Annotated in this window: 89 protein-coding genes and 3 pseudogenes (2 of these 92 only partly in view); 27 read left to right on the top strand and 65 right to left on the bottom strand. The window is 35.4% G+C overall.

Translation table 11 applies throughout. The features are described 5' to 3' along the window. Together CALKRO_RS01225 and CALKRO_RS01220 are read left to right on the top strand one after the other, a co-directional pair. Positions 1-57: the 3' end of an FmdB family zinc ribbon protein gene (locus CALKRO_RS01225; RefSeq protein WP_013429319.1), read on the top strand. The gene continues 162 nt to the left of window position 1, outside the view; the window shows 57 of its 219 coding nt (coding positions 163-219); its start codon lies beyond the left edge, outside the window; the stop codon is at positions 55-57. A gap of 120 nt (positions 58-177) precedes the next feature. Next, on the top strand, positions 178-525 hold the full coding sequence (locus CALKRO_RS01220) for a hypothetical protein (protein WP_013429318.1): 348 nt from the start codon (positions 178-180) through the stop codon (positions 523-525). Positions 526-569: 44 nt separating this feature from the next. Here the strand turns inward: CALKRO_RS01220 and CALKRO_RS01215 are convergent, their stop codons facing one another. After that, on the bottom strand, positions 570-1,499 hold the full coding sequence (locus CALKRO_RS01215; protein WP_041741480.1) for an NAD(P)/FAD-dependent oxidoreductase: 930 nt from the start codon (positions 1,497-1,499) through the stop codon (positions 570-572). A 1-nt stretch (position 1,500) separates the two neighbouring features. Further along, positions 1,501-1,827 (bottom strand): cyclic-di-AMP receptor, encoded by a 327-nt coding sequence (locus CALKRO_RS01210; protein WP_013429316.1) that lies wholly within the window; start codon positions 1,825-1,827, stop codon positions 1,501-1,503. A 171-nt stretch (positions 1,828-1,998) separates the two neighbouring features. On the opposite strand from CALKRO_RS01210, the gene CALKRO_RS01205 reads away from it, so the two are divergent. Then, positions 1,999-2,739, top strand: coding sequence for an ABC transporter ATP-binding protein (locus tag CALKRO_RS01205; protein ID WP_013429315.1), 741 nt, complete (start codon positions 1,999-2,001; stop codon positions 2,737-2,739). Then, positions 2,718-3,968, top strand: coding sequence for a SufB/SufD family protein (locus tag CALKRO_RS01200; protein WP_013429314.1), 1,251 nt, complete (start codon positions 2,718-2,720; stop codon positions 3,966-3,968). Before CALKRO_RS01205 ends, CALKRO_RS01200 begins: the two co-directional genes overlap by 22 nt. A 114-nt stretch (positions 3,969-4,082) precedes the next feature. Here CALKRO_RS01200 and CALKRO_RS01195 read toward each other — a convergent pair whose 3' ends face one another. From CALKRO_RS01195 to CALKRO_RS01170, 7 genes and pseudogenes are all read right to left on the bottom strand, one after another. Further along, positions 4,083-5,270 (bottom strand): ABC transporter permease, encoded by a 1,188-nt coding sequence (locus tag CALKRO_RS01195; protein ID WP_013429313.1) that lies wholly within the window; start codon positions 5,268-5,270, stop codon positions 4,083-4,085. A 21-nt stretch (positions 5,271-5,291) separates the two neighbouring features. Continuing rightward, positions 5,292-6,938, bottom strand: a complete 1,647-nt coding sequence (locus tag CALKRO_RS01190) for an HlyD family efflux transporter periplasmic adaptor subunit (RefSeq protein ID WP_013429312.1) — start codon at positions 6,936-6,938, stop codon at positions 5,292-5,294. Positions 6,939-6,957: 19 nt separating this feature from the next. Beyond that, on the bottom strand, positions 6,958-7,620 hold the full coding sequence (locus CALKRO_RS01185; RefSeq protein WP_013429311.1) for a Yip1 family protein: 663 nt from the start codon (positions 7,618-7,620) through the stop codon (positions 6,958-6,960). Between the two features lie 154 nt (positions 7,621-7,774). Beyond that, positions 7,775-9,238: an IS200/IS605 family accessory protein TnpB-related protein gene (locus tag CALKRO_RS01180; RefSeq protein WP_013429310.1), complete on the bottom strand. Its 1,464-nt coding sequence runs from the start codon at positions 9,236-9,238 to the stop codon at positions 7,775-7,777. A gap of 18 nt (positions 9,239-9,256) precedes the next feature. After that, positions 9,257-9,397, bottom strand: a pseudogene (locus tag CALKRO_RS13460) (IS607 family transposase); the annotation flags it as partial. A gap of 192 nt (positions 9,398-9,589) precedes the next feature. Beyond that, complete coding sequence (locus CALKRO_RS01175) at positions 9,590-9,832, bottom strand: hypothetical protein (protein WP_013429309.1); 243 nt, start codon at positions 9,830-9,832, stop codon at positions 9,590-9,592. 69 nt (positions 9,833-9,901) lie between these two features. Then, positions 9,902-11,182: an RNA-guided endonuclease InsQ/TnpB family protein gene (locus CALKRO_RS01170; protein ID WP_013429308.1), complete on the bottom strand. Its 1,281-nt coding sequence runs from the start codon at positions 11,180-11,182 to the stop codon at positions 9,902-9,904. Between the two features lie 468 nt (positions 11,183-11,650). Between CALKRO_RS01170 and dinB the strand changes: the two genes are divergently transcribed. Next, positions 11,651-12,886: a DNA polymerase IV gene (dinB, locus tag CALKRO_RS01165; protein WP_013429307.1), complete on the top strand. Its 1,236-nt coding sequence runs from the start codon at positions 11,651-11,653 to the stop codon at positions 12,884-12,886. A 45-nt stretch (positions 12,887-12,931) separates the two neighbouring features. Further along, a complete protein-coding gene (locus CALKRO_RS01160; protein ID WP_013429306.1) occupies positions 12,932-13,165 on the top strand; it encodes a hypothetical protein in 234 nt (77 codons plus the stop codon). Here the strand turns inward: CALKRO_RS01160 and CALKRO_RS01155 are convergent. The 4 genes from CALKRO_RS01155 to CALKRO_RS01140 all read right to left on the bottom strand — a co-directional run bounded on the left by CALKRO_RS01155 (position 13,158) and on the right by CALKRO_RS01140 (position 15,355). Beyond that, entirely contained in the window at positions 13,158-13,598 is a 441-nt protein-coding gene (locus CALKRO_RS01155) for a protein-export chaperone SecB (RefSeq protein WP_013429305.1), read from the bottom strand. The two genes, CALKRO_RS01160 and CALKRO_RS01155, sit on opposite strands and share 8 nt — an antisense overlap. Beyond that, positions 13,595-13,969, bottom strand: a complete 375-nt coding sequence (locus CALKRO_RS01150; protein WP_013429304.1) for a helix-turn-helix domain-containing protein — start codon at positions 13,967-13,969, stop codon at positions 13,595-13,597. Before CALKRO_RS01150 ends, CALKRO_RS01155 begins: the two co-directional genes overlap by 4 nt. 92 nt (positions 13,970-14,061) lie before the next feature. Next, positions 14,062-14,505: a type II toxin-antitoxin system RelE/ParE family toxin gene (locus CALKRO_RS01145; RefSeq protein WP_013429303.1), complete on the bottom strand. Its 444-nt coding sequence runs from the start codon at positions 14,503-14,505 to the stop codon at positions 14,062-14,064. 295 nt (positions 14,506-14,800) lie between these two features. Then, positions 14,801-15,355: a flavodoxin family protein gene (locus tag CALKRO_RS01140; protein WP_013429302.1), complete on the bottom strand. Its 555-nt coding sequence runs from the start codon at positions 15,353-15,355 to the stop codon at positions 14,801-14,803. A 129-nt stretch (positions 15,356-15,484) separates the two neighbouring features. Between CALKRO_RS01140 and CALKRO_RS01135 the strand changes: the two genes are divergently transcribed. After that, complete coding sequence (locus tag CALKRO_RS01135; protein ID WP_013429301.1) at positions 15,485-15,814, top strand: winged helix-turn-helix transcriptional regulator; 330 nt, start codon at positions 15,485-15,487, stop codon at positions 15,812-15,814. Positions 15,815-15,892: 78 nt separating this feature from the next. Here the strand turns inward: CALKRO_RS01135 and glmS are convergent, their stop codons facing one another. The 3 genes from glmS to CALKRO_RS01120 all read right to left on the bottom strand — a co-directional run bounded on the left by glmS (position 15,893) and on the right by CALKRO_RS01120 (position 20,557). Beyond that, the gene (gene glmS, locus CALKRO_RS01130; protein WP_013429300.1) at positions 15,893-17,728 is read right to left on the bottom strand and encodes a glutamine--fructose-6-phosphate transaminase (isomerizing); all 1,836 of its coding nucleotides are present in this window, start codon (positions 17,726-17,728) and stop codon (positions 15,893-15,895) included. Positions 17,729-18,043: 315 nt separating this feature from the next. Next, complete coding sequence (glmM, locus tag CALKRO_RS01125) at positions 18,044-19,393, bottom strand: phosphoglucosamine mutase (protein ID WP_013429299.1); 1,350 nt, start codon at positions 19,391-19,393, stop codon at positions 18,044-18,046. Positions 19,394-19,534: 141 nt separating this feature from the next. Continuing rightward, on the bottom strand, positions 19,535-20,557 hold the full coding sequence (locus CALKRO_RS01120) for a rhamnogalacturonan acetylesterase (RefSeq protein WP_013429298.1): 1,023 nt from the start codon (positions 20,555-20,557) through the stop codon (positions 19,535-19,537). Positions 20,558-20,881: 324 nt separating this feature from the next. Here CALKRO_RS01120 and CALKRO_RS01115 point away from each other — a divergent pair, with 324 nt between their 5' ends. Further along, positions 20,882-22,114, top strand: coding sequence for an MFS transporter (locus tag CALKRO_RS01115; protein ID WP_013429297.1), 1,233 nt, complete (start codon positions 20,882-20,884; stop codon positions 22,112-22,114). Here CALKRO_RS01115 and CALKRO_RS01110 read toward each other — a convergent pair. Then, positions 22,107-23,057, bottom strand: a complete 951-nt coding sequence (locus tag CALKRO_RS01110) for an AEC family transporter (protein WP_013429296.1) — start codon at positions 23,055-23,057, stop codon at positions 22,107-22,109. The two genes, CALKRO_RS01115 and CALKRO_RS01110, sit on opposite strands and share 8 nt — an antisense overlap. 338 nt (positions 23,058-23,395) lie before the next feature. Here CALKRO_RS01110 and CALKRO_RS01105 point away from each other — a divergent pair, with 338 nt between their 5' ends. Next, the gene (locus CALKRO_RS01105) at positions 23,396-25,681 is read left to right on the top strand and encodes a transketolase family protein (protein ID WP_013429295.1); all 2,286 of its coding nucleotides are present in this window, start codon (positions 23,396-23,398) and stop codon (positions 25,679-25,681) included. Between the two features lie 77 nt (positions 25,682-25,758). Here the strand turns inward: CALKRO_RS01105 and CALKRO_RS01100 are convergent, their stop codons facing one another. Further along, a complete protein-coding gene (locus CALKRO_RS01100) occupies positions 25,759-28,080 on the bottom strand; it encodes a helix-turn-helix domain-containing protein (RefSeq protein ID WP_013429294.1) in 2,322 nt (773 codons plus the stop codon). 305 nt (positions 28,081-28,385) lie between these two features. Between CALKRO_RS01100 and CALKRO_RS01095 the strand changes: the two genes are divergently transcribed. The 5 genes from CALKRO_RS01095 (at position 28,386) to CALKRO_RS01075 (ending at position 34,025) form a co-directional block, all read left to right on the top strand. After that, positions 28,386-29,987 (top strand): type 2 periplasmic-binding domain-containing protein, encoded by a 1,602-nt coding sequence (locus CALKRO_RS01095; RefSeq protein WP_013429293.1) that lies wholly within the window; start codon positions 28,386-28,388, stop codon positions 29,985-29,987. 117 nt (positions 29,988-30,104) lie between these two features. Beyond that, positions 30,105-31,058, top strand: coding sequence for an ABC transporter permease (locus tag CALKRO_RS01090; RefSeq protein ID WP_013429292.1), 954 nt, complete (start codon positions 30,105-30,107; stop codon positions 31,056-31,058). Between the two features lie 21 nt (positions 31,059-31,079). Further along, complete coding sequence (locus tag CALKRO_RS01085) at positions 31,080-31,964, top strand: carbohydrate ABC transporter permease (protein ID WP_013429291.1); 885 nt, start codon at positions 31,080-31,082, stop codon at positions 31,962-31,964. A 56-nt stretch (positions 31,965-32,020) separates the two neighbouring features. Continuing rightward, positions 32,021-32,788, top strand: coding sequence for a sugar phosphate isomerase/epimerase family protein (locus CALKRO_RS01080; RefSeq protein ID WP_013429290.1), 768 nt, complete (start codon positions 32,021-32,023; stop codon positions 32,786-32,788). Between the two features lie 97 nt (positions 32,789-32,885). After that, complete coding sequence (locus CALKRO_RS01075; protein WP_013429289.1) at positions 32,886-34,025, top strand: aldo/keto reductase; 1,140 nt, start codon at positions 32,886-32,888, stop codon at positions 34,023-34,025. Positions 34,026-34,116: 91 nt separating this feature from the next. Here the strand turns inward: CALKRO_RS01075 and CALKRO_RS01070 are convergent, their stop codons facing one another. Further along, complete coding sequence (locus CALKRO_RS01070; protein ID WP_013429288.1) at positions 34,117-35,217, bottom strand: Gfo/Idh/MocA family protein; 1,101 nt, start codon at positions 35,215-35,217, stop codon at positions 34,117-34,119. 233 nt (positions 35,218-35,450) lie between these two features. Here CALKRO_RS01070 and CALKRO_RS01065 point away from each other — a divergent pair, with 233 nt between their 5' ends. Continuing rightward, positions 35,451-37,154 (top strand): IS1634 family transposase, encoded by a 1,704-nt coding sequence (locus CALKRO_RS01065; protein ID WP_013429287.1) that lies wholly within the window; start codon positions 35,451-35,453, stop codon positions 37,152-37,154. 75 nt (positions 37,155-37,229) lie between these two features. Here CALKRO_RS01065 and CALKRO_RS01060 read toward each other — a convergent pair whose 3' ends face one another. The 12 genes from CALKRO_RS01060 to mntA form a co-directional block, all read right to left on the bottom strand. After that, complete coding sequence (locus CALKRO_RS01060; protein ID WP_013429286.1) at positions 37,230-37,604, bottom strand: Gfo/Idh/MocA family protein; 375 nt, start codon at positions 37,602-37,604, stop codon at positions 37,230-37,232. A gap of 3 nt (positions 37,605-37,607) precedes the next feature. Continuing rightward, positions 37,608-38,423, bottom strand: a complete 816-nt coding sequence (locus tag CALKRO_RS01055; protein ID WP_013429285.1) for a sugar phosphate isomerase/epimerase family protein — start codon at positions 38,421-38,423, stop codon at positions 37,608-37,610. Positions 38,424-38,620: 197 nt separating this feature from the next. Next, a complete protein-coding gene (locus tag CALKRO_RS01050; RefSeq protein ID WP_013429284.1) occupies positions 38,621-38,971 on the bottom strand; it encodes a rod-binding protein in 351 nt (116 codons plus the stop codon). A gap of 24 nt (positions 38,972-38,995) precedes the next feature. Continuing rightward, entirely contained in the window at positions 38,996-39,799 is an 804-nt protein-coding gene (gene flgG, locus CALKRO_RS01045) for a flagellar basal-body rod protein FlgG (protein ID WP_013429283.1), read from the bottom strand. A 60-nt stretch (positions 39,800-39,859) separates the two neighbouring features. Further along, positions 39,860-40,627 (bottom strand): flagellar hook-basal body protein, encoded by a 768-nt coding sequence (locus CALKRO_RS01040; protein WP_013429282.1) that lies wholly within the window; start codon positions 40,625-40,627, stop codon positions 39,860-39,862. Between the two features lie 20 nt (positions 40,628-40,647). Continuing rightward, positions 40,648-41,667 carry a rod shape-determining protein gene (gene mreB, locus CALKRO_RS01035; protein WP_013429281.1) on the bottom strand — a complete coding sequence of 340 codons (1,020 nt, stop codon included), beginning with the start codon at positions 41,665-41,667 and terminating at the stop codon, positions 40,648-40,650. 180 nt (positions 41,668-41,847) lie between these two features. Beyond that, entirely contained in the window at positions 41,848-43,266 is a 1,419-nt protein-coding gene (locus tag CALKRO_RS01030) for a S41 family peptidase (RefSeq protein ID WP_013429280.1), read from the bottom strand. A gap of 74 nt (positions 43,267-43,340) precedes the next feature. Then, on the bottom strand, positions 43,341-44,795 hold the full coding sequence (locus tag CALKRO_RS01025) for an S-layer homology domain-containing protein (RefSeq protein ID WP_013429279.1): 1,455 nt from the start codon (positions 44,793-44,795) through the stop codon (positions 43,341-43,343). A 34-nt stretch (positions 44,796-44,829) separates the two neighbouring features. Then, a complete protein-coding gene (locus CALKRO_RS01020; protein ID WP_013429278.1) occupies positions 44,830-47,862 on the bottom strand; it encodes an S-layer homology domain-containing protein in 3,033 nt (1,010 codons plus the stop codon). 41 nt (positions 47,863-47,903) lie between these two features. Beyond that, on the bottom strand, positions 47,904-48,890 hold the full coding sequence (gene dusB / locus CALKRO_RS01015) for a tRNA dihydrouridine synthase DusB (RefSeq protein ID WP_013429277.1): 987 nt from the start codon (positions 48,888-48,890) through the stop codon (positions 47,904-47,906). A 9-nt stretch (positions 48,891-48,899) separates the two neighbouring features. Continuing rightward, positions 48,900-49,322 carry a type VII toxin-antitoxin system HepT family RNase toxin gene (gene hepT / locus CALKRO_RS01010; protein ID WP_013429276.1) on the bottom strand — a complete coding sequence of 141 codons (423 nt, stop codon included), beginning with the start codon at positions 49,320-49,322 and terminating at the stop codon, positions 48,900-48,902. Continuing rightward, the gene (gene mntA / locus CALKRO_RS01005) at positions 49,309-49,743 is read right to left on the bottom strand and encodes a type VII toxin-antitoxin system MntA family adenylyltransferase antitoxin (RefSeq protein ID WP_013429275.1); all 435 of its coding nucleotides are present in this window, start codon (positions 49,741-49,743) and stop codon (positions 49,309-49,311) included. The genes hepT and mntA overlap by 14 nt, the downstream gene beginning before the upstream one ends. A gap of 181 nt (positions 49,744-49,924) precedes the next feature. On the opposite strand from mntA, the gene CALKRO_RS01000 reads away from it, so the two are divergent. After that, the gene (locus CALKRO_RS01000) at positions 49,925-51,142 is read left to right on the top strand and encodes an RNA-guided endonuclease InsQ/TnpB family protein (protein ID WP_013429274.1); all 1,218 of its coding nucleotides are present in this window, start codon (positions 49,925-49,927) and stop codon (positions 51,140-51,142) included. Between the two features lie 50 nt (positions 51,143-51,192). Here the strand turns inward: CALKRO_RS01000 and CALKRO_RS00995 are convergent, their stop codons facing one another. The 6 genes from CALKRO_RS00995 to CALKRO_RS00970 all read right to left on the bottom strand — a co-directional run bounded on the left by CALKRO_RS00995 (position 51,193) and on the right by CALKRO_RS00970 (position 56,126). Further along, positions 51,193-51,897, bottom strand: coding sequence for a TraX family protein (locus CALKRO_RS00995; RefSeq protein ID WP_013429273.1), 705 nt, complete (start codon positions 51,895-51,897; stop codon positions 51,193-51,195). A 172-nt stretch (positions 51,898-52,069) separates the two neighbouring features. Next, the gene (locus tag CALKRO_RS00990; protein ID WP_013429272.1) at positions 52,070-53,245 is read right to left on the bottom strand and encodes an ABC transporter permease subunit; all 1,176 of its coding nucleotides are present in this window, start codon (positions 53,243-53,245) and stop codon (positions 52,070-52,072) included. A gap of 11 nt (positions 53,246-53,256) precedes the next feature. Beyond that, positions 53,257-54,177: an ABC transporter ATP-binding protein gene (locus CALKRO_RS00985; protein ID WP_013429271.1), complete on the bottom strand. Its 921-nt coding sequence runs from the start codon at positions 54,175-54,177 to the stop codon at positions 53,257-53,259. A gap of 180 nt (positions 54,178-54,357) precedes the next feature. Further along, positions 54,358-55,065 carry a hypothetical protein gene (locus tag CALKRO_RS00980; protein WP_013429270.1) on the bottom strand — a complete coding sequence of 236 codons (708 nt, stop codon included), beginning with the start codon at positions 55,063-55,065 and terminating at the stop codon, positions 54,358-54,360. Further along, a complete protein-coding gene (locus CALKRO_RS00975) occupies positions 55,062-55,754 on the bottom strand; it encodes an ABC transporter ATP-binding protein (RefSeq protein WP_013429269.1) in 693 nt (230 codons plus the stop codon). The genes CALKRO_RS00980 and CALKRO_RS00975 overlap by 4 nt, the downstream gene beginning before the upstream one ends. Positions 55,755-55,760: 6 nt before the next feature. Continuing rightward, positions 55,761-56,126 (bottom strand): GntR family transcriptional regulator, encoded by a 366-nt coding sequence (locus CALKRO_RS00970; protein WP_013429268.1) that lies wholly within the window; start codon positions 56,124-56,126, stop codon positions 55,761-55,763. A 452-nt stretch (positions 56,127-56,578) separates the two neighbouring features. Between CALKRO_RS00970 and CALKRO_RS13195 the strand changes: the two are divergent. After that, positions 56,579-56,896, top strand: a pseudogene (locus tag CALKRO_RS13195) (DNA polymerase Y family protein); the annotation flags it as partial. A gap of 267 nt (positions 56,897-57,163) precedes the next feature. On the opposite strand, the gene CALKRO_RS00960 reads toward CALKRO_RS13195, so the two are convergent. From CALKRO_RS00960 to CALKRO_RS00935, 6 genes are all read right to left on the bottom strand, one after another. Next, on the bottom strand, positions 57,164-60,322 hold the full coding sequence (locus CALKRO_RS00960; protein ID WP_013429267.1) for an S-layer homology domain-containing protein: 3,159 nt from the start codon (positions 60,320-60,322) through the stop codon (positions 57,164-57,166). A 26-nt stretch (positions 60,323-60,348) separates the two neighbouring features. Beyond that, complete coding sequence (locus CALKRO_RS00955; protein WP_013429266.1) at positions 60,349-61,035, bottom strand: ABC transporter ATP-binding protein; 687 nt, start codon at positions 61,033-61,035, stop codon at positions 60,349-60,351. Positions 61,036-61,064: 29 nt separating this feature from the next. Next, positions 61,065-62,261 (bottom strand): ABC transporter permease, encoded by a 1,197-nt coding sequence (locus tag CALKRO_RS00950; protein ID WP_013429265.1) that lies wholly within the window; start codon positions 62,259-62,261, stop codon positions 61,065-61,067. Between the two features lie 24 nt (positions 62,262-62,285). After that, positions 62,286-63,887 carry an HlyD family efflux transporter periplasmic adaptor subunit gene (locus CALKRO_RS00945; RefSeq protein WP_013429264.1) on the bottom strand — a complete coding sequence of 534 codons (1,602 nt, stop codon included), beginning with the start codon at positions 63,885-63,887 and terminating at the stop codon, positions 62,286-62,288. A gap of 66 nt (positions 63,888-63,953) precedes the next feature. After that, positions 63,954-64,397: a hypothetical protein gene (locus tag CALKRO_RS00940; RefSeq protein ID WP_013429263.1), complete on the bottom strand. Its 444-nt coding sequence runs from the start codon at positions 64,395-64,397 to the stop codon at positions 63,954-63,956. Between the two features lie 19 nt (positions 64,398-64,416). Next, positions 64,417-66,120 (bottom strand): ABC transporter ATP-binding protein, encoded by a 1,704-nt coding sequence (locus CALKRO_RS00935; RefSeq protein WP_013429262.1) that lies wholly within the window; start codon positions 66,118-66,120, stop codon positions 64,417-64,419. 171 nt (positions 66,121-66,291) lie between these two features. On the opposite strand from CALKRO_RS00935, the pseudogene CALKRO_RS13190 reads away from it, so the two are divergent. Then, positions 66,292-67,501 (top strand): annotated as a pseudogene (locus CALKRO_RS13190) (transposase). A 795-nt stretch (positions 67,502-68,296) separates the two neighbouring features. Here the strand turns inward: CALKRO_RS13190 and CALKRO_RS00925 are convergent. The 12 genes from CALKRO_RS00925 to CALKRO_RS00865 all read right to left on the bottom strand — a co-directional run bounded on the left by CALKRO_RS00925 (position 68,297) and on the right by CALKRO_RS00865 (position 85,524). Next, entirely contained in the window at positions 68,297-68,974 is a 678-nt protein-coding gene (locus CALKRO_RS00925) for a CPBP family intramembrane glutamic endopeptidase (protein ID WP_013429260.1), read from the bottom strand. Then, on the bottom strand, positions 68,955-70,247 hold the full coding sequence (locus CALKRO_RS00920; RefSeq protein ID WP_013429259.1) for a radical SAM/SPASM domain-containing protein: 1,293 nt from the start codon (positions 70,245-70,247) through the stop codon (positions 68,955-68,957). Before CALKRO_RS00920 ends, CALKRO_RS00925 begins: the two co-directional genes overlap by 20 nt. Positions 70,248-72,172: 1,925 nt before the next feature. Then, positions 72,173-73,612 (bottom strand): IS1182 family transposase, encoded by a 1,440-nt coding sequence (locus CALKRO_RS00910; RefSeq protein ID WP_237699109.1) that lies wholly within the window; start codon positions 73,610-73,612, stop codon positions 72,173-72,175. Between the two features lie 425 nt (positions 73,613-74,037). Then, entirely contained in the window at positions 74,038-76,350 is a 2,313-nt protein-coding gene (locus tag CALKRO_RS00905) for a glycoside hydrolase family 3 N-terminal domain-containing protein (RefSeq protein WP_013429254.1), read from the bottom strand. Positions 76,351-76,578: 228 nt separating this feature from the next. Continuing rightward, positions 76,579-78,018, bottom strand: a complete 1,440-nt coding sequence (locus CALKRO_RS00900) for an ISLre2-like element ISCbe4 family transposase (protein WP_013429253.1) — start codon at positions 78,016-78,018, stop codon at positions 76,579-76,581. Positions 78,019-78,155: 137 nt separating this feature from the next. Then, a complete protein-coding gene (locus tag CALKRO_RS00895; protein WP_013429252.1) occupies positions 78,156-79,724 on the bottom strand; it encodes an L-lactate permease in 1,569 nt (522 codons plus the stop codon). A gap of 97 nt (positions 79,725-79,821) precedes the next feature. After that, on the bottom strand, positions 79,822-80,313 hold the full coding sequence (locus CALKRO_RS00890; RefSeq protein ID WP_013429251.1) for an HD domain-containing protein: 492 nt from the start codon (positions 80,311-80,313) through the stop codon (positions 79,822-79,824). Positions 80,314-80,409: 96 nt separating this feature from the next. Next, entirely contained in the window at positions 80,410-81,162 is a 753-nt protein-coding gene (locus tag CALKRO_RS00885; protein ID WP_013429250.1) for a GltB/FmdC/FwdC-like GXGXG domain-containing protein, read from the bottom strand. 1 nt (position 81,163) lies between these two features. Further along, on the bottom strand, positions 81,164-82,432 hold the full coding sequence (locus CALKRO_RS00880) for an NAD(P)/FAD-dependent oxidoreductase (RefSeq protein WP_013429249.1): 1,269 nt from the start codon (positions 82,430-82,432) through the stop codon (positions 81,164-81,166). Between the two features lie 21 nt (positions 82,433-82,453). Beyond that, a complete protein-coding gene (locus CALKRO_RS00875) occupies positions 82,454-82,921 on the bottom strand; it encodes a 4Fe-4S dicluster domain-containing protein (protein ID WP_013429248.1) in 468 nt (155 codons plus the stop codon). Between the two features lie 3 nt (positions 82,922-82,924). Then, positions 82,925-84,433: a glutamate synthase-related protein gene (locus tag CALKRO_RS00870; protein WP_013429247.1), complete on the bottom strand. Its 1,509-nt coding sequence runs from the start codon at positions 84,431-84,433 to the stop codon at positions 82,925-82,927. After that, the gene (locus CALKRO_RS00865; RefSeq protein WP_013429246.1) at positions 84,430-85,524 is read right to left on the bottom strand and encodes a class II glutamine amidotransferase; all 1,095 of its coding nucleotides are present in this window, start codon (positions 85,522-85,524) and stop codon (positions 84,430-84,432) included. The genes CALKRO_RS00870 and CALKRO_RS00865 overlap by 4 nt, the downstream gene beginning before the upstream one ends. A 368-nt stretch (positions 85,525-85,892) precedes the next feature. Here CALKRO_RS00865 and CALKRO_RS00860 point away from each other — a divergent pair, with 368 nt between their 5' ends. The 9 genes from CALKRO_RS00860 to CALKRO_RS00820 all read left to right on the top strand — a co-directional run bounded on the left by CALKRO_RS00860 (position 85,893) and on the right by CALKRO_RS00820 (position 99,150). Continuing rightward, on the top strand, positions 85,893-86,216 hold the full coding sequence (locus CALKRO_RS00860; RefSeq protein WP_013429245.1) for a cupin domain-containing protein: 324 nt from the start codon (positions 85,893-85,895) through the stop codon (positions 86,214-86,216). Between the two features lie 351 nt (positions 86,217-86,567). Further along, positions 86,568-89,225, top strand: coding sequence for a calcium-translocating P-type ATPase, SERCA-type (locus tag CALKRO_RS00855; protein WP_013429244.1), 2,658 nt, complete (start codon positions 86,568-86,570; stop codon positions 89,223-89,225). A 111-nt stretch (positions 89,226-89,336) separates the two neighbouring features. Beyond that, a complete protein-coding gene (locus CALKRO_RS00850; RefSeq protein WP_013429243.1) occupies positions 89,337-90,344 on the top strand; it encodes a sodium:calcium antiporter in 1,008 nt (335 codons plus the stop codon). Positions 90,345-90,414: 70 nt separating this feature from the next. Further along, entirely contained in the window at positions 90,415-90,978 is a 564-nt protein-coding gene (locus CALKRO_RS00845; RefSeq protein WP_013429242.1) for a nucleopolyhedrovirus p10 family protein, read from the top strand. Between the two features lie 183 nt (positions 90,979-91,161). Then, on the top strand, positions 91,162-92,115 hold the full coding sequence (locus tag CALKRO_RS00840) for an ABC transporter ATP-binding protein (RefSeq protein ID WP_013429241.1): 954 nt from the start codon (positions 91,162-91,164) through the stop codon (positions 92,113-92,115). Continuing rightward, a complete protein-coding gene (locus tag CALKRO_RS00835; RefSeq protein ID WP_013429240.1) occupies positions 92,112-92,975 on the top strand; it encodes an ABC transporter permease in 864 nt (287 codons plus the stop codon). The genes CALKRO_RS00840 and CALKRO_RS00835 overlap by 4 nt, the downstream gene beginning before the upstream one ends. Positions 92,976-92,991: 16 nt before the next feature. Further along, the gene (locus tag CALKRO_RS00830; protein WP_013429239.1) at positions 92,992-94,449 is read left to right on the top strand and encodes a GldG family protein; all 1,458 of its coding nucleotides are present in this window, start codon (positions 92,992-92,994) and stop codon (positions 94,447-94,449) included. Beyond that, positions 94,446-95,888: a DUF4340 domain-containing protein gene (locus CALKRO_RS00825; protein ID WP_013429238.1), complete on the top strand. Its 1,443-nt coding sequence runs from the start codon at positions 94,446-94,448 to the stop codon at positions 95,886-95,888. Before CALKRO_RS00830 ends, CALKRO_RS00825 begins: the two co-directional genes overlap by 4 nt. 181 nt (positions 95,889-96,069) lie before the next feature. Then, positions 96,070-99,150 (top strand): glycoside hydrolase family 2 TIM barrel-domain containing protein, encoded by a 3,081-nt coding sequence (locus CALKRO_RS00820; protein WP_013429237.1) that lies wholly within the window; start codon positions 96,070-96,072, stop codon positions 99,148-99,150. A 47-nt stretch (positions 99,151-99,197) separates the two neighbouring features. Here the strand turns inward: CALKRO_RS00820 and CALKRO_RS00815 are convergent, their stop codons facing one another. The 10 genes from CALKRO_RS00815 to CALKRO_RS00770 all read right to left on the bottom strand — a co-directional run. After that, positions 99,198-100,079, bottom strand: coding sequence for a glycoside hydrolase family 43 protein (locus tag CALKRO_RS00815; protein ID WP_013429236.1), 882 nt, complete (start codon positions 100,077-100,079; stop codon positions 99,198-99,200). Beyond that, entirely contained in the window at positions 100,048-101,832 is a 1,785-nt protein-coding gene (locus CALKRO_RS00810; RefSeq protein ID WP_013429235.1) for a sensor histidine kinase, read from the bottom strand. The genes CALKRO_RS00815 and CALKRO_RS00810 overlap by 32 nt, the downstream gene beginning before the upstream one ends. Positions 101,833-101,838: 6 nt before the next feature. After that, complete coding sequence (locus CALKRO_RS00805; protein WP_013429234.1) at positions 101,839-102,597, bottom strand: response regulator transcription factor; 759 nt, start codon at positions 102,595-102,597, stop codon at positions 101,839-101,841. Positions 102,598-102,685: 88 nt separating this feature from the next. Beyond that, complete coding sequence (locus CALKRO_RS00800) at positions 102,686-103,543, bottom strand: carbohydrate ABC transporter permease (protein ID WP_013429233.1); 858 nt, start codon at positions 103,541-103,543, stop codon at positions 102,686-102,688. 6 nt (positions 103,544-103,549) lie between these two features. Then, positions 103,550-104,446 (bottom strand): carbohydrate ABC transporter permease, encoded by an 897-nt coding sequence (locus tag CALKRO_RS00795; RefSeq protein WP_013429232.1) that lies wholly within the window; start codon positions 104,444-104,446, stop codon positions 103,550-103,552. 125 nt (positions 104,447-104,571) lie between these two features. Further along, positions 104,572-105,888 (bottom strand): ABC transporter substrate-binding protein, encoded by a 1,317-nt coding sequence (locus tag CALKRO_RS00790; protein ID WP_013429231.1) that lies wholly within the window; start codon positions 105,886-105,888, stop codon positions 104,572-104,574. Between the two features lie 413 nt (positions 105,889-106,301). Continuing rightward, a complete protein-coding gene (locus CALKRO_RS00785; RefSeq protein WP_013429230.1) occupies positions 106,302-107,852 on the bottom strand; it encodes a glycoside hydrolase family 43 protein in 1,551 nt (516 codons plus the stop codon). Positions 107,853-107,941: 89 nt separating this feature from the next. Continuing rightward, complete coding sequence (locus tag CALKRO_RS00780) at positions 107,942-109,528, bottom strand: extracellular solute-binding protein (protein ID WP_013429229.1); 1,587 nt, start codon at positions 109,526-109,528, stop codon at positions 107,942-107,944. Between the two features lie 99 nt (positions 109,529-109,627). Continuing rightward, on the bottom strand, positions 109,628-111,277 hold the full coding sequence (locus CALKRO_RS00775; protein WP_013429228.1) for an S-layer homology domain-containing protein: 1,650 nt from the start codon (positions 111,275-111,277) through the stop codon (positions 109,628-109,630). 96 nt (positions 111,278-111,373) lie between these two features. Beyond that, positions 111,374-115,343, bottom strand: partial view of a pectinesterase family protein gene (locus CALKRO_RS00770; protein ID WP_013429227.1) — the 3' portion only. Its footprint extends 656 nt past the window's final position; only the last 3,970 of its 4,626 coding nucleotides appear in the window; the start codon falls outside the window, past its right edge — the gene reads right to left on this strand; its stop codon occupies positions 111,374-111,376.

Here is a 115,343-nt window from a genome sequence, read left to right as displayed (position 1 = left end):
GACAGCGGCGGATATTCATGCTCAAGCGGATGCTGCGGTGGGTCTTGTGGGTTTTAATAAGAGGGCGGCTTAAGGCGGTAACATTTCACAGCTGCCCTTTTATTTTTTGTTTTTAAATTTTTTAGCAGCTGGTGTATAATAGTCTTTAAAACCTGCAAATTTTCCGGTTGAGGTACAATGTATAGGATATTTTGCGAAAGCTACCAGAACTTTTGCAAAAGTTTTGAAAATAGTAGTGCACAAGATGAATTCAGATACAAGATTGCAAAGGTGTTTGAGCTCATTGTAGATTTGAATAAATTCAAACAGGAAAGAGAAAGAAACTCAGATCTTTACAAAAACCTGTGCGACCTTCTGTGGTTTATGCAGCAAAATACCCATAAATACCCAAAATTCAAAGCATTCTTGTGGACTTTGGAATCAAGAGAAATCGTACCTATATATTTTGGTACAACACCTCAAAACACTCTTGAAGAGCAGGCAAAGCTTGCAAATATGTTTTTGAGCCTGTTGTACTGGGAGTAAAAATCAAAAAGGACCTCATCGGCTTTTCGCCGAATCAGTCCTTTTTACTTTTGCTTTTCTTTTACCATCTTCACATATGTTGAGGCTGAAAGCCCGGCAATCTGACCCTCACCTACAGCTTTTGCAACTTGATAAGGCCTTCCCACTACATCGCCTGCTGCAAAAAGTCCTTCAATAGATGTTTGCATCTTGCTGTCAACTTTTATGTGCCCATCTTCTGTAAATTCAAGTCCATAAATTAGCTGGTCAGCAGGCATAGTCTTTCTTATTATAAAAACTCCATCAACATTTAATATCCTGTCTTCAAGCTCTAATGCATTTACAAAATCTTCTCCATATACACCTTTTGGACGTGCCAAAACAATCTCAACATTGTCTTTAAAATGAAACTTATTTTTTTTGTAAAGTGGTATATAATATACCTTTTGAGCAAGCTCAGACAAATACTCAGCCTCTTCTTCAGCTTCCTCACTTTCCCCAATCACTGCAATATCTCTTCCTCTATACAACATTCCATCGCAAACAGCACAGTACGAAATTCCTCTTCCTACAAACTCAGACTCATTTTCTAAAAGAGTTTTCTTTGGTGTGCCAATTGCTAAAATAACAGAATATGCTTCAAAAAACTCGTTGTTTGCATTTATCGTGAAGATATCACCTGATTTGTAAAAGTTTATTACCTTTTTGTAGATAATCTCAATACCCATTTTTTTTGCATGATCATAAAATGACTGCAAAAGTTCTTTTCCTGTTACACCGTGAAATCCGAGGTAGTTATTCACTTCAGGTGCCCTGTAGATACTGGAGTCTTCCTGTTTTGTTGCAAATACAACAACACTTCTGTTTGTCTGAGCAAGATTTATAGCAGCAGATAAGCCCGCTGGTCCTGCCCCAATCACAGCACAATCATAAATCATCTTCAACTTCACCCCCATATTATTATACCCATACAGGGTATATTTTAAAACTATCATTTCAAACTTTCAAGAAGTTTTCAATATCTAATACAAAAATTACAGCACCGCCTTGTTCAATCTTTTGTTTGCTCACAAAAAACAAGCTCTGCAGCGCTGGTGGCAAAGTAGACTTTGAAACCTCTTTCCTTTCTGATACATTCTTTTTTATAAGCTCAATCACCTCATCAAGCCTGTCATCTTCAGCACCTATCATGAATGTAACAGTGCCCCTATTCAAAAAACCACCTGTTGAATATATAATTGTTGCAGGAATACCATTTTCAATAAGTGCAAGGTTCAGTTTATTTCTATCCACTTCTGACACAATGGCCAAAACTAATTTCATTTTTTAAATTCACCCTTTATAAAAAATCAATTATGATATTATTTTACCACAATTTTCTTAAGTTGATTTAGATTTTATGCCAAATCTTTGTTGTTAGCAAATGCAATTTTGGTGGTATAATAATTAAGTTAGAAAATTTTAAATCTATTTTGACAAGGAGATGTTACAAAAATGCTTGAAATCGTTGACCTTCATGTGGAGGTTGGCTCAAAAGAAATTTTAAAAGGAGTTTCACTTACCATCCCCGACGGAGAAACTCATATTCTATTTGGTCCAAACGGAAGTGGAAAGACAACACTCATGATGAGCATAATGGGTCTTCCAAAATACAAAATAACGTACGGCAAGATAATTTTCAATGGTATTGACATCACATACATGCCAACACATGAAAGAGCAAAACTTGGAATTGGAATGATGTTCCAAAAACCACCAGCTATAAGAGGTGTTGAACTTCAAAAGCTTGCTGAAATAATAAAATCTATAAGAAACACCGATGCTGACATACAAGAATATGCAAGAATTTTAAATTTAGAAGAACACCTATCAAGAGAAGTAAATTATGGATTTTCTGGTGGTGAGATGAAAAGGTCTGAACTTCTGCAGCTTTTGTGTCAAAAGCCAAGCCTTGTTCTTTTGGATGAGCCAGAGTCAGGTGTTGACCTTGACAACATTACCCTTTTGGGAAATCTGATTAAAAAGCTTCTGAAAGGTGAAAAGATAAAAAAGCGTCACACCTCCGGCTTGATTGTTACACACACAGGGTACATTTTGGATTATGTTAGCGCAGACAAAGGTCACATTTTGATGGATGGAAAACTTGTATGTTCAGGTTCAGCTGAAGATTTATTTGAAGAGATTAGACAGAATGGGTTCGGGAGGTGTGAAAATTGTCTTCAAGACACTATATAGATGAAAAGATTTTAGAGCTTGCAAAGTCAGCTTTAAATAAAAAGGCAGCTTATGGACAAGACATTGATCTTTCCCAATTTGAAGAAGCAGAAGAAAAAGAACAGATTTCAGAGCTATCTAAACTTCCAGAAGAGATTCAAAAGACAATACTAAATGCAGGAATAGAGGTATCTGAAGAAGGTCGGTCAGGAAGTTTTTTGCAACTTGACCACTCTGTTGTATACAGAAGACTTCAGCAAAGGTACCATGGCCAGATTGAGATTTTGGATATAAATGAAGCTTTGGAAAAGTATCCAGAGGTTCGCGAAAAGTATCTCTGGAAAGCGGTAAAGCCTGATAAGGATAAATACACTGCATTTTCAGCAATGCATCCTGCCCATGGGTATTTTATAAGAGTGTTCAAAGGGCAGAAGGTGGAAAAGCCAATACAGGCGTGTCTGCTTTTGCAGGAAAATGCAAGGATACAAAACGTCCACAATATTGTCATATTAGAAGAAGGTGCTGAGGTTCAAATAATTAACGGATGCGCAACAGCACCAAAAGTTAAAGAAGGACTTCATATTGGAATTTCTGAGTTTTATCTTGAAAAAGGAAGCAAGCTCACATTTACAATGGTTCACAACTGGGCAGAAGATTTCTATGTCAGACCACGCGGGGTTACGGTTGTAGAAGATGATGCTGTGTTTGTTTCAAATTATGTTCTTCTAAAGCCTGTAAAGTCAATACAGTCATTCCCTGTTGCGGTTTTGAAAGGTAAAAACGCTGTTGCTTCTTTTAACTCTTTGCTCTACGGATTAAAAGACTCAGAAATTGACATGGGATCACATATAATACTGGAAGGTGAAAATTCAAGTGGTCAAGCAATATCAAGGGCAATTGTAAAAGACAGCGCAAAGATATACTCGCGCGGAATTTTAGAAGCAAGACACAATGTATCAAAAGCACACCTTGACTGTAGAGGAATTCTTCTATCAGACAATGGACTTATGTACGCTGTGCCAGAACTATTATCAGATGGCGCACCGCAAAGTCATCTTTCACATGAGGCTGCAATTGGTCCAATTGCTGAGGAAGAAGTTGAATATCTTATGAGCAGGGGACTTTCAAAAGATGAGGCAATATCCTTAATCACTCAAGGTTTCATGGATGTAAAGATACTTGGTCTTCCAAAACAACTTGAAAATTACGTTCAAGAGCTTATTCTGCAAACACAAGAAGAAAATATGTAAAAATAAAGAGGCAAGGTGGCAAAACCTGAGCTATTATCCGTACTATTTGGAAAGTTAAAGCTTCTTCTATGTTCAACTCTTATAAGGGTTTGCTACCTTGCCCATTTTATATTTTTATTCGTACCTCAGCGCCTCAATAGGATTCAAGCGTGCTGCCTTCTCTGCTGGAAGCATTCCAAAAATAATTCCTGTCAAAACAGAAATCCCAAAAGCTACAAAAGCCCACTTTAAAGAATACACAGGCTCAACTCCAGGAATCTTTGAAATTCCCACCGCTATCACTAAAAAACCAAGTAATATCCCAATTATACCACCAACACCTGTTATAACCATTGACTCTATGAGAAATTGAACTCTTATATCACTTCTCTTTGCCCCAATTGCTTTTCTAATTCCAATTTCTCTTGTTCTTTCTGTTACAGATACAAGCATAATGTTCATTATCCCAATTCCACCAACTACAAGAGAAATTGTAGCAATACCTCCAAGGATTATCATTAAAAGATAGGTTATTCGACTGAGCGCCGACATAAGCTCTGACATATCATAAACCGAATAGTTTTCCTCTTTTTTTATAATACCGCTCAAATATGCTTTTACTCTTTTTTTAACTTCTCCATTCTTCTCTGAAGAAACTGTGCGAACTAAAAAATTTTTTATAAGAGCATAGTCACCTGCAAACATACTATTCAAAGCAAATAAAGGCACTATAACGCTGTCGTCTATTGTGTTATCTCTACTGCCCTGCTTTTCTTTTAAAACTCCAACCACCTTGAAAACTTGACCATTTACATTTATCTCATTCCCTACAGGATTTTTATTATCAAATAGCTTTTTTTGTATCCTTGAACCTACAACCGCCACCTTTTGCCTAAAATCACTGTCTACAGGACTTACAAACCTTCCTTTTGAAAGTGCAAGATTTTGTATCATCATGTACTCGGCTGTTGCACCAATAACCTGGCACTCCTCTTTTTTTCCTCTGAAAAGTGCTTGAGCAGGATATTGAACAAATGGGCTTACACCCAAAATAACATCGCTATTTTTTCTTGCAAATTCTAAGAATTCATCAACTGAAATATCTTCACTCCTTGAAGCTGGATTTATAATAACATACACAATGTTTGTGCCAAGTTTTTCTATCTCTTTCGTAATACCGGCTGTTGTTCCTTCAGCAAGCCCCACAGCTGCAACCACCGCTCCAACTCCTATGACAACACCAAGAAGTGTCAGAAATGACCTTACCCTGTTGAGAAAAATGCTCTGGATTGCCATCTTACAAGCAAGCAAAAACTTCTCCATCTTGCAACATCTTCCCCTTTTTTAGTAAAAAAGACTTTGACCCTGTTTTTCACTATCAAACTTTGGTAGCACTACTTCTTCGCCTTCGGTAAGTCCCTCCAAAATTTCAACATATTTATCTGTTGTCATACCAAGTTTGACCTGTCTTTTTTCTGCATCTTTATAGTAAGAGCTGTCAAGTCCGTACTCATCTTTTTTCTGGCTGGTTTTTTGATCTTTGTTTTTCTCAGAAGTTTTAGCCTTTTGTTGTGTGTAAACATACACATAATATTTTCCATTTTCCTTATGAACTGCTTCAACTGGTACAACAAGCGCATTTTCCTTGGACTTTAAGATAATCTCTGCTTCTGCGTGCATCCCAATTTTTATACTGTTGTTATTTTCAAACTCTATTTTAACAACAAACTTTGAGATGCTGCTACTATCTGCTTGAGCCTTTTCAGAAATCTCTGTAACATATCCTTCTATAGAATTACTCTTTGTACTTCCTACCGCATCAAGTTTTATGTTAACTTTCTGCCCTGGCTTTATTTTCAAAATGTCAAGTTCTTCTACCTGAGCACTTATCACAAGGTGTTTCGGGTCATATACTGAACATATCAGCTGCCCTGCAGTGACAATATCGCCATCCTGAAAATTTAAATCAGTTATTTTACCACCAATTGGTGATAAAATTTTATAGTTTTTTAAATCATCTTCAGCTGCTTCTATCTGGGATTTTACATCTTCTATCTTCAAATCAAGCTGTTTTATTTGCATCTCGATATCATCTGTCGCAAATTTCAAAAGCAAGCTACCTGTTTTTACCTTCTGCCCATTTTCAACAAAAACCTTTTCTATTCTGCCAGACACAGGACTTACAATGCTCTTTTTTGAAAATACCTCTAAAATACCTTCGCTAAGCGATGTCACTTTTTCACCGTTTGAAAGCTTTAAACTTACACTTGCCCTCATACCCTCAGTCAAACTACCATTTTTGTTTGAAACTGCCACCTTTGCATCAAACACCATCGCACCATCCTGATTTTTGTATATCCTGCTTCCCAAGCCTGCAACAACACCGTCGACCCTATCCATAAGGTCTGATACCACAACCTCTGTCTTCTGGCCCTGTTTTACCTTTCCATAGCACCAGGCAGGAAGTTGCACGCTCAGCTTCATCTTTGAATCATCTACAATAGTCATTAGCTGCATTCCTTGGCTGACAAGTAAGCCTTCTTCTGCCACAAGGTTTTGGATAAATCCATCTTGAGGAGATTTTAAGATAAAGTTTTGAAGCTGTCTTTGAAAATTTTCTCTTTGAAGTTCAAGATCAAGAAGCTGTCTTTTCAAAGTCTCTATCTTAAAAACTGCCTGGCTGTCATCTATCTTAGCGATTAAATCTCCTTTTTTGACATACTGCCCGTTTTTGACAAAAATTTTTTCTAAAGTTCCATTTACTTTTGATATAACATTTTTTGTGTTTCTGCTTTGCACAGTACCAGATACCAAAAGGCTTTGCTTCAAAGAAATCTTCTGTACTTTTGCAGTCTTGGGCTTAGATGAAGCATTCTTTTTGCTTCCGGACGGCATTGTTAAAACAAGTGTTAAAATAAATCCCACTAAGATAAGCAAAACTATGATTACTACTTTTTGCCAATTTTTTAGTCCTTTTGCACTATTTTGCATATGAGAATACTCTCCTTTTCTATTTAGCACCAAACTTCATAATGTTTTGCGAAAACAGCGAAATAATTGGCATTATGAGGGTAATTATAGTATACACAGCTGTAACAATTGCAGTTTTTGCTTTGTTAAGTTCACAGACAGTAAAAACTCCAACACCAATCAGTACATACCGCCAGATAGAAAATACATGTAGGTATGTTCTTATAAAATATTTAAAATCCATTTGGACATCCAGCATATTTAAATTTATGACCCTGGCATATATAGCATAGAAAATGTAATAAGGAATCATTACAAGATTTGCAACAGCTACAATTGTAAGTGCCTTTTTGTAGTCAATCTCGCCACCTGCGAGCCTGACAATTATGAGCAAAATAAATGAGACTATAAAAAATGAAATAATATCTTTTACAAATGTTGTTGCTGCTAAAAATACAGGTGACATTGTAACTTTTAAACTCTTTAGTGCTGTTTCTTGCAAATTAGGGTCTTCAACTGTTTTCTTCACATGTTCTAATAAAACCTCGTCAGGTATCTTTGGTATGCACAGAACAGAAAGTGCCGATATTAATGATATTATAAGTACTAAAACTAAAAAATCTGATTTTTCTTTTATTTTCTGAAATACTTTAGTAGGTGATATGACAAGATTTAGAAGATTTGAAGGTTTTAAATATTCCATTTTTCAAAACTCCTGGTCAACCAAACTGTGCACATTAGCACATGTTTGGCGGCTGGGGTATTTGTAGTCCGCCCATCAAAGCTTTCCCAGCCCCAGCAGGCGGTATTTGGGAAAGCCATAGCCCCTGCCCCAAGAAACAGGAACTTACGCCCTTTTAAGTGGGTCTCCCCACTTGCCCTGAAATCAAAAGCGATTTCAAGACAGACATATCACGCAGGACTCTGTCAGGGGAGAGTGGCGTTACCACCGCTACCCTAAGAACTCGCCAGGGATTGTGTTTTTTGCCACGACTACCCGCGCTTGTTCCATCCAGAGGCACGGATAGCCTCCCTGGCTCACTCCCAGAGCTTTGTAAAATCACTATCACCCTATCTATCTCTTTGAGTTGTTTTCTCCTAACGTTCGGGTTCTTAACCACCTTCTTTACATATTCTTTTAGTTCTTCCAGGCTGTTTGTATCAAGACTACTAAGAAGCAGCATATAATTGTGCGGTATCCTTTCTCTCAAGCCAAGTCCTCTTCGCGCTATTACATACGCTGCCGCAATATCCTTGCTCACCATAAGCTGCGGTGCATACTTCAACATACCTATTACCGAAGTATACGCAGGGTCTACTTCTATAACCTCTACTCCTTCCCGTTTTGCCAGAAGTTTTACCTTTTCCAAAAGTGACCTGTACCCAAAATAGTGCCTTATCCGTCTTGATTTTCTACCTGAAAAATCTCCTCTTCTGCCCCTGTCCTGTATGCTAAGGTTCTCAATTACTATCGCTTTTTTCTTCTCTTTCGCCATTTGTACTATCATGTGTGCATACTGCCACCTGTAATACTCTCTCTTGCTTGAGCTTCCACTCTCAAGCTTCTCAAGTGGTATTCTGCCATATCCCAGAAACTGTCCGTACTCATCTGTTTCTGCCCATGCAACATTCTTTGGATATGCGTTAGTGTCTATCCCTATAACTCCATTTGCTTTTGTTATCGCAGGCTTGGGGAAAACTTCTTCAACGGTGAAGTAGGCATATACTACACCGTTTTTGAGTTTCAGTTCTACAGAATAAGGTCCACTTGAGCTGCTTATCGCTTGTAGCAGTAGGTTCCTATCCATGTATGTCTTACCTTTCATCTTCCATCCAGCTTGTATCGTCGCATATACGTACTCTCTTTCCCCTACATTAATCCTGAGTTTTGTGAAGTTTCCGTCTATCTCAATTCTTGTATTGAGATTTCCCTTCTTGCTCCTGTCTCCTCTTGAGTACAGACTCCCCTTCCTTTTCTCCTGCCACTTAAGTTGAAGTTTCCTATTTGCTTTGCCGTTTATGTGCCGCCTCTTTAGTTTTTCAAAAAGTTGCCTACCACCAAAAATGACCTTTTCAGGATTTTCTCCTCTTTCTTTGCATGAGGTCAAAATGCTTTTTGCTTTCATTATTGCATCATCAATGTATCGGGAATTAAGATTAAAAATTCCTTGCAGCTGCCTTTTGAGTTCATTCCTTTTGTGACCTTCAAGTAACCTCTTGTATGCATATCTCATACAAGAGGACCATCTTCTCATAAGGTCCAGGACTTTTTGCTTATCTTCCCTGCTTTCAAAAATTAGCTTGGCTTGAACTGTTACCATGATGCTTTTTTGCCCCTCTTTGTCCGTAAATTCTTGCTGCAAAAGATGTATAGCAAAAGGTACCCTGAGAGGTATTATTAACTCTTCCTTCTCCCAGTTTATTAGTGTTCTTCGACAGATAGCATGTATCTCTTTAATTTTTTGAATACTTAGCAACATTCAACATCATTTGGTCAAAATTATACCTTTTTGTATTGTTATTTTCAACTGTTGTGACCTCCTCAAAATTTTTTGATATACGCACAAAATAAAATTCTATACTTTGACCAATTTTAAATTTGCTGTAAATATTATATTTTAAGTTTTTGTTTGTTGCAAGAAATTTTTGTAATATACACTCTACCTTAGGAATTATTTCGGATTTAGCCTTATATTATTTGTCCTTACCATCGATTTTATTAACGGCCCTGTTCCAACTGAAATTACCTTCCACAAACCATTTTCATCTTTACTTAAATAAAAAAACATCACTTCCATTCCTGTCTTTCTATCCCTATACCCTTTAACTATGCATTGCTGAAAATCGGATGCTTGATTATATGAGTTACCTTTTATGATAGTCACTTTACTTGCTGCCCAAGGACCATTCCTCATAAACACTTGACCTCCTCCCAATCCCCTGAAGGGGATAGGATTCCTCTTCAGGGGTTGGTCTTCCCGCTTCTACGTGGTATGACTTACCAGGATATAGGGATTGCCCCTGAATATCCTGGCAGCGGTCTCCCACTCCACGGGCTTAAGTTCGGACCGGTCCAGCCCTACTTCCTTCAACATGTTTATCGTTGCGTTTAAATCCCTATCAATTTCCAGACCACACACTGCACACCTGAAAATTCTGTCAGATAGCGAAATTTTCTGTTGACTGCCACAACTGCTACATGTTTTTGTGGTTGGTACGTTGCTTTTGACCACCGCAGTAGAAACCCGAAGACTGTCGCTCAGTCTTCTCTTAATTGTCCCTACTGCGCTGTAGTGTACTGATTTTGAAAAATATCCATCCTTCCAGCTCTTGATATTGTCTTCCTGAAAACATATTTTCCTGTATCTGTACAAAAATGAACAGGTTTTATTAATTATGTCATACTTGATGTTCGTTAACTTTTCATACTCTCTTGCAATCTTTTCCTTTGTTTTGTACCATCTTTTAGAACCTTTCTGCTGGCGTGCAAGTTGTTTCTGCAACTCCTTCAAGCGTTTTGTCTCCTTTATCCGCCATTCAAGTTTGAGCCTGTTTGATAGTACCAGTCCAGTAGGCTTAAAATCAATTCCAGCAGCAACATCGAATATCTGCCATACCCTCGGTTTTACTACACCTTTCTTGTTCTTTCTTTGTTCCCAAACTTTTGTGTGTTTATCCCTGTCTATGTAGCAGGTTACAAAAAGATAAATGCCACTTGGTCTTCTTACCAGTTCTGCTTTTGCTATTTCGCTATCTTCGGGAATTTGATGCCCACCCAGTACCCTCAAAGGTTTTTTAATACCCTGTATCTTAACTATGGTCTTTTGCTGGTTACCAAACTTGAAAGTGTTCCCGTATTGCTTAAGGGGTATTGAATTAACACAATGCTTGAATTGCAGTTTACCTGTTCTATATCCGTTTTCTTTTTGTACATGAAGAGAGTACAAATTCTGCTTTATTCTTTCTCTTAGTGCCTGCTTCATCTGTGAACTGAGATTTTCAATTTTTCTTTTTTCGAAATTTTCCCCGACCTTTATTTCAACTTCTTTTAACTTTTCTGCATTACTGTCAAGTCTGTTTTCAATGTCAGCAACAATGTAGTTGTACAGCCATTTCGCTTCTAAAAACAATTTAAAAAGTTTTTCTTTTGTTTCTTCTGAGGCAGAGTTGAGATTAATTTTTAGTTGATACATCACAGGTATCTGATTTTTTCTTCTTTCTTTAGTTTGCTGCCGTGTTTGCTTAATTTTTTCTACCTTTGTCATTCTTTTCAACTCTCCTGATAGCACCGAAAAACTTTTTGCTACTTCTATTATACCCCGTACTCTCAAGATAGTTCAAGAGAAGAAAAAGACACCCATTCATCACAATCCCCTGAAGGGGATGTGCTTTCTGGCTGATTCTCTGTAAAATTTTATAGCTTTTTCTGGAGTCGAATGATACTCTTTATATAGGTTTGTCCCAAAAATAATTGTTATTGTCACAATAAGTAATATTATTAAGAAAAATAACCATATCTTTTTCTTCACAATCAGTTCTTCCTCTTTCTGCTAAATATTTTCTTTTGCATTTCAATTATATCAATTATATATTTCCAATTTCAATATAATTATTTTAGCTTTTTTCTTTTTATTTAATTTTAGCGGCACAGATTTTTGCCTAATATTTCTATTTACCAAACATATTTTCGGTGATATAATATATACAAACTTATGTTCTATAGGTGAGAAAAAGTGGGCAGGGTGATTTTGCACTGTGACCTTAACAACTTCTATGCATCTGTTGAATGTCTTTATCAGCCTGAGCTGAGAAACAAGCCTGTTGCTGTTTGTGGTGAGAGTGAGCTTCGGCATGGGATAGTTCTTGCAAAAAACCAGATTGCAAAAGCATTTGGGATTCAAACAGGAGATGTTATATGGCAGGCGCTGAAAAAATGTCCAAACCTTGTTATATTAAAACCTAATTTTCCCCTTTATATTCGATTTTCAAAGCTTGCTCAACAAATTTACTCTGAGTATACAGATTTAATAGAACCTTTTGGAATTGACGAGTGCTGGCTTGATGTAACAGAGTCCACACAAATCTTAGGAAGTGGCAGAAAGATTGCTTATGAAATCAAAGAAAGGATAAAAAGAGAATTAGGACTTACAGTCTCAATTGGAGTGTCCTTTAACAAGGTATTTGCAAAGCTTGGGAGTGACTACAAAAAGCCTGATGCTGTGACAGTTATCACAAAAGAAAATTTCAAACAAATTGTCTGGCCACTGCCTGCAAAAGACCTCTTGTATGTCGGTAGCGCAACAGAAAAGAAGCTCAGTTCAAGAGCAATTTACACAATAGGTGATATAGCTAAAAGCTCCCCTGAATATCTTAGAAGAATCCTCGGCAAATGGGGTGAGGTACTCTGGATATTCGCAAACGGGCTTGACACAACACCTGTTACTCCCCCACTTTTTGAAGACAACATCAAAGGAATTGGCAATAGCATAACACTGCCAAGAGATTTGACTTGCTATGAAGATGCAGAATATGTTATTAGAATGCTTTCTGAATCTGTTGCGCAAAGGCTTCGTCAACAGTATTTAAAATGTTTTACCATTCAAGTTTGGATAAGAGATAGCTCTCTTTTTGCAATCACAAGGCAAGAAAAACTCCAAACACCCACTTTTTTGGCAAGAGAGATAGCTCAAAAAGCTTTTGAGATATTCAAAAAAAATTGGAGCTTTAAAAATAGCATAAGGTCATTTGGCGTAAGAGCTTTAGATCTTGTCTGTGCAAACTCATTTTATCAACTTGAGTTTGACAGTTTGAAAAAGTTCAAGTTAGAACAGCTTGAAAAGACGGTTGACCAAATTCGAAAAAGGTTTGGGCAGAGCGCAGTTTTGCCAGCAATACTTTTGACTAAATCTAACTTGCCTTGCGAGATTCCTCTGCACAACAAAATCCATCCTGTCGCATTCTTCAAATAAAATTTTGTTTTTCAAAACAAACATGAGAGAGTGAGGGTTTTTAAAATGAGAAAAATATTTGTAGAAGTTTATGCTCACTTTTCAAAGGAAGGAGAAATAACCCCAATTTCGTTTGTCTGGTTTGATGGAAAAACATATGAGATTGACAAAATCATAGAAAAGAGAAATGCTGCCTCTTTAAAATCAGGCGGACAAGGCATAAGATATAAAATCCTTGTCCGCTCAAAAATGCTGTATCTCTTTTATGATGAGAATAGGTGGTTTGTAGAATTTACATAGTTTTATGTTTCATCTCTCTAAGCTTATGTACATTTATCAACGGTAGTCTCAGAGGCGGGTTAAACCCTGCTAAAGCTGTGCATGACATAATATATGAACGTGTAAGATGAGTCAAGGTAATTATACCGTTTAATTCCAGCATGTTCTTAAAATCTTCCAATCCAAGTTTTTCTTTTTTCCCAGCAAAACACCCCTCATACACTATATGAATTTTAAATAACTTTTTATTCTTCTTTTTTCCTTCAAATGCCGCTTTAAATTGAACAGCCCCTATATATATCTCATTATTTTCCTCAATTTCCTCAATATCGTAATCACACTTAAGTTCCACTTCAATCTCGTCACTTTCTTCTTTTTTTGTCTCAAGTTCAAATTTTACAACACGCGTACTTACAAGTTGAAAATCTGCCTTTAAATTTCCTATTTCTATCAAGCAGCCTCACCTACTTCATTGTTTATAACTTCATCCAATAACTCTTCACTACTTTCCACCCAATTTTCCTCATATTCAGTCTTTTCTCTAAACTCTATCTCAAGTTCAAACCCCAGTTTTTTAGCAATTTCATATAACATTTTTACAGTAGGATTATAATCCCCACTTTCAAGTTTTGACACCATAGCCTGACTAATTCCAAGCTTTTGAGCTAATTCTTTTTGGGAAAGATTATTTTTGATTCTATATTGGATAATCTTTACAGCAATGTCTACTAAAATGTCGTCCAGTTCAAAATACTTTTTATCTTCTTCATTTGTATATTTTTCAACTATTTTGTAGGCTGAAATTAATCTCTTATTATCTAACATTTTTCTCATCTCCCTGCAAACTATTTTTGGCAAACTACTTTTATTATATTATATCCATTTGCACGTGATTTATAATCAATAACCTCTATCTTTCAACTTGTAATTAGTTGTAAGTCCTCATATACAGATTTTAGTTCTTCTATTCGCTCTTCTGCTTTTTCAATCGCATATGAATAACTTTTTGGATTATTTTTTGTGCTCTTACTTTTTTCAGGAAAAGCATTAAGTAATATTACTATTTCTTTTCCTTGCAAAGCAAAAAAAGCAAACAATATTCGAATATTATGAACACCCATCACTCTTAATGAATATAAATAACAGTGCTTGCTTAATCTCTCAAAGCTTTTTTGTTGAATACAATTTTTCTTTAGGTTCTCTAAAAAAATAATTTTCTTTCTAAATTGTTTTCCAAAATCAGTTTCTTTCCCACTTTCACTCAAAATTTCATCTAAATCATCAATTAAAGAAGGATGAGCATATACATAATCGCTCTCGTAATTCTCTACATAAACTATTTTATTAAGCTTATGTAACATTGAATTAAACACCTCAATTATATAACTTATAAGTTATATTGTCAACAACATTCTTGATCTTTTTGCATTTTCAAGACTTTGACTTCCCACTCCAATCTCATTTAAATTCGTTTAACTTTCTTTTTGGAAAATCCTCTTTCTAATCATAAATATAACTCTTTTATCAACCATTTTCAACAAGAAAAAATTTAGGGATAAGTGCAAATTTGAGCTCTCAATTTTCAGCAATTGCACTTATCCCTACTGTAATTATTTACTGCAATTATTAACTTCTATCTTCAAATTTTAAATTTTATTACCCTTTCACAATCTCTTTTCCCACCTCAAAAGCCCTCTCAAGTACATCCTTTCTTTCATTCACTGCACCAATGGGATTAAGATTGTTAGCCCCGATTATTGCCTTTATATCCATTCCCAGTGCATCTTTAAAAAACATAGAGAGCTCTTCCATAACCTTTTGACCATCTGTGCCGCCGCCTTGAGTATATACAAGCACACACCTTTTGCCAGCAGGTATTCTTGGACCTTCTCCAATCTTTAAAAGGGCATAAAGTCTGTCTAAAAAGATTTTTGTCTGGGCAGTTATATAACTCATGTAAATTGGAGAGCCAACAACCAGTGCGTCGGCAGAATACATCGCATCATATATTTTTTGCATGTCGTCTTGCTGTTTGCACCTGCCGTTTTCCTGGCAAAAATTACATCCCTGGCAGGGATGAATATTCAGCTCATTCAATTTAAATATTTCCACATCAAGCCCTGCTTCTTTTGCACCGCTTAAGATTTTTTCAACCAAAATTTCTGTATTGCCACCTTTGCGCGGACTGCCAACAATTCCTATTATCTTCACTTTATAATTCCTCCCTTACACTGATTACAAATAATATATTATCTACTATTAGTATATAATTGCAAGTAGGTACTTTTTTGTGATATACTATATTTTAGGTAACCTCAAAGAAAAAAGGAGTTATGAATTTTGAAAAACTCAAATGATAATATGCCACTCTGTCCTGTGGAAATTACGCTGACCTTGATAGGCAGTAAATGGAAAATCCTTATTTTGAGAGAGCTCATGGATGGTACAAAAAGGTTTAACCAGCTTCTAAAATCTATTAATGGCATTAGCCAGAAAGTTCTCACACAGCAGCTGCGGTCAATGGAAAAGGATGGACTTGTTATTAGAAAGGTTTACCCAGAGGTTCCACCAAAGGTTGAGTACACGCTTACAGAGCTCGGGCTTAGTCTAAAACCTATTCTTGATGCGATGTATGAGTGGGGAGAAAGATATAAAAAAATTAAGGGATAAGTGATACAGTCTTTTTTAATTGATATAGCTGTAACCACTTATCCCTTCTATTACTTTAAATAAAAGTCCCCTTTCAAATCACTCTACAGTCACACTCTTTGCCAAGTTCCTTGGCTTGTCAACATCGCAGCCTCTCTGGACTGCTGTGTAGTATGCAAAAAGTTGCAAAGGCACAACCGTCAAAACTGGTGCTAAAATGTCAAGCGTTCTTGGAATATATAAAACATGGTCTGACACATTTTCTATCTCGGTATTTCCTTCCTGTGCAACAGATAACACAACAGCACCACGGGATTTTACCTCTTTTATGTTGCTCACCATCTTTTCAAAAAGCTTCTCTTGCGTTGCAAGCGCAATTACAAATGTTCCGTCTTCAATCAGTGCTATTGTTCCATGCTTTAGCTCACCTGCTGCATATGCTTCTGAGTGAATGTACGAAATCTCTTTGAGTTTTAAAGATCCTTCCATTGCAACCGCAAAGTCCAAACCTCTTCCCAAATAAAAGATGTCTTTTGCATTGAAATGCTCTGATGCATATTTTTGAATGTTCTCCTTGTGTGTCAGAACATACTCAACCTTTTCAGGAAGTCTCTTTATTTCATCTCTGATATTTGCAAACTCTTCATAGGAAATTGTTCCAAGCTTTGTCGCAAAGTCAAGCGCAATAAGATACAGGCATATTAGCTGTGTTGTATAAGCCTTGGTTGATGCAACCGCAATCTCTGGTCCTGCCCATGTATAAAGACAGTCATCTACCTCTCTTGCAATTGACGATCCAACAACATTGACAATACCAAGCGTTCTTGAACCTCTTGCCTTTGCCTCTCTCATTGCAACAAGTGTGTCTATTGTCTCACCAGACTGGGAAATCACAATTGTTAATGTATTCTCATCTACGATTGGGTCTCTGTATCTGAACTCGCTTGCAATGTCAACCTCGACAGGAATTCTTGTAAGCTTTTCAATGACATGTTTTCCGACAATCCCCGCATGGTATGCTGTGCCACATGCAACGATAAATATTTTATTAAGCTTTTGTAAATCCTCTTTGGTAATCTTAATTCCATCAAGGTTCACTTCAAAACCACTGTCTGGAAGCCTTCCTGTCAAGGTATCTCTGATAGCCTTTGGCTGCTCCATTATCTCTTTTATCATAAAATGTTCATAGCCGCCTTTTTCCGCGCTTGATACATCCCATGTAACATGAAATACCTCTTTTTTAACTGACTCTTTTTCAGTGTTTACAATCTCTACCTTATCCATTGTCACAATGGCAATCTCATTTTCCTCAAGAATATAGGTATCTCTTGTGTACTCCAGAATAGCTGGGATATCTGATGCTATGAAGTTTTCATCCTGGCCCAGTCCCACAATTAATGGACTGTCTTTTCTTGCTGCAAGTATCATATCCGGTCTGTCAAGACAAAGAACACCAAGCGCATATGACCCCTGTATCTTTTCAAGAGTCTTTATAAATGCATCTAAAATGTCACCGTCATAGTAATACTCTATAAGATGAGCAACAACCTCTGTGTCTGTATCTGATGCAAAAGTGTAACCTTTCTTTATGAGAAATTCCTTCAGCTTCAAATAGTTCTCAATGATTCCATTGTGAACAATTGCAATCTTGCCGTTTTGACTCACATGCGGGTGCGAATTTTCATCAGATGGCTCACCGTGTGTTGCCCACCTTGTATGACCAATCCCAACAAAACCTTCAATGGGATTTTGATTTAGCTTCTCTTCCAAAACGGTAAGCCTTCCTTTTGTCTTTACTATGTCAATCTTTGATTTATCTATATCGATAACTGCCACACCGGCAGAATCGTATCCTCTGTACTCAAGTCTTTTAAGCCCAGAGAGCAAAATAGGAACACAGTTTTTTGTGCCAACATAGCCAACAATTCCGCACATTGTTTTTGTCCTCCTCTTGAGCTTTATATTTAATTTCCAAGCTGCTAATTTGTCACAGCAAATACAAGGATATAAGCCTTTTTTCTTTCTGCCTTTGTCCCAGAAGTTGCCTTCCGGGGTTTGTAGCAGAAAGTTACGAGGGAAAAAGGCAAAACCCCGCTGGGGCACCCGCCGAAAACCTCGATTCTCCCCAGTCCTCGTCAACCTCTGGAAAAAATGCGCAAAGGCAATAGCGCTATAATTTCCAGAGGTCCTGGCGCTTTTAAAAAGCCTTTTTTAAAAAGGCCTTTTTAACTTGGCTCAGAAACTTTTATTTTATGAAAGCCTTGATTCAATCAAGCTTGCAAGAGCTTCCGCATCTTTTTTAATCTCTTCATAGTCTTCACCTTCAATCATTACCCTGATTAAAGGCTCTGTGCCAGATGGTCTTATCAAAACCCTTCCTTTGCCGTTTAGCTTTTCTTCAACCTTCTTGATTGCCTCTAAAATTACAGGATCTTTTGAATAAAGGTCTTTCTTGCCATTTTCAACCTTAGCGTTTACAAGCACCTGAGGATATACCTTCATGATCTTTGCAAGGTCAGAAAGCTTCTTACCACTCTCTCTTATAAGCTTTGTCAGTTGAAGACTGGTTAAAATTCCATCGCCTGTTGTTGCAAAGTCTAAAAGTATTATGTGACCTGACTGCTCACCGCCAATTGAATATCCGCCTTCAAGCATCTTTTCTAAAACATACCTGTCTCCAACTTTTGTAACTTCAAGCTCTATTCCAAGCTCTTTTGCCGCGACAAAAAGCCCCATGTTGCTCATGACTGTCACAACCAAGGTGTTGCGACTTAGTCTTCCCTGCTGTTTTAGGTTTTGTGCTAAAATAAGCATTATTTTGTCGCCATCAACAATATTGCCCTCTTCATCAACAAAAAGCGTCCTGTCTGCATCACCATCATATGCAATGCCAAAGTCAGCTCTGTTTTTAACAACTTCTTGCTGGAGCATTTTGAGATGTGTAGAGCCACACTCTTTGTTGATATTTGTACCATCTGGCTGGTTATTTATTACCACAACCTCTGCACCAAGTTCTTCAAAAACTTCTGGAGCTATCTTATATGCTGCACCATTTGCACAGTCAATGACAATTTTAAGCCCTTTGAAGCTTGCTCCATTTAATGTCGATTTCAAGTATTCTTGATAATCCTTTTTAAGATCAACCCTACTTACCCTTCCTATTGCATCAAATTGAGCGTGTGGAACCTCATCCCATTTTTTGTTTAAAATAATGTCCTCAATTTTTTCTTCAATCTGGTCAGAAAGCTTAAAGCCCTGAGAATTAAAAAGCTTAATACCGTTGAATTCATAAGGATTGTGTGATGCGGATATCATAATCCCTGCATCAAACCCATGGAATTTTACCAAGTGAGCTATTGCAGGTGTTGTAACAACTCCTGCCAAGTACACATCTGCTCCTACAGAGGTAAGTCCTGCACAGAGGGCTGCCTCCAGCATATCACATGAGATTCTTGTGTCCTTGCCAATCAAGATTTTAGGTTTTTTGTGCATTTCAGTTAGCACATACGCCCCAGCTCTTCCTAAGTCGAACGCAAGTTCGCATGTAAGTTCTTTATTTGCAACGCCTCTCACACCATCTGTCCCAAAAAGTTTTCCCATTCTCGTCCCCCTTTCATATGAAAGTGATTTATTACTTTATCTATTATATACCTATGTTTGAAAAATAACAATGTGAACATTTATTTTAAAGACAAAAAAAGCTGCCAGAGAAATTTTTTCAGGCAGCATGAACAAAATTTTTTACCTCAGGTATTCTCTGAGTTTTAAATCTACTTTTTTTATCCCCTCAACCACAAGCCTTGCAATCTCACAAGCACCATACATATTAAAGTGCGTATTGTCTTCTATACCTTCAGGAAACTGAGGATATTCACCCGGCTTTGCATAGACAAAGAGCTTTTTTGACTCTTCAACCCCAAGTTTTTCATAAAGCTGGGAACTCATTTGAAGCAAATCAATCAGAAAAACATTTTCTTCCTCTGCCAACTCCCTCATAGCCTTAGGGTAATCAAAATGAAGTCCGCTACCAGCAATTTTCCCATTTTCATCAAAATGTCTTCGTGCAACAGGTGTCACTAAAACCGGTACAGCTCCTCTTTTTCGTGCTTCATCTATATAAACCTTTAACATTATCTTATATGTAGTATTTGCCTCAGTATATCTTTTATCATCCTTCTGGTCGTTGTGACCAAACTGGATGAAAAGATAATCACCCTCTTTTATGGTCTGAAGAATTTGTTCCAACCTTCCCTCTTCGATAAAACTTTTAGATGATCTCCCAGAGTAGGCATGATTGGAAATAGAAACTCCTTTTTTGAAAAAGCAGCCAAACGCCTGACCCCAGCCGGCATAAGGCAAATTTTCCTGGTCGCAAACAGTAGAGTCTCCAGCAAGATAAATAACAATAGGATTTTGGGCCTCTTTAACTTCTATACTACAAACCTCAGCCCCATCAGTTTCAATTTCAAACACTATTCTTTCATCTTTTACATTGACAGTAAATTCTTCTTGCAATACTTCTCCATATTTTATTTTTAAATCCTTTAACATTATTCTTCTTGGGAAAACCATAACATTAGCTTTTGCAACATCAACCTCGAGATTTTTAAGCACAATCTTTACATCATAATTCTTATTTGGCAAGTCCACTCTGAATCTGAAAGACTCAAAACCATATTTCTTGTCACTTTTGTAAATACTACTTCTGCTTACATTTATAAAATCACTTTTCATCACGGGTTCAAAATTGAATTTGAATTCCATATAAATCCCTCCTTGTCTGACCTTTATTTCATAATATATTTTACATTTTCCATCAAAATAAATCAACAAAAATACACATTATTTCAACACTAAATCTTATTAAACTCCTCTTGTAATTACAAATAATTTATTATTTGTGCAGAATGAATAATTAAATTTGTGATTTCTGCCCATTTTTGATAGGTGTTATTTGATTGTTAATAGTTCAGATGTTATAATAATTTTAAAGCTAATTATATTCAAAATTAATATTGAGAGGTGATGATAAATATATCCACAATATTCAAACATATTCCTCAATATATCATAAGAAGGTGTTGACTAATGCAATATGTATTATTTTCAGGACCTTTTAGAGCATTACGGCACAAAAATTACAGATACTACTGGTTTGGGCAGGCAATATCGGTGATTGGCTCATGGATGCAGAACATGGCAATGCAGTGGCTGGCTTTAAGCATTACAAATTCAGCACTGCTTCTTAGTATTGTCACTGCATGTGAACAAGTACCTGTAATGTTTATTTCGCTTTTTGCAGGGGCAATACTTGATAAAATGCAAAAAAGAAGGATTATTTTGTTAACTCAAAGCCTTCTTCTATTCTTTGCTTTCATTCTATTTTTGATTACATATACTCACACAGTTCGCTACTGGCACTTAGTAGTTTTAGCTATTTTAAGAGGTCTTGTTACAACATTTGATAACCCTGCAAGACAGTCTTATATGATAACTCTCGTTGGAAAAGAGGACTTGCCAAACGCTGTTGGTCTTAACTCTATGATTTTTAATCTTGCAAGAATCATAGGCCCTGCTGTCGCAAGCTTGGTTATATCAACAGCAGGAATTGAAATGTGTTTTTTGGCAAACGCTATAAGTTTTGTGCCAGTCATTATAGGCGTATTTTTGATTGACGCCAAAGAGCCCCAAAAAGAGGAAAATGGTAAAAGCGTTTTTGCAGAGGTGGTTGAAGGACTTAAATACGTTTATATGAACAAAGTGCTTCTGAGAACAATATCGCTTGTTTTAATCATGGGTACATTCATACTCAATTTTAACGTTCTTATCCCTGTGTATGCAAAACTTGCTCTGGGCAGAAATGAAACAGGTTTTGGTTTTTTGATGTCATCGATGGGCATTGGCTCACTGATGGGCGCATTTTTGACAGCTACAAGAAGAAAGGAAAAGATTAATTTAAATCTCCTTTTTAAGTTCATCCTCTCTGTGTCAATAGTTTACATTTTTCTTGGTCTTAACAAAAGCTATGCAGTTGCTTGCGTACTATTTGTGTTTGTAGGGCTTCTTGCAATAAGCTTTAACACAAGCGCAAACGCACTTTTGCAGCTTTCATCAAGTGATGACTTCAGAGCAAGGGTTCTGAGTATCTACTTTCTTTGCAATGCTGGAACAACACCAATTGGAAACCTATTTACAGGAACAATTTCGCAAAAAATCTCTCCATGGGCTGGATTTTACATACCTGGCCTTGCTACAATAGCTTTGACCACAATGGTTCTTATCACCACATTTAAGAAAAAGAACCTTGAAAAAACTAAATAATCTTAATTAATACCATCAAAAATGGCATTATTACAACCGAAAACACAGTAGAATATGTAATCATAGCAGTAGCAAATTCATAATCACCATTATATACTCTTGAGATTATAGCTGAATTTACCATCACAGGCATAGCAGACATTATGATAAACACATCTCGCATGAGTTTGGGAACGGGAATAAAATGTGAAAGAAGCCAAGTGATAAAAGGTGTAACAAGGAATCTGCCTGCAAATACTAAAATGCTATCTTTGTCTAATCTGAAATTTTTAAATCCCATCTCGTACATTGTTATTCCAACACAGAAGATGGAAAGGGGGGTTGTAAGCCCTCCTACCATTTTAAAGCTATCAAATATAAATTTTGGAAGCTTTATCTGCAAAAGTACAAGACCAACTCCTATCAAAAATCCTATCAGAGGCGGGTTAAATATACGTTTCAGGGTATCTATGCTCAAAACATTTTGTTTTTCTTCTCTGTTGTCCTTAATAATTCCATATACACCAAGCGTCCACCAGATTGTTGTGTTAGCCATGTAATAAAGCAAAGTATAAGGTGTTGCGACATCTCCAAAAAGCGCAAGAGACATAGGAAGTCCTACAAATATCGAATTTGAAAGAGAAAATATTGCAGCAAAAAGACCTCTTCTGTGAACTTTTACATTTGCAACTCTTGCTATTATCACAGCCATACTGTAAGAAAGCAGGATTGATAAAAATGGAATCAAAAGTCCTCTTGCCGAATGTTCAAGCTCATTTTTTGTAAAGGTCGAAGTAAGATTTACTATCATATAAAGTGGCAGCGACACATTTACAACAACCTTTGCAAAAAGGTCTGATACTTTTGAGTCAAACCACCTATACTTTGCAAGAAAATATCCGAGCATCAGGACAAATAAAATAACCAGTACACCCTGTATAGCATTGACAAATGTATGTAACAACGTAAAGCCCCCCTGACAATTTTCTTGTCAAATTTTTTGCATGGCTTTCAAAATATTATAACACTAAACCTTTAAAAAGTAGATAATATTAAATTGTAAATTCTTTAATTCAAAAAGTCAACATAATTAAATACAATTCCAATATTTTTGTTTTGGAATTTATAAAATGTTTTATGGCTTTTGGCTTTTGAAAATTCAATAAATATGTGTTTTGTTAAACATTTATCTTAAAATTTTCGTTTCAGATTTAAAATAATCCACTTTAAAATGCTATTGATTGCTGTTATAATTAAGGTCAAAGTGTTAGAAATCATGAATAATTTTGTGGGAGGTTTAAAATGGAGAGAGAATTTCAGCTCTGGGAAAAGATCAAAGACATAACATATCAGTATCTTGATTTTACATTGAACTACAGGCAAAGTGGTCATCCTGGTGGGTCTCATTCAAAAGCTCACATGCTTATTTCTCTTTTATTTGGAAAGAAGATGTTATATGACATTAGAAAGCCTGAATATAGATTCAACGACAGGCTAATTCTCTCAGCCGGACACACAATACCAATTATTTATTCTATTTTTTCAGTTATTGGTGATGCTTTTGATGAGATGTACAGACAAACCAAAGATGAAAAATATTTGATTGCTGAAGATAGACTTGTACGATACTACGACCTTCTCACTTTCAGGCACAGAGGCGGACTTCCCGGGCATGCTGAGTCAAGCGGAAAGACACTGCTATTGAAATTCAACACAGGACCCTCTGCTCATGGTCTTCCAGCATCTGTTGGGCAAGCTTTGGCACTCAAAAAAGCAGGTCTTCAAAACGTAAAAGTCTTTTTAGTTGAAGGTGAAGGTGCACTGACAGCAGGTGCCACACATGAATCTCAAAATGGTGCATGGGCATATGGACTTGGTAATCTTTTCTGGCTTTTGGACTGGAACGATTTTGGAATTGATGATAGACCATTTTCATCTGTTGTATATGGCACACCTGAAGAGTGGTTTTCTGCTCATGGTTGGAAGGTTCATGGAACAATGAACGGTCATAGCTGGCAGGATGTTTACTTTACAATCAAAAGAGCAGTAGAAGAGGCAGATGAGAATATCCCTAATCTCATGTGGTTTAAGACCAAAAAAGGATATGAGTATGGTGTGTATGACAACAAATCTCACGGTGTACCCCACAAGAAAAACTCAGAGATTTTCTGGGAGACAAGAAAACCTTTCATGGAAAAGTACAGTGTTGAATTTGTGGGTTTTGGAAAACCTGCGCCATCTGATCCGGATGAAGAGAAAAAACAATGGGAAGAAAACCTCAAGATTATAAATAAGGTACTTACAAAAGATGAAGAGCTTTTAAAGTATATCACAGACACACTTATTGAGATTGCAGAAGCTTTGCCAAAAGAAGCACCTTCAACATTTGTTTTAAACCAGAACCCATATAAAGACCCGGCTATATACGATTACAAAAACTATCCTGAGTGGCTTTTTGCAAAGCCAGGTGAGAACGTTCCAAACAGAGCAGCCTTAGCAAAATGGGGAATGTATATAAACGGTGTGGTCGGCAGAAAGTACGGAAGGCCTCTTGTGATTGCAACATCTGCTGACCTTACAGAGTCAACAAACCTTCACGGTTTTGGTCTTGGGAAAGATGATTTTGGTGGATTTGGAGTGTATGATAGAGAAAAAAATATAAACGGAGCAGTTTTACCATCTGCAATAACAGAGTTTTTAAATGCTGGTGTGTGTGCAGGATTGGCAACAGTAAATTTGAGTGAAAATCCATATGAAGATTTCAATGGTTTTTGGGCTATAACATCAACATATGGGTCATTTATGTATCTCAAATATGGCGCAATAAGGCTATTTTCACAAATGGCTCAAGACTCACCAATAAAGTTTGGCAAGGTCATTTGGGTAGCAGGTCATTCTGGCCCGGAGACTGCTGAAGATTCAAGAACACACTTTGGGATATTTGAACCTGGAGTTTTGCAGCTTTTACCGAAAGGAAAGATTATAAATCTTTACCCTTGGGAACACAACGAAGTACCCGTTTTACTTGGCGCTGCACTTGCAACTGACATAAACAACATAGCTCTGCATCTTACAAGACCACCAATTGAAATACCAGACAGAAACGCACTTGGTATTCCGTCACATTTTGAAGCCGCGAAAGGAGCGTATATCATAAATGATTTTGACCCAAATAGAAGAAAGGACGGAACGATAATTGTCAGGGGCACAAGCACAACCTACAATTTAATAAAACTTCTGCCTCAGCTTAGAAAAGATTTTAACCTTAAGATAATTGCTGCACCAAGCTTTGAACTTTTCATGATGCAGGAAGATGAGTACAGAAATAAGGTTCTGCCGCTTGAAGACTGGATAGACTCCATGGTAATCACAAACGAGAGCAAAAAGCTCATGCATGACTGGATATTTTCAAAAGTGTCTGAAGAATACTCACTTTCAAGCGACTGGGATGATAGTTGGCGAACAGGTGGAACAGTTGATGAGGTTTTAAAAGAAGCGCACCTTGATTGCGACAGCATATACAGCGGCATTGAAAGGTTTGTAAAGGACAGAGAAAAAAGAATTGCAATGTTGAAAAATATCTTATAGCATCCCCCAGCAAATCTATTAAAGATAATTTTAGCGGGATGAGAAGAAATCTCAATCTTCTCCCTCCCGCTCTTTTTTTACTGTGATTTGTTAAGCTCTCTGAATTTGTTGGGAGATACACCCTCAAACTTCTTGAAAGCCTTGGTAAACCCACTTACCTCTGTGTATCCTATCATCTTAGCAATCTGAGACACCGAATAGTCGGTTGACAGAAGAAGTTCTTTTGCTCTGTGCATTCTCAAGTTCTGGATATAATCGCTTATATTCTGCCCTGTCTTTTCTTTGAAGATTGCTGAAAGATACTGCGGAGTTATATTGAACTTATCTGCGATTGTAGAAAGTGATATCTCTGAGCTTGAATACTGCTGATGAATATAGTCCAAAATATTTGAAATCAGGTCATTGCCTATTTTCTGCTTGTTAACTATCACATTCTCTGCAAGTATTTTATAGTCTTCCTGTATTGTTTGAAGGACCTTTTTGGGATTCTTCTCTTCAATTATTAACCTCATAACCTTTTCTGGTTCAGGTTTTTGTTTTTCCCCGACTTTGTTTGGAATACTGTTTAAAAGTTGATAGTAAAGCCCATAAAGATATATAAGTATCATCTTGGCCATATGAGGTGAGTTTGCCGCTGTTATATGATTTTTGATATTTTCAAATACCTCATAAACCCCTTCAACCTTACCTTCTTTAACAACATTTATAATTTTGTTTTCAATGTCTTTGGGTAAAAACTCCTTTTCGGACGTTATATCTTGAGAGAGCTCAGAAAACTTGAAAATCTTCATATTAGGCTTTACAAATTTCAATGAAAGAACTTTTTCGGCCTGCTCATATGCAAACTTTAAATTTATTATGCCCATAACCATCCCGCTTATACCTACAGACATATAAATTGAAAAGTTTTTCTCTAAAAACTCTATCATATTTTCAAATATTTCTGAAAGCTCTTTAATACTATCCTCAACATTATCATTAATTTCAACAATAACACTCAACCTTGTCCTTGAAAACAAAACATCCCAGTGTTTGAAACCATTTGTCTCTAAAAGCTCATCCATAACGTTTGTAACAACAAGAGTTACAAGAGAATATTCACTATCACTTTCTTCTTTTATAAACCCTGAGCAGTCATCTATTTCTATCAAACATACCAAAAATTTTGCATCTTGTTTTTGCATTTCAAGGGTTTTTAGTTCTAATTCACCTATGTTCTCAGGCAATGCACTGCCAAGAAGCAACTGATACAATAAATTATTTTTTATAATTGGAGAAAATCTCATTATTTGCTTTTTCAGTTCCTCTTCTTTAGAAAGTGTTTGAACAACGAGGTCTCTTATAAAATCAAATTCGTTCTTTTCATGCTCAGAACTCTTTGCTTCACTACCTGCTTGCAACAATCTCTTTATCTCACTCAGCGGTCTGTAGTTTTGCATACTGAAGAAAAATATAAGTATACTGCCAATAATACTCATAAATCCAAGAAGAAAAAGGCTCAGATTACGTATTTTTCGTATCTCTTCAAAAAAACTGTCAACAGGTACCATGGATATATATTTCCAACCATAAATAGGTGATATAATATAATATATTATCCATTTTTCACCGTTTAATGTAAGCTCTTTGATTGTAAAGTCATTGTATATTGAAAAGTTAAGTTTTGGCAATAATATATTCTGCTTTTCTGCAGAAACTTTAAGAACTTGATTGTTGTCTCTATCCAGAATCCAAAGTATCCCTTTAGGGTAGCTTACAATTTCTTTCATTGTACTGACAATCTTGCTTTGGTCTATTATTACAAACACATTTGCATTTTTACCATCTATTATCCATCGTGATAAAGTATTTGCGAATACAATTGTAGAAAGATTTTTATAGTCTGCTTTTATTTTAAAAGAAGGTATATATTTCATTTTGTATTCGCCGCTCAAAAACTCAAGCCATTTTTCATAGCTCATATCAAGCGGTCTGTTTATATATGTATAGTAGTTATAAGGTGTTGTAGTATATGACGGACCTACAATGAGGTTCTCAGAAGGAATGTATATGAAAGCATCAATTATATATGAATTTTTATATGTCTGTGAATATATTTCTCTGCAAAGATTTCTGATATTAAGGAGTCTGTCACTGCTGTCAAGCGCTTCTTTGGCTTCAGGTAGAAAAATAAAATAATATGGATTTAAATTTATCCAATCTGCAAGAGATTCAACAGACTTTACAATCTCATTCTCAACCTTGTCCTCAAGCTGAGTAAGTGCAGTTTTGTTATATCTATATAGGCTACTCATCATGATGTCTTTTATACTAAAATAAGACCCAATACCTATCAAAAGCGGAATGATAAAAATAACAAGATATGAAAAGACAAATCGCCACAATATTTTCTTGAACATACTTAAAAAAATCCTCCTCAAATATCATATATTTAAACCCTCATTTTTGGGCAATTTCAATTATAATACAAGCAATATTGAAAAGCAATGAAACAAATTACAAAGAAAATATAAATGATGAGTACATTTTTAAGAAGCTTAATATTGTCCTTTAAACCTTAACATTTTCCTCTTTCAAAAAGCCTCACCTCCCCTTTATAATAAAAGCTGTAAAGCCCGCTGACAAGTTGCTGAAAACAATAAACTTTTGTCGCGGGTAATTTGGAAAAAATCAATAAAAACTTTTAAAACAAGGAGGTTTAAAGATGGATTGGTTCAAATCTTCTAAAAAGGTTTTAAGTATTATCGTAGTTATTGCATTTGCCTTATCGCTTGTAATTCCAGCATTTGTTTCATCAACCTCAACAGCTTACGCAAAATCAATACCAACACTTACCTATTTTGTTCGTCTTGACCCCAAGGTTGCAACGTCATACAACAGCTATTCATCAATTGCAGCATACCAACTTTTGCAGAAAAAACTCGGTGTAAAACTTGTGTTCAAACACCCACCGGTCGGTGGCGAAACAGACCAGTTCAATCTCATGATTGCATCAAGACAGCTGACAGATATTATTGAGTGGAACTGGATTGATAACTATCCTGGTGGACCTGTAAAAGCTTTGCTTGACAAAGTTATTATTAGACTTAACGACTATATGCCAAAATATGCTCCAAATTTATCAAAATACTTGCAACAACATCCTGACATCAAAAAACTTATTGTTACAGACGATGGTGACATTTACGGATTCCCAGCTCTTCGTGGAACAAACCCAAAAATTGCATGCGTATACTATGGACCTCAAATACGAAATGATTGGTTGAAAAAGCTCGGATTAAAAGAACCAGAAACAGTTGATGACTGGTACAAGGTTTTGAAAGCATTTGTAACAAAAGACCCAAACGGCAATGGCAAAAAGGATGAAAGAGGATTTTCAATCCTTAGAAATGCTTCAAACCCAAGATATGCATTTGACTATTCCTCTTTCTTAGTAGGTGCATGGGGAATAAAAACAGATTTCTTCCAGGTAAATGGCAAGGTCAAATATGGTCCATTAGAACCTCAATACAAACAGTTTATAGCAACACTTCAGAAGTGGTGGAAAGAGGGCCTCATTGACCCGGATATTCTAACAATGAACCAGAAGGTTATCAAAGCAAATGTTCAAAATGATGTAATTGGTGCGTGGATAGGACTTCTTTCTGGTGATATGGGCTTCTTCTTGAACCTGAAGAAAGATATAATAGCTACCAAGTTCCCTGTGCTCAAGAAAGGTGAACAGCCACTTTTAGGACAGGCTGAGTTCTTGTTCTCTCGAACAAGCGCGGCTATAACAACTGCATGTAAAGACATACCAACTGCTATGAAGGTGCTTGACTGGGGTTACAGCAAAGAAGGATATGAAGCGTTCAACTATGGTGTACTTGGAAAGTCTTATATTAAGAAAGATGGTAAGGTTTACTATACAGATGAAATCTTGAAAAACCCACAGGGACTTTCTGCAGCAGAAGCTTTAGCAAAATATGCTCGTGCATCAATCAGCGGCCCTTTTGTTCAAGCTGACGAGTATTATCTACAGATTCAAATGATGCATCCACAACAAAAAGAAGCTGTCATGCAAAAATGGTCTGATGTCAAAAATGACAGAATTTTGCCACCACTTTCGTTTACAGACGAAGAATCCAAGAGACTTGCAAATATTATGAATACAGTCAACACGTACTATGATGAAATGTTCTTAAGACTTATGACTGGAAAAGCAACAAATGTTGATTCATTTGTAAAAACTCTTAAACAAATGAAGATTGATGAGGCTATAAAGATTTATCAAGCTGCATATGACAGATGGAAAAAGAGAAAATAAGATAAAATATGCATAAGAAAAAAGAGCCTTGCAACAAGGCAAAAATTATCGCTTTTCTTAAAAAACCTTATTGCAAGGCTCTTTTTATAAATCTTCTTTGAGGAGGTTCAAAGGATTATGGAAAAAGCAACAATTAAGTCTTATCAGCCAAGTAGATGGCAAGAACTCAAAAAAGACCTTATACGCAACAAAAGCCTCTATTTAATGATTATCCCTGTTGTGGCTTATTATTTTATATTCCATTACATCCCTATGTACGGTCTTCAAATAGCTTTTAAAGACTTTACACCAGCAAAAGGTATCTGGGGCAGTCCATGGGTTGGTTTGGAAAAGTTTAAAGAGTTCTTTGTTTACGATAGCTTTTATGTCTGGAGAATAATCAGAAATACAATACTCATAAACGTTTATGACCTCATATTTGGCTTTCCTGCTCCAATTCTCTTTGCACTTTTACTTAACGAAATTAAAAACAGCATTTACAAAAGAACTCTTCAGACTGTAAGCTATATGCCACATTTTATTTCAACAGTTGTCATTGTTGGTATGATTATGGACTTTTTTGCAAGAGACGGTCTTATAAATAATATACTCAAATCTCTTGGTGTTTTATCAGAACCTATTTCATTCATGACAGAACCTGGCTGGTTCAGACCACTTTACGTTGGCTCGGGTATTTGGCAAAACCTCGGCTGGGGTTCGATTGTGTACTTGGCGGCAATCTCAAACATTGACCCACAGCTATATGAAGCAGCACTGATTGATGGTGCTGGAAGGTTCAGACAGGCACTTTATGTCACAATACCAGGAATACTGCCAACAATTGTCATTATGTTTCTCTTGAGAGTTGGACACATGATGAACGTCGGGTTCGAAAAAGTATTTTTGATGTACAATCCTTTGACATATGAAACAGCAGATGTTATTTCAACCTATGTATACAGAAAAGGTCTTTTGGAAATGGATTATAGCTATGGTGCTGCGGTTGGGCTTTTCAACTCTGTAATCAACTTCTTACTGGTCATATTCTCAAATAAGATTGCTAAAAAACTTACAGAAACATCGCTTTGGTAAGAAAAGGGGTGAACTTTGAAGATGAAAATAAGAAAAAGTGCAGGCGAAATAATATTTGATACTTTCAACTATATATTCTTAGGACTGCTGTGCTTTACAATGCTGTATCCAATGTTATATGTTATATTTGCTTCATTTAGCAATCCTATTAAGCTTATGGCATATAGAGGTCCTTTATTGCGACCACTTGACTTTTCTGTTGAGGCATACAAGCTCTTACTTAGCTACCCTATGATTTGGATAGGTTATAGAAATACACTTGTTTACGTTGTTGTAGGAACAGCTATAAACATTCTTCTTACCACAATGGGCGGGTATGTTCTTTCAAGAAAAAACTTAAAGCTCAAAAACCCGATAATGTTTTTCATAGCATTTACCATGTACTTTAGTGGCGGTATGATTCCAACTTACCTTCTTGTCCAATCACTTGGGATGATAGACACAATCTGGGCAATGATAATTCCAGGTGCAATCTCAACAACAAACCTGATTATAATGAGAACTGGTTTCCACGCAGTGCCGGACAGCTTGGAAGAGTCTGCAAGGATAGATGGAGCAGGGGACTGGACAATACTTTTTAGAATCATGATACCCCTTGCAATGCCAATGATAGCGGTAATGATACTCTTTTATGCTGTAGGACACTGGAACGCGTTTTTCAGTGCGATTATATACCTGCGTTCAAGAGAACTTTATCCACTTCAGCTTGTTTTAAGAGAGATACTTATTATGAACAGCACAGAGAATATGACAACAGGAATTTCAGATGCATCTGACAGGTTTGCTGTGACAGAGCTTATAAAGTATGCAGCGATTGTCGTATCGACAGTACCAATCCTGTGTATATATCCATTTTTGCAAAAGTATTTTGTAAAAGGGGTCATGATTGGAGCTATTAAAGAGTAATATTTTGTGGTATAATAAAATAAACTTAAACAAAAGAAAAGCGGGGAAAATACAATATGAACAAAGACAAAATAGCTGCACAGCTTTATACAGTCCGTGAATTTTTGAAAACAGAAGAAGAAATATACCACAGCCTTAAGAAAATAAGCGAAATTGGCTTTAAAGCTATTCAGATATCAGGAATTGGTAAAATTCACCCAAAAAGATTAAAAGAGATATGCGATGAGTTTGGTCTAAAAATATGTGCAACACATATACCTTTTGAAAGACTCAAAGAAGAGATTGAGAGTGTTATTAGTGAACATAAGATTTACGAATGCCTGCACATTGCAATACCCTCTGCCCCTTCTAAATACAGGTCGCAAGAGGGTGCTATAGCATTTGCTGCTGAGTGCAATGAAATTGGTAAAAAATTGAAAGATGAAGGAATTACACTTTCTTATCACAACCACAGTTTTGAATTTAAAAAATATGATGGCAAGACATGGTTTGAACTTTTTATTGAAAGCTCAAATCCAGAATATCTCATGATCGAAATTGATACTTATTGGGTCCAGTTTGCGGGTGCAAACCCTGAAAAGTGGATAAGAAGTTTAGAAGGTCGAATTCCTCTTATACATCTTAAAGATATGGGAATGATTGAAGATTTCAGGCAAGGCATGTTTGAAGTAGGATTCGGAAATTTGGACTGGGATGGAATAATAGCTTCTTGCAATGAGGCAGGAGTTGAATGGTATATAATTGAACAGGATGTGTGTCAGCGTCTGCCTTTTGAAAGCCTTAAAATGAGCTTTGATTTCCTTGTGAAAAATTATTCAGACTGAGAAATTATTAAAAATAAAATAATGGCTTGAGAATGTTAACTTCTCAAGCCATTTGTTTTTAAATGGACTATTTTGCAATATAAGGAGGGTTTAAAAGATGAAGTATCGGAAGTTTCCAAATATTGATTTTGAGGTATCAGCGCTCGGGTTTGGATGTATGCGTTTACCTATCCTTGGTGACGACGCATCTCAAATTAACCAACCTTTGGCAATTGAGATGATAAGATATGCAATTGACAATGGAGTAAATTACATTGACACGGCGTATGGTTACCATGGTGGAAACAGTGAAGTTGTTGTGGGCAAAGCTTTAAAGGAGGGATATAGAAACAAAGTAAAACTTGCAACAAAGTTGCCTGTGTGGAAGCTTACAAAGATTGAAGATGCAGATATGATACTTGATGAACAACTAAAGAGGCTTGACACTGATTATATTGATTTTTATCTTTTACATGCGCTAAATAAACAAAGATGGGACATGTTAAAGAGCATGGACATTTTCAGCTGGATTGAAAAAGTTAAATCCAAGGGCAAAATAAAACATATTGGTTTTTCATTTCATGACAGTCTTGACACGTTCAAAACAATAATTGATGAGTACGATGGCTGGGAATTCTGTCAGGTACAGTACAACTATTTAAACCGAAACTATCAGGCAGGGGAAGAAGGTTTGAAGTATGCCCACGCTAAAGGCCTTGGAGTTATAATAATGGAACCGCTTTTGGGCGGAAAGCTTGCAAGAAAACCCCCTGAGCAGGTTCAAATAGTATGGGAAAAGACAAAAGTCAAAAGAACACCTGCACAGTGGGGGCTTTTGTGGCTCTGGAATCAAAAAGAAGTTACTACTGTTTTGAGCGGAATGAGTTCAATGCAGCAGGTGATTGAGAATATAAAAACAGCAGATGAAGGGTACGTTGGGTGTCTTTCTGAGGATGAGCTAAAACTCATAGATGAGGTAACCCAAAAATACCTTGAGTTAAAACCTATTGATTGTACTGGTTGCAAGTACTGTCTGCCATGTCCAAATGGTGTTGATATTCCCCGCAACTTTAATCTTTACAATGACGCAAAGGTCTACAACATGTATGAAGAAACAAAAAAAGCATATTTAAAGCCTGAAAAGGTAGAACAAAAAGCTTCAAACTGTGTAGAGTGCAGTTTGTGTGAAGAAAAATGTCCTCAAAACCTGCCAATCAGAAAGCTTTTGAAAGAGGTTGCACAGTTTTTTGAAGGGTAAAATAATCAAAAAAGGGGCTGTTGCCAAACAACATTAAAATATAACAGGTCAACCAGCCCCTTTTTTTACATCTATATTTTTATTTCTAACCTCAAAATCCTTTGCCTTTTATCTTTTCAATCTCTTTTAAAACCTCCTCATCACTTTCAAGAGGAAGTTTTACAGGTCTTCCTGTCAAGCTTGAGAGGTAAATGGCAAGTATAATTTCAACAGGATGTCTACCTTCCTCAGCTGGGATAAGTGGTTTTGTTCCGGTTTTTATAGCATTTATTACATCTCTGTACTGTCTTACATGTCCTTCTTCTTTGATGGCAGCAGAAGATGCACCAACAGGACCCCTGTCTTCCTTTTTGTAATTCTCCAAATACTCCTTCTCAGACCCATCTTTGAAATAAAGACTTTCAAGCTGAGTATTTACAGCTATTGCAGAACCATGTTCACCAAAAATCTCAAGCCGCGTTTCAAAACCGGGATATGCACTTGTTGTTCCAACTATCTCGCCTATCGCACCATTTTCAAACTTTACACAAGCCACAGCACAATCTTCTACTTCTATTCGCTTATGTGCTCTTGTTGTGCAGTAAGCATATACTTCCTCAACCTTTCCAACAATCCACTGGATCATGTCTATGTAATGTATTGATTGGTTCATAAGCGCGCCACCGCCATCTAAGCTCCAAGTACCTCGCCAGTTACCGCTGTCATAATATTCTTGTGACCTGTACCATTTAGTGTAGCTTGTTGCTAAAACTATCTTGCCAAACTTCCCTTCGTTCATTAGTCTTTTTAAAAGTTGCATACAATCGCTGTATCTGTGCTGTGAGATTATAGAAATAACTACATTGTTTCTATTTTGAGCCTCTATTATTTTATCAGCTTTAGACAATGTTATATCCATGGGCTTTTCAACAATGACATGTTTTTTTGCGTCTGCTGCTAAAGCTGCCATATCAGCATGCATACCAGATGGTGTGCAGATTGAAATAACATCTATATCAGAATCAAGAAGCATTTTTTCATAATCAGTATATATCTTTTTCACACCAAAATCTTGGGCAAGTTTTCTTGCTCTGTCTTCTATAACATCGCACACAGCAACAAGCTCCGCATCACTTGAAAGAGCTGAAATAGCAATCGCATGTGTCTTTGATATAACCCCACAGCCAACAATTCCAAATTTAAGCTTTGACATTTCTTAAATCTCTCCTTCCCCATCAATAATCTTTTCTTGACTTTGTCAATTAGGAGTGGTTATTGAGCTAACAAAAAATGACAAAGTCTTAATTTATGCGGGTTTTGAAAATAGAAAAATAAAAAATTTTAAAAATTGTAGTGGCAAATTAGAGTCTGAAATATGCTATAAATACTTGACATTTTGAATATTTTGTGGTACAATTATTCAAAATACCTTTGAGGAGCTACCATATGTTTGTCAAAATAACTAATGCTGGCGGTTACCAGTATGTTAGATTAGTCGAAAACTATCGTGAAAATGGCAAGGTTAAGCAAAGAGTGCTATTCAATTTTGGTAGACTTGATCTCCTCAAAAATGATCCTGCTTTTAGAAACATTGTAAAAAAACTATCTGATATTGTTGAAAGAACAACTACTGACAATACAGAAGCTGTTACTATTGAATCTGAAGAGGATGTATCGGATGCAGTTATAAAAAATTGGGGGTACATTGTATTCAGAAAGTTATGGGAAGAACTTGAAATAGATAAATTTTTAAAAGAGAGAGCAACAAGGGGGAGAAAGATAAAATTTGACGTAGACAAAGTAAGTTTTTTAATGACCATACAGAGATTGATAGAACCTATGAGCAAACTGAGAACTTATCATGAGAAGAATAGATATTTTGGATTTGAAGAGGATATAGATTTAAATCAATTATACAGGTGTTTAGATTTTCTTGACAGTATAAAAGAGGATTTAGAGACATACCTGTATCAGAGAAATAGGGATTTATTTAAGATGGTGGTTGATATAGTTTTTTATGACGTGACGACAATATACTTTGAGAGTTGTAGAGCCGATGAACTTAAAAATTTTGGTTTTAGCAAAGACAACAAGATAAATGAAGTACAGGTTGTGTTAGGGCTTTTGGTAGACAAAGAAGGCAGGCCGATAGGTTATGAACTTTTTCCTGGCAATACAATAGATAGCAAAACAATGGTAAAGATATTGAGGAAACTGAAGGAAAAATTTAGTATAGATAAGATAGTGATAGTAGCAGACAAAGGGCTCAACAGCAGATTAAATTTAAAGATGATAAAAGAAGCGGGATATGATTATATAGTAGCAAGCAGATTAAAGAATGCAAGTAAAGAAGTTTTAGATGAAGTATTTGAGCAAGAAGGATATAAAAGGCTTGATGGAAAAAGTTGTTTGAATGCTGAAGAAATTTATGGAGATGAATTCAAATATAAGGTATTGGAAAGAACAAATGTTATCAAGGATGAAGAGGGTAAAGAGTTTAAAATAGAAGAGAGACTGATAATAACGTATTCAAGCAAGAGAGCTAAGAAAGACAAAGAAGACAGGGAAAGACTTGTATCAAAAGCCAAAGAGCTTTTAGAGAACAAAGGAAGTATAACATCCTTAGAGAAAAAAGGTGCGAGGAGATATTTGAAGAAGAAATCAAAGACAGAAGAATATGAATTGGATGAGGAAGCGATAAAACGAGATGAGAAGTTTGACGGTTATTATGCAATACAGACGAGTAAAAAGGATATGGATGTAGAAGAAGTTTTAGGAGCATATCACGATTTATGGAAGATAGAACAGTCATTCAGAGTAATGAAAAGCTGTTTAGAAGTACGACCGATATATCACTTTACAGAAAGTAGAATAAAAGGACATTTTGTGATATGTTTTTTGGCATTTTTATTACAACGGACATTGGAATATATTTTGAGGAAAAAAGGTAAAGAGATAAGTAGTGAAAGGATAATGGAAGCGATAGATTCAATGAATTTTATTGAAATAGAGATAAAAGGGAAGAAATATTTGATAAAGCAAAGGACAGAAGGAGGAGCTATAGACATCCTGAATGTGATGAAGATAAAGGGGCCAAAAAATTTCATGACATATGAGGAAGGTTTAGGATTTATTGGCATTAACAAATGATGTAGTGACAAAATTGAGGTCCAAATTTTGTCAATCCCAGTCCTCCCAAGCTTTTTGAGTTTCAAACTGACAAAGTCAAGAGATTATAGAAATAACTACATTGTTTCTATTTTGAGCCTCTATTATTTTATCAGCTTTAGACAATGTTATATCCATGGGCTTTTCAACAATGACATGTTTTTTTGCGTCTGCTGCTAAAGCTGCCATATCAGCATGCATACCAGATGGTGTGCAGATTGAAATAACATCTATATCAGAATCAAGAAGCATTTTTTCATAATCAGTATATATCTTTTTCACACCAAAATCTTGGGCAAGTTTTCTTGCTCTGTCTTCTATAACATCGCACACAGCAACAAGCTCCGCATCACTTGAAAGAGCTGAAATAGCAATCGCATGTGTCTTTGATATAACCCCACAGCCAACAATTCCAAATTTAAGCTTTGACATTTCTTAAATCTCTCCTTCCCCATCAATAATCTTTTTAATTGCCCTATAAGCCCTCGCAAAGTTTTCAGGACCACCACCAGGAAGGTTATTGTTAAGATGAGGTTCTATCGACAAAAAACCACAAAAGTGTATCCTCTTTAATGCTTCTATCACATCTTTTATTCTTCCGTCACCCTCGCCTGCAACGGTAACACTTCCATCCGAAAATTTTGCGTCTTTTATGTGTACATACTCAATATAATCCTTTAAAAGCTCAAATGCATGAGGATAGACCTCTACTTTGCACTGAACAAAATTGGCCGGGTCAAATGTTGCTCTCAAATTGGGTGAGTTGATCTCAGAGAGGATTTTAAAACACCTTTCAGCATTGCTTCCATAAATCTCTTTTTCATTTTCGTGAAGAAGAACAAGATTTTCTTTTCTGGCAATTTCAGTAAACTTCAAAAGCCTTTCTATGACAACATCTGTATACTTTTCTTCTTCACCTTCTGGAACATAAAATGAAAAGATGCGTACGTATTTTGTCTCAAGGATGTGAGCAAGATGGAGGATGTGCTTGAAAAGTTCAAGATACCTTTCAAAATCGCAGTTTACATCAACCTTGCCGATTGGAGACCCTATTGCTGAAACCTTTATACCACTATCTTTCAACTTTTCTAAAATTTCTTTTGCTTCATTTTCAGTATAATCTGCAATGTTTTTCCCATTTGCAGACCGAAACTCTAAATACTCAATACCATGTTTTTTCAAAACCTCTATCTGTTCATCCAAACTGCTTGATATCTCATCTCCAAATGCTGAGAATATAAATTTATACATTATCTCATCAAACCCCCTTGTTCAAATTCCATTCGACATAATTCCATAACAAAAAGTTAACTTTAAAAAACTATAAAAAATTGTGATTAAGAAAGATTTTTGTTTTTATGTGTTTTTAAATATATTTTACAACTATTAATTTTTATTTTCAACAATAAAACCAAAAAAAATAAGCTGGCATAATTACGCCAGCCTTTCTATTCCTTTTTAAATTTATATTCGTTTTCAAGCCTCTTTATCATAGAATCATACAAAAGCTTTGAAAGACCTATACCTCCCTGCTTTGAAGCATTTTTTGAAACCTCATCAACAAACATGTCGTTAAAGATATCATCTGCAATGCCTTCCTTAAAAAGTCCACCTTTGGGTATCGACTTTTGCATCTGTTTAAAAATGGTGGAAAGCATTATCGATTCAAATTCTTCACACGCTTCTTTGAGTTTCTGTTTATCTTTCTCAGAATATGCTTTTTCAAGCTTGTCTATGACAGAGTTGCCAATTCCCTGTTGATAATCTGCCTGAATTTTAATGTTTGATACCTCACTCATTCACAATTACCTGCCTTATAAAACTTATCTTTTCAAGTTGTTTGCCATGGAAAGCATATCGTCAGCTGTTTGGATAGCTTTGGAATTTATCTCATACGCTCTTTGAGCAATAATTAACTTTACCATCTCATCAACAACTTGAACATTCGACATCTCCAAAAATCCCTGCAAAATCCTGCTTTTTTGACCTTCCATCTCCTCTTCAGACACAGGGTCACCAGATGCAGCAGAAACATTATACAGGTTTTTCCCCTCTGCTAAAAGTCCTTGAGGGTTTATAAACCTCACTATTTTAATTTTCAGCCCCGAATCTTGAACCTGTCCTTCTGCATCTTTGTAAGTAATTCTTCCTGTTTCATCTATTGTGATACTTGAAATTGCAGTCTCTGGAAGGATAATCTCAGTATCACCCTCTGCTAAAACAGGATATCCATCTGAAGTCACAAGTTTTATTTGTCCCTCAACATTGGAAACTTTAAAACTCCCATCCCTTGTATATCTTGGACCGTTTGGGGTTGACACAACAAAAAATCCTTCCCCTTGAATAGCCAAATCAAGCGGGTTTTCAGTCCTCTCCAAGTTTCCTTCTGCAAAGCTTTTTGTTATAGCAGAGATTGTGACACCATGACCTATCTGAAGACTTACAGGCTTCCCATCACCTGCTACAACATCTGCTCTTGAGAGGGTCTCATACAAAAGGTCTTTGAACTCAGCTTTGTCTTTTTTGAAAGCTGTTGTATTCACATTGGCAAGGTTGTTGGATATGATATCGACATTTGTCTGCTGTGCTTTCATACCAAGAGCGGCAGAATAAAGTGCTCTCATCATCTTATTTTTTTCCTCCTTTTATCTTGCTAATTCTTTTCGCAAGCTAAAAAAATATAAAACTTACTTTCTTGCTATCTCATTTACTGCCTTTTGCAACGTCTCATCCTGAATAACAAACGCCTTCTGGTTAGCTTCATACGCTCTTAGAACATTTATCATGTTGACCATTTCTTGAACAGAATTTACGTTAGAACCTTCCAAATACCCTTGAAGCACCTTGCCTGAAAATGGTATCTGTTGGACTGTAGCATCTGCTTCATACAGGTTATTACCTACTTTACGAAGAAGGCTTTTATCCTGAAAATCAACAACCCTGAGTCTGTCAACAATTCTTCCATTCTGATAGACATTCCCCTGCTCATCAATTCTTACTTGCCCGCCATTTTGAAGAACAATCCTTCCATTCTGTCCAAGAACGTAAAAACCATTAAGTGTTACAAGCTCGCCCCGCGAATTTAAAGTAAACGCACCATTTCTGGTATAAAAGATTTGCTGAGCACCCTGATTTTCTGGCACCTCAATGGTAAAAAATCCATCTCCTTTTATTGCCAAGTTCAGAGGTTCATCTGTTTTTATGTAAAGTCCCTGTGAAAAGTCGCTTACAATCCTTGACACATCTGCGCCAAGTGACATATATCCTATTGCATTGTCAGGCGAAGTCACTTTGTCGTATATCCTATAGACAAGCATGTTTCTGAAACTTTCAATCTGCGCAACATCCCTTTTAAATCCGGTTGTGCTCACATTTGCCACATTGTTTGCTGTTAAATCCATTAGTTTTTGATTCAAAATCATTCCAGATGCCGATGTGTAAATTCCTCTAATCATCTTTTCTGCAATCCCCTTTTTTATCTGACTCTTGGGTCTTTTATAAGACTTGCTTCCAAAACATCTAAGGATTCTAACGCCTTCCCTGTCCCAAGAGCAACACACGACACAGGGTCGTCAGCAATCCTTGTAGGAATCCCTGTCTTTTCAGAAATTAGCTTGTCAAGCCCCCACAAAAGGCTCCCACCACCTGTCATCACTATTCCAGTTGAGGTAATATCTGCTGCAAGCTCAGGCGGCGTATTTTCCAAGACTCTGTGTACAGCTTCAATTATTGCCGACACAGGCTCTTCTAAAGCCAAAAGCATCTCGTCAGATGTAACAGTTATCGTCTTTGGAAGACCTGTCAAAAGGCTTCTTCCGCGCACTTCCATAGATTCTACCCTTGGTTTTTTGTATGCACATCCAATGTTTATTTTGAGCTCTTCTGCAGTTCTTTCGCCTATAGCAACACTGTGTTTCTTTCTTATATATCGGATAATTGCTTCATCAAATTTATCCCCTGCAACTTTAATGGATTCGCTAACTACAGCCCCACCAAGAGAAATCACAGCAATGTCTGTTGTTCCACCACCGATGTCAATTACCATGCATCCTACCGGCCTTGATATGTCAAGCCCCGCACCAATAGCTGCTGCAATTGGCTCTTCTATTAAAAATGTCTGTTTAGCACCTGCTTCGTATGTCGCATCTAAGACTGCTCTTTTTTCAACCTCAGTAACACCTGATGGCACACATACAACAACCCTCGGCTTGAAAAATACCCTTTTGCCAAGTACCTTACCCAAAAAATATTTCAGCATTGCCTCTGTGACCTCATAGTCTGAAATGACACCGTCGCGAAGAGGTCTTACCGCCACAATATTGCCCGGTGTTCTTCCAATCATTCGTCTTGCTTCTTCTCCAACTGCCAAAATCTGTTTTCTTGTCTGTTCTATCGCAACAACTGATGGTTCTCTTAAAACTATACCCTTTCCTTTTACATACACCAAAACTGTTGCTGTACCCAAATCTATTCCTATATCTGTTCCAAACGCCATAAACCGCCCTATCCTTTCTATTTTTCTTTTTTGTAAATATACCTTAAATATATTTTAATTTTTAATTTGCATATTTTCAATGAATTTTATATACAATTTTTTTAAAAGTAAAAAGGCTTTTGCCTATAATACTTTCTATCAGAGTGGGCAAAAGCCTTATGTTTTTTTAACTTTTAATTATTACTTTCCCATTTTGAAATACTGTATCGCTCTTTGAAGTTGTTTATCCACATACTTTGACTTTAAAAACTCAGAGAATTTCTCGTTGAGTTTCTTTTGCGTTGTTACGTCCAAAACACCATAAGGATAGAGCTTGTTATCTTTCTGGAACTTCTTGATTGCAGCAACAGTATTATCATCCATTTTAGCCGTCCAACTACTCAAATATCCAAGATAGAAAAGCCTTTGCTGGGCTGCTAATACCTCTAAATCCATATCACCTTTTTTGTATTTCTTGGTTGCGCTCAGACTTAAAATCTTGTCAGGTCCAAACTGCGAAAGAGAGTCGTCCTGAACCTCTATGTCAGGTATAACTCCTTTTCCTTCTACGTAATAGCCAGACGGTGACTTGTACTTTGCAACTGTAACTTTGGCAACATATCCTTTCTTTGTATCTGTCTCAGGAAGCCCAATTAAATTCTGAACAGTTCCTTTGCCATATGTCTTTGTACCAATAACAACCCCAACTTTTCTATCTTTTATAGCTTGGGCAAAAATCTCCGAAGCAGAAGCACTCGACTCGTTAGTCAAAACTGCAAGCCTATACTTTGCTTCTTTGTTTTTTGATTTATACTCATCTTTAAAACCATTATATTCAATTGTTACAATTGGTCCTTCTGGCACAAAATATTCACATATCTTTACAACCTCATCTAAAAGTCCGCCGGGGTTGTTTCGAATATCAAAAATAATATTTTTGATACCTTTTTTGTCAAACTCATCAAGAGCTTTTTTGATATCATTGGAACAACCCTGTGTAAACTGTGTAAGTTTTATATATCCTATATTATTATCAAGTACCTTATACTCAACAACAGGTATCTTTATTTTTCTTCTCACGATAGAAAATCTGTAAGTCTTACCATCTCTTAAGATGTCAATCACAACAGTTGTGCCTTCCTGCCCGCGAATGAGCTTAACAGCATCATCTGTTGTTTTCCCAACCAGAGACTTTCCATCTGCTGCTATAATTTTATCACCAACTTTCAGACCCGCTTCTTTTGCAGGTGTTCCATCAAAAACTCCTACAATAACTATGTAGTCCTCTTGTTTTTCTATCTGGACTCCTATGCCAGAAAACTCACCGTTTACGCTCTGGGTAAAGTCCTGAGCCTGCTGTGGTTTCATGTACTCTGAATATTTGTCAAGGCTCTTGAAAAGTCCTGTAAACATCATATCAATTAGCTCGTCATAGCTGTACTTTTCTATGTGATAGACCTTTGCAATCTGCAACACCTTTTTGATATAATCCATCTGCTTGTCTGTAGGAAAATCATTTGAGATTATAAAAAACTGGGAATACACAGGAACTGCAACAAATATTGAAAGCGCAACCACTACAGCTAAAATCTTTATCAAGATTTTCTTATTAATTCTCATCTCTCTCCTGCCTCCACATCATGATTTTTTGTATGTTCAAAATCTACTACTTTATACCTTCTCTTATTCAACCATTAATCCGAACTAAAAAGGCTCATGTCAAGATACCTTTTTGCGAGTGTATCTCTCAAAAAATTTATGAGATTATATATAAGGTTAGCAGCAGTACCTTTTGTTAGCTTTTGCTGCGGCAAAAAATTGTTATCCTCAGTTCCTACCATTATCTTTTCATCTTTTAGTACTTTAACAGCATCCTTTGCCCAAACAGGAATGCTTTCATCATCAAGGTAGTCTGTCTGGGTGATTGGCTGGGTTACCTTTTTGTCAAAACCCAGCACCTTTGAAATGACAACAGCCGCCTCCGCCCTTGTCATATAGTCTTCCGGCTTAAAATATTCAGCACTTTTGCCTCTCATAAGCCCTGCCTTTGTAACTGCGTATATGTACCCATAATACTTGTGATTGAGCGGCACATCCTTGTATATTGACTTTTTTTGCACTGTCCTTGGATTGTAATAGTTTGAATATATGTTAAGCGAATCCATCAAAAGCTTGGCAAACTGAGCACGGGTTATATACTCTGTGGGATTAAAATCTAAAGCACTGTCAAACCCTCCAAAAGCAAAGCAAGTGTTCACCGCATCTTCGTACTCATACCCTTTCACTTTTGGAAGAGTAGGCGCAATTGCCATCTTGATAACCGGGTTTTTCTCAACATTTTTTTCCACTTTACCCCTCTGTCTTATTGTCAAAACTTCTCCTGTCTTTGTAAATGTCGGAAGGTCATACATAGCTATGAAATTACCTTCCACCTTAGACTTTAGAACGTATGTACCTGGAATACTTGATGGAAGATTATTCTGTTGAAATTCCAAAATGGTCTTCTGTACAAGAGCTATATTATAGTTGATATTTGCAAACCATGAAGATGTTTCTATCCTCTGGGTTATTTTTTGAAACTCGCCAGATCCCCAGTACCCATCATACCCATAGTTTTTACCTTCTATAGTAATCTTCAGTCCTTTATCATAAATCTTTTCAAGCGTCCACTGACCCTGAAAAAAGCTCACAGCCGGGTTTGCATCAACTGCAGTAGACTTTGAAAATGAATAGCTCTGAAGATTGTAAGTAGCACTGTCCACAGTAATGGTTTCTTTATAACCGCCAACAGTATACTCCTTTGTTATACTCCCATTTTGAAGCTTTGTCAAGGTACCTTTTAAACTTACAGTTCTTTTTACTGAGATTTTCCCAGAAGAATCTCTAAGGTCATAATTGTAAGAAAGAGTCTCATTATTTGCTGCCCTTTTTATCTTTGCATCCACAGTACCAAAAAGAAGAATAGGTTTTCCTGTTATAAATGTATATTCATGGTATTCAATCTTTGTCTTTTTTGGGTCAGGGTCTTTGTATGCTGAAATTCCACCTTCGTATCCCAAATATCCTTCTTCACAAAAAACAACCTGCCAGCTTATAATAAAAGCAATACTCAGTACCAGTACTACTGTTATCAAAAATCTTTTTAACAATCTCTAAACATCCCCCTTTTATAGTAAAAAATTTTTAGTAGTTTACAAGTACAACTGCAGGTGACATACTTGACTTTGACAGGTCAAAACTGTTCTGAGGGACAAGCAACAAAACCCTGTCACCAAACTGGAGCGCTTCAGATCTCAAATTCCCATTCGCGTCCAGCAAAATTGTTTGTGTGGTATCAAGGACAAAACTTTTATCAATTCTGTTCCATGTCTGGGTCATCATATCGTTGTACTGGGCATTTAGAATCTTCATGTCCTTGCCAACCACGCCTGTAACAATGTATCCACCAAAGCTTGTATCAATTATAACATTTGCGTATTTGCCATTATGAATGATATACACACTCTTGTTTTTCAGATTCAATATCTCTTTCGGACTGCTAAGTCCATATACATCACACAAAACTGTCTGTGTATCATAAAAAAGAGTTAGCTTGCTCGGAACATATTGCCATCCTCTCTGACCATCTAAATAGACATAGTCTTTCACAGTGATGTATTCAAGCTCTGAAATGTCTTGTACCTGCCCTCGAACAAATATGGGTTTTGAAATACCTTCCTGTTGCTTTGCTAAAATAAGGCTTCCTTGGCTTGCAATACCAATTATTTCATCCCCAACTTTGAAGCTTGCAGGGATCAAAAGCCCGTTTGCAACGGTGTACGTTTTGTTTCCTATTGAATACCTATTTCCAGATATCACCACCGAATTTGAAGATGTCATGCTCACCTCGCCCTGTATCTTGGTAAAAGAACCTCTTGATATTGCCACAATGGTGTCCAAAACCTCCTGTGAAAATCTTTCCTTTGTTACAACTACAACAGGTAAGTTTTGCAACTTAGAAAGTGGGGCAAGAGAGCTGCCATCTAAAATGAATTTCAAATCAGACGGAATCTGGAAAGAAAGCCATGTATACAGCGGTTCAAATGCGTTGTTTCTTAAAATCTGGATGTCAGAAAGATATAAAACATTTCCATTGACCGTCCCTTTTGCGATGTAGATATTTTTTACATATTCATTCCCTGATATCTCTATTCTGCGGATGTACGCTGAGTTTCCAAAGAAGCTTCCTGTGAGCTTCACATACTGACCTGGCATAATATCCTTTAAAGCTGCAGGAATGCCATTTTTTATAACCTCAACATCGCTATTTATTTCATATGGTCCATATATTCTTCCATCTATATTGACAATTATTTTTTGGGGAAGACCGCTTGTAAGGTTTCTTACAACATTTTCAATCTTTGCAACCTTCTGCTGCAGGTTTGAACTTGCTGTGACTGTACGTACAAAATCGCCGTTAAAATACAGGAAAACAACATCGCCTGGCAAAAGGCTATCTAATGACGAATTTTGACCATCCTTTTTCACTTTTAGCCCAAGCTTTTTTGAAAATCTGTAACTCTTTTTTTCACCTTGTTGGTTGTAAATCTCAAGATACCCCAAGTTTGAATCTACCTCGTGCAAAATACCCGAAACTATATCTTCAGATTTCTCATCATATGTGGTGCTAAGATACTGCAGATACCCGCAAACTGTGCCTGCTAAAACTTTCATACCTTCATAAAAATCATTCTTTGAAAGAACTCTTGAAAAATCACCTTTGTCAATGTAGACTGTATCTGGTGAAAGAAGATACTCTGTTAGCTGTCCGTTTTGACTGAGTACAATTCTGTCCTTTGTTATTCTTGAGATTATTCCCTGTACTCTTTCAATTTCAGGACTGTCAAGCGAAAGCAATGTTATGGCATCTGCTCTATCTTTTTGTACTTTAACCTGTACAAGATTTCCTACATTCAATTCTGAAAAGTCTAAACTCTTTCCAGAGTTTGAATCATAAATTGTAGCTTTTGGACTTAAACTCAAATTGTAAACATTGCCATCTGGAAGCTTTACCGAAAATATCATCTTTTTAGCATCAATTCTGGAGATTACACCTTTTATGTTTTCCTGACCAGGCCTTTGCAAAATGCTGGCCAGCACAACCTCGTTCTTGCTATTTACATAAAAGGCTACATAGTCACCTCTTTGGAGATAAGAAGAGGCTAAAAAGTTTCCATCTGTTATTACTCCAAAATCCTGTTTGCCAGGGTTGACTGTAATATTTACATCATTTCGGTTGTCATCTTCACAGACTAAAACCATTTTATCGCTATTAAACTTCCGAATATCTTTTACCTCAAGCCTTACCTCTTTTAATCCATTTGCTGAAAGGATATTTGGTTTGAGACTTCCAAGGATAAATGCCAGCTCCTCATATGTTATGTAGTCGTCTGGATGAAGATATCCATCAGACCTTCCAATAAGAACACCATTTTTCAAAAGAGTATTAATTGAACTTAAAAATTTACTGTCAATCCTGTCATAATCAGGGTAAGTTTTAGCCAAATTCTCATAAATAATAGGTATTTTGAATGCCTTTACCACCCATAAGCAAACTTCCTGACGGGTAGCAGGAGCAGACCTTACAAATATCAAATCGTCATACGAATATGGTCTTCCTTCATACACAGCTTTTGCAATGGTATCATCATTTTTCTTTATAAGTTGCTTTGTCATCTTCTCATGTTCTTTTTCACTTGGCTGCACCTGTGTCATTGCATCCTGATACTCTTTTTTTGACAATATTTTCATATCATATGCAAGCTGAATATATCCAAGATAAAGATAGTTGTATGGCTTTACAAGCTTCTGACCAGATGGTCTTTTTAGCTCAAGCTTTTCAGCCCTCACAAAAGCATCCTGCTGTTTGCCAACGCTGCTTAAAATTACAGACAATGCCTCTTCCTTTGACAGCGTATCAGAAGGGTTTATCTTCGGTCTTGCAACAGTGTTAAAAAAGCCCAAGGCTGATAAAAATAAAAACGAATCTCTTGTTATGGCGTTTTGAGGCAAGTTCACAATTTGAATATTTTTTGTCGCCTTGCTGTAGCTGCTGCTTGCTACATACTCCTGAGCAGCCTGGATATTTGCGGAAATTAACATCAAAAAAAATAAAATCAAAACTACCCAGTTTATTAATCTATATAAGGTAATTATTCTCATCTTATTTTTTATCATGCTAAAAATCCCCCGCTTTATTTTCGCTAAAAAATTTTGTCCTATAAGATATTATCGACAAAGCTTTCTTTTTTCTCAAGAGAAGATGCAAGCTCTTTAAGAAACTCTAAAAGCTCTGTAGCATTATTTATTCTGTTAATTTTATCTCTTATCTTAGCGGCATTCTCAATTCCTTTTACAAAAAAACTAAGGTGCTTTCTTGCTTCCAAGACTGCCATCTTATCGCCTTTTTCACTGCAAAGCTGCGTGAAAAACTCAATCGCAACTCTTATCTTCATATGAGGTAAAACCTTAGTTTCAACATACCCCTTTTCAAACCCTTCTTTGATCTGAAGAAACACCCAAGGGTTCCCAAGCGCCGCTCTTCCTATCATGATGCTATCAGCTCTTGTTACTTCATACGCTTTTTTCGCAGACTCAAAATCTACTATATCTCCGTTCGCAATAACCGGAATTTTGAGCTTTTCTTTTACCTTTCTGATTATCTCCCAGTCAGCTTTTCCAGAGTACAGCTGAGCCCTTGTTCTTCCATGAACTGTCACAAAAGAGGCTCCGCTTTCTTGCAGGATGTATGCAAATTCAGGAGCATTAATATTTTCATCATCAAATCCCTTTCGAATTTTGACAGATACAGGTTTTCTACTTACCTTTGCAACCTCTTCGACTATCTTCGCAGCCAAAGAAGGGTTTTTCATCAGGGCACATCCTTCTCCGCTTCTCACAAGCTTCGGAACAGGACAGCCCATGTTTATGTCAATAAAATGGTATTCAAACTCATCCTGCAATATCTTTACAGACTGTGCCATAACTTCAGGGTCGTTACCAAAAATTTGAACACCTCTTATCTTCTCTTCATCTGAAAATGAAATGAGCTCTTTTGTCTTTGCACTGCCAAGCACAAGTGCTTTGCTGCTGACCATCTCTGTCACCGTGACATCTGCTCCAAATCTTGAGCAAAGTCTTCTGAAAACCTTGTCTGTAAATCCAGCCATGGGTGCTAAAAAGATTTTTCCTCTGATGTCAAGCATTTTTAATTGTCAGCTCCTTTTTTGCAAAAAATTCAGTACAGCACCTTTAAATTCTAAAAAATCAGATAAATTTTTTTCAATTATATTTTTGAGAATCTCAAGATTAATGGCTTGATAATCATGCACTGCAATATTTCTAAAACCCACCATGGCTTTCAGTCTTTTGGCTAACTCTTTTGACACAACTTTATTTTGCTCTAACAAATCGAAAGCTTCTCTGCTGCTTTGCGGGACTCCAAACTTAAAAACTGCGCACAGGTGCATTGCAATGTCTATTGCTGCTTCTATAGCTCTTTGAAGATTTAAAATAATTGAGTCTTGTTTTGTGTAATTTAGAAGATTTTTAGGGTTATGCTCATATTCTTCGTCTATTCTCTTCAAACATCTTTCAATGACCTGTATCTTATTTGCAATTATATCATCTATTATCATTTTTCTCACCCTTTGAATATATACTCATCCCAAAAAAGCTTTTTAAAACAACATCTCTTTCTTCGTTTAAAAGTGCATATTCTTTCAAAGCCCTCATAAAAAATAAATTTTTTCTTTTCTCATCCTCGCAATATATGACCTCTCCTGTGCCAACAATCTGGGCTTTTAGTACAGTGGAAGCCTTTTTTAAATCAATCAAATCTATATCTCTGTTTAAACTATCCGCAATTTCTTGAGAAACCCAAAACCTCTCAACGTTTGATATTTCTTTATCAGAAAGATATGCAATGTCAATATCGCTATCTTTTCTAAAATTCCCCTTAACAAGAGAACCAAACAGAATTATAAGCCAGGGCGATATTTCTCTTTTCAAAATATCCACAACTACCTTTTTTATTTCCTCCATGTTAATCTCACGCATGCTTTTTTACCTTCTTTTTTCAAAAACTTTTTGTAGTAACTCACTCACAACAATATTTTACCACACTTCAGCCTTTATAAGCTCACTATTTTATCAAAAATTCAGCAAGAAGACTCCATCTTCTCTAAGATGGAGATGAATTGCCAAAGAATATGATATAATATTCCTTAGGTGATGTAAAATGTACAAAACTCAGAAAAATCATATAAGATGTAACAAACAAACATACAGACTACTGCGGATATTATGCCGTGTATCAAAAAACCTGTACAATTATGCTCTTTACCACATAAGGCAGCACTATTTCAATACTCAACAATATCTACGATATGAAAGTGTATATCACATTGTAAAAGAAAACAAAAACTACAGATTGCTTCCATCACAGGTTGCACAGCAGACACTTCTTTGTGTAGATGAAGCATTTAAATCATTTTTTAAACTTCTGGTAGCAAAGAAGGAAGGCAAAACTGACAAAAAGGTTTCAATACCGAAGTATCTGCCAAAGGATGGCATGTTTCTTCTCAGTTTTCCGAAAGACCAGTTCAAGGTAGAAAAAGACAAAGTAAGACTTAGCCTTGGCAGGAATTTTTACAGGGAGTTTGGGGTAAGGCACTTGTATTTTGACCTGCCAGCTAACATTTTGGGCAAGAGAATAAAAGAGGTCAGGATACTGCCAAAGTTTCATGGCAGATGGTTTGAAATTGAGTATGTGTACGAAGAAGTAACACAATCCTACAAGCTTGACAGGAACAAGTACCTGTCTATAGACTTGGGGCTTGACAACTTTGCGGCGGTGGTTGATACCATCGGGACTGCCTTCATAATAGAAGGCGGGTATATAAAATCAGTCAACCGATGGTACAACAAAGAAAGGGCAAGACTGCAAAGTATATACTCGAAACAGGGGATTAAATATGGTTCAAAACTTGCAAAGATTTCCCTCAAGAGGCAGCATGTAGTTGACAACTTTTTGGATCAGGCAGTAAGTTTAATAATCAAGCACTGTTTGAACAACCAGATAGGCACGATAGTAATTGGAAAAATGAAGTATATAAAGCAGGAGATAAATCTTGGTAAGGTGAACAATCAAAACTTTGTGGGTATACCTTATGAGAAGTTCAAGAAAAAGTTAGAGGCAAAGTGTGAGTATTATGGTATAGGATATAAAGAAGTGGATGAGAGCTACACATCACAGACGTGCGGCAGGTGCGGAGTGGTAAGGAAGAGCAATAGGAAATACAGGGGTCTATACGTATGCAAAAACTGTGGATATGTTGTGAACGCAGATATAAACGGAGCAATGAATATTTTGGGCAAAGTAGCTGGCGAGTCTGCTGCAAAGCAGATAGCCAGTAGTGGACGTGTGAACCGTCCTGTGAGAATAAGGGTAGTGTAAAAACTACCAAACTTCTCACGAAGCCTCCACCTCTATAGGTGGGTGGTAGTTCACGAATACCCCAGCAGCTTTCCAACAAAAACTAAAAACAGCATGTGCACTGGATAGAACCAGTAAAAAAAGTATTTATTGAGCTTGAACTCAAAGTTAACTGGTATTATTCTTACTAAAAGTATTAGTACTACACTTAAAACAGAATATAGCTGAATCTGCCATCCATTAAGATTTGAAAAAATTATTGTAAGAACAGAAAATCCTACAAGCTGCAAAATAGGCTTTTTGTAAAAATAATAAAATGTCAATACTGCTAAAACACCATAGAGTCCATAGTCCATTGGAACAAAGTATGATATGCCAAGCGGAATAATTATCAGAATATACCATGAGTTTTTGAAAAAATAAAGACAAAGTGCTGCAAAGAAGAAGGTTGCAATGACATTTAGCTCTACATCGCCTGTCATAAGATAAAAAGGATACTGGGATATGATGGCAAATATTAAAAGCCTTTTTAAGTACCTTTTATGGTCAGATGTGTGCCAGAACCCCACCGCCACTTGATAGGCAAAGATGGGAAAGGCAATGCGACCAATTATTCGCAGCAAGGGCTTTTGTGGAAAAAATAAAAATCCTGTATGGTCAATAAACATGGTTATGCATGCTATGAGTTTTAATAAATTAGATTTTGACTTTGTAAGGTCTTTTGAATATGCAGAAAAAAAGGGTATTGATTTAAGTTTTAATACTAACTTTTCCACAGAATATCTTCTCCTTCCATGAAAAAAGTGGGGGTTGCTTTTAATATATTTCTACTATGAGGGTTTAAAATCCTCTTTATTCCGAAATACTAAAAGCACTCTTGTAATAATTTTGGGGCTGCCCTGCACATTAAGAAGCAGCCCCACTGTAAAACATATTTCTGAAAAATCTTTATGCCAAAATATCCTTATTTTTGAAATTCAACAATGCCGTTGCTATAGGAATAGTAAGATATACGGCAATTACCAATATGCTGAACCATGGGCTTATGAAACTAATACTTAATTCAACTGAAATATCATTAGTAATTATTTTGGTAGGATCAAGATAAGAATAAAGAAGTATCATCTTCAAATACTTAAAAGCAGGAACTACTTGGGAAATTGGTGAGACCAAAAAATAAATTCCATAAACCACAATAAAACTTAAAATATTTGCCAACGAATTGCTCTTGCACAGAGTTGAAATAAATACGCTGAGTGCACAACATGCAGCAATTATTAGCGCCTGAAGTAAAAGGGCTAAAATTAAAAATTTCCCCAGTGTTATAATATATGAACTACCATATACAGGTACTACTGCTTTTCCAACTTCTTTGTAAATTGTTCCAATTACTGTTGGATATTTTAAATTGGTAAAACCGTAAATTATTCCTGTTACTATATATACTAAAACTTCTGAAATCAAAATTAGCCCTTCGCTAACAATTAAAGCTGTTAAAAATTTTGACAAAACAATGCTGTTTCTTGGTATTGGTTGTGAGGCCAATATCCTTATAGTCTTCTGCGAAAATTCGTTTGACATTATATCTGAACTTAACACAAATACTATTAAAGGCATCATAAATATTATCATACCCAAAAAAAGTATCATTACACTAAAATTATTTAAATCTGTACGTTTAAGTGGCTTTAGATTGTGTGAAAGATAGTATTCGTTTTCTATAATTTCTTTTCGATAATTTTCTTTTGAGTCAGAAAAGCTCAAATCAAGAGCCTGGTTCATCTTGATTTTAAGTTCTTTGATTTCTTTTTTTAAATTTTCTCGCCAATTATTTGAATCACTTTCTAGAACACTTTTCCACTGAGCAAGTTGTTGTTCAAGTTGATATATTTGCATATCAATCTTTTGCTTTTTCACTTCATCTTTTATTTTCGATTTTTCTTTTTGCAATTGACTAATTGTTTTTTGCAATGACCTTATTTCCTCTTCTGGCTGAACTGATTTAATATAAGCAATGCTTCCCCAAACACCCACTATCGCAGAAGCAATTATAATGAGTATAGCAATAAAAATCTTCTTTCTGTAAAAAAGTTTTATAAGCTCATTTTTTACAAGAGCTAACATTTTATACCCTCCTAATTCTGGTATATTTTTATATATTTGTCCTCGAGAGATTCTACTTTTTCGTAAAAATCCTTTATATTAACTCCATTTTGAAAGAGGAAATTCATAAACGCTACCTTTTTACTTCTGTCAAGTTCTAACTCAATACTGTTTTCTTTTACTCCCAAAATTTTTACACCTTCAAAGCAAGATATTACTTTTGTAGTTTTTACCACCACATCATTTGTATTTCTGTCTTCATTTAATACCAGAACAAACTTCACATTTTCGATAAAACTGCTGTCTATGTTTTCAATCGTCTCTATCTTTCCTTCTTTAATAAACACCACTTTATCGCAAATTTCTTGAATCTCAAACAGATTGTGAGATGATATAAATATCGTTACATTTTTATCATTTGCAAGACTCTTCAAAAGGCTTCTTAACTCAATAATACCGCTCGGGTCAAGCCCATTTGTCGGCTCATCCAAGACAAGAAGTTTTGGGTCTGTCAAAATTGCCATCGCTAAAGCAAGCCTCTGTTTCATTCCAAGCGAATACTTTTTTGTCTTTTCTTTGAGAGCATAGTCAATACCAACAAGTTTTGCAACTTCAATTATTTTGGACTTTGGTATGTTTGAAATTCTTGCAAGCTGAGCTAAATTTTCATATCCTGTTAGATATTCATAAAGCTCGGGGTTTTCTATTATACTTCCAATAAACTTTAATGCCATTTCTCTTTCATGTACAATGTCATACCCAAAAATTTTAACCTGTCCACTATCTGGCTTTATAAGCCCTGTTATCATTTTAATTGTGGTGGTTTTACCAGCTCCATTTGGTCCCACAAACCCTACTATTCGGCCTTTTTCAATATCAAACGAAACTCCTTTTATAACCTCCTTTCTCCCAAATTTTTTGTAGACTGAAATTACCTCAAGAGCTTTCTTCACACCAAAACACCTCCAAATTTTTCTTCTATAAGAAGTTTTTATATCTCAAGCTTTTTGTCAAAAAGCTTGATAGCACCATATAAACATAAAAGGGTTAGCCCAACTATCAAGGCAACATTAATAAATTCTCTTAAAATTCTTGGAATGTGTGCAGAAAAGTTCTGATTTATTTTTATATTTTCAAGTATCTAATCCCTTTTTCAACGCTTTCAGGTTAAACACAATCAGTGCAATAAATATTGAAAAGTCTGTTAAAAGCAATACAATTAATCTCATAGTTACGCTTGTTATACTTTTTTCTATAAATTCGTATAATCTTACATTTAAATATATAGCCAATACAAAAAGTGAGATTATAGCATAATCTAACTTAGAAAATCTTCTAAATGTACTCCAGTAGGTAGGTAAAGTGAGAGCCCAGAGATAAATTATAAAAAAAGACAAAGGCGCATGAATTAATAAATAGAAATCGCTGACATATAATTTTTTTATCAGTAAAAAGTGAAAAGAAATATATTTTTCAAGTCCTCCTACAATAGCACCAAGCAAGTTAATCCAGATAGTAAAGAGAAAAAGGTCTAAAATAAAATACAATATTTCTCCAAACAAAAAGATCTCTGGTTTTAATTTATAAGAAGAAAAGAGCAAAAATCTTTCTGAACTGGTCAATATTATATTCCATCTAAAAATGTGATATATTTCAGCAACAACCAATGAAACAAACCATAATAACCATAATATTATTGCTATTTTTGGCGTATCTTTAGGAGTTACTTCAACATTCCTTGAATAATATGCCCATATACCAACCAAAGAAGCACCCAATGTATAAAAAATGTAAAAAAGCGTCCCGCTTCTGTACTGATGTTTCAAAAATTTTGTTATCATCTTCTACCACCTTCTTTGAAGAATTGATTCACAGAAACTCCTGACTTTTCTCTTAAGTTTTCTGGCGAATCTATGAGTGCAATCTTGCCGTCTTTAAGAATGATAATCTCATCAAATACATGCTCAATTTCAGAAATAATATTGGTTGATACAATAACTGTCTTATCTTCACTAAGATTGTCTAAAATCATATTTATCACCACATCTCTTGAGATTGGATCCACAAAAGCAAGAGGTTCGTCTAAAAGATACAGATTAGTATTTCTTGAAAGTAAAAGTGCTATAGAAAACTTTTCGATTGTTCCTCTTGAAAAATCGTGGATTTTTCCGTTTTCGCTAATATTCAAAAACTCAAGCATATCCTTTGCCCTTGATAAATCAAAATCATCAAAAAAATCTACAAAAAACTTCAAAGCATCCTTTACTTTCATCCACTTGGGAAACATAATTGAATCTGGTAAAAACGCAACATATCTGCGTGTTTCAACTCCTACCCTTGTATTGTTTATAAGAACCTGCCCTGAAGTAGGTTTAGAAAAGCCTGCAATAATCTTTAAAAGCGTTGTCTTTCCAGCACCGTTTTCTCCTAACAGTCCAACTATTTTGCCTTTATCAACTGAAAAACTAATATCATCCAGAACAATCTTCTTGTTATATCTCTTGCATAAATTCTTTACCTCAAGAAGCACAGGTATCTACTCCTCCCCATTTAATTTTTTATTAAGAAGATTCAGGATTTCCTCTTTGTCATAGCCAATCTCTTTCATTGCCAAGATAAAATCTTCTATAATCTTTTCAGCCATTTTTTCTTTTAAGTCTTGAATAAGTTTTGTATCAGACGTAACAAAATTCCCAATTCCTCTTTCTGTTTTTGCCAAACCTTCTCTTTCCAGCTCCTGAAAAACCCTCTGGGCTGTGTTTGGATTAATATTAAACCTTTGTGCCATCTCCCTCACAGACGGAAGCTTTTCACCAGGCCTTATCTTGCCACTGACAATCTGTTTTTTCAGGTATTCCAGCACTTGAAGATAAATAGGAACATTAGGATTAAATTCAACCAAGTCTCTTCCCCCTGTATTGGTGTACTAATTAAATAATACACTAATACGATAAGATTGTCAATGGGTTATTTTACTCGTAAACACCTCTAACTGTAACTCCCTTTATGGCAAGTTTTGATTTTATTTCATCATACTTTGAGAAAGGATATCATATAAATGTACAATTTTGTACACTTCTATATTCCACTTTCAGTACATTTTTATTTTATTATTAATAACTTATACATTTTCATACCGTCAATCCCGATTTTTAGTCGAAATTTCGCTAATTTTAAAGCTAAAGTTATGTTTTTCTTCAAATAACTCAAAATTTCTTTAATTTTCTTGAGTCTAAACTTATTATTTTTAATACTTCAAAGCTTCTGCCTAATTTTTCTATTTACCAAACAATTTCTCGATGATATAATATAAATGCAAACTTATGTTCGATTAGTGAAAAAAGTGAGCAGGGAATTTTGCACTGCGACCTCAATAACTTCTATTGCTCTGTTGAATGTCTTTATCATCCAGAGCTGAGAAACAAACCAGTTGCAGCCTGCGGCGAAAGTAAACTACGGCACTGAATAGTTTTTGCAAAAAACAAAATCGCAAAATTGTATGGTATTCAGACAGGTGATGTTATATGGCAGGCACTTAAAAAATGTCCAAACCTTGTGATTTTAAAATCTAATTTTCACCTTTATATTCAATTTTAGAAGCTTGCTCAACAAATTTACTCTGAGTATACAGATTTGACAGAGCCGTTTGGAATTGATGAGCGCTGGCTTGATGGAAAAACATACGAAATTGACAAAATTATAGATAAAAGACCTGCTGCCTTTTTAAAAACAGGCGGACAAGGAATGAGATACAAAATCCTTGCCCGCTCCAAAAAGCTGTATCTTTTCTGTGATGAAAACAGGTGGCTTGTGAAATAATGTAATTCTTTTCTATTTTCCACTTCACCTATGGGATTTAAATTATTGCCACCAATTATTAATTTTATCTTCATATTACCAGTAACACTAAGGATCGAATGTGCAAAAACCGTATAGCTTTTAAGGTTTAGAAATTGCAACAACTTTGCCGTCGTAGCCTAAAAGAAGGTAAACTCTCTGGCTTGTCTTGAAAGTATCTGACAGTATCCACGAGCTGTCACAGTTTTCGCTAATCTCATACGTCTTTTCAACAAGCTTTTCTGTGGCTGAATCATACACACTCACAACTATTGACTTTGGTGTAAACCTTGTTGGCACAAAGCTTTTCAAATAACATTCAACTTTGTTGTCCACTATCAGAATATAACTATTTCTGCCCCATATATCCTTTACTTCATATACTACATTATACTTTTGAATATAACTATAATCCACAACATCCCCATCTTTTATAAACTTCCTGCTACCGCTTATATCCAAATCCCCTACTTTCAAGGTCTGATAGGTCTGGTCACCTGCAATGTATGGTTTGCTGTATACAGGGTCAAAGACTACACAGTAGTCATACCCTTTTTTCTTAGTTGAAATTCCAAATACAAGCGAGCTTAACATCTGAATCTTGCTAAGCGCTGTTGAATAATCTATCTTAGACCCGTTGTAATAATATGTGATGTTCTGTGGCAAAATCATATCAACCTGTGTTCCACCCTTGTCAACTGTAACTTTGTTTGAAATGGCAGAAACTACTGTCATATCATCTGTTGAATTTAGCCTCTTGAACACAAGGGTTATTTGATTATCCTGGTCGATATAAAGTCCGTACTTTGCACCAAGTTCTAAATTTGTGCTCTGGTTTTCTGGCAACGTCAGAATACCCTGGTCTGTTAAAATTTCGTTGACATCTAATCCTTTTGTTGTTGAATATGTTCCTAAAACAACTGTCTCAATATACTTTCCATAACTGTCGTAATATGGGTCTTGAATAATTGCATATTCATACGAATTTCCTGCCGCATTGTATCCAAAATATATCTTCTGCCCTGCTTTTATAACATTTTTGAGATTGCTGTAGTCAACCTTGTTCCCATTGTAGTAGTAAACAGGTTTTTGAGGCAAGGATGTTGTGGTAGTAGTATTCCCTTTTTTAAGTGTAACATTTGTATCTCCAATTACCTGTGAAATCTCAGCTATATCAACACTGTTTAGCTTCTTTACAACCTTTGTGATTGTATCGCCATTAATATATACCCCATACTTTGCACCAACTGTGAGCTTGCCAGCTGCTGGCTTTATAGCATATATTCCTTTGTCTGTCAACACCTCATTCGAAGATAGTTTATCAGAAACAACCGCATTCGCAAGTACCACAACCTCTGTATATGTGCCATAATCAGATAGGTACGGGTCCTGTATTGCAATGTACTCACATGTTTTACCATCTTTTGAATAACCAAAATACACTTTCTGACCTGATTTTAAAACACTCTTCAAATTGCTGTAGTTAATTTTGCTGCCGTTGTAGTAGTAGACAGGTTTTTGCGGCATAATGACATTTTCTTGCCCTTTTTGTGATTTTAACTTTACATTTGTGCTACTCACAACATCTGTTACTTCATAGACATCTGTTGAGTTTAGTTTTTTCACAACCAGAGTTATCCTGTCATCTTTGATATACACAGCATACTTTGAACCAATCTCAAGTTTTGTATTTGTATCGGCAAGATTGTATATACCCTTGTCTGTCAAAACCTGATTATTCTCCAGTGCAGAATTCAAAAGCGCATCCTGCAAAACTATAACCTCTGAATAGGTTCCGTATTTTGTGGAATAAGGGTCTTGAATTATATATGCCATGACCTTGCCTGCATCTATGTCCTTTGATACATAAAGTATCTGATCTTCCTTCAAGATGTTTGAAATAGAATCATAAGACCGTTTTATCCCCTGATAATAGTATGCAGGTTTTGATAAAAGAGTCATACTTTGTGATTTCCCATTTTGGTCAACTTCTATGACGTTTGAGTCTATGCTCTTTATTGTATACTTTTTTACATCCCAGATTTTTTGAGCTACTTTTGTAATGGTATCATCTTTGATATAAACCCCGTACTTTGTACCAATCTGAATACTGTTCGGTTTTATTCCAGATGCAAGATAAAATATACCTTTGTCTGTCTGAATCTGATTTGTTGAAAGACTTGAGGTTGTATTCGAATTTGCAAGAATCAATACTTCATCGTAGTTTCCGTATATGTTCTGCAGATACAAATCGTTTATTACAACATATTCTATTTTGTTTCTGTCAAATGAATATACAAAACTTATCTTTTGATTTGGTTTTAAAACATTTTCGATTGCATCATAGCTCTGTTTTGCACCTGAAATAAAATATGTTGCTGATGCTGGAAGGTTTATTGATTTTTTCTTACCACCTTCAGAAAAATACACAGTTTTACCATTCACTTTTGTTATTGCAACCTGATATGAATCTGTCTCCTGTCCGAACACTTTTGTGATTTTACCATCTTGTACTTTTACCATGTATTTTATGCCACTGTCAAGGCTTGTCTTTGTTGTGTTTACTAAAACACCTGAGTCTGTCAAAACTTCACCTGACAAAAGCTTGCTTGACGTCTTTGATGTATCAAGCACAAGGATTGAACTGTAAAGCCCAACAGCTTCATGAAACTTTGCAGTGCTTCCTTTTGGCTGCGTATCTAAAAGATAAGACAGCATCTTTGCAAACGCCCAGCGAGAAACTTTGCTGTCTGCCGAAAAATTTAAACCTTCGCAAAGCCCGAGCTGTTTTGCTTTGTCTATATAGTTTTGCGGCCACACTCCGCCTATGTCCGTATCAGAATATCCAAGGACTCTTACAAGCGCTGTCACAACCTGTGAAAATGTTGCAGGCTCACCCGGATGAAAATTACCATCCGCCATGGGTGTGAGATATTTTTTACTTACAGCCCATGTGACAAATCCGCAAAGATTTGTGTTTGGTTTTATATCAGAAAACAGTGTATATTTTTTTTGAGAGATGGCATCATCTTCTGCATTTGAGATTTTAACAAGAGCTTGCGCAAGCTCAGCTCTTGTTATCGGCTGATTTGGCTTGAAATTATCTTTGTATACAAGAATACCGAGTTTATTTAGCCTTTCAACATCCAGTTTGTAGTTTGCATTTGATGGAATGTCCTTGTACGCTGCAAAAGGAGTCAAAGATAGTAAATTGACAACCCACGCTACAATCAAAAAAGAAATTAAAACCTTGAGTTTCACTTTTTATTTCCCCCTTCGAACATGTTTTAGAAAATATATGTCAAACATGTATCTTCTACTATTTGACCATCATGAATTCTTACAATCCTCTTTGCCTGCGATGCTATGTTGTTGTCATGGGTTATCAAAACAATGGTGCTTCCCTGAGAATGCAGTTGTTTAAAAATTTGCATAATCTCACTGCCAGACTTTGAGTCCAAGTTTCCTGTTGGTTCATCTGCAAGGATTATGCTCGGGCTTGTAACAAGCGCTCTTGCAATTGCCACCCTTTGCTGCTGACCTCCAGAGAGCTGTCTTGGTCTGTGATGGAGCCTGTCTCCAAGTCCAACCTTTTCTAAAGCTTCTTTGGCAAGCTTGTGGCGTTTTGATGCGGAAACTCCCTGGTATATAAGAGGAAGCTCAACATTTTCAAGTGCTGTCAGCTGCGGAATTAAGTTAAACTGCTGAAATACAAACCCTATCTTGCTGTTTCGAATCTCCGCAAGCTGATTGTCAGACAACTTACTCACCTCATTTCCATCTAAAATGTAACTGCCAGATGTTGGTGTGTCAAGACAGCCTATGATATTCATCAATGTTGACTTTCCTGACCCTGACGGACCAAGAATTGCCACAAACTCGTTTTTCTGTATCTTCAGTGTTACACCGTTCAGAGCATATACCTCATTATCACCCATCTTGTAGATTTTACTAATATTGTAAAGTTCAATCATCCTATAAAACACCACCTTTGATTTAATTTTTACTCATACCTGAGAGCAATAATAGGGTCAAGTCTTGCTGCTCTCTCTGCCGGTGCCCAGCTCGCAAACAAACCTATAAGATAGCATATTGCCATTGAGATTATTATCCAAATGGGTGAAATATGGGCTTCTACCATCATCACTTCTGGTATGACTCCATAGACTATTATCAATCCAAAAGCAATTCCCACAAAACATCCAAGAGTAGATATCAAGAATGACTCAATTAAAAATTGAAGTCTTATATCACTACTCTTTGCACCAACAGCTTTTCTAATTCCTATTTCTTTTGTCCTCTCGGTCACAGATACCAAAATAATGTTCATAATGCCTATTCCACTCACTATCAAAGATACAGATGCAACACCACTTAAAAGTCCACTTAGCAGATATGAAATTGTTGTTATTGATTGAACAAATTCTCTACCGTCAATAATACTATAATCTTCTTTATTTAAACCATTATTACGTAAATATTCTTCTAACAATTTCTTTATATTAGAATTATACTTCGAGTTTATACTCTTTATAAAAAACATCTGGGAGCTCTTTTCAAGATTAAATAGGCTTTCACCAACTTTGTAAGGAATAATAATGTTAATATCATAATATGATGTGCCTATTGATACATCTGTCATTCGCTTCTGTTTTGTAACAGTCCCAATAACTTCAAATTCTTCCCCTCCAATTAGCAGTTTCTTAAAAAGCACTTCTTCTTTGTTATTAAATAACTTTTCTGCTTGATCTTTAAAAACAATTGCAACCTTATTTAGCTTCTCTTCATCCAAACCACTCAAAAACCTTCCTTCCACCAATTTTAAATTTTCAAGAATATATGAAGAGGGTTTTAAAAGAAGTACTTCACATTTATACTTTTTTCCATCATACGATAATACCTCTGTGTAATAAGTTTTCTTTGGAGTTATTCCAACTACTAAATTCTGTTTGCTGTTAAGGTAACTGTACATTTCACTCATATCAATGTCATAATTTAAAACTAATATCAAACTATCAAGTCCACTTTCCTCTAATTGTTTTGAAACGCTGATACTAACCGACTGAACAAGTCCAACTGAAACTATTATTGCGCATGTGCCAATTATTACCCCAAGTATACTCAAAAATGTTCTTGTCTTGTTGTGAATTAAAGACTTTGCAGCAATTTTAAAAGCCTCAAAAAACTTAGCATATTTCATATCAAACATCACCCTCTGTGTTTACTATTTTACTTCTTCATAAATCCGTGGTAATACTACTTCTTCACCTTCTTTTAACCCACTTAAAATCTCAGCATACCATTTGTTGCTTTCACCTATAACAACCTCTCTCTTTTCAGCACCTTCATAATAACTTTCCTTTGAACCAAATTCATCAATAATTTTATCTTTTCCAGTATTTTCAGAAATATTTTTTGGCTTTTGTTGTTTTACCCATACATAGTATTTACCATTTTCTTCTCTTAAAGCTTCCACAGGGACACAGAGTGCGTTTTGTTTTAAAAATACTTTCATCTGTGCTGTGGCATGCATTCCTCTTTTAATTCTATTGCTTTTGAATCCAATTTTAATTGAGTAGAAGCTTATATTGGCATCCAAGCTCTCTTCAAGTGGTCGTGAACCAATCAATTTTACTGTGCCATTAACTGTCTCGTTAACTCCAATTCTGCCAGGAATTTTAAATTGCAGCGTTACTTTCTGACCTTTTTTAATCCTATCAAGTTCAAGTTCTGATATTTTTGATTCAAATATCAAATTGCTAGGATTCCAAATTACAAAAATCTTTTCACCTTCATTTAATAATTTGCCCTCGACAATGTTAATATCACTTACAATACCCTCCAATGGAGCTTTTATCACAAACATGCTAAGCTTTTTTCTATATTCGTTTATTTCTTCTGTAATCTGTTCAATCTGTGCTTTCTTGTTTTTAATTTGTTCTAAAATCTCATCATTTGATAATTCAACTATTAATTGGTTTTTATTTAATAGTGAAAATTTTGATATATATATATTTTTCACAACACCATCTGTTGGTGACTTTATAATATCTTCTTCTGGTGTGATTATACCTTCGTTCAAACTCCTCACTTTTTGCCCGTTATATCTAAATATGCAATACGCTTTTACTTTTACAGGTATACCTTTTTCTTTTAAAATTACTTCCACATCAAATGCTGGAAATCCATTTTCGTCTGTATAAAATATAGAACTTTTTGCTCTTATATATCCTTTTATTTCTTGCCCATACTCAGGCACCACTACCTCGATTGGATCCCCTTGGTTTATGTTATTAAAAAGCCATCTGGGAAATGCTACCGTAAGGTATACCACATCTGTTTTGACAACTTTACAAATTGGACTCCCCTTTGAGATTATATCTCTTTCTTTTACATATATTTCTGCAACTTGCCCTTCAAACGGCGAATACACTGAACATTCTCCAAGCCTTGCGTACAAATTTTCTAAATCTCTGTACAAACTTTGTTTTTCTCTTTCTTTCTTTTTCAGCTCAAGTCTTACACTTGTATCATCCATAAATGCAATTAAATCGCCCTTTTTAATATAATCACCATCTCTGATAAATACACTCTTGACTTTCGCAGTTGTAGAAGAAAATATTGGTTTTTCTTCAGAAGTAACAATGCCTCTCAATGTTATTTCTTCATACAGATCCTTTTTGACAACTTTTATAACATTTTTATTTTGTATTTTTTCAGCCTGCTGCTGCTTCTTTATGCTATTAGTAAATACATATACCACCATTAATGTAACAACACATACAATTAAAAACACAAATAAGGACATACCCTTTTTTATTCTCATTGTAATTGCACCACCTTATTAGTGTTCTATATTAATAATACACTGATACAAAAAAAAGTCAACATGTTAATTTCTTTTAAGTTTTTTTCTTAAAATTGCGCTTATTTTAAAACCTGCAAACGTCATGAGAGCTACTATCACAGAATAAAGCATAATACCTGAAATTATATTCCCCATGTTGTTCCCAAGACTTAGCTCTATGTTTTTTTGTGTAGCTTCTTTAAGTAATTTTTGTTTTACATCTTCTGTTAGGATTAGAGGAGTAAACATAGCAGAAATTAAATTAATTATTATCACTGCAAAAATATTGATAGCTAAAATATTTGAAAGTTTTTCACCTCCAAATATACCATTCAACAAACCTAAAATAGCAACCATAGCGATTACTGATAATCCCCATCCCCAGTACTCGCTTAGTGAAATATTTTCTCTCTTAAGAGTTAAAAGTGTCCCAACAAAAATTTCATACACAATTGCCAAAAATGCAAATATGTATACTGACCTTTTCATTTTTACCTGTCCTCCTCTCTTACAAATTTTTATTTACCGGTATGGTTGGTTTTAAAACTCCGTTTTCTAAAACATAAACTATATCTGCATACTCCAATGTTATTTTCTTATGACTAACCATTATAATTATTCTCCCCTTTTTTAATTCTTGAATTATTTCAAAAAATCTTTTTTCATTCTCTTCGTCCAGCCAGGCGGTGGGCTCATCGAATATAAATATTTTCGCTCCTTTTAATAATTCCCGTGCAATGACAATTCGTTGTTTTTCGCCACCTGAAAAATTTACCTCTTCTGTATACAAGGTATCATATCCTAAAGGCAAGCTAAGTATTTTTTTTTCTATTTTTAACCATTGACACAACTCTACTACTTCACGTTTTAGTTCAATTGCCTTCTCTAATGTAATGTTCTCCTTAATTGAAAGGCCGTAAATCAAGTCTACCTCCTGAGGTATATAACTAACAAGCTTCCATAATTTATTATTGCTAATCTGATTTATATTGTTGCCACATAAAGTTATCTCTCCATGTTCTGGTAGGTAAATCCCCAATAAAAGTTTCAACAATGTTGTTTTACCTGCACCAGACTCTCCTATTATGGCAACAACTGTGTCTTCTTCAGCATACAAATTGACACCTTTTAAAATGTAATCAGAATCATTATATTTAAACCATACATCTTTTACCTGTAAATTGTATTTATCACAGTTCAATAATATCGATGTATTAAGCTCTTCATCAAACATTCTAATTTCAGAATTTGCAGTATTTTTGTCATTTAAAAGTTCATTCAACCTCATTATCAGCGGCGATATCCTTCTTAGTTCAATACCACCATCAAATAATTCATTTACTGCACCAACAAAATTCTGAAAATACATTGTCAGTGCAACTAATATTCCAACAGTCCCTTTTCCACTAAGGATATAAATTGAACCCCCAGCATAAATTATAACAATTACCAACACAGCAACAGTTGCTGCATACATACTCATTAATGTCAAATTTTTTAGCAATTTTATTGTTTTCATTTTTATTTCTTTGTTTGTAATTTGAAATTGTTCATTTATAAGAGACTGTGCATTACACACTTTTATTGGGATAATATTTCTTATTATGTTTGGTAAAAATGTATTCATTCTATCAATGACTTGCTGAAGATCATTTTGCAGACCACTAAGTTGGTTTGATTTTTTTAAAATAAATAAAGATAAAATTCCAAATACTATAAAAAATATTACAGTAAGTAACGGTGCTATTGATAACATAACTATCATTGAGATAGTTGCTATAAGTAAATTTTTTGTAAAATTTAAAATTAAATTTTGTGTAAAATTTCCAATTTCTTCTACATCTTCAGATATTCTAGTTACCATTGTACCCATTGAATTATTTTGAATAAAATTAATCGTTGATGAAGAAATAAAACTTTCAAAGCAACTATTTCTTAAACTTTCCTTTATATTTTCACTTAAATTAATAGTTAAAACACTTACCGTATACCACATAATTGGTTGCAATATCCATACCAATGTGAAAAAAATTAAACTCCTATAAATAACCCGACTTTGAAACTTATGTATTAAAGCTTCTATTAAAATCATTGAAACAATTGGAGCTATTTCTATTAATGCAATATAAAGTATTTGACATATAATGCAAAGTAAACCTAATTTCCAAAATCTTTTTAGTTTGCTAATTAACCACATCATGTCTTGTTTCAATTTGTTTTATTCCTCCAATCAATACAATACTGGTTTAGCCTTTTGCAGAAACGCTCAAAATGAGCGTTATCAAGCTTTACATGAGCTTCAAAAAACTCTAGCCACTCTCCTCATAGTTGTAGTAAAACATAATTATATAAAACATATTTTCTACTATGAGGGGGGTCCATAATGTTTAATGCTAAACCTAAACAACTCTCGTTTTTAGATCTATTCTCCCACATAAAGGCTTCAGCCCTCTACAAGTCTTGATGCCCTCTTGGGCTTGTTTAGTAAATTCATCGACTTATCCAACTACATACCTTCTTCTTTCTATAATGCTCACTACAAATACTTCGGCAAGCTCAGAATACTTCTCTTTAGACTCTATGCTCCTGTGCTTCTTTGTCCAAAAATTACTCAAACTCAATACTTTGACTCAGCTTCGTGCTGTGCTCCTTATACTGTTATGAACTTCGCACATTCTGTAATCTTCATGGCAATGTTCCTTCTATTTCTACCTTCTCTCGCTTCAGAAAAATCTTTAACACACAAATCCATAAACTTTTCCAAAATATCTCTATCCACGCACACAATATTTCTATCCAACAATATCCTGAACTTGCTTCAATCTTAATCTTCGATTACTTTTGGTATCGTTCCCCACGTCCATGAAAACAACCCTAAAATCATTCAATCACTTTTGAAAAATACCTCAAAAGCTAACCCGCAGCTTTCTTCTGACAAAATCGACTCTCTTGTTTATTCTTCTTTGCCTAAAACTGCTAATGCTAATTCAAATATCCGTCTTATGTTCACAAATGGCCATTTCTGCTGGGCTCTAAAATTTGCTGTAATATACATGCGCCCTCGGTATCCCCTTAGCTTTACTCCCTCTGTTTAACTCTGATTCCCCTTCTTCTGACCCTATTCTGAAGATGGTGTCCCCATCTGTAAAAAGTTCAACCAACCTTTTAAATTTGAAAGCAAATGTCAAGGTAAAAATCGCTCTTTGCGCTTTAAATGGACTCGCCCTATGTCCCAAATTCAAAGATGGCAAGTGCACCTGCTCTTGCCCTCAGCCTTGTTCTACCTCTAAATCAGGTTCAATAGCTACACTTACCCTGATGACTTTCGATCTTCCCCTAGCATCAACAGAAATTCCCAACACTTTATTAATCTCTGCAAAAACGTCTCGCTGTAGAGTAGACTATTTACCACCTAAAATCCTATATGGTCTCTGATACTATCTACACTTATGACCATGTTTCCATTTTCTCTGATTTCTCACTTCTTCTCCATTACTTATTCGCTCTTATTTTTCCTCGCTCACAACATCACACTCTATTGTTCTAAACTAACTGTTAAAAAACTGAACAAACTTAAAAAACTTATCGCTTAAAACTACAATTTTTCTTGAATCCTTAACCTATCAAAAAATTTTGGTTTTGTTTTTTACTTGACCTTCTAAAATTTCAATCTTAGAAGGCTTAGGATATTATTGTCTTTTTTAAACTTTTCAATTTTTGTCATACAACTGTTGTTGCATATCTCCGCTTATATTGATAATATATGGTTACAATTCTACTCTTCTCTTTACCTTTTGATTGTTTTTTCTTTCTTGGCATCTGTTACCTTCAATCACCACCTATTTTGCAAACGGCTAATACAATACTGGTTAATAGCTTTTTTATAGACGCTCTAGATAAGTGTTACTATGTTTTATAAAAATTTAAAAAAGTTCTGTTTCCATTTTTACAATTGTAGCAAAATATGTGTATATAAAATATATTTTCTTGCTAGAGCTGTGACTCAAATGTCCAAAATCAAATCTAAACAACTTTTTTCTCTAAATTAACTATCAAAAAACTTGACAAACTCAAAAAATTTAGTAGCTTAAAATTATAATTTTTTGCAAATTGTTGAACCATAAATATTTTAGTTTTGGTTTTTTGAGCAGCTAAAAATTAGAGTTTAGAAAATTTTGAATTTTATTTACTTTTTTAAACTTTTCAATTTTTGTTATACAATTGTTGTTATATATTAGTCTCTATATTGATGATATATGGCTATAATTTTACTCTCTTTTACATTTTAATTGTATTTCATACCTGTCATGGTATCATTCAGCTTTGATTACCATCTATTAGCAGGCTGTTAACATAATACTAAAAATTCAGCATTTAAATTTCTACTTTTATAAAAACTCTACTCCAACATTATACATCCAATGAAGTAATATTGACGGATGTATGCTTCTTGTCCAATATGAAAGAAATGCCAGAAGTATCCCTAGTGGTAGTCTTAATAATAAATTAATAGTAAAGTCTGCTGCGCTGTGAAAAACAAAAGCAAATATTATTCCATTTAGTATAATACTTGCAATCGGCCTCATTGATTTTAATAATAGCGAAAGAATTATGCCTCTTGCTAACAACTCTTCGGTAAATGCTACAAAAAAATTGTGTATAATTAAAATTAAGAATAGTTCAGTAGACAGTTTTTGTTTAACGTATAGTATTACACATGCGGACATTATTATTAACAATACAACTGAAAAAATATACCACTTGTTTTTGTTTGGTAATACATTTATCTCTTTAAGTTTTAACCTTTTAAAAAAAAGCACATAAAACATAGGAAATATACCAAAAAATATAGAGAATGGGATTGAATATTGAAACATTAAATCCTTTAAACTTGAATAATTCATTTCCTCTGTAAATGGTTTACTGGCAACTATGGTTAGTATCATTAGCCAACCTATATAAAGTACAAACGGTATAAATATAAGACCACATATTTCAATGTATAAATGAAGATATATTGGATATAGTTGCCTAACTTTTTTTACATCAGGTAGCTTGTTCTTCATTTAATTCCTCCTTTGAAGTATTCGCGTGCTCTAAATTTTGTTGTCTTAGTAAACTGAGTATTGTATTGTAAAAATTGTAATACATTGAGCAATATGGATCTTTACTTAATACATCACTATTTTTATAGAAAGCATTTGCACGACATCCTCCTCCACATAAGTACCTAAACTTACAAGCATTGCATTCTTTAATAAAGTCAACAGTAATAAATTTAAACAATAACCTGCTGGCGGACATAAGAATCTCCGGTATTGCCATATCTTTTATATTCCCAAACTTAAAAAATTCGTCGTGAAGCATATGACATGGATACACATCTCCGTTTGCAGCAATACTCAACAACCTTTTACCTGCTTCACAGCTTAATCTAGTTTCAAATTCGAAATTTTCTATTTTTGTATTTTCAATATCTTGATCCCATTTGATTTTATATAATGAATTATCATCAAATTCAAATTCCTTACATTCATCTCTATTATTGTTATTACAAACAAGAATGCTATAACTAAAAGGAACACCTAATTTTTCGCTTAATAATTTATACTCATTCATGACCCCAACATTTTGTCTATGTAATGTTACAATCATACTTACATTAATTTCATTTTCTTTTAATACTCTTATTGTGTCGATCACTCTGTTATATATCCATGCTGGTCTAATATAACTTATATTTTCATTGTATCCATCAATCGAAACTGAGACTTCATTCACACACTCTTTAACAACATTAATCAGTTTTTCCGGAAAATAAATGCCATTTGTAATTAAACAAACGTATTCAATTGATATATTCTTTATTTCTCTTAGCAAAACTTCTAAATCATCCCTTAATGTAGGTTCTCCTCCAGATATAATAACTCTCTTAAGGCCATAGTTTTTTAATTGTTTAATGCTATCTACAAAAACATCTACAGATAGATCAAAATCTTCTTTGTTTCTGTACTTATTAAATGAATAACACCCTTTGCAATATATATTGCAATTATTTGTAAAATGCAGATATATAGCATCTATTTCATTGTTTGTGATAAGGGTTGAACTACTATTAAGACTTTTGAGAATCTCACATTCCAACAAAGTAGAAAACCAATTTTTCTCCTCCTGGGTAAATTCATCAAAACTTATGGTATCCTTTTTTAAAATTCTTTTTAAAAAATTATAGCCCTCTTCATTAAATGCTATTACACTACCTAATTCAAAATTACCTATAAAGGGTATATCATCAACAAAGTATATAAGTGAATTTTCTGAGATTTTAAAAACCTCCATTGTAAACACCTCCGAAATATCCTAAAGACAAGCCCCTCTAGGGGGCTTGTCTTTTTACAAATTATAATTTTATTGGAATTCCCCAAACAACAGCAATTGTTTTCCCCACTGATTTGCATATACCGTTTACCCCAATCTCAATGCAACTACTCTTTTTTGTTTTCTTTTTTGCCAATAACATATCTTTCACCTCCTTCTTTCTTTTTAATATTTTGGTTGAAATTATATTCTTATCCCTCTTATATCGCTCCCAATTGTTTTACAACCAATTAATGGCGCTCCTATATATATACACCCTGCTTTTCTCTTATTAGATTTAACTATCAACATAACTTTCACCCCCCTTTCTTTTTTAATTTTTAATCAAACATCTTGCGATAATTGAAATAATTAAATTTTGCATAATTTGCTACGTTATTTATAAGTCTATGTCATAGACTGTACACCAAGAAAGTTTATTTTTGTTCAAGCAATTGGATGATATTCAATTTTTTCACAATCTCATATTAATTCCATTCTTCTCTGCAATTACTCCAACAGTTGCACAAGCACCAAGAACACCTATCTTTATGCATCCTTGTTTATTTTTATTTTGTTTCTTTATAATCATATTATCCCTCCCCCCATTTTAAATTATTTATCCTGGTGTACAGTCGATGAAGCTATTTAATCGCTTTTTCTTAACCATTTTCTTTTCGCTTATAATATAGCAAATAGATTTTAAATCTAAATAAAAATTATGTAAAATGTTTGTTGAATATTGATGGAAACAAACCTAAACTTTTGTGTAATATTTTTTGACCATAGAATATGCAAGCTTTTTAGCTTATTTTAATTTGTCATTCGAAATTACAAATGCTTTCGTGTATGTCAAAAAATGTAAAGGTTTCATTTGACCCAATTTATAAATTGACACCTGTAAAAAGTTTATATCCACAAAACAATTTTTTCAACATTCTTCCACATTTTTTTGCTATCTAAAATGTTTCTTCATCTATATTTACTTCCAAAATACATATATAGCGGCAAAATAACTCCCGCTTCGAAAAAATTTTTATTACCAATTCTCACCAATAAATTTCTCAATTTAGTTGCTCAACCATGTTAGTGGTTCATAGTTTCCTTCTATATGGCTCTGAACATCCTAAAACTACTACCAAATCTTCACGATTCAAGTTTTAAAATACCATTATCTTTAAATTATAGAATAGTTGTAATGCAGAAAAATGTCTATTTCTAAATTGTTAGAAATGTGTCTACTGAAAAACTTGAGAATTAAACAGAACAACAAATTTTTTGTTCAGTATAAAAAATTTTTTGAAGATTTGTTTGACTTAATTATGTTTATTTCATTGTCCAAGTCTATTTTCTATTGAAAATGAGCAACAAATTTTTAAATTAAAATATTCCAATCATATGCAAAATTTTCAACAAGACTTTTTTCGCCAATTTTTAGTCTGTTATTTTTTGTTTTTCCCATCGGGCTATTTTGTAATAAAATGCTCTTTTTCTGCAAAATTCTTCTTGGAATTTCTATGCAAATTTTATCTTATACACTCTTATACTGTCAATCCCGTTTTTTTTTTTTTTTTTTTTTAGACGATATTTCGCCAATTTTTGAGCTAAAGTTATGTTTTTCTTAAAATAGCTTAAATTTGCTTCAATTTTCTTGGGTTTAGAATAAGACAAAGTTGCTACTATCGTAGGATTCAAGTTAAAACTAAACTCTATATGAACCAGAGAAAAAGATAAGTGGCTGTCCCAAACCAATAATTTTTAATATCCAGAAAGAAGCATTTGATACAATTAAATGTCAATATTGAACTATATATTAAACAAAAAGAGGGTTGGGTAGTAGTTCTATCCCAATCCTCTTTTATTAATTTTGCTAATTCTTCCATGTTATAGGCAATACAAAGCAAACTCTACTTTAGCTTTACTCCTTTTAATCCCCTGAGCAGGAATCTTCTAAATCCTTTATTGTTTTTAATAATGCCAAATACCGTCTCAACTTCTATCTTTCTCTTCCTGTAAATCTTTTTGCCCTCTTCGCTCAATAACCTTTGCCTTACCTCTTCCTTCAATTTCTCTATCCTCAGTCTTACGCTGAATCTCTTCTTCCATCTCTTACCATTGTAACATCTATCCCTGTATTTACAACCATTACAAATCTCTTCACATTGATATACCTTTTCATAGCTTACAAATCCTCTCTCATTTGTACTTACCTTCGAATACAAATATTTAATTCTCTTACCTGCAGGACAAATGTATATATCTTCTTCTGGTATATATTCCCAGTTCTTTACCTTGAAAATATCTTTCTTAAATCTCCTTGTCTGTTCCAGGTCAAATGTGTTATACTTGATGTAGCTATTGATGCCACATTTTTTCAGATAAAGGTAGTTTTCTTCCGAACCATAGTCACTGTTTGCTACAATATTTTTGGGCTTGTGGCGTATTATCTTTTCTACAAGCTCAAGATGTTCTTTTAAGCAGACAGTATCTGTGGAACTTTGGTGGATGCTAAAACCTATTACAAATTGGTTTTGTGTGCCAATTTGTACATTATACCCGGCTTTTAATTCCCATTTTTCATATGGTCTTCCTTCATCCTCTATATAAGTGGCATCATTGTCTGTTTTTGAAAAACTATTTCTACCATTTAAAATCTGCTCATAAGACTCATATTTCTTGAGTCTTAATTTTACAAGTTTTTTTACTCTCCTTTCTTTTCTTTTGTTCTCAAAACTAGCTTTTGCTAGTTTTTGGGTAAGCTTTTCAACTTTCTGTTCAAGCTCTTTGCTATCATAATCAGCTTCTAAACCAACATCCAGCTCACCAAGAGTTCTATCTTCTTCCTCGTTTATCCTTTCTATCTCATCAAAGATGTTTTTTACTTTTTCTCTTAATTTCTTTTTGTATGTTCTTGTACTTTTTGTCCATACAATCGTATACTTGCTCGCATTTGCTTCAATCTTTGTCCTGTCAAGATAATAATACTCAAAGTTTACATACCATAGCTTTACAAGAAGTTCAATAACTTCCGCAAAAATCCCTTCAATGCAATCAAATATTATTTCTTTTCTGAATCTATTGATAGTTCTAAAATCAGGAGTCTGAAGTTTTGAAAGCCACATAAAGGTTATGTTTTCCTCAAGTGCTTTTGCTATTTTTCTTGAAGAGTATATCCCCTGTATGTAGGCATAGATAAGGACTTTTAAAAGCATCAAAGGATGGTAACTAGAAGTTCCGCCACCTTTGTATTTTTGTACTATGTGAGATGTATCTATTTTATCAATAATTTTATCGATTATTCTTACCAGATGAGTTTGAGGGATAAAGGATTCAGGGTCGATTGGCATTATTAATTGGTTTGGATTATATTCTTTGAAGACTATTTTATCATGTTTGCGAGGTATATTGATTTTCCTAATATAATCAATTTTGAAATATTATATCATAAATATATTAAGGTGCAAATATAGTAAAAATAAAGAGGCTGTCACCTTATCTTTTTTGGATAGCCCTCTGATGATGGTTATCCAATCCTTTGTGCAGATAGCATTGATTTGACAGGTGATGGCAGGGATGAGATATTGCTGTGGGATGAAAAGAAAATGTTTATTTACACCCAGCAAGACAATGGTATTAAGTCAAATGTACTCATTCCAAACAAATATCCCACTATAAATGGCTCAAACTATAGAGGGGAGTTCTCTTTTTATAATACTTAAAAAACAAGGGACTGGTACCACTCATTGGCATCAGTCCCTTATCATTTTTAAGTTTATTCACACCATGCACGACTAAGATAATTTTTGATTTCTTTTGCATCCTTCTTTTCGCCCACAATCTCAAATGTCCCTGTAAACTTTATGTCTTCTGAAGATGCTCCTACCATGACCTCAACAGTGCCAGGTGAAATTACCCTATTCATATCATAATCATAGTACGCAAATTGGTCGGGGAAGATTTCAAATACAACCTTCTTCTTTTCACCAGGCTTTAAGTGTACTCTCTTGTAAGCTTTGAGCTCTTTTACAGGGCGGGTTACCAAGAACTCTTCTTTTCTTGTGTAAAGCTGAACTATTTCATCGCCTGCGTACTTGCCTGTGTTCTCAACCTCAACTGAGATTTTAATGCTCTCATCCATGGAAATCTTTTCTTTTTCAATTGCAAAGTTTTTGTACTCAAAAGTGGTGTATGAAAGTCCATAGCCAAACGGCAGGAAAGGCTTTGTTGACATCTCAACATAGTCCCCATGCCAGCAAGACTTTCCACCAGACGGTTTGTGCCCGTAATAAACCGGAACCTGTCCTACATCCCTTGGGAAGGATATTGCAAGCTTGCCGCCAGGGTTGTAGTCACCGAAAAGAACATCTGCCACAGCTTCTGCTCCTTCTTCGCCTGGGAACCAAGCTTCTAAAATAGCCTTTGCTTTTTGCCAGATGCCTTCTAGCGCAACAGGTCTTCCATTTACAAGCACAACTACAATATTCTCATTTACCTTTGAAACCTCTTCAATGAGCTTTTCCTGCACTCCAGGAAGTTTTAAGCTTGCCCTATCTCTTGACTCACCTGATGTGCAATCAAGCCTCAAACCTGCCTTGTCACCAACAACCAAAATGACTACATCTGCACCCTGTGCTGCCTTTTTTGCTTCTTCAAAACCAGATTCATCTTGATTATTAACATCACAGCCTTTTGCATATACAACCTCAGCTTTGTTTTGAACTCTGTCTTTTATAGCCTCTAAGATGGATTTTATATTGATTACTTTTCTTACAAACTCTTCTTCATTGCCAACACCTTTGTCTTCCTTTATGAAGAACATCTCAAGTGTTGCTATGTGTGCTGGATACGAATAGTCACCCAAGAGGTTTCTCACAGAGTCTGCGTTTGGTCCAATCACTGCAATCTTCTTTACATCATTTGAAAGTGGCAGGAAATTGTCATTCTTCAAAAGTACCATGGACTCTTGTGCGACTTTTCTTGAAAGCTCTCTTTGTTCTTTGTTGTCAAAAAGCTCCAAAATACCTTCGGTTTTGATATATGGGTTGTCAAAAAGACCAAGCCTGAACTTCATCTCTAATACTCTCTTTACAGCGGCATCAACAACCGCCATGTCAAACTTTCCTTCTTTTAATGCTTTTATAAACTCTTCTGTGAAACATTCTATTTTCGGCAGTTCAATGTCAAGCCCTGCCCAAAGTGAAATGTATGCTGCCTCTGCATATGTTTTTACTGCCTTGTGATAGTCAAGGATATTTCTTACACCTGCATAGTCTGAAACAAAAATTCCGTCAAATCCCCATTCGCCCCTTGCAATGTCTGTTAAAAGCTTTCTATTTGCATGGCAAGGGATTCCGTCAATCTCATGATAAGCTGGCATGATAGATTTTAGCCCCGCAACCTTTACTGCAACCTCAAACGGATAAAGATACACTTCTCTGAGTTCTCTTTCAGGAATGTGGACAGGCGCCCAGTTCATTCCGCCTTCTGACATTGCATACCCAACAAAGTGCTTACCTGTTGCAACTATGCCGTCTTTTATGTCATCACCTTGGATACCTTTTACATAGCTCACAGCCATATTTGCAACAAGATAAGGGTCTTCTCCAAACGTCTCTTCAACCCTTCCCCAACGCGCATCCCGCGCAACGTCAATAAGCGGTGCTAAAGCTTGATGTGCACCTACCGCTTTCATCTGAGTTTTTATTACTTTTGCAAGTTCTTCAACAATCTCATTGTCAAATGTGCATGCAACACCTATGCTCTGTGGAAATACTGTTGCACCCTTTGCCATAAAACCTGAGCAAGACTCTTCATGAATCATTGCAGGAATTCCAAGGCGTGTGTTTTCAACCAGAAACTTTTGGATCTCATTTGCAGTTTTTGCTGCTTCATCAGGGCTCAAGTTGCTTGCACCTGCAACTCTTGTTATTTGACCAATTCCGTGTGGTATAAGCCTTTTAGCTTTTTCAGGTGAAAACTTATCATTTTCCAAGATGTCCTGAACAAGCACGCTTGTGAGCTGATACACCTTCTCCTCAACTGTCATCTTCTGTAAAAGTTCTTGTACCTTCTTTTCAATTGACACCTCTACACACACCTCCAATTTTTCTAAATCTTTAAAAATTGTGCTGGGGGTAAAAAGGGTTTTAAATAAAACAGAAAGCGTTTTCAACTAATTTTAAAAGGAAAGGCAACCTTTTCACATCTTTTGTTGCCTTTACATTTGATTTAATTATATCATTTCATATGATTGTATTTCAACTATATTTTTTATTGAAGATAGTGTCAAGAGTTTGTAGGAAATAATTTTTTATTAGAACATACCTGCATTATAGAAGCTACAACTAATCAAAGACTTTAATGCTCTTCGTAACTGGTTAACTTTGCCATTTGCTATAACTGGTATATTATTCCACTTTTCCGTACCTTTTCGTACTCTTTTCCCGTTCTTTATAATTCCTTTTGCTATTTCTTTAACTTCTTGCCTTTCTGCTTTCTTGGCTTTTATCTTCTCTAAATATACATTCATAAGTTCAAAACCATTGTATTTTAAACTCAATAACTTTACCATGGTCTCTGCTATATCTTCACTCCATCCTCTTGGTCTTGAACTCATCCTCTCTGCTAATACATGACTTACATGCCCTTCTGCACTACATCCCTTTATATTAACATTCGCTGCTTCTAATACTATATTATCCCAGTGCGAAAGTATGTATCTCCTTCCCTTCTTTATCCTCCTCTTAGCTAACTCATCTTCTTTAACCTCCTCCATCTTTTCTTTTACTAATGCCTCAAATCTCTCTCTATCCTTCTCTCTTAATGCTTTCAAAATCTCATTAAATAATTTTCTATCCCCTCCTGCTATTTTCATTATCTCCTTCGTTAAGTGAAACTTATCTAATACAAATTCCGCTCCATCTATCCACTCTAATCCCTTCTTTATCCAATTAGCTCCATCTCCTAAAAGATATATGTTTTCTATCTTCTCAACTTCAAAATTCTCTTCAATATACTTACCCACTTTTGCCCAAAAATCATCTGCATCCTCTTTTACACTGCTAAAATAATGCAAATCCTTTAATTCCTTCCTAATAACAACGCCCTTCTCTTCCTTATATCCCGTATTTATGTAAGCAAGCTTCGCTATCTCTTTCTTCCCATTCTGTAATGAAATATGGTCTTCATCCGCCTCTATATAAAGCTCTTTTACAACTTTCTTCTCTCCTCTTACACTCTTGCTATGCTGGATTTCATCTAATTCTTTACTATCTATCCCTTTCAAAATATTCATTACACTTTGTCTACTAATCCTATCCTCCCCTAATACTTCCTTTGCTGCCTTCTCATATGACATGTCTACTACTCTCTCTATTATCGCTCCCTTTACCGCATTGTCTATCCTTTGATATCTCTCTATCCCTAAAACTATATCAACTAAATAAACATATCCTTTGCCTTCCTTATCTTTGTAATATGTTCTCTCATATTCAATATCACCAAATATTGTCTTTAAACCCCTCTTGTCTCTCCTCACAACCTCATACCTCTTCTTCCTCTCTTCGTTTACTTTCAATGATTCATCTATAAGTTCACATACTTCCTTTATCATCTCCTTGCCTATCAGGTCTAACTGCTTCTTAAGTTCAATTGAATATTCCGCTAAATCCTTCTCCCTTTTCACTATCTTCTCTAATCCTTCCTCAAAAGTCTTTAAAAGTTCTTCTATTTTTGATACAATATTTTCAGTCATTTTGCTCCCTCCTTTGGTTTGTTTTTCCTTTTCCTTTTTTTTATTTTTCATCATTATATTCTACTTCATTTTTTCTCTTCTACCAAGAGGAGGGAGCTTTTTTCCATCCAATGTCCTATAAATATTTTACACTAAGTTTATTGAATTGCATACCCTCTTAACAGAAAACTTATTATCCCAGTAATAAACGCCATAATAAGGGAAATTACCAGGGTTGTTCTCAAGACCTTTGACTCCGCGCCAATTGCATCAATTGCAGCAGCTGCATTTTGAAGCTTTGACGGTGATATCCCAGAGGCAAGCCCACCACCGAAAGCCACTGCTGCAACCATCAAAAGTGGAGACAGCTCAAGCAAGTTTGAGGTTTCAATGGTATACTTTGCAAACATGGCAATGGTAGATGTTTCAGTACCTGTAATGAAACCGCCTAAGATGCCCAAATATGGAGCAATAAAAGCATATATGTTTTTGAATCCCTTTGCCGAATATTCTGCAAGCACATAAACAATGTTGTGCGTCCTTTTCAAAAGTTCATAGCCATTTTGTGTCTTTTGATAGCCTGAGTACATCATGACATAAGCCATCAGGAAAAACACTGTTGAAGACCAGAACGGTTTTGGAATTCTTGATTTTGTCTTTTCCCATACACTCTTCAGTTGCTTGCCATTCATCTTGAAGATGAAGATTGAAATAATTGTTGAGAGCAATATCCATGTGTACGACTGCCAGATTACTCTTGTGAAAATGGGCTTTATTTTTGGTCCTTTCATTACTTCAATCGGCATTGAAAGTTTGTCATACAAAAATTCTCTTATAGGAGTAATGAGATTTGTAATGAGAATAAAGACAACCAGCAGTATCCACGGAGATGTTGCTTTTATTATCCCCATTGTCTTTTCAACTTTTCTATCTTCCTCTGTAAAATGGCTTGAGTCATATACTCTTTTGCCAAGAAGTTTGAGAATTACCATCATAACAAGCATTATTAGGATTCCTGCGAAAATACCAGTAATAACTGGCGCTTTTACCAAAATTGCAAGTTCTGCTGCTGCATAAGATGTAAGCCCAACAATTATGGCAGGCACAAACCCTCTTTTTACAAACTTGCTATTTCCAATTATAAAAAGCATTGCAAGTGATATTGTAAACGAAACAACTCCAACAAACGGCAAAAAGTACCTTGCAGCTGTTATCAAATCCACATTTGCAATCTGTGAAAATACAACCAAAGGTGTGCCAAGAAGAGCATATGTACACAGCGCATCAAACCCGACTGCAGACAGGGCAATTGCAGCAAAGGTAGAATAACCAAGCCCAATCAAAATTGGTGGAAGCACAGTCACAGGAACAGCTCCGGTTGCTGCCAGAAAGGTCCCAAATCCCACGTTCAAAATAAGTGCCTGAAACACTTTGTCATCCTTTGACAAACCTTTTACAAATACAATAATTCTTCTCATCGCACCTGCTGACTCCATTACATTGAGCTGCAGGATTGATGTGACAACAACTAAGGATACAGGAAGTGCTGCTAAAAAGCCCATAATAGATGATTTTAGAACAACATCAAATGAGGTTTTAAAATACAAAATGGCAATCAAAGCTGTTGCCACCCATCCGACAAGCCCTGCAACGTCTGCAGTCTTCTTTGCAAAGATGAGAAGAAATAAGACAAGTAAAATTGGCAAGACACTTAAAAATAAATCCATACTACCATCAATCCCCTTTCTACCATCCTACAGATTTTATTCTCAAGACCAGCGCAAAATCCCATTTTGAGCTGGCCATCCTACCAGTTCTACACCCTCATACTTCAAACATCTTTTCAAGCATGAAAAGTCCCATCTTTGTTTTGAAGTATTTGTGCTTTATACTCTTTATTGTTTCGACGTCCATAGAGTCTTCATGTATATTTACAAGAAAATCTGCTTCAACAAGGATTTGAAAGTCAATGTCATCTATCTTTGAATATGAATGATGATTGCCGATAAGAAAAAGAATCCTCTCAATTTTATCTTTTTCAACATCTATGTGCGACAAAATTTCTTTTGCAACCTCTGGTCCTTCAATCTCTTGCAGATGACCTGCTGTTGAGCCATATTTTTGCTCACACACCTTAATCCCAATATCATGCAAAAGTGCAGCAGCTTCTAAAATATACTGTTTTTTGCCGTCCAAACCTTCCGCCTTTCCAATCAGTCTTGCAAATGAAAATACTTTGAGCGCATGGTTTATTCTTCTCACATCATTTTTGAAATATTTTATCATCTCTAAGGCAATTAAATCAATAGAGTCCATCGCAAAACCCCCTTGTTTGTAAAACTTCTTGTAAATTTTAAAAACGGCCAGAGGCAAAATTTTCTGCCACTGGCCAGATGTGGTATTTATGCACTATTAATAAGCGTACAGCTTTCCATATGGGCGTTTGTTGTAAGGAATTAGCTTATAAAACGGCTTTGACATTATATACTCCTTGCTATATCCAAAAAGTTTTACAAACTCTGTAATATATTTGTCAATAAATTTATAATCTTCATCTTCCATATCAACAACTTTTACTTCTTTGCCAAGCTGATATGTCTGAACCTCTCCGCGAAGATACATAATACCACCATGCATACCAGTTCCACAGTAAAGACCAGTGATTGGCTCACCATCTTTCAATGTAAGACCTAAAACAATTATCCTTCCACCTGCCATGTACTCGCCAAGAAAATCTCCTGCTTTCCCACCAACTACCAACACAGGAATCTTGTCTTGATACTCCTTCATGTGAATTCCAACTCTGTAGCCAACATCGCCTTTTATGAAAATCTCGCCACCTCGCATTCCATAGCCTATAATATCCCCTGCAGAACCATGTACTATTATTTTGCCCGCATTCATGGTGTTTCCAATACCATCCTGACCATTTGCAAACACCTCAATTGTAAGTCCGTTCATGAATGCAGCCATATCGTTTCCAGGGGTGCCATAGATGTTAAGTTTTCTATCCGGGAATGTCAATCCATCGCCAATGTAGCGCTGGCCGTTTACGTTTATCAAATCTACCTCTTTATACCCTTCATTCAAAGCATTTTCTATCATCTCATTCAATTCCTTGTAATGTATGCCTTTTGCATCTATGGTAAGCTTATGAAGATTCATTTTAAGCTTTTGCACCCCCTAAAATCTTCTCTTGCCTTATTTCCTTTGGCAAATCTAAATATCCAAAGTCCTCGTCAAGAAGCCTGTGTTTTATACTCTCAACGTTAAAGCCTTCTTTTATCATATTAGTTATCATACCAGCTCTGTCAATTGAGTTTATAAACATAAAGCCAACAACTCTACCATTTTTAAGATATATCTTTCTGTAAGCATTTTTTTCCTTATCATGTTTTACCAAAACTTCTATATCATCAGAGTTTGGCACAACAATCCCTGCTGTTATCATGTGAACATCAAAAAATCCTATTGAGTTCATTGGAAATCCTCTGTCAAATGTCCTCTCAACCCCTGCCATGTTATACCCTGCTGTCTCACCTTGATTATAAGCATTTGGCCAGATTGGAATTACCCTTTGCTGCTCAAATACAAAGTCGTATCCTTCTGCACAATCCCCTGCAGCATACACATCTTGTATATTTGTTTCCATTTTGTTGTTTACAACAATTCCGCGGTTGATCTTAAGCTCTGTTCCCTTCAAAAAGTCAATATTTGGCACAACACCTATTGCAAACACAACTATATCACAATCTAAAACCTCACCATTTTTGAGCTTTACTTTTTCAACCTTGCCATCGCCTATTATCTCATCAACAGATGTTTCGAGTTTGAAAACTATACCATGTTTTTCAAGCTCACTTTGAACTATTCTTGATGCCTCCAAATCCAGAATAGAACCTAAAATCCTATTTGCAAGCTCAACAACAGTTACATCTAAATTCCTTTTGATAAGCGCTTCTGCTGCTTTGAGTCCGCTCAGTCCCGCACCAATGACTACCGCCTTTTTTGCACCGCTTTTTATAGCCTCATCTATTGCTTTTACATCATCAAACTTTATGAATGTAAACACATTTTTGAGTTCAAACCCCTTTGTAGGTGGCACGAATGGCTTTCCACCTGTTGCAATAAGGAGCTTGTCGTATTTTACTTTTTCTCCATCGTCAAGTATAACTTCTCTGCTTTTGAAATCAACTGCTACCGCTTTTTTGCCAAGCTTTGTTTCTACCTTGTTTTTCTCATAGTAGTCCTCATCTCTGATATACATCTTGCTCTCGTCAACTTTCCCACCAAGGTAGTAAGAAATGAGTGGTCTTGAATATACCCTGTACTTTTCATCTGATATAACAACAATAGGGTTTTGAGTGTCAACCTTTCTTATAGCTTCAATACATCCGCACGCAGCAACAGAATTGCCTATTATAACATATTTCATTGATAAACTCTTCCCCCTTTTTTAGACCTCTTTGACTTCAAGGGCCTCGTTTGGACAGTTTTTGACGCACGCAGGCTCGCCCAGCTCTAAACACAAATCACATTTAGACGCTGCTTTTTTGTTCTCCCCGCGCCTTACTGCACCATGCGGGCATGCCATTATACATGACCAGCACCCAACACACTTTTCCTCATCACAGATTATCCTACCATCTTCAAGCCTCTTCATTGCACCTGTGATACATGCCTTTGTACATGGAGCGTCATCGCAGTGCCTGCACTGCAGGGCAAATGTGGTCCATGTTCCGCTTTTCTCTTCAATTAAAATTTTCGGTGTTGGTTTTGAATCCTTATGTTTTATATAAAGCTTTACAAGCTCATGAGCCTTTATATTTGGTTTTTTGTATTTAGAGTGAGCATACACACAGTAAACCTCGCACAGGTGACACCCTACACACACATCTTCTTTCGGGAAAATCTTTTTTGCCAAAGCCTATACCCCCTCTCCTGCATGCTTGACACCTAAAATCTCCATCTCTTTCTCTGTAAGTCCAACTGCTCTGAGCATCAGCCTGTTTCCTCTCAAACTCTCCAGAGCATTTATTCCCATCAAGCCCAACATCTCTTTTATCTCATGGCTCCAAGCCTTCAAAAGGTTTGCTGCTCTTCTTGCTCCAATCTCAGGATTGAGTCTTTTTACCAAAACAGGGTCCTGTGTTGCAATACCCCAGTTGCATTTACCTGTGTGGCACTTCTGGCAAACATGGCATCCCAATGAAATTAGTGCTGCTGTTCCAATGTAGACCGCATCAGCACCAAGTGCTATAGCCTTCACAACATCTGCACTGTTTCTAATTGAACCTGCAACAATGATTGATACCTGATTTCTAATTCCTTCTTCTCTGAGTCTTGAGTCAACAGCTGCTAAGGCAAGTTCTATTGGAATACCAACATTGTCTCTAATTCTGAGCGGTGCTGCGCCTGTGCCACCTCTCACACCATCGATTGTGATAAAGTCAGCACCTGCTCTTGCAATACCAGAGGCAATTGCCGCAACGTTGTGAACAGCTGCAATTTTAACACCAACAGGTTTTGTATAGTTTGTAGCCTCTTTTAAAGCAAAGATGAGCTGGCGCAAATCCTCAATTGAGTAAATATCATGGTGCGGAGCTGGTGAAATAGCATCAGAGCCAATTGGAATCATTCTTGTTCTTGATACCTCTTCACCAACCTTTTCACCAGGCAAATGCCCGCCAATTCCTGGCTTTGCACCCTGACCAATCTTTATCTCAATTGCCGCACCTGCGTTCAAATAGTCAACGTCAACACCAAATCTTCCTGATGCGCACTGAACAATTGCTCTTTCTTTGTATTTGTAAAGCTTTTGATGAAGTCCTCCTTCGCCTGTGTTCCAATATGTTCCCACTTCAACAGCTGCTGCTGCCAAAGACTCGCAAGCGTTTAGTGAAATAGAACCAAACGACATTGCAGAAAACATTATAGGTACCTCTAATTCAAGCTGTGGCGGAAGCTTTGTTTTTAGATTGCCATTTTCGTCAAACTCAAGCTTGTCAGGTTTTCTGCCAATAAAGGTTTTCAGCTCCATTGGCTCTCTTAAGGGGTCAATTGACGGATTTGTAACCTGGCTTGCGTTAATTAAGAGTCTATCCCAGTAAATTGGTATTGGCTTGTCATTTCCCATACCAGTTAAAAGTATTCCGCCAGTCTCTGCCTGTTTGTATATCTCATTTATATAAGAAGGTGTCCAGTTAGCATTTTCTTTGAATGCATTTTCAGTCTTTTTTATAGTAAGCGCCTTTGTTGGGCACATAACAACACATCTGTGGCATGCAACACACTTTGATGAGTCTGCAACTACTCTGTCTTCCTCTTCATCATATTCATGAACCTCGTTTGCACACTGTCTTACACACACTTTACAGCGAATGCACTTTGTTTCGTCCCTTACAACCTCAAACTCATTTTCATATAGTGAAATCATACTATCACCCCTTCGTCCAAAGTAACATATACAGGCTCTCCGCCTTTGGGCATCCAGACCTTTTCTGGGTCTTTGCAGATTTCTCTTATTGCTGCCTCTTCTGATGCAACATATACAAAATCACCTTTTTGTGCAGCAACAAGAGGACGCAGTTTTATTCTATCGTTAAGAGCTAATATCCCATTTGAAAATCCCAAGATTATCGAAAATGGACCATTTACTAAGCAAGATGCATACACTGCTCTTATTGCTCTGAGCTTTTCTCTTTCGTGTTCGTCCTGTCTATCAATCACACTCCAAAACGGAGCTGCCAAAGCTTTTGCTGCAATCTCAACAGAAAGCTTGTGTTTTCTCAAAAGAAGGTCAAAAAGGTATGCCATAACCTCAGTGTCAGTCCTAAGTGTACACTTGTAACCGAACATCTCTAAGTATCTATAATTTGTTCCATATGAAGAAATCTCGCCATTGTGGACAATTGACCAGTCAAGCAGGGTAAAGGGGTGAGCTCCGCCCCACCAGCCTGGCGTGTTTGTTGGAAATCTTGAATGCGCTGTCCAGATATATGCCTTGTACTCATCAATCCTGAAAAACTCGCCTATGTCTTCTGGATATCCAACACCTTTGAATGCACCCATGTTCTTGCCACTTGAAAATACATACGCACCGTCAATTTGGCTGTTTATAAACATTACACTGTCAACAACAAAATCTTCTTCTGTTTTTTCTGTATCTCTCAATCTTTTCTCAAGTGGCTTTACAAAATATCTCCAGACAATTGGTGCATTTTGAATGCTTGAAACCTTTCTTGTTGGAATTACTTCACTTTCCAATACCTCAAAGTTCTGGTTTAAAAAGTGCTCTGTATCCTCTTTTGCCTTTATATCATCAAAAAATAGATGAAAAGCATACCAATCTTTTCTGTCAGGATAGATTCCATACGCTGCAAATCCACCACCAAGCCCATTTCCTCTTTCTTTCATGATGGCAATGGAATTGATGATGTCTGTACCAGAAATTCTAACACCCTTTTTATTAATAAACCCCGAAATAGCACAACCAGACGGAATTCTAACTTGCCCTTCCCTTAACAATTTCTATACCTCCTGTGTATATAAATTGAAAATTATTTACTATTGAGTTTTTTACTTCTAAAAAAATTACATCTTTTGCATATAAAAAACTTTTGCATACAAAAAACAACATTCATACATGTATACAATGGGTTAAGTTTAATTATAGCAGTAAATTATTAAACAATCAATAACTTAGTTGAAGAGAATTTTATGTAAGCTGCAAGTTAAGAACAAAAAACTTGCACTTTTGATGTGAAGCTTGTAAACCTTTATGCAGGAAGATAAATGATAAAAAATTTTGATTGCATATTTTAATTGTAATGGTTATAGATTAGAATTTAATTATAACATAGTCAACCGAAAAATGAATTTTTAGAGGTGAGAAAATGCCAAAACGAAATATAAAAGAGCAACCTACATTGTTTGGTGACCCGGGATTTTCTTCATGGGGAATTGTCTATTATAAAAAAGGCCAGAAAAATATTGTTGAAAAGCATATGCATGACTGTGATGAGTATTATTTTGTGCTAGAAGGAAAATTAAAAGTGATTTCAGAAGACAAGGAATACATACTTGAAAAGGGTGACATGCTCTGGACCAAGATGGGCGACTTTCATGAAATTGTAGAGGCCTTAGAAGACACAACAATGTTTTGGTTAGAAGGCCCTTTGATGGGTAAAAAGCGAAAAGGGCATCAGTATGAACCATGAATTATAAAGCATAACCTTAGACATAAATAAGATATTGAAAATGTTTTGATTCTACTGTAAAATAATAGACAGTATCAGATAAAAACAAAAAATAGGTTCTACTCTATGTTAAAAGGGAGTAGCACCAAAAGCCTTGTCCTCAACATTCGCGAGAAAGGTATTCAAAAAGTCCTTTCTCTGGGGATAAGGGCCCAAAATAGGGTGTGCGAGACTTTTAACATGTGATTTTGCCGTCACATGTTAAAAGTCTTTTTTATTTGTCTTTAAAAAGATTTTGCAAAACCCATAATAGTTTTGTTAGCAATTTTAAAAACATTGCAAAAACACTTTTGAAGAAGGAGGGATTTGAGCTTGAATCAAAATTTCTCTGATTTTCACTCTAAAACTGTAGAGACCATTTTGGAGAATCTTAAAACCAGTTTAAACGGACTTTCCTATCAAGAGGCAGAAGAAAGACTTAAAGTATATGGAAAAAACGTAATTGAAGAAGGAAAAAAGAAATCCATATTTGCTCTTTTTTTGGAACAATTCAAGAATGTAATGGTACTTGTACTTTTTGCTGCAGCTATAATCTCAATTCTTCTTGGCGAAGCAGCAGATGCCGCAATCATCTTGGCAGTTTTGCTTATCAACGCAGTCTTTGGAGTTGCCCAGGAACTAAAGGCTGAAAAAGCAATTGATGCTCTCAAAAAACTTAATATGCCATATGCAAAGGTTTACAGAGATGGCCACCTGATGCAAATTAAAACAGATGAAATAGTAGTTGGCGATATAATTGAGATTGAAGCAGGGGATATTGTTCCCGCAGACCTGAGGCTTATTGAAAGCTTCAATCTTAAAATTGATGAGTCAGCTTTAACTGGAGAATCTGTCCCTGTTGAAAAAAACGCAAACGACCTTCTTGCTGAGTCAACACCTCTTGCAGAAAGAACAAATATGGCTTTTATGGGAACAATTGTGACATATGGTCGAGCAAAAGGCGTGGTTGTTTCAACAGGTATGAAAACAGAAATAGGCAAAATTGCAAACTTTGTCAATTTGCAATCTGCAATTGATACTAAAACTCCTCTCCATGAAAAGTTAGAAGAAATTGGGAAATATCTTACAGTTGGAATTCTGGCAATAGCATTTATTGTCTTTGTGACAGGATTGCTTTATAAGCGAGATGTATTTGAAATGTTTTTGACAGCTGTGTCACTGGCTGTTGCTGCAATCCCTGAAGGACTTCCTGCTGTTGTCACAATTGTTTTGGCAATTGGTGTTCAAAGAATGGCAAAACGAAATGCTATAATAAGAAGACTGTCTTCAATTGAAACCTTAGGTAGAGTAGAAGTTATTTGTTCTGACAAAACGGGCACACTTACCCAGAACAAGATGAATGTTGTGAAAGTCTATTGTAATGATAGCTTGGTTGAAAATCTTGAACATGAAGATATTGTAGCTAAAACCCTTCTTAGAATAATGGCACTTTGTAATGATGTCAAACTTGATCTGGTTGACAAACAGCCTCAGTTTATAGGTGACCCTACCGAAATTGCCTTAGTAAAATTTGCTTATGAAAAGGGATTGAACAAGAACGCCATTGAAAAGGTTTTTAAAAGAGTGTACGAAATACCTTTTGATTCTGTCAGAAAAATGATGACAACTGTGCATGAGGTCAAAAATGATGAAAAGCTTTTGGTATTTTCCAAAGGTGCTGTAGATGTGATAATTAATAAGTGTAAGTTTATAATGGTAAATGATGAAATACTCCCCCTTGACGAAAATACACACCAAAAAATCTTGCAGGCAAACAAAGAAATGACATCAAATGCCCTGCGCGTGTTGGCTTTTGCTTACAAAGAAATTGATAAAAATGAATTAGAAAATAAAAATACCATTGAAGATAACCTCATCTTTATAGGACTTGTTGGAATGATTGACCCGCCAAGGAAAGAAGCTTATGGAGCAGTTGAGGTCTGCTACCAAGCAGGAATAACACCTGTGATGATAACAGGAGACCACAAAGATACAGCTTTAGCCATTGCAAAAGAATTAAAGATAATTGATACAAGCAAAGACGAACTTTCGCAAGTTTTGATAGGTACTGAAATTGAGAAATTAGATGACCAGCAATTAAAGGAAAAAGTAAAAGAAGTGAGAGTATATGCAAGAGTCTCTCCTGAACATAAATTAAGAATTGTTGACGCATGGAAAAGTCATGGTAAAATTGTTGCTATGACAGGTGATGGGGTAAACGACGCACCTGCCCTGAAGGCTGCCGACATTGGAATTGGTATGGGAATTACAGGTACTGATGTTACTAAAAATGTATCTGATGTTATTTTGGCAGATGATAACTTTGCCACAATTGTTGCAGCTGTTGAAGAAGGAAGAAAGATTTATGATAATATACGAAAAACCATACAGTTTTTGCTTTCTTCAAATATCGGAGAGGTTGTGACACTCTTTTTAGCAACACTTTTAAACTGGGTAGTATTGTATCCAATTCATATCCTGTGGGTAAATCTTGTGACTGACACTTTCCCTGCTTTGGCACTTGGCATGGAAAAAGCAGAAAGTGATGTAATGAAGAGAAAACCTAAGAAAACTTCAGAAAATATATTTGCAGGTGGACTTGGCTTTTCAATACTCTATCAGGGCTTTTTAAAAGGTTTGATAACATTGCTGGTATTCTTTATTGGAAACAAACTATATGGTCACAAAACTGCAATCACTATGACTTTCATGACGCTTAGTTTCATACAACTTACACATGCATACAATGTGCGCTCAAATATCAATTCGCTATTCAAAATGGGCGTGTTTTCAAATAAATATTTAAATCTTGCTTTTGTAGCTTCGTTTTTGCTTCAGGTTGTAGTTTTAATAGTTCCTCCATTAAGGGAGTTATTTAAATTGTCATACCTTAATTTTTCACAGTGGACAATCATAATTTTGGCATCACTTTCTATTATCCCTATTGTGGAAGTTGTAAAGTATTTCACACGTCATTTCCATAAAGAATAACTCAAAATACATTGTCAGGCAAAGGCCAAAAATGCTGGTCTTTGCTTGACATTTTTTATCTTATAATAGTATTCTTATAAAGAAACATTAACAAAAGAAAGGGATGACAAAATGGTAGCAGGATATGTCTTAAAACTAATTATTTCTCTATTTGTTATACTTTTGGGATGTACTTTTTTTACAAATGCAGTAGAATGTTTTGGGAAAAAACTCAATCTTGCAGATGGAGCTGTTGGAAGTATTTTAGCGGCAGTTGGCACTGCACTACCAGAAACAATTATACCTATTATTGCCATTCTTTTTGCAAAGGGTGAAAGTTCGCATCAGGTTGGCATAGGCGCGATTGCAGGTGCACCTTTTATGCTGGGAACACTTGCTTTTTTCATAACAGGGCTGGCAGTTATAGTTTACACATTGCTCAAAAAAAGAACACTAAAAATGAATGTTGACCTTAGTGTGTTTGAAAGAGACCTTACCTATTTTATGATTGTCTATGGAATTGCTGTTGCCACAACTTTTATACAAAACCATAAGTTAATTAGAACAATAATTGCTATCATTTTATTTGTTGCTTATCTTATCTATGTAAAAAAGACTCTCGCGGATGAGTCTGAAAATGAAGAAACTCAAGAGCTTGAAGAGCTGTATTTTACTAAGCTTTTAAAACTTCCAAACAATCTTCTTTGGATAAGCGCCCAGCTTATTCTGTCACTTGCTATAATAATCTTTGGTGCACACCTTTTTGTTGAATATGTCCAGAAAGTTGCCACTTTGATTGGAATCTCAGCACTTGTTCTTTCAATTATCATAACACCAATTGCAACAGAACTTCCTGAAAAGTTGAACTCTGTAATATGGATTGGCAAGAAAAAAGACACCCTTGCAATTGGAAACATAACAGGTGCTATGGTGTTCCAGTCATCTGTTCCTGTTGTTTTTGGTATAATCTTTACACCCTGGAACTTGAAAGGAATTACAATGGTATCTGCGATTTTGGCTTTTTCGTCTGCTGTTTTAAATCTTTTGTGGGTTAAAATTAGAAAGAATGTCAATCCATTTGCGCTTTTGTTTGGTGGAGTGCTGTATCTTATATTTATAGCTTATGTTTTCTGGAGATAATTGTATAGATTTTTATTCCATGTTTGTGTTATAATTAAGAAAAACAAGCAAAACTTTTAGGAGAAAAACAATGAGTGATAGGGAAATACTGGAATTGATACTGGAAAAGGTCACTGTGGTTGACCAAAAGGTTGACAGGCTTGAAAAAAGGCTCGAAAACCTCGAAAAGAGAGTTGAAAACCTCGAAAAGAGAGTTGAAAACCTCGAAAAGAGAGTTGAAAGTCTCGAAAAGAAAGTTGAAAGTCTTGAAAAAAGAGTTGAAAGCCTTGAAAAAAGAGTTGAAAACCTTGAAAAAAGAGTTGAAAGCCTCGAAAAAAGAATGGATGCACTTGAGGCAAGAGTTGAAAGGTTAGAAATTCAGGTTTCCGAAAATACTCAAATTCTCAAAGCTTTAGAACATCTGGCACAGGTAAACAAGGCAGAACATGATAACTTTACTCATCAACTTGCAAGAATTGAAGGACTTTTGACATCAGAGATAAATAAAAATAACCAAGAGCATCAAGTCATAATTTCTAAAGTTGAAGAGAATTCTGAGAAGATAACAAGGCTTGAAAAAGACATGGTTGTAATTGAATCTGTTTGCGGAAAGAATATGCAAGATATAGCTTTTTTGAAAGGTATAAAGAATTAAAGAGCATTTACATACAAAAAGCTGCCAATCCCTATGGCAGCTTTTTGTATTTTTATCTTTGCAATATTTTCAGTTCTGTCTATTTTTTTATTTAACAAATTGTTAACACATTGTGATATAGTTTATACTATAATTAAAGTTGAGTACCTACATACTTTATTGATTTTAGAGGAGGGATAATTTTTGATAAAGGTCGAACACTTAACAAAGAAGTATGGCCAACACTATGCAATTCATGACATTTCATTTGAAGTGCAAAAAGGGGAAATTGTTGGTTTTCTGGGTCCAAACGGTGCTGGAAAATCTACCACAATGAATATAATCACAGGATACCTATCACCTACAGAAGGTACTGCATATGTTGATGGATTCGACATCTTAGAAGAGCCCGAAGAAGTGAAAAAAAGAATAGGATACCTTCCTGAAAATCCCCCACTTTATATGGACATGACAGTGCAAGAATATCTTGACTTTGTGAGCGATATAAAAAAGGTGGATAAAAAAGAGAAAAAAAGAAGCATGGATAAGATAATGGAAACTGTTGGAATTGCCCACGTGAGAAACAGACTTATAAAAAATCTTTCAAAAGGTTACAAGCAAAGAGTTGGACTTGCCCAGGCTTTAATTGGCAACCCTCCTGTTCTGATTTTAGACGAACCAACAATCGGACTTGACCCAAAGCAGATAATTGAAATAAGGTCTGTTATAAAGAATCTTCGAAGTGAACATACAATAATCTTGAGCTCACATATCCTGCCAGAGGTAAGCGCAGTGTGTGAAAGAGTTCTGATAATTAACAAAGGAAAGATAGTTGCAAGCGACACACCCGAGAATCTATCTAAAAGACTTACTCACGGAAGCAAACTACAATTGAGAGTATTAGGTCAAAGACAAAAGGTTTATGGAATACTTGAAAAGGTGCCAGGAGTAAAATACATAGAATTCATTGGTCCAAAAGAACCAAACACTGTTGAGGTTATTGTTGAATCAGAAAATGATATAGATATAAGGGCAGATATCTTTTATGCTCTGAGCGAGGCAAAACTTCCTATTTTGATGATGAGGGCTGTTGACCTAACGCTTGAAGAGATATTCCTGCAGCTCACAACTGAGGAAAAGGAGGCTGAGGCTGTATGAGCGCAGTTTTGAAAAAAGAATTAAAAATATACTTCTCAACACCAACAGGTTATATATTTATGGGATTTTTCCTTTTGATTTCGGGATTTTTCTTTGCAGTGTCAAACCTGTTTTCAGCAAGCCCAAACTATACCTCAGTCCTCGGTAATATAACATTCATATTCTTAGTAGTTGTACCAGTTTTGACAATGAGACTTTTGAGTGAAGAGGCAAGAACAAAAACTGACCAGCTGCTTTTAACATCTCCGCTAAAACTTACTGAGATTGTTCTCGGGAAATATTTGGCAGCAGTGGGCGTGTTTGTTTTGACTATTGCCATTACAATTCTTTATCCAGTAATACTTTCATTTTATGGTGATGTTCCGTTTGGTGAAACAGTTGGAGCATACATAGGATTTTTCCTGCTTGGCTGTGCATTTATTTCGGTTGGACTTTTTATATCATCCCTTACTGAAAATCAGTTTGTTGCTGCTGTGGTGACTTTTGCTGCACTGCTTTTGACGTGGGTGATAGACTGGCTTGAATCAGCTCTTCCAACCGACAGAACAGCAGGCTTTGTATTTGTCCTGATATTGGTCGGGCTTGTTGCCGGCTGGTTATATATGACACTGAGGAATATAATAATAAGTGCAATTTCGGGAATAATTGGTGCCGGTGCATTTATTGCTGTATATATATTAAAACCAGATTTTTACGATAACGCTATAGTCAGATTCTTTAAGTGGTTTTCACTCTTGAGTAGATATCAAAAATTTACCAATGGTCTTCTGGATTTATCTTCTATTGTTTATTATCTATCATTCATATTTGTGTTTATCTTCTTAACAATAAGAGTTCTTGAAAAAAGAAGATGGAGCTAAATAAAAGGGGGAAGAAATGGTGAAGTTTGATATAAAAAATATCCTTGGTTCATTTAAATCGAGGAAGTTCAAGTTTGGCGGATATGCAGCAATGCTGACAGCTTCAGTTATTGCTATTGTCATTGTCCTCAACCTTTTGGTAGGTCAGATACCTGCAAAATTTGACCTTACGCACAATAGATTATATTCACTTTCAAAACCTACTGTTGAACTTTTGAAAAATCTCAAAAAAGATGTAACAATTTATGCTCTGTTCCAATCAGGTAATGAAAACCCTGTGATTTCAGAATTCATACAAAAATATGCTGACAAGTCCTCTCATGTAAAAATAAAATACATAGACCCATACAAAAACCCAGGGTTTGTAAAAAAGTACGACACAAGCGGTTCAGGGATTGATGAAGGGTCTTTGATAGTTGAAAGTGGAAACAAATTTAGAGTTATAAACAGATACGATATGGTAGATTACTCTTATGACGAACAAACAGGAAACACAAATGTAACAGGCTTGACAATAGAACAAAAACTTACCCCTGCTATACTTTATGTTACATCTGAAAAAACACCTATAATTTATGAGCTGAAAGGTCATGGTGAAGATACCTTTATAGGTCTTGGAATTTCAAGTGAGGTAGAAGCTGCAAACTTTGAAATAAAAGATTTGAACTTGCTTACAGAAAAAAGTGTGCCACAGGATGCATCAGCTGTTGTTGTAATATCACCAAAGACAGATATTTCTGATATTGAACTTAAAAAACTAAAAGACTATATAAACGGTGGCGGAAGAGTCTTGTTTTTGATGGACCTGTTAAAGGATGAGCTTAAAAACTTCAATAGCATATTTGAAAGCTTGGGTGTTCGACTTGAACATGGTATTGTAATGGAAGGTGATAATACAAAGAATGCAGGAAATCCTGTTTGGATTTTGCCAAATTTAGAGTCTCATGATATCACAAATCCAATAGACCTAAACAATATGTACATGCTTTTGCCAAGTGCTCAACCTATTGTTGAAACAAAATTCAAAAAGAGAACAATAACAATTGAAAAACTTCTAACAACAACTTCTAATTCATGGCTAAGAAAAGATTTAAATTCTACATCACTTTCAAAAGAAAAAGGTGATATATCAGGACCATTTACACTTGCTGTTGCAATAACAGACAAAGCAGACAGCTTAAATGCAAAGTTAAGACCGCGCGACGCAAAAGTGGTTATAGTAGGAAGTGCAATGTTTGCGAATTCACAGTTTTCCAAAAACATTCCAGGAAACCTTAACTTTGTTGTAAATGCATTGAACTGGTTGCAAGATAAGAAAGACACACTGCAAATCCAGCCAAAAGACTTGACAACATTCAGACTTAATCTTAGCACAAGCCAGGCTATGATCTGGGCAGCAATAACTGTTGTGGGGATACCCGTTTTGATACTTATTCTTGGCTTGACTATTTGGCTTAGGAGGAGACATCTATGAGAAAAAAGAAAAACAGACTTTTTACAATTGTCTCTGTACTTTTGGTTTTAGTTTTAGTAATCGGTGCATACTTTTATGTCAGTTATGTGAATAAAAAGAAACAAGAGGCTGAAGAGAAAAAGTCATCTCAAACTATTACAGTGACTAATTTTGATAGGAATAAACTGATCAAAATAGATATAAAACATGACGATGTTCATCTTGTGCTTGAAAAAGTAAAAGACAAATGGATAGTAAATGGAATTAACAACCCCTTATATTTTGACCAGGATAAAATAGACGATATAGCATTTTCGTGTGCGCAGATGAGCGCCGAAAAGATTGCAGATTCAAACCCGAAAGACCTTAAAAAATATGGGCTTGACAACCCAAAATCGGTTGTTGAGGCAACATTTAGTGATGGCAAAAAAGTAACCTTCTACCTTGGTTCTGAGACACCTATAACCTCTACTTACTATCTGATGAAAAAAGGTGACCCAAAAGTTTACGTTGTATGGACAAACCATGCCGAAAATTTCACTATAAAGCCTCAAAAACTATTGAGCGTAAAGATACCCGAAATAGATACTCAAAATATAACATATGTTAAACTTGTTAGAAAAGGTCAACCTACTATTGAGATTAAAAAGGTTGATGAGAAAAATAAAGAAGACAATGAATGGAAGTATTATGTAAGGCTTTGGAACTTAGTTCAGCCATACAGCCAGCCGGTTGGCGTTGCAAGTGACAAGTTTTCTGAGTTTATTGAAAATGTACCAAACTTTAGTCCAGAAGATATTGTTGGTGAAGATGTATACAATCCAAAATATGGTCTTGAGTCACCAAAAATTGAACTAATTGTGAAAGACAACAAAAACACTTTGCATCTTTTTGTTGGCAACAGTGCAAGTGACTCAACTGTCTATTGTAAAATGGCAAACTCTAAGGTTGTTTTTACAATGTCAACATATAAGACAGATTTTATGAACACCGTAAAGCCATTTGACCTTATAGAAAAATTTGCTTACATTGTGAATATAGATTACGTTGACAAAATAGAAATTTTTACTCCAAATAAAAAGCATACGCTGATTCTTGACAAAAAACTCATCAAAAAAGCTACAAGCGAAGAAGAATCTGATGAGTACAAATACAACTTCCAGGCTGACGGAAGAAAAATTGATGAAGACACATTCAAAAAATTCTATCAGGAAATCATTGGTCTTCTAATTGACGGTGAAAACGACAAAAAACCGGCAGGTACACCAGAGGTCACCATGAAATTCTATCTTGTCAACAAAAAGGTTGACGTGATGCAGTACATTCCTTATAACGACGATTTTTACATGGTTGTGCGAAATGGCAAGTCTGACTTTGTGATTGCAAAAGAACAGGTTCAAAAAGTTCTAAAGGATTTAGAAGACTTAGTTGCTGGCAAATACAAGCCACCAGAAAGCTAATTTAAGCATTCTCAGGGAAGCTGTGAAGATTTTTAAACAGCTTCCCTTTTAGTTTATATGGCAATTTAAAATATTGATATTTTCTTTATTTTTTTGATATTGTAAAGTAATTGCAATATAAAGTAAAATAAATAGTGTAAAAACAAAGCCTTGTTACAATTTCTAAAAGAGGTGATACTCTGTGCTTGACAAATCTTTTTATCAAAATCCAAAGATTCAGCATGTGAACATGGCACAGCCAAGGTCATCATTTGTTCCTTATGCCAGTGTAGAAAATGCTTTGCTTGGTGATTGGGAACTTTCAGAATACTTGAGATTACTTAATGGAAGCTGGTATTTTAAGTTATTTGATATGCCCTGTAAAGTTGACCAAGAGATTATAAAATCAGATGCTAAATTTACAGGATTTGAGAAAATTATTGTTCCAAGTAATTTTCAGCTTTTTGGTTACGACAAACCAATATACACTAATACACGATATCCCATCCCAGTTGACCCACCATATGTACCTGATATTAATCCTACTGGGGTGTATAAGAAAGAGATTTTTATTTCAAAAGAGGATAAAGAAAAGAGAATATTTTTAGTCTTTGAGGGTGTGGATTGTGCTTTTTATTTATATGTAAATCAGGAGTTTGCTGGATTTTCAAAAGTAAGCCACATGATGCATGAGTTTGACATCACAGATCTATTGACTGAAGGTAAAAATATTATAACAGTTGCAGTTTTAAAATATGCAGACAGTACATATTTAGAAGACCAAGACAAGTGGCGAATGAGTGGAATATTTAGAGATGTATATTTACTTGTGCGCCCCAAGATATATCTCAAAGACATTTATCTCAAGCCTGAACTTAACGATAACCTAACTAAAGGCAGTTTGGTAGCAGAAATCGAAATCTCAAATTCAAATGAAGAAAAATCAGAATTTTATGTAGATGTGCAAATATACGCAGACAAAGAACTACTAAAATCTGCCTCAAAACTTGCAAGCATTTTACCAAAAACCACTGAACAGTTCAGAGTTGAGTTCCAAATTGAAAAACCATTGCTTTGGAGTGCTGAAACGCCAAACCTCTACAAATTTATTGTGATTATAAAGGATACATCAGGTAAGATTTTGGAGGTCATCCCTCAAAACTTTGGGTTTAGGAAAATTGAAATTAAAGATGGCGTATTTTACCTAAATAATGTACCCATTAAATTAAAAGGTGTCAACAGACACGACATGCATCCAAGAGTTGGATTTGCAGTGACAAGAAAGATGATGCAAGAGGACATAACTTTGATGAAACAGCACAATATAAACTGTGTAAGAACTTCACACTATCCAAATCATCCTTATTTTTTGGAGCTGTGTGACAAATTTGGGATTTACGTAATTGATGAAGCTGATTTGGAAACACATGGATTTGGAGCAGTTGGTGACTGGGGACTTTTAGCAAAAGACCCTATGTGGGAAGATGCGTTTCTCGAAAGGGCAAAGATGATGGTAATGCGTGACAAAAACCACCCATCAATCATTATGTGGTCGCTTGGAAATGAATCTGGCTATGGTCCAAACCACGATAAAATGGCACAGTGGATAAGGTCATACGATAATAGCCGTCCTATTCATTACGAAAGTGCCCGTGATGCAGAGGTTGTGGATATTGTAAGTGTAATGTACCCTCCTGTAGAAAAACTTGAAGAAGAGGGCAAAAAACAAGAAAAAAGACCATTTTTTATGTGTGAGTATGCACATGCAATGGGAAATGGTCCTGGAAACCTCAAAGAGTATTGGGATGTGATATATAAATACCCAAGGCTTTTAGGTGGATGTGTGTGGGAGTGGGCAGACCACGGAATTTTGACAAAGACACCTGATGGGAAAGAGTACTATGCCTACGGCGGGGATTTTGGAGATGAGCCAAATGATGGTAACTTCTGTATAGATGGACTTCTTTTCCCCGACAGAACTCCGTCGCCCGGGATGATTGAGCTGAAAAAAGTTTATGAACCAGTTATGATTGAACTTTTAGATAAAAAAAGCGGAATTTTCAGGGTAACAAACAGGTATGATTTTATATCTTTGAATCACATTGAAGTTGAATGGGAACTTTTGTTAGGTGGCAGGGTTGTGAAAGAGGGCTTTGTTGATGTGAGCGATGTACTGCCTCACTCTTCAAAAGAGGTCGAGATTGATGAAGTCAAAGAAGTTTTAAAAAGTTGCAAGGAAGAACTTTTCATTACCTTCACGGCAAAGCTCAAAAACTCAATGCCTTGGGCAAAAAGAGGTTTTGTTCTAACAAAATCTCAGATTGCAATTAATGAAGAAACATCTCAAGATGCTGTGCAAAAAATTGAAAAGATAAATGCCATTTTATCAAAGCAAGACAGGTTTGAGGTTTGCAAGTTATCTGACAAATTGGTAGTTTTCGCAGGTAACACAGAAGTAGAGTTTTGCCGATGGACAGGTGATTTGGTAAGCTTGAAACATAGTGACCTTGAGCTTATAAAATCCTCACCAAGATTTAATATTTGGAGGGCTCCAACAGATAATGATGTGCATATCAAAAACGAATGGATAAAAGCTGGATTTGACAAGCTTCAAAGAAGAATTGTAAATGTCAGCTTTGAAGAACACAGCGAGTACTTCAAAGTACAAACAACTTCGGTATATGGCGCATATTCAGTAAAACCTGTATTTGAAGTAACCACAAGCTACAAGGTTTTCAAATCGGGAATTGTAGAGACAAATGTGTATGCGCAAGCTCTCAGACAGCTTCCGCCACTTCCAAAGATAGGACTGCAATTTATGATGCCAAAAGAGTTTGAGTATGTCAAATATTATGGACGTGGACCTCATGAAAACTATCCTGATATAAAACAGAGCGCAACTGTAGAAATATATGACATGGCTATAAAAGACATGTACGTTCCATATATAATGCCCCAGGAATATGGAAACAGGTGCGACGTTAGATGGGCGTTTGTATACAATATATACGGAATAGGACTTTGTATTAGAGGCATCCCAACATTTAACTTCAGTGCAAGAGAATACACTGATGATGTGCTCACAAAAGCAAAACACTCATATGAGCTGACAAAAGCAGATGGAATTGTTGTGAATGTGGACTTTAAGATTGGTGGTATCGGGAGCCAGAGCTGTGGTCCCGGCCCACTTGAGAAGTACTTAGTCAAGGATGACAAATTTGAATTTTGCTTTTATATGATACCTGTTGATAGCAATAGTTTAGATGTTGAAAAGCTATGGTAAAAAAGTGAGGGTTTGTCCAAAATATTTTGGATAAACCCTTTTCTCTTTCAAAACTCATTTTCTAAATTTTTCTCATCAATTTTTATAAACAAAGGCCTCTCACTGCCCCTTGAATTTGGACTATGAATTGAAAGCATAAGGTCACCTTCAAAGGTTCTAAAAAGCATGCCATGACCACCGTCATTAGAAAAAATTGGCTCGGGTTTGTGCTGCCATGGACCTAAAATATTGCCTGACAGTGATTTTGCAGCTCCAACACAGTATCTTCTTTCACTATCAAAGCTTGACCATAACATCAAAAGAGTGCCGTTTTGGGTTCTGAATAAAAACGGACCATCTGTAACAAAACATTCTCTGCCATCTTTAACTCTTATACTTGCTGTCCAAGGTGCGCTGGAGGCTGTAAAGAGTAAAACGGGCTCATCAATAACTCTTTTCAAATCATTTGAAAGTCTTGCTGCTAAAATCTGACCATCATAAACCTCAACCCATTCACGGCAAAATACAAGCCATGGATTTGAATCTTCATCTATGTAAAGTGTTCCATCAAGGCACATCCAATCCTTTGGCGTAACAGGTCCAATACTGTGTTCAACATATGGTCCTTCTACAGTATCTGAAACAAGAATCGCAGTCCCCCTTTTCCCCTCAGGTGAGCAAAATGTTGCAAACATATAATACTTGCCGTTATAAAAGTGCACCTCCGGTGCCCAGAAATTTCTGTCTGCCCAAAAATTCTGAGGAGGCCTGAATGCTGGATATGGCCCATCAAAATTTTCAAGGTCATAGGTTACATAATAATCAAAGCCTGTTGCTTTTTCATTTCCCCAGCAATTTTTATCAGTTGTACCAAACATATAGTACACCCTTTTTTCTTTCACAGGCATAATAAAAGGGTCACGGATATAAATATCCTGTCTTCTTAGCATCTATTTCATTCTCCTTTCGGTCCTCAAAATTAACAGGAAGAATTATTTTTACAATTGTCCCCAAACCCAGCTTGCTCCAAACCTTGAGTTTAAAGTTACCCCCATAGATGAGCTTTAACCTTTCATTGGTGTTTAAAAGCCCAATATGATCTGAAAAGTCAAAATCCTGTGAAAGCCTGCCTTGTACCTCCTCTAACTTTTCTTTGCTCATCCCAATTCCATTGTCAATTACCCATATACAAAGCCAATCACTGGTATCTTTTAATTTTCTTATCCTGATTTTTATTCCACATCTCTTTTCGCAAGGTTTTATCCCGTGATAGATTGAATTTTCAATCAGAGGCTGAAAAAGAAGTTTCATTACTTTTACATCAAGCACGTCCTCAGTATAGTCCCAGATTACATCAAATTTTTCTTTATATCTTGCCTTGACAAGATCTATGTATGCTTTGGTTGCTTTGATTTCATCTTTCAAAAATATGGTGCTCCGTGGATTGCTAAGAGAATATTTGAGAATTGATGATAGATTTTCTATCATCTTTGTGACCTCATTAGGATATCTTGTTAAAGCTAATGTTTTTAGATATATGTGTTCTAAAGTGTTGAACAAAAAATGAGGATTTATTTGAGATTGCAAAGCTAAAAGCTCTAAAGCTTGAAGTCGTGTTGTCAAGTAGTGTTTTTCTATGAAGTTCTTTATTACGTTATACATAATATATCCATATTCATCATTAGATGTAATATTTGCTTCTTTTAGAGGTCTGCCTTCTGTTGCTGAATTTATGGTATCTATAATCTTTTTTATGTTCCTGTAATTCATTTTAGCTATGTAATAAGATGCGCTAAAGGCAATAATTATAAAAATTAATAGCATTACAATGGCAATTTTAAAAAGTTTTATTGGTATACTATAAAGGTAGTCTTTTGGAATTACTGATACAAATGTCAAGTTGTATTTTTTTGAAGCTATCTTCTTTGTCAAAAAGCTTTTAACCGGTTTCTTAGAAATTGTGATCAAAATATTTGAATCATCTGACTGGTTAGATACTAATATATTCCCTTTTTGGTCTAATATATACATTGCATGATCAGGTATCGAACTTGGAAGGTTCAAAAGCTTTTTTACTTGGTCATAGTAAAGATTGAGGACAATAACACCTTCATCTAAATCTGAGTATCCTGAAATTATCTTTTTGTAGATTGTCAGAACATCAACTGATTCTTCAGCAAAGTTGTAAGGCTGAATTTTTCTTCTTTCTATCCACATAAGTTCACTGTGCTTTTTATATTGTTCAAACCATTTATTATCATAAAAATATTGAAAATTTGTTATACCATCTGGAGTAACAATAAAGTTACCTTCAGGATTTTTGAAATATACATAAATTGAATGTATAAAAGGTTTTGAATACGAGATTGAATTTAAAACATTTTTAAACATATTGAGTTGCCAAATATCCTCTAAGGAAAAGTATGTAGAATTTAAAATTCTTTTTATTTGAAGAGTCACATCCTTGTTTATTCCAAACACCATAAAAAGATAATCAATCTCTCCAAGCATAAGCTCAATATTATTCTCACTTTGAATTAGCATTGTCTCTAAATTTTTGTTTATTTCATTTTTTACATACTGTTCTATTATTAAGCATGAAAAAAATCCGAAAATTAGTATTATAATAATTGGCACAATTACTATTTGGAAAAAATTCCTTTTGAATAACCTGCTTTTATAGAGGCCATCTTTTCCTTTCATGACAGATTATCTCTCCTGGACAAACTCAGATGGGGATTTGCCAAAATATTTTTTGAAAGCCCGTGTAAAGTTTTTGGGATTTTTATACCCAACCATTTCACTTATTTCATGGAGTTTATATATTGGAATTTTCATGAGCAAAAGAGCCTTCTTCATCCTGACTTCCATTAAATAGTCAGAAAAGTTTTTCCCTGTTTTGCACTTAAAAAGACGACTGAGATAATAAGGATTCATATAGACAAGTTTTGCTGCATCCTCTAAGGTTGCTTCTTTGTAGTTTTTATTTATATATTCTTTTACAGTTTCAATCACATTTTCAGGATTGTCAATAGAAATTAAATCATGTTTTTTTTCTTCTTCACTGTGAGTTTGCGGATTTTTTGACTGTAGGTCAAGTTCTTTTTTTATTAGCCCAAATATCTCTATTACCTCATCATACGTTGCTGGTTTTGTTATGTAGTACCTTACCCCATATTTCATTGCTTTTTGAGCAAATTCAAAGTCCTGATAACCACTTATAAAAACAACTTTTACAGGGATGTTATTTAAAAACAAAACCCTTGCAAAGTCAATTCCATTCATCACAGACATTTTAATATCACAAAAAACAACATCAACCTTATTTTGCAAAATATAATCTAAAGCCTGCTTTCCATTTTCAAACAGGCCAACAACCTCAAAGCCAAGTTTATCCCATGGAAAGCAGGTAAAAAGCCCCTGTCTTATCTCACTTTCATCTTCAACAATAATCATCTTGTAATACATACAGGGTCTGCCCCCTTTTATTTTAAAACACCTTTCAATTAAAATTATAACACTATTCAAATATCCTTCACAAAACCAATATCTTACTTTAACCTTTTATTCCGCTTGTTGCAATTCCTTCAACGAAGTATTTTTGAGCAGCAAAGAAGATGATAATACACGGTAGCATTGCTATAACAGTCATAGCCATGATTTGGTTCCAAGCAATTGCAGCTGCACTGTCAACACACATTCTAAGTCCAAGGGCAATTGTGTATTTTTCAACGCTGTTGATATATATAAGGGGTCCTAAAAAGTCATTCCAAGTCCAGATAAACTGGAAAATTCCCATTGAAATCATTGCTGTTTTACAAAGAGGACCAGTTATACGCAAAAGTATCTGGAAAGAGTTGCAGCCATCAATTATAGCAGCTTCTTCTATTTCTCTTGGAAGCCCTCTCATAAACTGTATCATCATAAACACAAAAAATGGAGTTGATGCAAACATTGATGGAATTATAAAGGGTTTGTAACTATCTACCCATCCAAATGCATTGAAAAGAATATATCTTGGAATAAGGTTTACAGAGTCTGGCAGCATTAATGTTGAAATTAGTATCACAAAAAATAATCTTTTCAGTGGAAAATTAAACCTTGCAAACCCATATGCCACAAGTGTAGAGGATATTATTGTAAAAAATACAACTGGGATAACAAGTATAAAGTTATTTGCGAAAAATCTACCAAATGTATATTGCCCTGTCCCCTGCCATCCTTTTATAAATGAGTCTGTAACTATTTTTTGGGGAAATAAAGACAGCGATTTGAATATCTCATCATTTGATTTAAATGCCGCAGATACAACCCACAAAAGTGGATAAATCATAAACAGTCCAAATAGAATCAAAAAAGCATAAGTTATAAAAAGAGAAATAGTATTTTTTACTATTTTGTTCTGGGAGTACATCTTTTTTTAGAACCTCCCTTCATCATACTCGTAATATGTCCAATAGGTAGAAGACCTAAATATAAATGCAGTAAAGATTAATATTATCACAAACTGAACCCAGGAAAGTGCTGCCGCATAACCCATTCTAAAATACTTAAATGCATTGTCATATATGAGCATACTCAAAAGATAGGTGGAATTGACAGGTCCACCGCCTGTGATGATGTACGGTCCAGTAAATTCTTGGAATGCATTTATTGTCTGCATCACAAGGTTGAAAAACATTATAGGTGAAATCATAGGAAGAGTTATCTTTGTAAACATTTTTAGTCTTGATGCTCCATCAACCAGTGCTGCTTCGTAAAGTTCTGATGGTATCTCTTTAAGTCTTGCTAAAAATAGTACCATAGATGAGCCAAACTGCCACACCGCAAGAAGGCTCACTGAAAACATTGCTATTCTGGGATCTCCAAGCCAGTTTATACCTTCTATCCCAAATAATCCTAAAAATTTGTTTACTATACCTTCTTTCATAAACAAAAATCTCCATAAGATTGAAATCGCAACAGACCCACCAAAGATAGAAGGAAGATAATATACTGTTCTGAAAAGATTTATTCCTTTCAGTTTCATGTTTAATATTATTGCTACAAAAAGAGCAAACGAAATCTTGAGGGGAACGGTTATTATAACATACTTTAAGGTGTTTAAAAGTGCCTTTGGAAATAACTCATCCTTTGTGAACATATAAATGAAGTTATAAAGTCCTACAAACTTGGGTGGTTTTAGCATACTATAGTCACAAAACGAATACACAAATGACATTATAAAAGGATACAATTTGAAAACAAGAAATCCCACAAGCCATGGCAAAACATATAAAAGGCCAACCAAATCTTTTCTTTTCAAGTTTGCTGTCATTTATTTGTCACTCCTTTTTTAAAGAAAAATGCTGTAACACTAAAAGCCTGAACAAAAAGGGGCTGCCAACCTCAAAAGCGGGAGGGCTTTTGCCTCTTTGACAGCCCCATATACATCCAATTGCTTTATCGGGATTGCAATCTCTTTATCTCAGCTAATTTTTGTTTATAAAGTGCCATGAGCTTGTCAGCTGCTTGAGTTGGTGTCAGCTGCTTGTAAGCAAGCTGCTGAATAACATCTGTTGCTATTTTCTCAAGCTCTTGATTTTGTGAAAGTGCATTTTCAGGTGGTGCAGCTCTTTTCAGAGCCTCCGATGTTATTTGTGTTATGACTGGATCTAATGCCTTTTCTTTTTCAAGTGCCTCTCTGGCTGTTGAGCTTGCTGGAACACCTCTGACATCTTTCAATATTAGTGCAGCCTGTTTATCATTTAAAAACCAGTTGATAAACTTTGCTGCTTCCTTTGGATTCTTGGACAATTTATTCACCGCTAAAAGCTGGGACGGTCTTACAGTTACAGCTGTGCTCTTTGCATTTTTCATTATAGGTATCATTGTCATAGACAGGCTTGGTATATTTGCTTTGTTGGCTGCAAAGGTTGAAGTCCAATTCCAAAGCATCCCAAGCTCGCCTTTGAGCCATTTTGGATTTTGCTCAGGTTTTCCTTGGAATGGTGCACTCTCAGAAAATGGTTGAATAGCACCTACTTTAAACAGTTTATCAATATAGGTGAACGCCTCAATTAGTGTCTTTCTATCAAATCCCATTGTGTAATCATCATTTATCCATTTTCCACCTTTTTTCTGAAGCACATATGTCTTTAAAAGATAATAGCAAACTGTTGCATCAAAATTCAAAAGATAGTAGTTCTTATCTTTTTTATGAACCATCTCAGCTGTTGTTAATATGTCCTCCCATGTCCATGTCTTGTTTTCTGGAATGCCAAATTTCTTAAAAAAGTCCTTGTTATAGTGAATAGCCGAAGCATTTACACCTGTTGGAAGTCCTATGAGTTTCCCATTTGAATAGCACCAGTCTTTTAAAAACTTCTCTTCAAATGGCTTTAAGTTGACTTCTTTAAAAGTTTTAAGGTCTGCAAAGAAATCTCCCTGTGCAGAAAGTTCTCCTATCCATGTAACGTCAATCTGGATAATATCAGGAGCGGTTCTTCCCACAAGCTGGGTGATAAGCTTTTGCATGTACCCTTCAATACCACCATACTCTGCATTAATTCTTACATTAGGGTATTTCTTCATATACGCCTGAATTGCAGCTAATGTTGCCTTGTGGCGTGCTTCACCTCCCCACCACATAAATCGAAGTGTTACTTTGTTTGAGGCAGCTTTGACTTTTTCACAATTAACTGTTGAGAAGGTAAAAAAGAGTGAAAAAGTAAAAACTACTAATACAAGAAGTGCAATTAACCTTTTATTTTTTACCAATTTAACTTCCTCCCTTCACTTTTTGTTTTGTTTTTATAGATTTAGTCGTGCAATTTTATAATAACATGGTCAAATATATTTAAAAAAGGTACTTAACTTTACAATAGGTATCATAAAATTACTACTTTATGTTGTTTATATAATACAAAAGGGGATGCTCATTTATGTTTTGTCACCAAATGAGCATCCCCTTTAATTTTTAGGAACATTTTGTTTTTTTGCTTTATTAGCCTGTTTTACATATTTGTTTATCAATCTGCAAGATTTACAAGAGCCTCATCAGCCAATGAACCATCTTCAGATGTTTAAAATTTTAATCTTTTTAGCGTTTACATTATATTGGGTAAAAAATAAATTTTGCTAAATAAAGTCTTTGAAGATTAAATCATAAAAGTATCTCATAGATAAAATTCTTAACACACTTCCCAAAAATTAAATATGAAATAATCAAATTCAGCAAAATCTTCTTCTAAAACATTTCCTTCAGCATATCTGTTTACACAAAACAGACCAACCTTTGAACCTGTCCACACATCCTCTTTGGGAATAAATTCAAGCCCAAATTTAAAAAATTCTTTGCCATTAACACTATATAAAAACTCACTATTTGCTCCCTTTCCCATCTTAAGCTTTAAATATATCTCATTGCCATCTATTTTTTTACTCTCAACAATCTTTTCATTAGCATTAGCACCCACAATTTCACCTAATATTTGTATAAGATAATTACCATCCTCTCTCCTTTCAAGTCCTATCGCCGAATATTTATAGCCACTTACGATAAGTCCTGATGAACTTCCTTTCGTGTTAAAATTTGCTTTCATTTTTGTTACAACTTCGAACTCTTCTGCCGGTATCTTTTGAAGTAGTAAATTTGGCATATAAAACATGCTTCTTTTTTGCTGTGAATCCTTTGCACAAACAGCAAAAAGTTTTAAGACGCTCCTTTGGATATCAATGCTATACCATTCATCTCTCGGGTTTGCATGCCACTGCCATGCAAAAGATAGTTTCTCGCTATCAAAATGATCCGAACATTCAATATAAAAATGGCTACTTTCCTCTTCAGTCTCAGGTTTTCTGTACTCTAAAACAGGCTCACCTATTCCATCCTGATTCTGGTCAACCCCTATTATGCACCAGTCATCTTCGAACCATGTCATAGGTTGAAGGTGAACAATCCTACCATATGGTCCTTTGTCCTGAAAATGTACAAACCAGTGCTCTCCTTTTTCTGTTTCAATCCATGCTCCTTGATGTGGTCCATTTATCAACGTATTCCCCTGATGCAAAACTATTCTCTCTTCATATGGACCATAAACATTTTTGGACCTTAAAATGGTCTGCCAGCCATATTTTACTCCGCCTGCTGGCGCAAATATATAATAATATCCATTTCTTTTGTATAACTTAGGACCTTCAATTGTCGGCTGTGTATTTGTTCCATCAAAAACAATTTTCCCTTCGTCTAAAACACTAAGTCCATCTTCTGAAAGCTTGGAGATGCAGAGTTTACTGTTAAATCCAATTCTGCTTTTTGCAAATGCATTAATAAGATATGCTTTACCATCATCATCCCAAAACGGGCATGGGTCTATCCAACCTTTTGCTTTTTTTACTAATACTATGTCTGACCATTTTCCAAAAGGGTCATCTGTATAACAACAAAATATCCCGTCATCTGGTATGCTAAAATATATGTAAAACTTGCCATTGTGATATCTTATTGCAGGTGCCCAAATGCCTTTGCCAATCTGGGGTGTATCATACTCAGGTGAAGGAAGTTTTTTTACCGCATAGTTTATAATCCTCCAATGGATAAGGTCTTTTGAATGTAAAATGGGAAGACCTGGTACACAGTTAAAACTTGACGCAACTAAAAAATAGTCATTACCTACTCTTATTACATCGGGGTCTGAATAGTCTGCATGAATTATAGGATTCTTGTAATTTTCTTCTTTCATCCTATCTTCTCCTCCGATAATTCAGTAGATTATATAAGAGACTGCAGAGACAATAAAATTTTCCCTGCAGTCTCTCACAACTAAACAAATTATCGTTTCATATACCTGTCATATGCATTTTGGTATATTTTTATTGCTTCATCTATCTTCATTCTTTTCAATGTCTTAACAAATGCATCATAATTTGAATATTTACCTGTCATCATTTTTAGGAACATTTCATCGTAGAATGTATTGACTGCGTTCATAATATTTGCTAATTTGCTTGCTTCCTCAGGTGTAAAGAACAGAGATAGCGGTGGCAATGCAATTTCATTTGTGACCTTCGACCAATTTTTGGATGCTTCTTTTTGCTGTGGTAGCATAAATGAAATTTGCAAACTATATTCTCTTGACTGAACATAAGCACCTAATATTGGTACATATTTACCTAATGCTTCTTTTGGTCCTAACTTAGGATTATTTAAAATTTCGTCAGTATACACAGGTCTTCCATCTTTTACAATATAAGATTTTCCTTTTACTCCAAAATTCATCACCTCATATCCTTCTTTGCTAAATGCCCAGTCCAAAACTTTGCAAGCAGCTTGTATATTTTTGCAATTTGTTGATATTGCAGCACCTCTACCTGTAAATGGATATTCATTTTGTCCGATTTTTACTTTTTCGCCTTTTTTAAGAGATGGATATTGAACACCTATTAAGTCAAAAGATGTACCTTTCTTTACAGTTAAATAGGTTCCCATTTGACCACCTATAAGTCCGAGGTAAGAACCAATCTTATCTTGTAATACGTTAGCCTCAATTACTTTTCTATCCATTGTCAAAATATCAGGGTCAATCAACCCTTCTTTCCACCACTTTGCGAGTGTATTCATAAAACTTCTAAATTGAGGTTCTAATGGACCAAACCTGACCTTACCATTTATTTGGAAAAAGTCTGTTTTAATTCCCCATGCTCCTACTAAGAAACTGCAATAATCAAATGCAGCTCTCGGATTTGAAGCACCCCTTAAAATAGAAAATGGTCTTTCATCAGCCTGCCCATTTCCGTTTGGATCTTTTGTTTTAAATGCCTTTAACATCTTGTACCAGTCATCTACTGTCTCTGGAGGATTTATTTTTAACTTTTCAAGCCAATCTTTTCTAACCTGAGGACCATAGTAAGCATCAATTGGCAATTCTTTCAAAGATGGAAAACAGTAATAATCCCCATTAACTGTTCGTATCATTTTACTAATATCAGGATTCTTTTTCAATAGATTATTGAGATTCGGAGCATACTTGGGAATATAATCGTTAAGAGGGATGATTACTTTATCTATCAATGCTTTTTGTGGCCCGCCTGGATAACCGTTCCAACCCCATTCTATTATATCTGTCATCTGTCTTGAAGCTATCATAAGATTGAACTGGTCATTTGCTGCTGAACTGCTAAGAGGTGGATGTTTAAATACAATCTTGATACCTGTTTTCTTCTGTAGTATTTGATATGCTGGCAGCTCATTGTAACTTTTATAATGCAAAGCCTGTTCTGCTCCCATAGGTACCCAGTAGGTTAATGTAATTTTGTTTGAAGCTTCTACCTTAGGAATGTTAAATGAGTACACTCCAAATAAAGCCAACAAAAATATAGAGGCAAACATTAAAGCAGTTATACTTTTCCATTTTTTCATCTCTTTACACCTCCATTTTTATTTTAGAAATAACCATGGAATGCTCTTCTAAGGCTTATAAAACCTTCAAAGAGCATTCCCAATGCTTTGTGCCATTTATTATTTCAGTTGCTGTATATAATAGCTATTTATTAATCTATATATGATAACAGCAACCTCGGCTCTTGATGCATTATCGGTAGGTTTTAAACTGTTATTGCTACCTTGGATGAATCCTTCTGATACAAATTTCTGTATACTTTCTTTTGCATAGTTCGAAACCTTTGATGCATCAACATAAGCATCTATACTTTTACTGCTATTACTGTATTTATAACCTGCAATTTTCAACGCCCTGTCAGCCATAACAATCATATCCTGCCTTGTAATAAGTCCTTTAGGGTTGAACCTTCCATCTCCAACTCCATTTACTATTCCTAAAGCTTTTGCTGTGCCCACTGCATCATAGTAATAATCGCCTTTCTTGACATCGCTGAAATTATCGTCCTTAACAGGTGCGCTGAGTTCAAGGGCTCTCACAAGAAGCAGCAAAAAGTCTGCTCTTGTTATCTGCTTTTGCGGTGCAAAATTGTTATTGTCAATTCCCTTTACTATGCCCTTTGATGCCAATACCTCTATTTGTTCTTTTGCCCAGCTAACATTTTTAATGTCATCAAAAGTTTTATAGTTTTCAACCACAACATACTTTGCCGAATCCTTTGCTCTAAATGCAATTTCCTTACTGTTTGCAAAATACATTCCGCTTGCAACCGGTTCAACTTTACCATCTTCAGTTACTTTCATCACCGCTAAATACTTAGTTTGAACTCCAATTGAAGGAGTATATTGACTCTTTACAATAACAGGTTTTTGCATGTTTTCTTCTGTTAATACTTTATTATCAACTTTGACTTGAACTTTAATAGCCATCTCTACGTTTTTTCCTACCAATTGTTTGATATTGTTTAAATCTTCATTTGCTACTTTGCCTATATTAACACTCAAGTTTTCCACCTTTAACGAATTTGAAACTACATCTGCTGGAACTTTTATTTGTCCTATGTTTGTTGAAATATTGAAAACTACATTTTGATTATTTATTACTTTTAATGGAATTATTTGTTCATACTCAAAAACATTACTCTTTGAAGCAATTGAAATCTGGACTATTTTTTCACCATTTTCGTTTGCCTTAGTGCTTGCCACTGTTTGAGCCAATATTTTTTCATCAATCTTTGAAATAGCTGTTTGTCCAATTATTTGAACCTGAGGTTGAATAGTTGTTGTTTGAACTTGTTGAGGCTGTTTCTGTTGATCTGTTTGACCTTGCTGTGTTTGTTGTGTCTGTTGCTGAGTTTGCTGTTGAGTTTGCTGCTGAGTTGAAGTATTTGTGCTTGGTAAAACAATATTAACACTTGAACTACCTGTTTGAGAAGTTGTGTATGTTATTGTTTTAGATATAGGCGCTGATAAATCTTTTGAGTATATAAAAACTGTATAAACACCTTCTGCCTTCCCTGAAAGAGAATACTTAAATTCATAACCTCCATCGTTATCCGTCATTGTTTGATCTAAATAATCTATGTTCCCAAACGGGTCTAAGACCTTTACAGTCACATTAGCTTTTGCACTTGTTTTGCCATTAATAACAAGATTTTTATTTGAATCTATACTTATATTCATTGTAAAATTTCCTGCTAATACTGGAATAATCAAGAGCAATATTGAGGTAACACAAAACAATGATATGAGTTTTTTTACCTTTTTCAACAGGATTTCCCCCTTTTCTTTTTTATTTTTCACAGAGAGGAAAGGCAAGATCCCCTTCCCTCTCTGTGATTAAATGTTTTAAATCACAGGCAAATTTTATTTAAATGATGCAATATTAGAAAGATAATTCTTTGTCTTTAAAGCATCCACAACATATGCTTTTACTAATGGTCCATTAACATAATTTATTTTCAAGCCTGCCCTGTATGTTATAGTCTTCCCAGCCTCTATTGATATCTTTTTACCTGCATATACAACCAATTTACCTGTTGAATCAAACACTCCAACTACTACTGTTCCGGTTCTTGTAAGTCCTGTGTTGTTCTTGATATTTACAGTAACCACTATGTCTTTGTTAGAACCTATTGCATTCAAGATAGAACCAGCTATGTTTTTAACTTGAACAATCTGAACTGAAAAAGCATTTGAACCCCAATCAATCTCGTAAACAACTCTGAATGTTGTTATTCTAATATTTCCACCTTCATCAACAACAACCAATTCCAAAGTATTTTCTCCTTCTACCAGAGAATAATCGTAACTGAACTCTTTATTTGCTTCGACATTAATGCTTCCTAAACTTTCTCCATTTCGTTTGAAAGTTACAGTTCCATTTTTACTTATCTTTGCTTTTACCGTTACTGTTGATTTTGTGGTTTTCGATGCCGGTGCTTGAACAACTGTTATTTCAGGAGCATAGTTTATAAAATCTACAGTTATCAGTTTTGCTACATTTTCACCCGCTTTTGAAGCAATAATAAGTATGTTATTTGTTCCATCTGATAAAACAACTGGAACAGTTATCTGTGTATTTGCGGTGTAGGAAGGATTGGTGTAAACCACCTCGTTTCCTTTTTTCACTGTCAGTTCGCAGTCTGAATCTGCAGCTATGTTCACAGTATAATTTATCTTTGTTGTAGAGTCTTTTCGAGGATTCCCAATATAAACTTTAATTGGATCATAAACTGTATCTATGAAACTGTCAGCATCCCAGCCATCTAATACATTCTGTTTTGTGTAAACCTGTGCCATAACATCATCAAGCTGTGGTCTAAAATCATTTATTTTAGCACCAGGTCCATAGTTTTTATATTCATAGAATCTCTCATTTTGTGGATAAAACCAAATTGTATTACCGTTGCTATCAGTTGAACTCATAGCTGTCCATCCATAATCGTTTATATGCTCACCCAAATACGATTCCCTAATTACAACATTTACCCATCTGTTCAAATCAGCACTTGGATGCCATGGTCTTCCTAAATAAACTGAATTTGCTACTGTCACGTTTGATACGAATTTGCAGTTTAAAAACAAGAAACCAAAATTGTCTGTCTTTTTTGTAGATGCAGCTGTTACATATCCTTTAGGTGTAATTCCTGCTCTGTCTACTGAGAAGATGGTACAGTTTTCAAAAACAGCCTGAGCAGCACCAAATATAAAGTCAACATCACCTTCAATATAGCAATCTTTAAAGTATTGTCTCCCCGCGTCTGCATACAAGGTGTCTTGATTGCCTATAAATCTGCAATTTTTAAATACCATTTTATCAGCAAGTGACCTTACAGCAACAGCCTGTTTGCTTGAGATTGGCTGGTTTTCATCAAACGCATTCTCAAATGTTATATTTTCTGCAGTAAAGTTAATAGCTCCACTGTTAATAGTTACACTTGCGCTGCCAGATGTCCCATAAGTTCCAGTCCCGTCTGGTTTTGGTGTTCCTGCAGCAACATCATAGGTTAAAATCGTTGTCATTGGATCTTCGCCAATCAAGCTTATGTTTGGTGAATTTATGGTTATCTTTTCATAATATCTTCCACTTTTAATAAAGATGACAGTTCTTTTTGTATTATTTGTTGGAACACTGTTTACTGCTGCTTGAACAGTTTTAAATATTCTTACTCCATTTACAATATCTCCATCATTTCCTGCATAGTTTTTATCAACCATGATATCGAAACTTGCAAGGTATATAACATCAAATTCCTCTTTTGTTACATTTCCACCTAAATCTTTGACAATAACTTCAATTTTATTTCTTCCTTTTTCAAAGTTTATATCAAAGGTTGCAGGTATGTTAGCTTTTATATAGCAATCCTGATATACAACCATGTCATCTTGTAACAACGTAACATAAACATCTTCATTTGAAGAAAATGCTATTTTATATGCACTGCTAAGAACAGTTGGCTGCGGTTTTGATATCCAGCTGATAGAAGGCTGTCTGTCATCATATACTACATTCAAAACGGCTTGTCTTGTTTTTGATGCATCTGTTGACTGCATATTTACAGCAATTGTGTTAATACCAGACTCAAGTTTAACAGGCAACTCAAACTCACTCTGTCTAATAACATCTATACTTTTGCTATCTCCATTGATTAAATTTTTAACCGTAACCTTTCCGTCCATATTAGCGTAACCTTTTACTTTATATTCTCCATTATTTATCCAGTCATTTTCATGATTGTATATTTCAATAAAGTTATCTGTTGCAATTAAACTAATATTCGAAAACTTTGCAACATTATAGTTGTAAAGCTGATTTGTTACTTGAGCAGAATCAACAGCAAAACCAATATAATATTCATTACCAAGGTCCAGATTATAACTTCCAATTGTACTCCATGTAATACCATCAAGCGAATATGCTGCCTCAACAACTGTACCCACTTTTTTTATTTTAAGCCATGATATATCAATATTCACCACTGTATTTGGTGAGCTTGCATCAACATCGCTTGTATTTGGCATTTGTGCATTTGGTACTTGTCTTGAGATAAATCTTACAGCTGTTGGTTGAGTAAGCTTTTCAGCTTTTACATATGATTTTGCTATAAATGCTGCCGGAGAACCAGGATCAAGTGAACTTCTAATCATTAAACCTGCAAATGCGTTATGATCAACCTTTTCAAGATAATCTATCCTGGCAACAAGTTCAGCATCACCATAAACCTTTCTGTAGACATACCCAAATGAATCAGTTGAACCACCTATCTTACCATTTGCAGCAATTGTCAAAACTCCATTGTTGTCAAACGACGCAGCAGTTTTTATTGCTGGATTTCCTATGTCAGCAATTTTCCATGGTAAAGAAGCATCAGAACCCTTTGCATATATTCTCACTGCGGTCGATTGCGTAGAAAGTCCATTTGAGTCATAGGCAACAGCTACAAGATAATGTATTCCTTCTTCAACTGCACCTATTGTATACGAAAATGGTGCTGTTGTATCCTCACCGATTTTTACTCCATTATCATAGAAAACTACTTTGGTAATATTTGCCCCGTCAAATGCATTTGCTCTGGCCTCAATTTTCAATGCTGATTTTGCATTGACAATGGCATTATATTTTGGATTCACAATCGTTACCTCTGGGTTTTTAGGTGCGTAGTTCATATCTACAAGTGAATTAAGGTAATTTTCAAGGTTTGTATATCCATTGCCAAATTTATATCCATTTCTGTCACTCGGATCATTAGGATTGAGACCATTTGAAATCTCCCAGTTATCTGGCATACCGTCATGGTCAGTGTCCTGTGGCGCCTGTGCTGATTGCAGTTCCGGGTACCCTCCAACTTCTGCCTCTGTGTTGATAAATCTTCCCAAACCGTTCTTTACTTCATTGACAAGTCTTGCATCAACTGCATCTCTCTTTGGATATACAGCACCGGCTTTAGCAAGTACTTCTTGATATGCAGTTTGAGCATCCTGAATGGTTACCTCTCCTGGAATATCTACAGGTTCTGTTAGTTTTGTATATGTGCCACTTGCAGTTATACCTAATTCGTTGTTATTTGTTACGTCACTATTACCTTCAAGAACATTCCCTGATATATACCATGATGACTGATAACCATTTGGAGTTGGATTCGCAATTCTTGACATTACAGTATCCTGAGTTCCAGGCCCAGGTTTGTAATAGTTGTTTATAAGGCTTAAGGTAGTATTTTCACCACCATATGTGTTATTAAATCCCCAGTTATAAATTACGTTATTTATAAATTCCACTTTTGCTTCTGGGATTGGAGCGCTACCTACATTCACGCGTGGAAGTCTACTTGTG

The organism is Caldicellulosiruptor kronotskyensis 2002 (assembly GCF_000166775.1).
Classification (GTDB): domain Bacteria; phylum Bacillota; class Thermoanaerobacteria; order Caldicellulosiruptorales; family Caldicellulosiruptoraceae; genus Caldicellulosiruptor; species Caldicellulosiruptor kronotskyensis.
This window is presented reverse-complemented; position numbering and strand designations above follow the sequence as displayed.

Excerpts from the sequence above, each read along its gene's own strand:
- CALKRO_RS00785 (WP_013429230.1), bottom strand. The coding sequence starts at position 107,852 with ATGAAAGAAGAAAATTACAAGAATCCTATAATTCATGCAGACTATTCA.
- CALKRO_RS01050 (WP_013429284.1), bottom strand. The coding sequence starts at position 38,971 with ATGAGTGAGGTATCAAACATTAAAATTCAGGCAGATTATCAACAGGGA.
- CALKRO_RS00885 (WP_013429250.1), bottom strand. The coding sequence starts at position 81,162 with ATGAATCTTCATAAGCTTACCATAGATGCAAAAGGCATACATTACAAG.
- CALKRO_RS00805 (WP_013429234.1), bottom strand. The coding sequence starts at position 102,597 with ATGTATTACAAGATGATTATTGTTGAAGATGAAAGTGAGATAAGACAG.
- CALKRO_RS01150 (WP_013429304.1), bottom strand. The coding sequence starts at position 13,969 with ATGTTAGATAATAAGAGATTAATTTCAGCCTACAAAATAGTTGAAAAA.
- CALKRO_RS01020 (WP_013429278.1), bottom strand. The coding sequence starts at position 47,862 with ATGATAAAAAATAAGATGAGAATAATTACCTTATATAGATTAATAAAC.
- CALKRO_RS00860 (WP_013429245.1), top strand. The coding sequence starts at position 85,893 with ATGCCAAAACGAAATATAAAAGAGCAACCTACATTGTTTGGTGACCCG.
- mntA (WP_013429275.1), bottom strand. The coding sequence starts at position 49,743 with ATGCGTGAGATTAACATGGAGGAAATAAAAAAGGTAGTTGTGGATATT.
- CALKRO_RS01220 (WP_013429318.1), top strand. The coding sequence starts at position 178 with ATGTATAGGATATTTTGCGAAAGCTACCAGAACTTTTGCAAAAGTTTT.
- CALKRO_RS01040 (WP_013429282.1), bottom strand. The coding sequence starts at position 40,627 with ATGATTAGAGGAATTTACACATCGGCATCTGGAATGATTTTGAATCAA.
- CALKRO_RS01060 (WP_013429286.1), bottom strand. The coding sequence starts at position 37,604 with ATGTCAAAGCTTAAATTTGGAATTGTTGGCTGTGGGGTTATATCAAAG.
- CALKRO_RS01070 (WP_013429288.1), bottom strand. The coding sequence starts at position 35,217 with ATGTCAAAGCTTAAATTTGGAATTGTTGGCTGTGGGGTTATATCAAAG.
- CALKRO_RS01115 (WP_013429297.1), top strand. The coding sequence starts at position 20,882 with ATGCAATATGTATTATTTTCAGGACCTTTTAGAGCATTACGGCACAAA.
- CALKRO_RS00980 (WP_013429270.1), bottom strand. The coding sequence starts at position 55,065 with ATGATAACAAAATTTTTGAAACATCAGTACAGAAGCGGGACGCTTTTT.
- CALKRO_RS00955 (WP_013429266.1), bottom strand. The coding sequence starts at position 61,035 with ATGATTGAACTTTACAATATTAGTAAAATCTACAAGATGGGTGATAAT.
- CALKRO_RS01080 (WP_013429290.1), top strand. The coding sequence starts at position 32,021 with ATGAACAAAGACAAAATAGCTGCACAGCTTTATACAGTCCGTGAATTT.
- CALKRO_RS01090 (WP_013429292.1), top strand. The coding sequence starts at position 30,105 with ATGGAAAAAGCAACAATTAAGTCTTATCAGCCAAGTAGATGGCAAGAA.
- CALKRO_RS00830 (WP_013429239.1), top strand. The coding sequence starts at position 92,992 with ATGGTGAAGTTTGATATAAAAAATATCCTTGGTTCATTTAAATCGAGG.
- CALKRO_RS00850 (WP_013429243.1), top strand. The coding sequence starts at position 89,337 with ATGGTAGCAGGATATGTCTTAAAACTAATTATTTCTCTATTTGTTATA.
- CALKRO_RS01195 (WP_013429313.1), bottom strand. The coding sequence starts at position 5,270 with ATGGAGAAGTTTTTGCTTGCTTGTAAGATGGCAATCCAGAGCATTTTT.
- CALKRO_RS00795 (WP_013429232.1), bottom strand. The coding sequence starts at position 104,446 with ATGACAGCAAACTTGAAAAGAAAAGATTTGGTTGGCCTTTTATATGTT.
- CALKRO_RS00920 (WP_013429259.1), bottom strand. The coding sequence starts at position 70,247 with ATGGAGGTTTTTAAAATCTCAGAAAATTCACTTATATACTTTGTTGAT.
- CALKRO_RS01190 (WP_013429312.1), bottom strand. The coding sequence starts at position 6,938 with ATGCAAAATAGTGCAAAAGGACTAAAAAATTGGCAAAAAGTAGTAATC.
- CALKRO_RS00990 (WP_013429272.1), bottom strand. The coding sequence starts at position 53,245 with ATGTTAGCTCTTGTAAAAAATGAGCTTATAAAACTTTTTTACAGAAAG.
- CALKRO_RS01145 (WP_013429303.1), bottom strand. The coding sequence starts at position 14,505 with ATGTTACATAAGCTTAATAAAATAGTTTATGTAGAGAATTACGAGAGC.
- CALKRO_RS01175 (WP_013429309.1), bottom strand. The coding sequence starts at position 9,832 with ATGAGGAATGGTCCTTGGGCAGCAAGTAAAGTGACTATCATAAAAGGT.
- CALKRO_RS01085 (WP_013429291.1), top strand. The coding sequence starts at position 31,080 with ATGAAAATAAGAAAAAGTGCAGGCGAAATAATATTTGATACTTTCAAC.
- CALKRO_RS00895 (WP_013429252.1), bottom strand. The coding sequence starts at position 79,724 with ATGGATTTATTTTTAAGTGTCTTGCCAATTTTACTTGTCTTATTTCTT.
- CALKRO_RS01055 (WP_013429285.1), bottom strand. The coding sequence starts at position 38,423 with ATGTATAAATTTATATTCTCAGCATTTGGAGATGAGATATCAAGCAGT.
- CALKRO_RS01105 (WP_013429295.1), top strand. The coding sequence starts at position 23,396 with ATGGAGAGAGAATTTCAGCTCTGGGAAAAGATCAAAGACATAACATAT.
- flgG (WP_013429283.1), bottom strand. The coding sequence starts at position 39,799 with ATGATGAGAGCACTTTATTCTGCCGCTCTTGGTATGAAAGCACAGCAG.
- CALKRO_RS00925 (WP_013429260.1), bottom strand. The coding sequence starts at position 68,974 with ATGAAGAACAAGCTACCTGATGTAAAAAAAGTTAGGCAACTATATCCA.
- CALKRO_RS01170 (WP_013429308.1), bottom strand. The coding sequence starts at position 11,182 with ATGACAAAGGTAGAAAAAATTAAGCAAACACGGCAGCAAACTAAAGAA.
- CALKRO_RS00950 (WP_013429265.1), bottom strand. The coding sequence starts at position 62,261 with ATGAAATATGCTAAGTTTTTTGAGGCTTTTAAAATTGCTGCAAAGTCT.
- CALKRO_RS01030 (WP_013429280.1), bottom strand. The coding sequence starts at position 43,266 with ATGAGAATTAATAAGAAAATCTTGATAAAGATTTTAGCTGTAGTGGTT.
- CALKRO_RS00940 (WP_013429263.1), bottom strand. The coding sequence starts at position 64,397 with ATGAAAAGGTCAGTATACATATTTGCATTTTTGGCAATTGTGTATGAA.
- CALKRO_RS01215 (WP_041741480.1), bottom strand. The coding sequence starts at position 1,499 with ATGATAGTTTTAAAATATACCCTGTATGGGTATAATAATATGGGGGTG.
- CALKRO_RS00800 (WP_013429233.1), bottom strand. The coding sequence starts at position 103,543 with ATGTACTCCCAGAACAAAATAGTAAAAAATACTATTTCTCTTTTTATA.
- mreB (WP_013429281.1), bottom strand. The coding sequence starts at position 41,667 with ATGGCGTTTGGAACAGATATAGGAATAGATTTGGGTACAGCAACAGTT.
- CALKRO_RS01185 (WP_013429311.1), bottom strand. The coding sequence starts at position 7,620 with ATGGAATATTTAAAACCTTCAAATCTTCTAAATCTTGTCATATCACCT.
- hepT (WP_013429276.1), bottom strand. The coding sequence starts at position 49,322 with ATGATAATAGATGATATAATTGCAAATAAGATACAGGTCATTGAAAGA.
- CALKRO_RS01180 (WP_013429310.1), bottom strand. The coding sequence starts at position 9,238 with ATGGTAACAGTTCAAGCCAAGCTAATTTTTGAAAGCAGGGAAGATAAG.
- CALKRO_RS01000 (WP_013429274.1), top strand. The coding sequence starts at position 49,925 with ATGTACAAAACTCAGAAAAATCATATAAGATGTAACAAACAAACATAC.
- CALKRO_RS00900 (WP_013429253.1), bottom strand. The coding sequence starts at position 78,018 with ATGACTGAAAATATTGTATCAAAAATAGAAGAACTTTTAAAGACTTTT.
- CALKRO_RS01210 (WP_013429316.1), bottom strand. The coding sequence starts at position 1,827 with ATGAAATTAGTTTTGGCCATTGTGTCAGAAGTGGATAGAAATAAACTG.
- CALKRO_RS00880 (WP_013429249.1), bottom strand. The coding sequence starts at position 82,432 with ATGAAATATGTTATAATAGGCAATTCTGTTGCTGCGTGCGGATGTATT.
- CALKRO_RS01075 (WP_013429289.1), top strand. The coding sequence starts at position 32,886 with ATGAAGTATCGGAAGTTTCCAAATATTGATTTTGAGGTATCAGCGCTC.
- glmS (WP_013429300.1), bottom strand. The coding sequence starts at position 17,728 with ATGTGCGGAATTGTTGGCTATGTTGGCACAAAAAACTGTGTTCCTATT.
- CALKRO_RS00945 (WP_013429264.1), bottom strand. The coding sequence starts at position 63,887 with ATGAGAATAAAAAAGGGTATGTCCTTATTTGTGTTTTTAATTGTATGT.
- CALKRO_RS00870 (WP_013429247.1), bottom strand. The coding sequence starts at position 84,433 with ATGATTTCACTATATGAAAATGAGTTTGAGGTTGTAAGGGACGAAACA.
- CALKRO_RS01205 (WP_013429315.1), top strand. The coding sequence starts at position 1,999 with ATGCTTGAAATCGTTGACCTTCATGTGGAGGTTGGCTCAAAAGAAATT.
- CALKRO_RS01095 (WP_013429293.1), top strand. The coding sequence starts at position 28,386 with ATGGATTGGTTCAAATCTTCTAAAAAGGTTTTAAGTATTATCGTAGTT.
- CALKRO_RS00890 (WP_013429251.1), bottom strand. The coding sequence starts at position 80,313 with ATGGACTCTATTGATTTAATTGCCTTAGAGATGATAAAATATTTCAAA.
- CALKRO_RS00780 (WP_013429229.1), bottom strand. The coding sequence starts at position 109,528 with ATGAAAAAATGGAAAAGTATAACTGCTTTAATGTTTGCCTCTATATTT.
- CALKRO_RS00825 (WP_013429238.1), top strand. The coding sequence starts at position 94,446 with ATGAGAAAAAAGAAAAACAGACTTTTTACAATTGTCTCTGTACTTTTG.
- dusB (WP_013429277.1), bottom strand. The coding sequence starts at position 48,890 with ATGCTTGACATCAGAGGAAAAATCTTTTTAGCACCCATGGCTGGATTT.
- CALKRO_RS00835 (WP_013429240.1), top strand. The coding sequence starts at position 92,112 with ATGAGCGCAGTTTTGAAAAAAGAATTAAAAATATACTTCTCAACACCA.
- CALKRO_RS00845 (WP_013429242.1), top strand. The coding sequence starts at position 90,415 with ATGAGTGATAGGGAAATACTGGAATTGATACTGGAAAAGGTCACTGTG.
- CALKRO_RS00810 (WP_013429235.1), bottom strand. The coding sequence starts at position 101,832 with ATGAAAGGAAAAGATGGCCTCTATAAAAGCAGGTTATTCAAAAGGAAT.
- CALKRO_RS01120 (WP_013429298.1), bottom strand. The coding sequence starts at position 20,557 with ATGGAATTCAAATTCAATTTTGAACCCGTGATGAAAAGTGATTTTATA.
- CALKRO_RS00815 (WP_013429236.1), bottom strand. The coding sequence starts at position 100,079 with ATGCTAAGAAGACAGGATATTTATATCCGTGACCCTTTTATTATGCCT.
- CALKRO_RS01160 (WP_013429306.1), top strand. The coding sequence starts at position 12,932 with ATGAGAAAAATATTTGTAGAAGTTTATGCTCACTTTTCAAAGGAAGGA.
- CALKRO_RS01100 (WP_013429294.1), bottom strand. The coding sequence starts at position 28,080 with ATGTTCAAGAAAATATTGTGGCGATTTGTCTTTTCATATCTTGTTATT.
- CALKRO_RS01065 (WP_013429287.1), top strand. The coding sequence starts at position 35,451 with ATGTTTGTCAAAATAACTAATGCTGGCGGTTACCAGTATGTTAGATTA.
- glmM (WP_013429299.1), bottom strand. The coding sequence starts at position 19,393 with ATGGGAAAACTTTTTGGGACAGATGGTGTGAGAGGCGTTGCAAATAAA.
- CALKRO_RS00910 (WP_237699109.1), bottom strand. The coding sequence starts at position 73,612 with ATGCCAATCGACCCTGAATCCTTTATCCCTCAAACTCATCTGGTAAGA.